This window comes from Oceanisphaera submarina, from assembly GCF_046521305.1.
In the GTDB taxonomy this organism is placed as follows: domain Bacteria; phylum Pseudomonadota; class Gammaproteobacteria; order Enterobacterales; family Aeromonadaceae; genus Oceanimonas; species Oceanimonas submarina.
The window spans coordinates 54,070-169,412 of record NZ_JBKGFN010000002.1; the positions used below are offsets into that span (position 1 = coordinate 54,070).

The 115,343-nt window shown below is 58.4% G+C and carries 106 protein-coding genes and 1 pseudogene (1 of these 107 running past the window's edge); 46 read left to right on the top strand and 61 right to left on the bottom strand.

The annotated features are described in order from the left end of the window. Nucleotides 1-2: 2 nt before the first annotated feature. The 12 genes from ACLEIV_RS02880 (at nt 3) to ACLEIV_RS02935 (ending at nt 5,580) form a co-directional block, all read left to right on the top strand. Nucleotides 3-302: a hypothetical protein gene (locus ACLEIV_RS02880; protein WP_410455156.1), complete on the top strand. Its 300-nt coding sequence runs from the start codon at nt 3-5 to the stop codon at nt 300-302. Continuing rightward, nucleotides 299-559, top strand: coding sequence for an ogr/Delta-like zinc finger family protein (locus ACLEIV_RS02885; protein WP_410455157.1), 261 nt, complete (start codon nt 299-301; stop codon nt 557-559). The genes ACLEIV_RS02880 and ACLEIV_RS02885 overlap by 4 nt, the downstream gene beginning before the upstream one ends. Then, complete coding sequence (locus ACLEIV_RS02890; RefSeq protein ID WP_410455158.1) at nt 556-807, top strand: hypothetical protein; 252 nt, start codon at nt 556-558, stop codon at nt 805-807. Before ACLEIV_RS02885 ends, ACLEIV_RS02890 begins: the two co-directional genes overlap by 4 nt. Further along, nucleotides 804-1,268: a hypothetical protein gene (locus tag ACLEIV_RS02895; protein WP_410455159.1), complete on the top strand. Its 465-nt coding sequence runs from the start codon at nt 804-806 to the stop codon at nt 1,266-1,268. Before ACLEIV_RS02890 ends, ACLEIV_RS02895 begins: the two co-directional genes overlap by 4 nt. 47 nt (nt 1,269-1,315) lie before the next feature. Continuing rightward, nucleotides 1,316-1,558, top strand: coding sequence for a hypothetical protein (locus ACLEIV_RS02900; protein ID WP_410455160.1), 243 nt, complete (start codon nt 1,316-1,318; stop codon nt 1,556-1,558). Next, nucleotides 1,555-1,806 carry a hypothetical protein gene (locus ACLEIV_RS02905; RefSeq protein ID WP_410455161.1) on the top strand — a complete coding sequence of 84 codons (252 nt, stop codon included), beginning with the start codon at nt 1,555-1,557 and terminating at the stop codon, nt 1,804-1,806. Before ACLEIV_RS02900 ends, ACLEIV_RS02905 begins: the two co-directional genes overlap by 4 nt. Next, nucleotides 1,806-4,073, top strand: a complete 2,268-nt coding sequence (locus ACLEIV_RS02910; RefSeq protein ID WP_410455162.1) for a replication endonuclease — start codon at nt 1,806-1,808, stop codon at nt 4,071-4,073. The genes ACLEIV_RS02905 and ACLEIV_RS02910 overlap by 1 nt, the downstream gene beginning before the upstream one ends. Beyond that, nucleotides 4,066-4,236: a hypothetical protein gene (locus ACLEIV_RS02915; protein WP_410455163.1), complete on the top strand. Its 171-nt coding sequence runs from the start codon at nt 4,066-4,068 to the stop codon at nt 4,234-4,236. Before ACLEIV_RS02910 ends, ACLEIV_RS02915 begins: the two co-directional genes overlap by 8 nt. 73 nt (nt 4,237-4,309) lie before the next feature. Then, nucleotides 4,310-4,504, top strand: coding sequence for a hypothetical protein (locus ACLEIV_RS02920; RefSeq protein WP_410455164.1), 195 nt, complete (start codon nt 4,310-4,312; stop codon nt 4,502-4,504). Continuing rightward, a complete protein-coding gene (locus tag ACLEIV_RS02925) occupies nt 4,504-5,019 on the top strand; it encodes a hypothetical protein (RefSeq protein ID WP_410455165.1) in 516 nt (171 codons plus the stop codon). Before ACLEIV_RS02920 ends, ACLEIV_RS02925 begins: the two co-directional genes overlap by 1 nt. Next, a complete protein-coding gene (locus ACLEIV_RS02930) occupies nt 5,016-5,339 on the top strand; it encodes a hypothetical protein (protein WP_410455166.1) in 324 nt (107 codons plus the stop codon). Before ACLEIV_RS02925 ends, ACLEIV_RS02930 begins: the two co-directional genes overlap by 4 nt. Before the next feature lie 25 nt (nt 5,340-5,364). After that, nucleotides 5,365-5,580 (top strand): hypothetical protein, encoded by a 216-nt coding sequence (locus ACLEIV_RS02935; protein ID WP_410455167.1) that lies wholly within the window; start codon nt 5,365-5,367, stop codon nt 5,578-5,580. Here ACLEIV_RS02935 and ACLEIV_RS02940 read toward each other — a convergent pair whose 3' ends face one another. Then, nucleotides 5,581-6,876, bottom strand: a complete 1,296-nt coding sequence (locus tag ACLEIV_RS02940; RefSeq protein ID WP_410455168.1) for a hypothetical protein — start codon at nt 6,874-6,876, stop codon at nt 5,581-5,583. Nucleotides 6,877-7,196: 320 nt separating this feature from the next. On the opposite strand from ACLEIV_RS02940, the gene ACLEIV_RS02945 reads away from it, so the two are divergent. Next, the gene (locus ACLEIV_RS02945) at nt 7,197-7,448 is read left to right on the top strand and encodes a YfhL family 4Fe-4S dicluster ferredoxin (protein ID WP_410455169.1); all 252 of its coding nucleotides are present in this window, start codon (nt 7,197-7,199) and stop codon (nt 7,446-7,448) included. 5 nt (nt 7,449-7,453) lie between these two features. Here the strand turns inward: ACLEIV_RS02945 and ACLEIV_RS02950 are convergent, their stop codons facing one another. Both ACLEIV_RS02950 and ACLEIV_RS02955 read right to left on the bottom strand, forming a co-directional pair. Next, the gene (locus ACLEIV_RS02950) at nt 7,454-8,632 is read right to left on the bottom strand and encodes an MFS transporter (RefSeq protein ID WP_410455170.1); all 1,179 of its coding nucleotides are present in this window, start codon (nt 8,630-8,632) and stop codon (nt 7,454-7,456) included. A gap of 127 nt (nt 8,633-8,759) precedes the next feature. After that, nucleotides 8,760-9,254, bottom strand: a complete 495-nt coding sequence (locus ACLEIV_RS02955; RefSeq protein ID WP_410455171.1) for an acyloxyacyl hydrolase — start codon at nt 9,252-9,254, stop codon at nt 8,760-8,762. A gap of 206 nt (nt 9,255-9,460) precedes the next feature. Here ACLEIV_RS02955 and suhB point away from each other — a divergent pair, with 206 nt between their 5' ends. Further along, the gene (suhB, locus tag ACLEIV_RS02960; RefSeq protein WP_410455172.1) at nt 9,461-10,264 is read left to right on the top strand and encodes an inositol-1-monophosphatase; all 804 of its coding nucleotides are present in this window, start codon (nt 9,461-9,463) and stop codon (nt 10,262-10,264) included. Between the two features lie 521 nt (nt 10,265-10,785). Here the strand turns inward: suhB and ACLEIV_RS02965 are convergent. The 4 genes from ACLEIV_RS02965 to ACLEIV_RS02980 all read right to left on the bottom strand — a co-directional run bounded on the left by ACLEIV_RS02965 (nt 10,786) and on the right by ACLEIV_RS02980 (nt 17,534). Next, nucleotides 10,786-12,555 (bottom strand): DEAD/DEAH box helicase, encoded by a 1,770-nt coding sequence (locus ACLEIV_RS02965; protein WP_410455173.1) that lies wholly within the window; start codon nt 12,553-12,555, stop codon nt 10,786-10,788. 620 nt (nt 12,556-13,175) lie between these two features. Then, complete coding sequence (locus tag ACLEIV_RS02970) at nt 13,176-13,424, bottom strand: GlsB/YeaQ/YmgE family stress response membrane protein (protein WP_410455174.1); 249 nt, start codon at nt 13,422-13,424, stop codon at nt 13,176-13,178. A gap of 123 nt (nt 13,425-13,547) precedes the next feature. Then, on the bottom strand, nt 13,548-16,604 hold the full coding sequence (gene ydiJ / locus ACLEIV_RS02975; protein ID WP_410455175.1) for a D-2-hydroxyglutarate dehydrogenase YdiJ: 3,057 nt from the start codon (nt 16,602-16,604) through the stop codon (nt 13,548-13,550). Nucleotides 16,605-16,736: 132 nt separating this feature from the next. Beyond that, on the bottom strand, nt 16,737-17,534 hold the full coding sequence (locus ACLEIV_RS02980) for a helix-turn-helix transcriptional regulator (RefSeq protein ID WP_410455176.1): 798 nt from the start codon (nt 17,532-17,534) through the stop codon (nt 16,737-16,739). A gap of 130 nt (nt 17,535-17,664) precedes the next feature. Here ACLEIV_RS02980 and tyrS point away from each other — a divergent pair, with 130 nt between their 5' ends. Continuing rightward, the gene (tyrS, locus tag ACLEIV_RS02985) at nt 17,665-18,993 is read left to right on the top strand and encodes a tyrosine--tRNA ligase (RefSeq protein ID WP_410455177.1); all 1,329 of its coding nucleotides are present in this window, start codon (nt 17,665-17,667) and stop codon (nt 18,991-18,993) included. Between the two features lie 71 nt (nt 18,994-19,064). On the opposite strand, the gene rluF is transcribed toward tyrS, so the two are convergent. From rluF to ACLEIV_RS03000, 3 genes and pseudogenes are all read right to left on the bottom strand, one after another. Beyond that, complete coding sequence (gene rluF, locus ACLEIV_RS02990) at nt 19,065-19,967, bottom strand: 23S rRNA pseudouridine(2604) synthase RluF (protein ID WP_410455178.1); 903 nt, start codon at nt 19,965-19,967, stop codon at nt 19,065-19,067. Between the two features lie 123 nt (nt 19,968-20,090). After that, nucleotides 20,091-20,561 (bottom strand): methyltransferase family protein, encoded by a 471-nt coding sequence (locus ACLEIV_RS02995; protein WP_410455179.1) that lies wholly within the window; start codon nt 20,559-20,561, stop codon nt 20,091-20,093. Nucleotides 20,562-20,794: 233 nt separating this feature from the next. Further along, a pseudogene (locus ACLEIV_RS03000) lies at nt 20,795-22,468 on the bottom strand (SulP family inorganic anion transporter); the annotation flags it as partial. Between the two features lie 284 nt (nt 22,469-22,752). Here ACLEIV_RS03000 and ACLEIV_RS03005 point away from each other — a divergent pair. Further along, nucleotides 22,753-23,757 carry a response regulator gene (locus ACLEIV_RS03005; protein WP_410455180.1) on the top strand — a complete coding sequence of 335 codons (1,005 nt, stop codon included), beginning with the start codon at nt 22,753-22,755 and terminating at the stop codon, nt 23,755-23,757. A 3-nt stretch (nt 23,758-23,760) separates the two neighbouring features. Further along, nucleotides 23,761-24,714, top strand: coding sequence for a GGDEF domain-containing protein (locus ACLEIV_RS03010; protein WP_410455181.1), 954 nt, complete (start codon nt 23,761-23,763; stop codon nt 24,712-24,714). A 24-nt stretch (nt 24,715-24,738) separates the two neighbouring features. Here ACLEIV_RS03010 and ACLEIV_RS03015 read toward each other — a convergent pair whose 3' ends face one another. Further along, nucleotides 24,739-25,236, bottom strand: a complete 498-nt coding sequence (locus ACLEIV_RS03015) for an anti-virulence regulator CigR family protein (RefSeq protein ID WP_410455182.1) — start codon at nt 25,234-25,236, stop codon at nt 24,739-24,741. A 129-nt stretch (nt 25,237-25,365) separates the two neighbouring features. Next, nucleotides 25,366-26,565, bottom strand: coding sequence for an enoyl-ACP reductase FabV (fabV, locus tag ACLEIV_RS03020; RefSeq protein ID WP_410455183.1), 1,200 nt, complete (start codon nt 26,563-26,565; stop codon nt 25,366-25,368). 236 nt (nt 26,566-26,801) lie between these two features. Between fabV and radD the strand changes: the two genes are divergently transcribed. The 4 genes from radD to ACLEIV_RS03040 all read left to right on the top strand — a co-directional run bounded on the left by radD (nt 26,802) and on the right by ACLEIV_RS03040 (nt 32,073). Next, on the top strand, nt 26,802-28,547 hold the full coding sequence (gene radD, locus ACLEIV_RS03025; RefSeq protein WP_410455184.1) for a DNA repair helicase RadD: 1,746 nt from the start codon (nt 26,802-26,804) through the stop codon (nt 28,545-28,547). Between the two features lie 29 nt (nt 28,548-28,576). Further along, complete coding sequence (dacB, locus tag ACLEIV_RS03030) at nt 28,577-30,010, top strand: D-alanyl-D-alanine carboxypeptidase/D-alanyl-D-alanine endopeptidase (protein WP_410455185.1); 1,434 nt, start codon at nt 28,577-28,579, stop codon at nt 30,008-30,010. A 99-nt stretch (nt 30,011-30,109) separates the two neighbouring features. Next, nucleotides 30,110-30,373 (top strand): GrxA family glutaredoxin, encoded by a 264-nt coding sequence (locus ACLEIV_RS03035; protein WP_410455186.1) that lies wholly within the window; start codon nt 30,110-30,112, stop codon nt 30,371-30,373. Nucleotides 30,374-30,858: 485 nt separating this feature from the next. Beyond that, the gene (locus ACLEIV_RS03040) at nt 30,859-32,073 is read left to right on the top strand and encodes a pyridoxal phosphate-dependent aminotransferase (RefSeq protein WP_410455187.1); all 1,215 of its coding nucleotides are present in this window, start codon (nt 30,859-30,861) and stop codon (nt 32,071-32,073) included. Between the two features lie 93 nt (nt 32,074-32,166). Here the strand turns inward: ACLEIV_RS03040 and cls are convergent, their stop codons facing one another. Next, on the bottom strand, nt 32,167-33,624 hold the full coding sequence (cls, locus tag ACLEIV_RS03045) for a cardiolipin synthase (protein WP_410455188.1): 1,458 nt from the start codon (nt 33,622-33,624) through the stop codon (nt 32,167-32,169). A gap of 104 nt (nt 33,625-33,728) precedes the next feature. Here cls and ACLEIV_RS03050 point away from each other — a divergent pair, with 104 nt between their 5' ends. Then, the gene (locus tag ACLEIV_RS03050) at nt 33,729-34,274 is read left to right on the top strand and encodes a YceB family lipoprotein (protein ID WP_410455189.1); all 546 of its coding nucleotides are present in this window, start codon (nt 33,729-33,731) and stop codon (nt 34,272-34,274) included. An 18-nt stretch (nt 34,275-34,292) separates the two neighbouring features. Here the strand turns inward: ACLEIV_RS03050 and ACLEIV_RS03055 are convergent, their stop codons facing one another. Beyond that, nucleotides 34,293-36,035 carry a putative bifunctional diguanylate cyclase/phosphodiesterase gene (locus tag ACLEIV_RS03055; RefSeq protein ID WP_410455190.1) on the bottom strand — a complete coding sequence of 581 codons (1,743 nt, stop codon included), beginning with the start codon at nt 36,033-36,035 and terminating at the stop codon, nt 34,293-34,295. A 175-nt stretch (nt 36,036-36,210) separates the two neighbouring features. Further along, entirely contained in the window at nt 36,211-40,101 is a 3,891-nt protein-coding gene (gene purL / locus ACLEIV_RS03060) for a phosphoribosylformylglycinamidine synthase (protein WP_410455191.1), read from the bottom strand. Nucleotides 40,102-40,263: 162 nt separating this feature from the next. Between purL and mltF the strand changes: the two genes are divergently transcribed. Both mltF and ACLEIV_RS03070 read left to right on the top strand, forming a co-directional pair. Continuing rightward, nucleotides 40,264-41,706: a membrane-bound lytic murein transglycosylase MltF gene (gene mltF, locus ACLEIV_RS03065; RefSeq protein WP_410455385.1), complete on the top strand. Its 1,443-nt coding sequence runs from the start codon at nt 40,264-40,266 to the stop codon at nt 41,704-41,706. 390 nt (nt 41,707-42,096) lie between these two features. Further along, nucleotides 42,097-42,249 carry a hypothetical protein gene (locus ACLEIV_RS03070; protein ID WP_410455192.1) on the top strand — a complete coding sequence of 51 codons (153 nt, stop codon included), beginning with the start codon at nt 42,097-42,099 and terminating at the stop codon, nt 42,247-42,249. Between the two features lie 65 nt (nt 42,250-42,314). On the opposite strand, the gene ACLEIV_RS03075 is transcribed toward ACLEIV_RS03070, so the two are convergent. The 27 genes from ACLEIV_RS03075 to queA all read right to left on the bottom strand — a co-directional run bounded on the left by ACLEIV_RS03075 (nt 42,315) and on the right by queA (nt 69,873). Further along, nucleotides 42,315-42,755 carry a universal stress protein gene (locus tag ACLEIV_RS03075; protein WP_410455193.1) on the bottom strand — a complete coding sequence of 147 codons (441 nt, stop codon included), beginning with the start codon at nt 42,753-42,755 and terminating at the stop codon, nt 42,315-42,317. A 168-nt stretch (nt 42,756-42,923) separates the two neighbouring features. Then, nucleotides 42,924-44,447 carry a ribosome biogenesis GTPase Der gene (der, locus tag ACLEIV_RS03080; protein WP_410455194.1) on the bottom strand — a complete coding sequence of 508 codons (1,524 nt, stop codon included), beginning with the start codon at nt 44,445-44,447 and terminating at the stop codon, nt 42,924-42,926. 72 nt (nt 44,448-44,519) lie between these two features. After that, nucleotides 44,520-45,692 carry an outer membrane protein assembly factor BamB gene (gene bamB / locus ACLEIV_RS03085; RefSeq protein WP_410455195.1) on the bottom strand — a complete coding sequence of 391 codons (1,173 nt, stop codon included), beginning with the start codon at nt 45,690-45,692 and terminating at the stop codon, nt 44,520-44,522. Between the two features lie 2 nt (nt 45,693-45,694). Further along, entirely contained in the window at nt 45,695-46,339 is a 645-nt protein-coding gene (locus ACLEIV_RS03090; protein WP_410455196.1) for a YfgM family protein, read from the bottom strand. Then, nucleotides 46,340-47,614 carry a histidine--tRNA ligase gene (gene hisS / locus ACLEIV_RS03095; RefSeq protein WP_410455197.1) on the bottom strand — a complete coding sequence of 425 codons (1,275 nt, stop codon included), beginning with the start codon at nt 47,612-47,614 and terminating at the stop codon, nt 46,340-46,342. A 188-nt stretch (nt 47,615-47,802) separates the two neighbouring features. Continuing rightward, the gene (gene ispG, locus ACLEIV_RS03100; protein ID WP_410455386.1) at nt 47,803-48,921 is read right to left on the bottom strand and encodes a flavodoxin-dependent (E)-4-hydroxy-3-methylbut-2-enyl-diphosphate synthase; all 1,119 of its coding nucleotides are present in this window, start codon (nt 48,919-48,921) and stop codon (nt 47,803-47,805) included. 18 nt (nt 48,922-48,939) lie between these two features. Next, nucleotides 48,940-49,833, bottom strand: coding sequence for a RodZ domain-containing protein (locus ACLEIV_RS03105; protein ID WP_410455198.1), 894 nt, complete (start codon nt 49,831-49,833; stop codon nt 48,940-48,942). 31 nt (nt 49,834-49,864) lie between these two features. Then, the gene (gene pilW / locus ACLEIV_RS03110; protein ID WP_410455199.1) at nt 49,865-50,644 is read right to left on the bottom strand and encodes a type IV pilus biogenesis/stability protein PilW; all 780 of its coding nucleotides are present in this window, start codon (nt 50,642-50,644) and stop codon (nt 49,865-49,867) included. 26 nt (nt 50,645-50,670) lie between these two features. Beyond that, the gene (rlmN, locus tag ACLEIV_RS03115; RefSeq protein ID WP_410455200.1) at nt 50,671-51,789 is read right to left on the bottom strand and encodes a dual-specificity RNA methyltransferase RlmN; all 1,119 of its coding nucleotides are present in this window, start codon (nt 51,787-51,789) and stop codon (nt 50,671-50,673) included. Between the two features lie 222 nt (nt 51,790-52,011). Beyond that, nucleotides 52,012-53,532 carry a nucleobase:cation symporter-2 family protein gene (locus ACLEIV_RS03120; RefSeq protein WP_410455201.1) on the bottom strand — a complete coding sequence of 507 codons (1,521 nt, stop codon included), beginning with the start codon at nt 53,530-53,532 and terminating at the stop codon, nt 52,012-52,014. Between the two features lie 187 nt (nt 53,533-53,719). Next, a complete protein-coding gene (gene ndk / locus ACLEIV_RS03125; protein WP_298715563.1) occupies nt 53,720-54,151 on the bottom strand; it encodes a nucleoside-diphosphate kinase in 432 nt (143 codons plus the stop codon). A 437-nt stretch (nt 54,152-54,588) separates the two neighbouring features. After that, a complete protein-coding gene (gene pepB / locus ACLEIV_RS03130; protein WP_410455202.1) occupies nt 54,589-55,893 on the bottom strand; it encodes an aminopeptidase PepB in 1,305 nt (434 codons plus the stop codon). 222 nt (nt 55,894-56,115) lie between these two features. Further along, a complete protein-coding gene (iscX, locus tag ACLEIV_RS03135; RefSeq protein ID WP_104485299.1) occupies nt 56,116-56,316 on the bottom strand; it encodes a Fe-S cluster assembly protein IscX in 201 nt (66 codons plus the stop codon). A 12-nt stretch (nt 56,317-56,328) separates the two neighbouring features. Beyond that, nucleotides 56,329-56,667 (bottom strand): ISC system 2Fe-2S type ferredoxin, encoded by a 339-nt coding sequence (gene fdx, locus ACLEIV_RS03140; protein WP_071471225.1) that lies wholly within the window; start codon nt 56,665-56,667, stop codon nt 56,329-56,331. Between the two features lie 2 nt (nt 56,668-56,669). Continuing rightward, nucleotides 56,670-58,514, bottom strand: a complete 1,845-nt coding sequence (gene hscA / locus ACLEIV_RS03145; RefSeq protein ID WP_410455203.1) for a Fe-S protein assembly chaperone HscA — start codon at nt 58,512-58,514, stop codon at nt 56,670-56,672. Nucleotides 58,515-58,519: 5 nt separating this feature from the next. Next, on the bottom strand, nt 58,520-59,038 hold the full coding sequence (gene hscB / locus ACLEIV_RS03150; protein WP_410455204.1) for a co-chaperone HscB: 519 nt from the start codon (nt 59,036-59,038) through the stop codon (nt 58,520-58,522). A 10-nt stretch (nt 59,039-59,048) separates the two neighbouring features. Continuing rightward, nucleotides 59,049-59,372: an iron-sulfur cluster assembly protein IscA gene (iscA, locus tag ACLEIV_RS03155; RefSeq protein ID WP_104485303.1), complete on the bottom strand. Its 324-nt coding sequence runs from the start codon at nt 59,370-59,372 to the stop codon at nt 59,049-59,051. Between the two features lie 12 nt (nt 59,373-59,384). Continuing rightward, nucleotides 59,385-59,771 carry a Fe-S cluster assembly scaffold IscU gene (iscU, locus tag ACLEIV_RS03160; RefSeq protein WP_410455205.1) on the bottom strand — a complete coding sequence of 129 codons (387 nt, stop codon included), beginning with the start codon at nt 59,769-59,771 and terminating at the stop codon, nt 59,385-59,387. Between the two features lie 39 nt (nt 59,772-59,810). Next, complete coding sequence (locus tag ACLEIV_RS03165; RefSeq protein WP_410455206.1) at nt 59,811-61,025, bottom strand: IscS subfamily cysteine desulfurase; 1,215 nt, start codon at nt 61,023-61,025, stop codon at nt 59,811-59,813. A 90-nt stretch (nt 61,026-61,115) separates the two neighbouring features. Continuing rightward, on the bottom strand, nt 61,116-61,574 hold the full coding sequence (iscR, locus tag ACLEIV_RS03170; RefSeq protein WP_410455207.1) for a Fe-S cluster assembly transcriptional regulator IscR: 459 nt from the start codon (nt 61,572-61,574) through the stop codon (nt 61,116-61,118). A 97-nt stretch (nt 61,575-61,671) separates the two neighbouring features. After that, nucleotides 61,672-62,397, bottom strand: a complete 726-nt coding sequence (gene trmJ, locus ACLEIV_RS03175; RefSeq protein ID WP_410455208.1) for a tRNA (cytosine(32)/uridine(32)-2'-O)-methyltransferase TrmJ — start codon at nt 62,395-62,397, stop codon at nt 61,672-61,674. 580 nt (nt 62,398-62,977) lie between these two features. Continuing rightward, nucleotides 62,978-63,853, bottom strand: coding sequence for a lipoprotein NlpI (gene nlpI, locus ACLEIV_RS03180; protein ID WP_410455209.1), 876 nt, complete (start codon nt 63,851-63,853; stop codon nt 62,978-62,980). A gap of 118 nt (nt 63,854-63,971) precedes the next feature. Further along, complete coding sequence (gene secF, locus ACLEIV_RS03185) at nt 63,972-64,916, bottom strand: protein translocase subunit SecF (RefSeq protein ID WP_410455210.1); 945 nt, start codon at nt 64,914-64,916, stop codon at nt 63,972-63,974. 11 nt (nt 64,917-64,927) lie between these two features. After that, a complete protein-coding gene (gene secD, locus ACLEIV_RS03190; protein WP_410455211.1) occupies nt 64,928-66,781 on the bottom strand; it encodes a protein translocase subunit SecD in 1,854 nt (617 codons plus the stop codon). Between the two features lie 21 nt (nt 66,782-66,802). Beyond that, on the bottom strand, nt 66,803-67,129 hold the full coding sequence (yajC, locus tag ACLEIV_RS03195) for a preprotein translocase subunit YajC (protein ID WP_410455212.1): 327 nt from the start codon (nt 67,127-67,129) through the stop codon (nt 66,803-66,805). Nucleotides 67,130-67,400: 271 nt separating this feature from the next. After that, nucleotides 67,401-68,540, bottom strand: a complete 1,140-nt coding sequence (tgt, locus tag ACLEIV_RS03200) for a tRNA guanosine(34) transglycosylase Tgt (RefSeq protein ID WP_410455213.1) — start codon at nt 68,538-68,540, stop codon at nt 67,401-67,403. 283 nt (nt 68,541-68,823) lie between these two features. Next, nucleotides 68,824-69,873 (bottom strand): tRNA preQ1(34) S-adenosylmethionine ribosyltransferase-isomerase QueA, encoded by a 1,050-nt coding sequence (gene queA / locus ACLEIV_RS03205; protein ID WP_410455214.1) that lies wholly within the window; start codon nt 69,871-69,873, stop codon nt 68,824-68,826. Between the two features lie 188 nt (nt 69,874-70,061). Here queA and ACLEIV_RS03210 point away from each other — a divergent pair, with 188 nt between their 5' ends. Continuing rightward, nucleotides 70,062-70,571, top strand: a complete 510-nt coding sequence (locus tag ACLEIV_RS03210) for a CBS domain-containing protein (protein ID WP_410455215.1) — start codon at nt 70,062-70,064, stop codon at nt 70,569-70,571. Continuing rightward, nucleotides 70,568-71,170 carry an acyl carrier protein phosphodiesterase gene (locus ACLEIV_RS03215; RefSeq protein ID WP_410455216.1) on the top strand — a complete coding sequence of 201 codons (603 nt, stop codon included), beginning with the start codon at nt 70,568-70,570 and terminating at the stop codon, nt 71,168-71,170. Before ACLEIV_RS03210 ends, ACLEIV_RS03215 begins: the two co-directional genes overlap by 4 nt. Here ACLEIV_RS03215 and ACLEIV_RS03220 read toward each other — a convergent pair. The 6 genes from ACLEIV_RS03220 to ACLEIV_RS03245 all read right to left on the bottom strand — a co-directional run bounded on the left by ACLEIV_RS03220 (nt 71,131) and on the right by ACLEIV_RS03245 (nt 80,538). Continuing rightward, nucleotides 71,131-72,963 carry a protein kinase domain-containing protein gene (locus ACLEIV_RS03220; RefSeq protein WP_410455217.1) on the bottom strand — a complete coding sequence of 611 codons (1,833 nt, stop codon included), beginning with the start codon at nt 72,961-72,963 and terminating at the stop codon, nt 71,131-71,133. The two genes, ACLEIV_RS03215 and ACLEIV_RS03220, sit on opposite strands and share 40 nt — an antisense overlap. Nucleotides 72,964-72,977: 14 nt before the next feature. After that, nucleotides 72,978-74,270, bottom strand: coding sequence for a 2-oxo acid dehydrogenase subunit E2 (locus ACLEIV_RS03225; RefSeq protein ID WP_410455218.1), 1,293 nt, complete (start codon nt 74,268-74,270; stop codon nt 72,978-72,980). 8 nt (nt 74,271-74,278) lie between these two features. Then, nucleotides 74,279-75,256, bottom strand: coding sequence for an alpha-ketoacid dehydrogenase subunit beta (locus tag ACLEIV_RS03230; RefSeq protein ID WP_410455219.1), 978 nt, complete (start codon nt 75,254-75,256; stop codon nt 74,279-74,281). Beyond that, on the bottom strand, nt 75,256-76,521 hold the full coding sequence (locus tag ACLEIV_RS03235) for a thiamine pyrophosphate-dependent dehydrogenase E1 component subunit alpha (protein ID WP_410455220.1): 1,266 nt from the start codon (nt 76,519-76,521) through the stop codon (nt 75,256-75,258). The genes ACLEIV_RS03230 and ACLEIV_RS03235 overlap by 1 nt, the downstream gene beginning before the upstream one ends. 34 nt (nt 76,522-76,555) lie before the next feature. Further along, on the bottom strand, nt 76,556-78,694 hold the full coding sequence (locus tag ACLEIV_RS03240) for a methyl-accepting chemotaxis protein (RefSeq protein WP_410455221.1): 2,139 nt from the start codon (nt 78,692-78,694) through the stop codon (nt 76,556-76,558). A 245-nt stretch (nt 78,695-78,939) separates the two neighbouring features. After that, on the bottom strand, nt 78,940-80,538 hold the full coding sequence (locus ACLEIV_RS03245) for an isocitrate lyase (protein ID WP_410455222.1): 1,599 nt from the start codon (nt 80,536-80,538) through the stop codon (nt 78,940-78,942). A 419-nt stretch (nt 80,539-80,957) separates the two neighbouring features. Here ACLEIV_RS03245 and ACLEIV_RS03250 point away from each other — a divergent pair, with 419 nt between their 5' ends. The 3 genes from ACLEIV_RS03250 (at nt 80,958) to ahpF (ending at nt 83,567) form a co-directional block, all read left to right on the top strand. Continuing rightward, nucleotides 80,958-81,254 (top strand): hypothetical protein, encoded by a 297-nt coding sequence (locus ACLEIV_RS03250; RefSeq protein WP_410455223.1) that lies wholly within the window; start codon nt 80,958-80,960, stop codon nt 81,252-81,254. A gap of 110 nt (nt 81,255-81,364) precedes the next feature. After that, nucleotides 81,365-81,931, top strand: coding sequence for an alkyl hydroperoxide reductase subunit C (gene ahpC, locus ACLEIV_RS03255; RefSeq protein WP_410455224.1), 567 nt, complete (start codon nt 81,365-81,367; stop codon nt 81,929-81,931). A gap of 94 nt (nt 81,932-82,025) precedes the next feature. Further along, nucleotides 82,026-83,567, top strand: a complete 1,542-nt coding sequence (gene ahpF, locus ACLEIV_RS03260; RefSeq protein WP_410455225.1) for an alkyl hydroperoxide reductase subunit F — start codon at nt 82,026-82,028, stop codon at nt 83,565-83,567. 129 nt (nt 83,568-83,696) lie between these two features. Here the strand turns inward: ahpF and yejK are convergent, their stop codons facing one another. Next, complete coding sequence (gene yejK, locus ACLEIV_RS03265; protein WP_410455226.1) at nt 83,697-84,689, bottom strand: nucleoid-associated protein YejK; 993 nt, start codon at nt 84,687-84,689, stop codon at nt 83,697-83,699. A 77-nt stretch (nt 84,690-84,766) separates the two neighbouring features. Here yejK and ACLEIV_RS03270 point away from each other — a divergent pair, with 77 nt between their 5' ends. Both ACLEIV_RS03270 and ACLEIV_RS03275 read left to right on the top strand, forming a co-directional pair. Next, nucleotides 84,767-84,994, top strand: a complete 228-nt coding sequence (locus ACLEIV_RS03270) for a YejL family protein (protein WP_104485321.1) — start codon at nt 84,767-84,769, stop codon at nt 84,992-84,994. A gap of 31 nt (nt 84,995-85,025) precedes the next feature. Continuing rightward, on the top strand, nt 85,026-86,882 hold the full coding sequence (locus tag ACLEIV_RS03275; RefSeq protein ID WP_410455227.1) for a DUF3413 domain-containing protein: 1,857 nt from the start codon (nt 85,026-85,028) through the stop codon (nt 86,880-86,882). A 401-nt stretch (nt 86,883-87,283) separates the two neighbouring features. On the opposite strand, the gene ACLEIV_RS03280 is transcribed toward ACLEIV_RS03275, so the two are convergent. Then, nucleotides 87,284-87,811 carry an NlpC/P60 family protein gene (locus tag ACLEIV_RS03280; protein ID WP_410455228.1) on the bottom strand — a complete coding sequence of 176 codons (528 nt, stop codon included), beginning with the start codon at nt 87,809-87,811 and terminating at the stop codon, nt 87,284-87,286. A gap of 69 nt (nt 87,812-87,880) precedes the next feature. Between ACLEIV_RS03280 and ACLEIV_RS03285 the strand changes: the two genes are divergently transcribed. Continuing rightward, nucleotides 87,881-88,636: a 4'-phosphopantetheinyl transferase family protein gene (locus tag ACLEIV_RS03285; protein ID WP_410455229.1), complete on the top strand. Its 756-nt coding sequence runs from the start codon at nt 87,881-87,883 to the stop codon at nt 88,634-88,636. A gap of 209 nt (nt 88,637-88,845) precedes the next feature. Next, nucleotides 88,846-89,682: a tetratricopeptide repeat protein gene (locus ACLEIV_RS03290; protein WP_410455230.1), complete on the top strand. Its 837-nt coding sequence runs from the start codon at nt 88,846-88,848 to the stop codon at nt 89,680-89,682. 257 nt (nt 89,683-89,939) lie between these two features. Here ACLEIV_RS03290 and ACLEIV_RS03295 read toward each other — a convergent pair whose 3' ends face one another. The 3 genes from ACLEIV_RS03295 to ACLEIV_RS03305 are packed head-to-tail and all read right to left on the bottom strand — an operon-like array spanning nt 89,940 to nt 92,626. Beyond that, nucleotides 89,940-91,277 (bottom strand): sodium-dependent transporter, encoded by a 1,338-nt coding sequence (locus tag ACLEIV_RS03295; protein ID WP_410455231.1) that lies wholly within the window; start codon nt 91,275-91,277, stop codon nt 89,940-89,942. Between the two features lie 38 nt (nt 91,278-91,315). Beyond that, nucleotides 91,316-92,392: an AI-2E family transporter gene (locus ACLEIV_RS03300; protein WP_410455232.1), complete on the bottom strand. Its 1,077-nt coding sequence runs from the start codon at nt 92,390-92,392 to the stop codon at nt 91,316-91,318. A gap of 12 nt (nt 92,393-92,404) precedes the next feature. Further along, the gene (locus ACLEIV_RS03305) at nt 92,405-92,626 is read right to left on the bottom strand and encodes a sulfurtransferase TusA family protein (protein WP_410455233.1); all 222 of its coding nucleotides are present in this window, start codon (nt 92,624-92,626) and stop codon (nt 92,405-92,407) included. Between the two features lie 119 nt (nt 92,627-92,745). Between ACLEIV_RS03305 and bepA the strand changes: the two genes are divergently transcribed. Then, nucleotides 92,746-94,188 carry a beta-barrel assembly-enhancing protease gene (gene bepA / locus ACLEIV_RS03310; RefSeq protein ID WP_410455234.1) on the top strand — a complete coding sequence of 481 codons (1,443 nt, stop codon included), beginning with the start codon at nt 92,746-92,748 and terminating at the stop codon, nt 94,186-94,188. A gap of 130 nt (nt 94,189-94,318) precedes the next feature. On the opposite strand, the gene ACLEIV_RS03315 is transcribed toward bepA, so the two are convergent. After that, nucleotides 94,319-94,777 (bottom strand): TlpA family protein disulfide reductase, encoded by a 459-nt coding sequence (locus ACLEIV_RS03315; RefSeq protein ID WP_410455235.1) that lies wholly within the window; start codon nt 94,775-94,777, stop codon nt 94,319-94,321. An 85-nt stretch (nt 94,778-94,862) separates the two neighbouring features. Between ACLEIV_RS03315 and arsC the strand changes: the two genes are divergently transcribed. Then, complete coding sequence (arsC, locus tag ACLEIV_RS03320) at nt 94,863-95,210, top strand: arsenate reductase (glutaredoxin) (RefSeq protein WP_410455236.1); 348 nt, start codon at nt 94,863-94,865, stop codon at nt 95,208-95,210. Further along, nucleotides 95,210-95,584 carry a DUF2069 domain-containing protein gene (locus tag ACLEIV_RS03325; protein WP_410455237.1) on the top strand — a complete coding sequence of 125 codons (375 nt, stop codon included), beginning with the start codon at nt 95,210-95,212 and terminating at the stop codon, nt 95,582-95,584. The genes arsC and ACLEIV_RS03325 overlap by 1 nt, the downstream gene beginning before the upstream one ends. 401 nt (nt 95,585-95,985) lie before the next feature. Here the strand turns inward: ACLEIV_RS03325 and ACLEIV_RS03330 are convergent, their stop codons facing one another. From ACLEIV_RS03330 to ACLEIV_RS03345, 4 genes are read right to left on the bottom strand one after another with little or no spacing between them, the layout of a single operon-like run. Beyond that, nucleotides 95,986-96,678 (bottom strand): ABC transporter permease, encoded by a 693-nt coding sequence (locus tag ACLEIV_RS03330; protein ID WP_410455238.1) that lies wholly within the window; start codon nt 96,676-96,678, stop codon nt 95,986-95,988. A 3-nt stretch (nt 96,679-96,681) separates the two neighbouring features. Then, a complete protein-coding gene (locus ACLEIV_RS03335; protein ID WP_410455239.1) occupies nt 96,682-97,422 on the bottom strand; it encodes an ABC transporter permease in 741 nt (246 codons plus the stop codon). Between the two features lie 48 nt (nt 97,423-97,470). Continuing rightward, nucleotides 97,471-98,247, bottom strand: coding sequence for an ABC transporter substrate-binding protein (locus ACLEIV_RS03340; RefSeq protein ID WP_410455240.1), 777 nt, complete (start codon nt 98,245-98,247; stop codon nt 97,471-97,473). 55 nt (nt 98,248-98,302) lie between these two features. Next, nucleotides 98,303-99,070, bottom strand: coding sequence for an ABC transporter ATP-binding protein (locus ACLEIV_RS03345; protein ID WP_410455241.1), 768 nt, complete (start codon nt 99,068-99,070; stop codon nt 98,303-98,305). A gap of 396 nt (nt 99,071-99,466) precedes the next feature. On the opposite strand from ACLEIV_RS03345, the gene ACLEIV_RS03350 reads away from it, so the two are divergent. The 3 genes from ACLEIV_RS03350 (at nt 99,467) to ycaO (ending at nt 103,968) form a co-directional block, all read left to right on the top strand. Beyond that, complete coding sequence (locus tag ACLEIV_RS03350) at nt 99,467-100,375, top strand: LysO family transporter (protein ID WP_410455242.1); 909 nt, start codon at nt 99,467-99,469, stop codon at nt 100,373-100,375. A 103-nt stretch (nt 100,376-100,478) separates the two neighbouring features. Beyond that, entirely contained in the window at nt 100,479-101,582 is a 1,104-nt protein-coding gene (asd, locus tag ACLEIV_RS03355; protein ID WP_410455387.1) for an aspartate-semialdehyde dehydrogenase, read from the top strand. A gap of 628 nt (nt 101,583-102,210) precedes the next feature. Next, nucleotides 102,211-103,968, top strand: a complete 1,758-nt coding sequence (gene ycaO, locus ACLEIV_RS03360) for a 30S ribosomal protein S12 methylthiotransferase accessory factor YcaO (RefSeq protein WP_410455243.1) — start codon at nt 102,211-102,213, stop codon at nt 103,966-103,968. Nucleotides 103,969-104,088: 120 nt separating this feature from the next. On the opposite strand, the gene ACLEIV_RS03365 is transcribed toward ycaO, so the two are convergent. Next, nucleotides 104,089-104,823, bottom strand: a complete 735-nt coding sequence (locus ACLEIV_RS03365) for a DsbA family protein (RefSeq protein ID WP_410455244.1) — start codon at nt 104,821-104,823, stop codon at nt 104,089-104,091. A 67-nt stretch (nt 104,824-104,890) separates the two neighbouring features. Continuing rightward, nucleotides 104,891-105,514, bottom strand: coding sequence for an energy-coupling factor ABC transporter permease (locus tag ACLEIV_RS03370; protein ID WP_410455245.1), 624 nt, complete (start codon nt 105,512-105,514; stop codon nt 104,891-104,893). Nucleotides 105,515-105,812: 298 nt separating this feature from the next. Between ACLEIV_RS03370 and ACLEIV_RS03375 the strand changes: the two genes are divergently transcribed. The 6 genes from ACLEIV_RS03375 (at nt 105,813) to ACLEIV_RS03400 (ending at nt 114,009) form a co-directional block, all read left to right on the top strand. Beyond that, complete coding sequence (locus ACLEIV_RS03375) at nt 105,813-106,760, top strand: TAXI family TRAP transporter solute-binding subunit (protein ID WP_410455246.1); 948 nt, start codon at nt 105,813-105,815, stop codon at nt 106,758-106,760. Between the two features lie 141 nt (nt 106,761-106,901). Then, entirely contained in the window at nt 106,902-108,914 is a 2,013-nt protein-coding gene (locus ACLEIV_RS03380) for a TRAP transporter permease (RefSeq protein WP_410455247.1), read from the top strand. Nucleotide 108,915: 1 nt separating this feature from the next. Then, nucleotides 108,916-109,290, top strand: a complete 375-nt coding sequence (locus tag ACLEIV_RS03385; protein ID WP_410455248.1) for a DUF1850 domain-containing protein — start codon at nt 108,916-108,918, stop codon at nt 109,288-109,290. A gap of 59 nt (nt 109,291-109,349) precedes the next feature. Next, nucleotides 109,350-111,047: an ATP-binding protein gene (locus ACLEIV_RS03390; protein ID WP_410455249.1), complete on the top strand. Its 1,698-nt coding sequence runs from the start codon at nt 109,350-109,352 to the stop codon at nt 111,045-111,047. Continuing rightward, on the top strand, nt 111,040-112,359 hold the full coding sequence (locus ACLEIV_RS03395) for a sigma-54-dependent transcriptional regulator (protein WP_410455250.1): 1,320 nt from the start codon (nt 111,040-111,042) through the stop codon (nt 112,357-112,359). Before ACLEIV_RS03390 ends, ACLEIV_RS03395 begins: the two co-directional genes overlap by 8 nt. A 132-nt stretch (nt 112,360-112,491) precedes the next feature. Then, a complete protein-coding gene (locus ACLEIV_RS03400; protein WP_410455251.1) occupies nt 112,492-114,009 on the top strand; it encodes a GGDEF domain-containing protein in 1,518 nt (505 codons plus the stop codon). Here the strand turns inward: ACLEIV_RS03400 and ACLEIV_RS03405 are convergent. Next, nucleotides 113,988-114,731, bottom strand: a complete 744-nt coding sequence (locus ACLEIV_RS03405; protein WP_410455252.1) for a DUF3108 domain-containing protein — start codon at nt 114,729-114,731, stop codon at nt 113,988-113,990. The two genes, ACLEIV_RS03400 and ACLEIV_RS03405, sit on opposite strands and share 22 nt — an antisense overlap. A 367-nt stretch (nt 114,732-115,098) precedes the next feature. Between ACLEIV_RS03405 and ACLEIV_RS03410 the strand changes: the two genes are divergently transcribed. Next, on the top strand, nt 115,099-115,343 hold the 5' portion of the coding sequence (locus ACLEIV_RS03410) for a response regulator (RefSeq protein ID WP_410455253.1). Its footprint extends 382 nt past the window's final position; 245 of the gene's 627 nt are visible here — the first part of the coding sequence; the start codon lies at nt 115,099-115,101; its stop codon lies off the right edge, out of view.

Here is a 115,343-nt window from a genome sequence, read left to right on the forward strand (position 1 = left end):
ACATGAAAGCCACAACGATAAAAAAGCCCGCCGGGCGCATAGAACAGTTGCTTCGCACCGAGCTGAGCGGTGCCCAGCGTCACGACGTCAAAGCCGCCATCGGCTGGGACGACTCCAACATCAGCCGCTTTCTCAGTGGCCAGCAGGGCGTCACCATCGAGCGCATAGACGAGCTGTTTAACAGCGTCGGCATTGCACTGGTTACCCGCAAGTATCTGGATGCCATGGCCACCATGTGCCAGGTGGGTGCCAACTGCGAATGCGCCCGTAACGGCCAGGGCGAATGCGGGAGGCGCGCATGACCGCAACGGCCAATCGCTACACCGAGCCCAAACGCTCCGGCACCCGCCGCACGTGCCCGCATTGCGAAAAGTACGCCCGCATAGCCACCAGCCAGGCCCAGTCACCGCTTAGCCGCATGACCTGGTACCAGTGCACCAACATCAACTGCGGCCACACCTGGGTGGAGGGCTCCATGGTGATGCACTCCATATGCCCGTCAGCCTGCCCCAATCCGAATATTTATATCCCCGTTCGTAACAAGGAAAGCGCCGAATGATTGAACTGACCCACCTGCTGCGCAACCCGGCGGTTGTGCGGCACAGCCCGCTACGCCCCGAGGTTGTCGTTCACCGTCACCGCCCCGGCTTTATCGAGCGGCAAGACGGCAGCTGGATATGCCTGCCTGTTCACAACAGCAAGCAGGCTCGCAAGCAGAACAAGCCCAAAGCCCGCCGCCGCTTGTGGCACTGGCTGGCCGGCCAGCTCAGCGCCGCCGCGACCGCCAAGCAAGGAGACGTCGCATGACCGCACACCACAACCTGGCACAAGTGGTGCCATTCAATGCAAGCCAACAGTCGGTGACGGCCGGTGAGCAGGCATTGGCAGAAATGCGCGCCCGCCTGCGCCGTAGCCGGGTAGCGGCAGAGTGGTCACGGTTAACCATGCAGCAGCGCGCCATGCTGTGCTACGGCGCCAAACTGCGCCCCAGCACCTATGCCGAACTGGCACTGGAAGAGATGACCGACAACGAGCGGGAAGCCATTCGCCTCGCCCTGGTAGAGATGAAGCGCGGCATGCACAACATGACCACCACCGACCGCACCGAGTGGCGTCAGGTGGCCGGCAACTGCCAGCACCACCATCAAACCAAACAAGAGCAAGCGCGCACCGAGCAACAAGGCCGCACCCAGCTGGATCGGCAGATACGCCAGCTGAACCAAAAACTGAACGCCATAAACGCAAAAAGCCCCGTCAGCGGCAACTGACAGGGCTTTTCAAATCGCTACTTATGCAACAAAGGAGCAAACACATTATGCAACAGATCACTCTTATTCGCCAGATGGCCAATGAGCATCTGGCCGAGTTTAACCGGCTGGCCTGCAAAGGCCTGGCTGCCGGCACCGAGCTGCAAACCGAATGCGCACTCGAAACCCTGGCCGAACTGGCCCACCGCAGCGGCTTTGACGAGCTTTACCAGCAAATCACCAATCGCCAGCACAAGCTGGAGCTGCACACCGTGCTGGCCCCCATTACTACCCGTGGGGGTGAGGCATGAGCGATATTCTCCACCCGCGTGCTCACCTGCGCCTGCACTGGCGTCAGGCCAAGGCCGACTTTTGGCGGCAGTGGCAGCCCTGCTTTGAGCAAGGCGAAGACCACACCCGCCTGATGATCACCTTGGGCACCATTCGCAGCCTCTACTGGCAGTCACTCGGTCAGGGCGTGCTGGCCATCGCTCGCACCATTGGCAACTGGTGGCGCAAGGTCGCCCCGCTGCACCAACTGGGCGAGGTGGTACTGTGATGAGCGCTATGAACTATCCGGAACTGCAGCAAGATGCGGCGGCATTCTTCGCCCCGCCAGAAAAAGAAGCCGGTAAAAAAGTCGCCGGCACCCGGGTTAAAGAGCAGCTGTTTACTGAGCATTACCAGCGCGAAAGCCTGCGCTGGGCCGCCGAGTTGCTTAGCCAAATTGAAGATCATGCCGCCAGCGCCCTGTTCTATCAGTACCAGCGCCGCCTCAGCAAAGGCGGCAAGCATCGCAGTGCCAACATTTGGTTGCGCAAATCGGTAGAACAAATTCAGTTGCACGCCGCCCGCTTTCCGCTGCCGTTGCGCCAGGTGGCCAACGAGCTGGGCCGCGCCAATATCGCCCGCGAGTGGGCCGATCACGTGATGGCCATCGTCAACGAGCTGACCAATGGGTTGACCGCGCCCGCCCCGGCGTCGCTGATCCTCGAGCGTGCCATGGAACCCGCCAACAGGTGGGGCTTTTCGCCGTTATTGCCCGACCTGACCAAAGAGATCACCGACCAGCACATCGACATGGCGGTGGCCGCCGTGGCACGCCTGCAGGATGCCGAATGGTGGCTGCGCCAAATCACCAAGGCATGGCGCCGTTATGCCGAGCATGTGGCCATTCTGGTGGGCCGGGTACGCAAGGGCGTTAGCGCTTATGTGTCTCACTCTGCCCTGCAGGACTATCGCGCCCGCAAAGACGCCGCCGCCCAGTGGCTGCAAACCATGTATGCCATTAACCCCGAGTTGGAGCTGGAAATTCCGCTGGCCGAGGCGGTGGCGTCCAGCATCTCTAACCCCGATATCCGCCGGCACGAGCTTATGGCACGTTCAAGCGGCTTTGAAGACCTGGCCGAAGAACAGGGCTTTGTAGGCGAATTCTACACCTGGACCGCCCCCAGCAAGTACCACGCCTGGACCATAGGCCGCAACAAAAAGGCGGTGGCCAACCCCCGCTATCAGGGCTGTACCCCACGCGACACCCAGCAGTACCTGTGTGGCCAGTGGGCCAAAGCCCGCGCCAAGCTGGCCCGCCTGGGCGTGCGGGTGTTCGGTTTCAGGGTGGTAGAGCCGCATCACGACGCCACCCCGCACTGGCACCTGTTGCTGTTTGTTCACCCCAGCCAGCTGCGCCTGCTGCGCTCCACCCTGCGCAAGTACGCCATCGAACATCATCGGGAAGAGCTGGGCCGCAAGGGTTACCGCGCCCGGTTCGACTGGAAGACTATGGATCCTGCCCTTGGTAGCGCCACCGGCTACATCGCCAAGTACATTGCCAAAAATATCGACGGCCACAAGGTAGGCATAGACGAAGAGTCAGGAGAAAGCGCCACAAGCTCGGTATCCGCCGTAGTCGCTTGGGCAAGCCTGTGGGGCATCCGTCAGTTTCAACAGGTGGGCGGCCCGTCTGTCAGCGTGTGGCGCGAGCTGCGCCGACTGCGCGAAGCCACCCAAAACCCAATCCTCGAAGCCGCCCGCCGCGCCGCCGACCTGGGTAAGTGGGCCGACTTCGCCAACGCCATGGGCGGCATTCACCTGCAGCGCAAAGACCACTGCATCAAGCTGCAGCACCTGGTCAACGAAGCCGCCAGCAAGTACGGCGAAGACGTCAAAAAACTCACCGGCCTGCGCACCATCAACATTACCACCAGCGTGAACGGTGTGGTCTCCGGCGTCATGTTTGGCATCACCGAAGCCACCACCCGCCACCAGGGTTGGGAGTTGTCTCGGGTTGGTCTGGGCGAGCGTAGCGAGTTGCCTTTAAGCGGCGGCAGCCAGCGCCCTTGGAGTTCTGACAATAACTGTACGGAACGATCAGTTTTGGCAGAAAAGGATCCCTTGAGTCACGAAATGGCAATGCTCGGGCTCAGCGACTTCGACCGTGGCCGGTTGGAAGCCGGGGCCACTGTGGTGATAGACGGCCTGTATGTGCGCTTGCGCAATGGCCAGCTGATCACCAGCACCGAACGCCCGGGCCTGCATAAAGAAAAGGCCTCTGATATGGCCTTTGAACCCGGCGAGTCAGTCGCCAGCCAGTGGCGCCGCCGCATAGTGGGCGAACTGCTCGGCGGCCAGACGCCGGTGGATGAGTTTTTTGATGCGGTACCGGATGACCAGATGGGCCTGGTGATACGCCAAACCGACACCGCACTGCAGAAAGAGCGCCGCGAGCGCCCCGAGTCCTTCAAGTCAGAGCCGCTGCTGGTGATGCTGCAGCAAATGATTGATGACCTTATCGACGATCACGAGTTCAGGGAGACATACCTTGGCTAAATCAAATCAGTATCGAATAACCCAGCATGCGGTGCAGCGCTATCAGCAACGCCGTTGCCGGCACCCGTTTCACATGACCGCTGATATTGGCCGCGCCCGGCCCGCCACCAAAGGCCGCCTGCGCAAAGTAGGCCGCTGGCCCCGCAGTGGTCAGCGCCTCTGATAACGCCGGACAACTTCGCCTTTGTGACCGCCGGCGCCGTGATCATCACCTGCTTTTCACTGGGGAGCTGAACATGGGACAGACCACCCCCGAGTGGGAAGCGGCCGAGGCACAGAAGCGAGCCGAGTGCCTGGAACGACACCACGAATGCAAACGCTGGCTCGCTACCCGTGACCGGTCACGAATTACCGCATGGCTGAACAGCCTGGATGTCGACTATCGCGAGCAGTGCCGGGCCACCCTGAACAGAATGATGGAGAAAGACTGATGAGCATCAACATAAAAATAAACGACAAGTACACCGTCACCAGTGACAGCCGCCAGTTCATCCTGAACCAGGTGGCAATCCGGGGCGGAAAATCAAAAGAAGCTGGCGAGACCTACTTAAAGCCGGTGGGTTACTTTCACTGCATTGACGGCCTGACCCGAGGTCTGATGCGGCGGTCGCTGAAAGAATCGGACGCCGAAACGCTGGAACAGTGCAAGCAAATTCTGGTCGACACCGGAGCCGCCTGCCTGCGGGCATTCAAAGACGGCATGAAGCCGATGGCCTTTGTCGGCTTCGACCCCGGCGAAGGCATGAGCGAAGAAGAAAGGCACCGCATCGAGAAGGCGCTGGAAGAATCAAGGCGGCATTTATTTGTTGCTGAAAGAGCAATAGAAAAACAAGAAATGTGCATGACTGCCGAAGGGCATCCTTGCCGTGGTTGCCCGGACTGCGGAGCTGTTATGGGTGATGCCACCTATCAAGAAATGGAGCAGGCACTCAAGGGGGAAATGTGACCCCCACCCAACGCAAACAAAAGAGCCGCGCCGCCGCCAAGGCGGCCGGTATTGTCCGGGTCGAAGTGGGCCTGGGCATTAACGAGTCCAACCGGTTAGACGAGTTATGCAACATTCGGGGCGGCGTGCGCGGCCCCTACTCTGCCGATGAATACCTGACGCTGCTCATTCATCGCGACTGGCAGCGACTGCAGGGCCAACTGGCAGAACTAGGAAGCTGCGCCCACTGTGGCGACTCGCTGCCCGAGGGCTGCAAGGGATTGTTTAAAGGGGCCAGCAGCTGCTGGCATACGACCGAAGCCAAAGCATTAGAGCTGTGACCGGTCACAAAGATAAGGAGCCGACATGCAACAACAAGAACAGATGAACATCGATACTCTGTTAACTCCGGATCAGGTCTGCGCGCTGCTGGGTGGCGTTACCACCAAGACGCTGCGCGAATGGAACAACACCCATCGGCACCGAGAGGTACTGGCCCCGATCCGGTTTACTCAAAAGCTGGTGCGCTACGAGCGCCGCAACGTACTGGCATTTATTGAGCGGTGCCGCAGCACCTATTAATTAACCCAACCGTTTACGCTGAAGCGCCACCTGAGCCAGAATGCTGATTTCATGAGCTTCAAAGGCCTGGCGCTTCAGTGCCATTTCTTCCTGCAAAATCTCATCAGAAAAGTCGTAGTGCTCGGCCATGGGGTCGGCACTCTTGTCGGAATGGTGCAGACACAGCTGACTGATCTCCCGCGTATCAGAACGGGAGTATCCCCGGGCTCGCATCTGGGCAATGATGTTGCTCTTGAGAAACTTCCGGCACATGGTGTTGAACGCTCCGGCCCGCCCTTTAATGGTGCCGTCGTGACGAATACCTTTTACCGCATCTTCCGGACTGTGGGTTTTTACAAGCTTATCGAGTGAGCGTTTGGCGAACGGCTCCGATGGCTTGCGCGGCTGCAGAAACACATAGTCCTGGTTGCAGGTTACGGCCGCATCACGCCATGCCGCCTGCTCTTGCAGTATGGTCTTCATTGCAGCGGTAACCGGCAGCCGAAATTCCTTCTGAGTCTTCATTGCCCCCCGCATCCCTATCACCCCGGCCGGATAGACAATTTCGTCCAGGTTAGCGCTGACATATTCCCACCTGAGATTGCACACGTTAACCGGGCGTACCCCACTCAGGATCATGAAGCGAACGGCATTCTTCTGATGCACCGACGTGCAAGCTGCCACATTCATCCATAGCCTGGCGATTGACTCGATATCGGTAAACAGACGGGTCGGCGTGGGCCGCTGCACTCGGGAGGATACATAATCATCCGGCACACTGGCCGCCACGTTTCTGCCATTGCAGAACTGTGGCGCGGCAAACTTCCATATACGGCGTAACTCCGCGAACAGCTCCAGGGCATGGTTGTTGGATTTGGTGGCTATCCAGTTATCCAGCACGGCAATGATCTGCTGATAACCAACCTCGCCAAATACATCCCGGTCACCAAACGCCTGCCGTACCTGGGCGGTGCGGCAAAGGTAAGTCTTGTAACTGCCTTCGCTCAGCTTCTGCCGGCTGACCTTGGCTGAAAGATCCTGCTCATACAGCTCCACCACAGCACGTACCGACTCGGCCCGAAGGCCACCAGACGCCATGGCGTGGGCATTTTCACGGGCTATGGGTAAAGACAGCTCCGGCCACTCGCCCAGTTTTCTGCCTTTTAATTCCATACTTTTGGGGAATTCAGCGTAAAATGTCACCTTTCCGGCTTTGCTGAAATCAAGGCGTAAAAAGTTGGCCCGCTCGTACTTCGAGCGCCGAGCCTTGCCCGAGTGGGCGAGAATGGTTTTGGCGGCGGTAACACAGATTCGCATGTGTGTGCCTGAGTAAGGTGGCTTGCAAGACTCCCACCGTTCCAGGGCGGTGATAAACTCAGCATCATCGGGTGTTTCTGGCTGATGTGTTGCGGTGCTTTTCATTGGGGATCCTTATCCGGTGCCTGATTGCGCACAAAGCTCACACATCGGATTTTTTACAGCGGCAAAAAAGACCGTGTGTTGCTGTTTTGTGTTGCTAACATCAGTTTATCACTGTTTCTTTAACTGTATAAAGATACAGTAAGTGCGGAATGGTGCGGCAAGAGAAAGCCAGATAAGACAATGAATTTTAAAGAGAATGAGGTTAAACCACTGATATGGCGCTACTAATCAAAGACACCTGCATTAATTGCGACATGTGTGAACCGGAATGTCCGAACGGCGCCATTACCTTTGGTGCGGAAATTTACGAGATAGAACCGGATCTGTGCACAGAATGTGTGGGCCATTACGACAAGCCCACCTGCATCAGCGTCTGCCCCATCGACTGCATTATCGATCACCCCGAACACAGGGAAACCGAAGAGCAGCTGTGGGACAAATATGTGTTGCTGCATCATCAGGGCTGAATGACTTAAACCCCGGGCTCCGGCAAGGCATCCGAGCTGGGGAGCAACAGCCAGACCACCAGTCCGGCAAAGGCCAGCAGCAGGCCGCCCAGCACCGACTGGTTCATTTGCGGCAGGGCCCCCTGCACCAGCAGAAAGACACCGCCGCCCAGGTTGGAGCTGCCGCCAAGCAAGGCGCCTGCGGTTCCGCTGTGCTGCGGGAACGGCGCCACCGCCTTGGAGGTAGCCACCGGAAACAGAATACCGGCACCGGCAAAATAAAAGCTGCCCCCCAGCACCAGCCCCGCCACGCTCAGATCGGGTTTGAAGGCGGACGCCAGCACTAGGCTCGCGCCCAGCAGCAACGCCACCGTGGATATCCACTGCAAGCGCAGAATCGACCAGCTTGTCGCCTTGACAGACGCCAGCATGGCGCCGGCAAAATACAGCGGCAGTGGCAGAATGAACAACAGGCTGATTTCGGTGCTGGTAAGCCCGCTCTGTTGACTGACCAGCACACCGAATACCGCCTCATAGAGAATCACGCCGGCGAAGGCGGCCATCAGCATGCCGAGCTGGCGGCAAAAGGCGTTGTTGTGCAACACGTGCTGATAGGCCGGCAGCATCGGCTGGGCATGACGACGAGCCTCCGGCAGGGTTTCCCGAAACCAGAACACCATGACCAGGGTGACCAAGAGGCCCACCGCCAGCAGAAACTGATACATGGACTGCCAGCCGAAGTGCAGGTTGAGATAGCCACCGATCAGCGGGGCCAGCAGGGGGGCCAGCATGATGCCCATGGACACATAACCGTTGTAGCGTACCAGATCCGAGCCTTCGAACTTGTCCCGCATCAGGCTGCGGCACAGGCTGCCCGCCGCCGCCGTGCCGGCGCCCTGAATAAAGCTGCCGAGCAGCAACATCGGAAACACCGGCCAGGCCAGAATAAGCGCCGAGCCCAGCACATAGACGGAGAGCCCGATCAGCAGCACGGGGCGACGGCCAAAACGGTCCGAGAGGGGGCCATAGATAAACTGAAATAACCCATAGGGGATCAGGTAAAAAGCCATCACCAGCGGCAGGCTGTCGCCGGATACCTGCAATGCCGCCGCCATATCGCCCATGGCGGGCACATAAAGGGTTTGGGTCATCTGACCCGAGGCCACCATTAACACCGTGAGTAATACCAGGGACAGGCCTGACATGGCCGCGCGCTCCAAAAAATGCCCGAAGGGCTGGCTGTGATTTGGATCGCATCATAATCAACAGATAGATGAACTGGCAATAGCGATCAGGGCGACCTTTTGTAATAGCCAGACCCAGATTTTCTAATCAGAAATCATAACGATAAACAAGATTCCAGGTGCTTATTCCATCGTTGGGCTCCTTGATGCCACCATTGGACAGATGCCAGCCTTCAAACGCCAGACTATGGTGCGCTACCGCCACGCCAATACCGGCCCGACTGCTGAACTGAAACTGGCTCGAGAGATCGTTCGGCCCGAGTCGGGTGTCGCTTATCCAGGCCGGCCCCACACCGGCAAGCAGGAAGGGAGCCCAGCCGCCATTGTGCCCGAAACGATAATGCAGCATCGGTACCAGGCTGAATTGCAGCAGATCATCGTCACCGGACTCCCAGTGACTGCCATTGACACCGATACCGTACCACAAGTACCCGGGTCCCAGTTCCCGCCAGGTTTGCCTCCAATCAAGGCCCAGATGGTAAGAACGGGCACCATATCCGCCACCACCGCCCAGCATCAGGTTGCTTTCGGCGCAAACCGGCACCGATAACATCAACAAGGCCAACAGACTCTGTTTGTTCATGAGCTTTCTCCCGGTGACAACCTGATTTAACAGTAGCTGTTTTATGTCCTGAACCGGGATAAACGAATCGGAGGCAATGGTTCTGATTGCGTCGAAATTATCGATGTCCGCTCGACGGATGGGCATTTAGTCCTTGCCTGGTTCCGGTTCACGGGTATAATACGCCGCTCAAATTTCGTTCTTTAACATCAAGTGGGTTCACTCATATGCATCCGATGCTGAATATTGCGGTGCGCGCTGCGCGCAACGCCGGTCAAGTTATCGTCAAGGGTTTTGCCAACCCGGATAACACAGAAGCACGCCAAAAGGGCCAGAACGATTTTGTTACCAATGTCGATCTGGACGCGGAAAACGCCATCGTCAATACCATCCGCAAGTCTTACCCGGAGCATACGATTATCGGCGAAGAGTGCGGTGAGCTGACCGGCAGCAATCCGGATTACCAATGGATTGTCGACCCGCTTGATGGCACTGCCAATTTTGTAAAAGGCATTCCCCACTTCGCGGTATCTATCGCGCTGCGCGTCAAGGGCCGCACCGAGCAGGCCGTGGTGTACGATCCCATTCGTGACGAACTGTTCACCGCCAGCCGCGGTGCCGGTGCTCAGCTGAACGGTTACCGTATCCGTACCGGCAAGGCCAAGGATCTGAACAACACCGTACTGGCCACCGGCTTCCCGTTTAAGCAGAAGCACCAGGCCGATGCCTATCTGGCCATGTTCAAGGACATGTTCGTTCAGTGCTCCGATATCCGTCGTGCCGGTGCCGCCAGCCTGGATCTGGTCTATGTGGCCGCCGGTCGCGTTGATGGTTACTGGGAACTGGGCCTCAAGCCCTGGGATTTTGCCGCCGGCAGCCTGATCGCCCGCGAAGCCGGTGCCATTGTGACCGATTTCGTCGGTGGCCATAACTATGAGCGTAACGGCAACATCGTTTGTGCCAACCCCAAGGTGTTGAAAACCATGCTCTCCACCATTCGCGAGCATCTGCCGGAATCCCTGGCCCACTGATGTAAAAACGCGATATAAAGCCCCGCCCCAGCGGGGCTTTTTTGTGTCTGACGTTTATAGGGGGTCGCTTCGACAAGCTCTGCCAGACGCCGCCTCGCCCCCTGCTCCCCCGACGCTATTGCCGGTACATAGGGGGTTCAGGGGCAGCTCGTATGATCTGCAGGATCGCCGTCGTGGGTATTGCTGCTGCGCGACGCCAGCCAACTGAAGTGACAACGACAACAACTGTAATACCTGCCAGTCTCGCAGGAGCGATTTCAATCGACCGATGCACTTTCAACCAACGCCTTAAACCGGTGCTTGTAGACGCCCATTTATGCGGCGCTACCCTGACGGTACATGAGGCTGCAGCAACAAAATCACAAGCCTGGCCATCTCACAGAGTCACCCGGGTGCGACGCTACTGGTCGAATAAATTCGCCCCTACGAGACCCAGCATCCGTTGACGCCGCTTTTTCCCGGACAACAAAAAGGCCTGCCGGTTACCCGGCAGGCCTTTTAATCGCGGTATGAAGCGGTGATTAACCGTTCAGACGCTTGTCGTTACGACGCGGTGAACGTGGCTTGCGATCGTCGTTGGGACGGAAGCTGCGACGGGGCACAGGGCCGCCTTCGTACTTGGCCAGGTTCAGCGGACGCTGACAAACGCGTACGTTCTGCAGTACTTTCTGCACATCGGCGGTCATGCCTTCCGGCAGATCAACGGTCGAGAAATCGTCGTGAATCTGGATCTGACCGATGAAACGGGATTCCAGATCCGCCTCGTTGGCGATGGCACCAACCAGGTGACCCGGCTTGACGCCATGGACCCGGCCCACGTCTACGCGGAAGGTTTCCATCACCACGCCGGACACATCGTCACGGCCGCCGCGGGGAGTACGCGGACGTTCGGTACGCTCGCCACGCTCACGGTTTTCACGCACATCGGGACGACGAGCGGCCTGAGGACGGTCTTCCATGAACAAGGGACGGTCGCCTTGCAGCAGACGGGCCAGACCGGCGGCCAGCTGGCTGCTGTCCATACCTTCGGCCTGCAGCGACTCAACCATTTCGACGAAAGGTGCCAGTGACTTTTCATCGGCTTCCACGCTGACACGCAGACGAGTCTTGAAGCGCTCGGCACGGATCTTGTTGATTTCATCGGCAGACGGCATCTGCATTTCTTCGATCGGCTGACGGGTATGACGTTCCAGGTTGTACAGACCGCGCTTTTCACGACCGGTTACAAACAGGATGGCATCACCTTCACGACCGGCACGACCGGTACGACCAATACGGTGTACGTAAGACTCGTTGTCGTGCGGCATGTCGAAGTTGACCACATGGCTGATGCGCTCAACATCCAGACCACGGGCAACTACGTCGGTAGCCACCAGGATGTTCAAACGACCGTTCTTCAGACGCTCAATCACCTTTTCACGCAGTTTCTGCGGAATATCGCCGTGCAGCGCTTCACAGGCGTGACCTTCGCGACTCATCATGTCCGCCAGATCTTCGGCATCTTTACGAGTACGCACGAATACCAGCATGGCATCCATGTCTTCGGTCTCAACCAGACGGCACAGGCCTTCGTGCTTGTTCATGCCACGCACGAACCAGTAACGCTGACGAATGCTGGAGTTGGTACGGGTCTTGTTTTCGATCCGCACTTCTTTCGGATTTTTCAGGTATTTTTGCGCAACACGCTGAATGGCCGGCGGCATGGTAGCCGAGAACAGGGCAATCTGACGGGTGGCCGGAGTTTGCTCCAGGATCCACTCAACGTCGTCGATAAAGCCCATGCGCAGCATTTCATCTGCCTCGTCCAGTACCAGTGCTTTCAGGTTGTCCAGCTTCAGGGTGCCACGACGCATGTGGTCCATTACCCGGCCCGGGGTACCGACCACGATGTCGACGCCACGCTTCAGGGCGCGAATTTGCGAGTCATATGCCTGGCCACCATAGATGGAGAGGATACGGATGTCTTTGCGGTACTTGGCGTAGCCTTCGAAAGACTCGGCAACCTGGATGGCCAGCTCGCGGGTCGGCGCCAGTACCAGTACCTGCGGGGTAGCATTGCCACCGGTGATGGTGCTCAGCAGCGGCAAGGCGAATGCCGCTGTTTTACCGGTACCGGTTTGTGCCAGACCCAGTACGTCCTGACCACTTAACAGAGTAGGAATCGCGGCAGCCTGAATTGCAGAAGGCGTCACATAACCGGCATCGGTCAGTGCTTTTAAGACTTCAGGAGCCAGACCCAGTTCGGTGAAAGCAGGTGCATTAGCGGCAGGTACAATAGAAGTATTTGTCATTTAACAGTTCCGAATTAATAGAATGTCGGCGGACTGATACAGTAAAAGGCCAGGGACAACCCATGCTCACCAAAGGTGAGGGCTTCCCTTTACAGAGTGTGTTTAACACTAAGATTCACAAGGCTAATCTGGCCATTTTTGTCTCAACACCGCCATGGTTAACTGCCTGATAAAAACCAGTCAGTCTTTCTCATCATGGATGTCGATCTGCCAGACTTGTGTCGTCGCGCCCAAATGAAGGGGACGTGCGGATCCTCGAGGGATTCGCGTCGTGTGGCGCGGACGTGATTTGCGTTAACCTCCAGACCAACGCAATATAACCCGCTTCAACGCACATATTTTGGCAGCTACTAAAACCCAGGGTTCTGGTAAATGCATCTGATGCATCACCACGTAGCATGCCGAATAGGCGGGTTATTACGATGCTCAAGCAACACATTACAGCTTAAATATCGTGACCCACATCACAAAAGGTCATGCCCAACTGGGCTGAGGGCGCATTCTCTGCTAATTGAGGTAGATTGTCCAGCACTAATTAAAGCCGAACGACGGCTTGAAGCCGTAAGCCGGAGCAACGGGCATCGTCTGGAGTCTGCGCCCTGAATGGCGTTACTGGCGGCTTATAGCTTTGTTCGTCTGATTTTTCCCACGATGAAAATCAGCAGGACGGCGCCGATGACCGACATGATCAGGGAGCCGATGACGCCGGTGGCCGCCAGCCCCAGCAGACGGAACAGAACGCCACCGAGAAAGCCGCCCACCAGGCCGACCAGAATGTTGCCCAGCAGGCCGAAGCCCCGCCCCTTCATCAGATTGCCGGCGATCCAGCCCGCCAGACCACCGATAATCAAACCCAGTATCAGACCCATTATTTCTCCTTTATTCTGTATTTTATGATCGCAGGGTCGATTTCAATCGACCAATGGCATGGCACCTCTGTTAGGCGGCCGAATACTCTTACCTAAAATAAGTCGACCCTACGAGTTCCTGATTCAAGCCAGCAAGCTTAGCAGCGCCTGCACCGGATGCTTGATGCCTTGTCCTTCGATGCGCTTGACCTGGCTGCGGCAGGAAAAACCGGTGGCCATGCAGCGATCGCGCGGCAGCTTGTTCATCGGCCCGGCCCAGCTCATGCCATACAGCTGTCTGGAGCCTTCTGCATGCTCCCGCTCATGGCCATAGGTGCCGGCCATACCGCAGCAACCCACGGATACCGGCTCCAGCCTGGCGCCAAGGTGGGCAAAGATCCGGCTCCAGTCCTGATGGGTGGCCGGCAAGGCGGTCTTCTCGGTGCAATGGGCAAACAGATACCAGGGCTCGCCATCCGGCGTTCTGACCGGCAGCCGCTCCAGCTGTTGCAGCAGCCATTCCTGCGGCAGCAGCACCTCGAAGTTGCCCCGGGCCGTCCCCAGAACCTTGGTGTATTCGTCCCGGTAACACAGCACCAGCGATGGGTCGACCCCCACCAGCGGAATGCCGAGCCGGGCCAGATGGTTGAGGAACTGGGCGCTGTCGGCAGCCATGGCGGCGAAGCGACGCAGGAAGCCCTTGACGTGGGCCGGCTTGCCATTGGGTTTGAACGGCAGCACCACAGGATTGAAGCCGAGTGCGGTAGCCAGTTGCACCAGATCGTACACCACCCTGGCGTCGTAGAAGGAAGTGAACGGGTCCTGCACTATCAGCAGGGTTTTCGCCTTCTGCTCGTCGCCGAGTGCCTGCAGCTCGGCCATGTCGAAACGCGCCGCCGGCCCGGTTGCCAGCAAGTTCTGCAGGCTGGGATCACTCACCTTGGGCATATCCACCATACCCAGCAGCGAGCTGGCGCCACGCTGCACCCATTTGTTGCCCATCAGCGGGTTGACCAGCTTGGGTGCCTTCGCCATCCATGGGGTGTAGCTTTCGACCCAGGACACCATGTAATCCTTGGGCGGACGCTGGTAGCGCTGGTGATACAGCTGCAAGAAACGGGCACGGAAGGTAGGTACATCCACCTTGATCGGGCACTGGCTGGAGCAGGCCTTGCAAGCCAGACAACCGTCCATTGCCTCTTTGACCTCGTGGGAGAAGTCGTATTCGCCACGGCTTTTCTGCCAGGTAAATTTCACCCGCTCTACCAGCCCCTTGACGCTGGCGCCGCGGCTCATTACCGCCGCTTCTTCGGCCATGGGATCGAAGCCCTGGGCCGACAACTGGCGCAGCCATTCGCGTACCAGACCGGCCCGGCCCTTGGGCGAATGGCGACGGTCTGCGGTCAGCTTCATCGAGGGGCACATGGGCGAGCGCACATCGAAGTCGAAACACAGGCCATTGCCGTTGCAGTCCATCGGCTGGGTAAAGCCCTCACGCACATTGACCGGAATCTGCCGGTCATAGAAGCCGCGCTTGGTGGCGTCGACCGACACCAATTGATCCAGGCTGTCGAGCGGGGTGCAAATCTTGCCGGGATTGAGCCGGTTGAAGGGATCAAAGGCCGATTTGATGCGGCGCAACTCGGTAAACAGCATTTCGCCAAAGAAGGTCGGGCTGTACTCCGAACGATAACCCTTGCCGTGCTCGCCCCACATGAGGCCGCCGTATTTGGCGGTGAGCGCGTTCACCTGATCGGAGATTTTGCGCAGCATCACTTCCTGCTCGGGATCCGTCATGTCGAGTGCCGGGCGTACATGCAGCACCCCCGCGTCCACATGACCGAACATGCCGTATTGCAGGCCGTGTTCATCCAGCAGGGTACGGAATTCGACAATATAGTCGGCCAAATTTTCGGGCGGCACCGCGGTATCTTCCACGAAGGCGATCGGCTTCTTGCGTCCCTTGGTGTTGCCGAGCAGCCCCACCGCCTTCTTGCGCATGGCATAGATGCGGTTGAGCGAGGCCAGATCATCACATACCTGATAGCCGATGATGCCCGCCTCTCCTCGCTCGATCAGGCCATCGAGCCGGGCACAGAGTGCCTCGACCTTCTCGCGCTGGGCGTCCCCGTCCTGATCCGCGTATTCCACCATGTTGAGGCCGTCCATCACCTTGCCCGGCACGTCCTGAATGAGATCGCTCACCGAATGCCAGATGATGTCTTCCCGCGCCAGCCCCAATACCCTTGAGTCCACGGTTTCCACCGACAGCGCCCTGGCCTCCACCATCAAGGGTGCATTGCGCAGCGCCGACTGAAAGCTGTCGTACTTGACGTTGACCAGGGTGCGATAGGTCGGGATCGGAGTCAGATCGAGCCAGGCTTCGGCAATAAAGGCCAGCGAGCCTTCTGAGCCGCACAGGATGCGGGTCAGATCCAGGGTATGACTGGCCTTGTCGTAGACATGTTTGAGATCATAACCGGTGAGAAAGCGATTCAGCTTGGGGAAGCGCCGCTCTATTTCACCGGCGTTGTCGGTAACGCTGTGATAGACGCAGCGATAGAGCTCCGCTTCCCGGCTGTCTTCTTCCAGCTTCCTGTCCAGCGCCTCGCCGGAGACGGGGCCGGTTTCTATGATGGTGCCGTCCACCAGTACGGCGGTGACGCCCAACACATGATCCGAGGTTTTGCCGTAGACCAGCGAGCCCTGACCGGAGGCATCGGTGTTGATCATGCCACCCAGGGTCGCCCGGTTGCTGGTCGACAGGTCCGGGGAAAAGAAGAGGTCGTGCGGCGCCACCAGCTGATTGAGCCGATCCTTGACCATGCCGGTCTGTACCCGCACCCGGCGACCATCCACATCAATCTTGAGCAACTGATGCATGTGCCGTGACAAGTCCACAACGATGTTGTCGTTCAGCGATTGGCCGTTGGTGCCGGTGCCCCCGCCTCGGGGCGCAAACCTGATGTCCTGATAGGCGGTTTTGGCCGCCAGGCCCAGCATGACCACCAGATCCTGCGTAGAACGGGGAAACACCACCGCCTGGGGAAGACTCTGATAGACGCTGTTGTCGGTGGCCACCGACAGCCGACTGGCATAACTGCGTTCAATATCGCCACGAAAGCCGCTCTCGGCCAGTGCATCGAGAAAAGCAAAATAGGTAGGGGTTATCTGCTGCTGCAGATCTATCCTTGGGATCATAACGGCCTGTTCCCTGTTATTCGTTAAATACGCCCGGAGTGGCGGCCAGTATACACTCCGCAACAAGGGGCCACTAGTACGGGGACCCACCACAACCCCGAGATGTGAACTCATCCCCCTCGAATTTCACTCCTAACCGTCGGTGATCAAGTGATTAATAAAAAAGGCAAACAGCGCCGCCCGGGAGTCCAGTCCCAGCTTGGCATATAGATGTTTACGGTGGTTCTTGACCGTGCCCGCTCCTATGCCCAGCTCGCCGGCGATGGCGTCATTATCCAGACCTTGCACCAACAATACCGCCACCTGCCGCTCGCGCCGGGTCAGCCGGCTCTGGCCCAGGCTGGCCAGCGCCAGCTCGACCCTGGCCCGCATATCGGTCTGCTCCGGCGGGGCCTGTGCCATGGCGCCGCATCCTTTGGGCCAGTGCTGACGACAAAGAGCACCGAGCACCGGTAGCAGCCGACGCAGCCGGGCCTGCTCTTCCCGGTCGAAAGGACGCGGGGCCAGTCGGCCGAGAAACAGCGTCAGCCACTGTCCTGCTCTCAGCGCCACCACCAGCCCCAGCTCTTCCTGCCAGCCGGTGGCATCATAAAAACCGGCCATATAATGTGGGCCCATGCCCTGCTCCGCCACCAGGGAGCGTAGCGAATAGACACCTTCATCCAGGCCACTACTCAGCGCCCGGTAGAAGGGATCGTCGGCGTAGACGCCGCTCAAATACTGCTGAAACAGCAACTCGCGCCGATGGCGCAGGTTGTCGTACAGGTAAATGGCCGGCCCTCCGGAACGATAGCCCAGCATCAGGGTGCAGTCGGCGACTACCCTGGTGGCGACCAGTGCCGCCAGCCGGCGCGGAAAGGCAACCGTGCCCAGGGCGGAAATCACCTGCGCCAGTGCCTGTTCGTACTCTTGCTGATCCGATTCGGACATAAGTTCCGGCCTTTGCTCGAGCTGATGGTTGCATGAAAGGGTTATTATCCCGAACTATCCTAAAAAGGACATAGAAAAGGAGCCTTCGCCTGGGTCAGGATGAGACTTTGTTTGATAGCAAGAGTCCATTATGGCTGATTTACAAGACCCCCGGTTACACGCATCCCATACTCACAACCCGTTACTGCAGGAGCTGGAGCAGCGGGGCCTGATCGCCCAGCAATCGGACGCCGGCATCCTCGCCGCTCACCTCAACGAGCAACACCGGGTGATTTATTGCGGCTTCGATCCCACCGCCGGCAGCCTGCATATTGGTCATCTGGTGCCGCTGCTGATGCTGCGCCGGTTCCGAGACGCCGGTCACAAGGTGGTGGCACTGATTGGCGGTGCCACCGGCATGATTGGCGACCCCAGTTTCAAGGCCAGCGAACGCAGCCTCAACGACGCCACCACCGTCACCGCCTGGGTAAACGAGCTGAAACTGCAGATAGGCCAATTGCTCGATGCCGAAAATGACCATGAGCGGGTACTATTACTCGACAACGCCGACTGGATGAGCCAGCTGGATCTGTTCGGTTTCTTGCGGGACATAGGTAAACACTTTTCCGTGAACGCCATGATCGCCAGGGAGTCGGTCAAACAACGGCTGGCCCGCCCCGATCAGGGGTTGTCGTTCACCGAATTTGCCTATTCCCTGCTGCAGTCCTACGACTTTGCGGTGCTGAACCGGGAACAGGGCTGCACCCTGCAGATTGGCGGCAACGATCAGTGGGGCAACATCACCAGTGGCATCGATCTCGCCCGTCGGCTCAATCAACAACAGGTATTCGGGCTGACCTTGCCGCTGATCACCAAGGCCGATGGCACCAAGTTCGGCAAGACCGAAACCGGCACCGTCTGGCTGGATCCGACCAGAACCTCACCCTATGCCTTTTACCAATTCTGGCTTAATACCAGCGATGCGGATGTGTACCGCTTCTTACGTTACTACAGCCTGCGGTCGGTGGAGGACATCGACGCCATAGAGCATATCGACCGGGCCACAGGTGGCCGTCCCGAGGCCCAGCGCCTGTTGGCTCGCGAGCTGACGATGCTGGTACATGGCGAACAGGCGCTGGCCGGTGCCGAGCGCATCAGTCAGGCGTTGTTCTCTGGTGATTTCAGCCGCTTGAGTCTGGACGAGTTTGAGCAGCTGGAGCTGGATGGCATACCCCTGACCCGGATTGAAGCCGCCGGACAGCCGGCCTCGGACGTCTTGCCCGCCCTGAGCCAATTGCTGGTCAGTTGCGGTCTGGCTGGCTCGCTGCGCCAGGCCCGGGAGCTGATAGCCAACGGCGCCATCGCGGTCAACGGCGATGCGGCCACCGCCGACACGACCGAATTGTCGCTGCTGCAGCAGCGCTACCTGGTATTACGCAGGGGCAAGAAGCACTTCCACCTGATCCGGTTTGGCGATTAACAGGCGGCGAACACGGCACCGCTTGAATGGACTCTCCCCTACAAAAGCGCCGGTGCCGTACCTTTCAGATGTTAACGCCCGGTCTTTTTACCGCCGGTGCGGGTTCCGGGCCGGGAGCCCGATCGCGAGTCAGGCCGGGTAGCGCCGGTCGAACCTGACCGTCGATTGCGTCCGCGACTGGCCGCCGGCTTGTCCTTGATGCGGGGCCCCTGACGGGCGGCTTTGGGCTGCTCGAGCCTGGATGCTTCTTCGGTTTTGCTGGAATCGCCGATCATGCTGTTGATCAGCGCCAACTCCTGGGAGCTGACTTCTCGCCACTGGCCGGACTTCAGCCCCCCCAGCTCGATATTCATGATCCGCACCCGTCTGAGACTGGTGACGCTGAAGCCCAGATATTCGGCCATGCGGCGGATCTGCCGGTTCAGACCCTGGGTCAGGATGATGTTGATGGTCTTGGGGCCGACTTTTCTGACCTTGCAGGGCCTGGTCACGGTATCGAGAATCGGCACCCCGGCGCTCATGCGGGCGACAAAGTCGTCGGTGATCGGCTTGTCCATCGAGACGATATATTCTTTCTCGTGGGCGTTGCCGGCCCGCAGTATCTTGTTGACGATATCACCGTCGTTGGTCAGCAGGATCAGGCCGCAAGAGGGCTTGTCGAGCCGACCGATGGGAAAGATCCGCGCCTTGTAGTTGACCGCATCGACGATGTTTTCCGGAATGGCCCTGTCGGTGGTGCAGGTAATGCCAATCGGCTTGTTGTAGACCAGATACACCGCCTTCGGCTTGGCCCGCAGCGGTTTGCCGTTGACGGTTATCCTGTCGGCGTCGCTGACCTTGACACCCATGCCGGCCACGTCTCCGTTGACGGTGACCCGTCCCTGCTCGATCAGCCGGTCGGCTTCACGCCGGGAGCAGATGCCGGTTTCGCTGATGAATTTATTGAGGCGGGTAGCGCCGTTGTCTTCGCTCATGGGGCCGATACTCTCTCCCTATGGCCTGCAGCAACCGGCATGAATAAACCGGTTCGGGCAGGTTGGATGATGAAAAGCGGCCAGTGTAGAGTTGCCTGCAGAGGCTCGCAAGCCTTAATCGGCCTAAAGCCAGCGCCGGACCCGGCTACAGTAGTCGAGATAATCGGCACCAAACTTTGCCGCCAGCGCCCGTTCTTCCGCTCCTATCTGCACCCGGTTCATGTAACCGACAAACAGCGGCAGCCACAACAGGCTGAGACCATTACCCAGCCAGACAGCCCAGGCCAGCAACAGCAAGAGATCACCCAGATAAACGGGATTGCGCGAATAACGAAAAATACCGCCGGTCACCAGACGGCGGGTCCTGCCGGGATTGAACGGCAGCACGGTAGTCCGGGCCCGGTGCAACTGCCCTACCGCCAGCAGCATCAACGCCAGCCCGGTCAGTGTGACCAGAATGGCGATCCCCTGCTGCCCGAAGAAAGAGATGCTCCATTGCGTCGCCTGCTGCTCGGTCAACCACATCATTATTGCCGCCAGCGTCACCACTCCGGGTGGCGGCAACCACAAGAGTCGATTCTGCCCTGAGGTCATCGGGGAAAATCCCGCGGATTGAAGGCCGCCGTCGGCAGTTCCACCGGCTCATCGACCTGCGCTTCCAGTATGGTCATGACGGGATCCGGCGCTGTCATCTGCATCTTCAAGTCGGAATCCGTAGACTCCGGCTGCATCTTCAATATGGTACTGGTGGCGGCCTTATTTTCCTCAGACTCGTCAGCTGCCTCTGTCTCTGCGTTGGTGCCGGCGGACTGCGAAGCCCAATGATGACGGGTAATGCGCAGGGCCTGATAGAGATCGGGATACACCAGAATGCCTTCCTCCCCCACCCGGATACCCGCCTGTTTCAACCAGTGCGTCATTTGCCCCCGGCGTCCGGCCATCACCATATGCACACCCCGTCGTTTCAGTTCCTTATAGAGCTCGCCCACCATGCTCATCACACTGATGTCCTGATGGGTAAAGCAGGAAACCGCATCGATGATCAGACACTTGGGAGGATGGGCTTCGCCACCCAGCAACAACAAGACGCGTCGTTTGAAATAGGCGGCGTTGAAATAGGTCAGCGGTGAGTTGAAGCGGTAAATCAGCACCCCGGTAATGGCCTTGACCTCTTCGTTATGGCCCAGAGTATGCACCACCCCTTCATCGTTCATGCCCATCAGTTGATCGGTCGGGCGCATGACATTACGCAAGAACTGGAACAGGCCCAGCAGCACCGCCAGGGTAATACCGGGGATCACCCCCATAAACAGCACGCTGGCAAAGGTAATCCAGGCCAGCCAGAAGGCCGAGCTGTCCGAATGGCGCAACGCCCACAGCCCTTTGAAGTCGGTCAGCGACAACGACGCCATGATCAGAACCACACCCAGGGCGGCGGTGGGAATGTACTGCAGCGGCGCGGTCAGAAAAAAGGTCACTACCGCAATCACCAGCGCCGCCACAACAGAAACCAGCTGACTCTTGCCGCCGTTGGCGTCATTCACCGCCGTGCGCGAGTCGGCGCCGCTGATGGCAAACCCCTGGGACACCGCCGACGCCAGGTTGGCAAAACCCAGCGCCCGGAATTCCTTGTCGGCATCGATATCATAGCCGTTCTTGGTGGCGAAGCTGCGGGCGGTCAGCATCATGGATACGAAGCTCACCATGGCGAGGTTAAGCGCCGGCAGCACCAGCTCCCGTATCAGGCCGGGGGGGAATTCGGGGATCTGCAGTTGGGGGACTCCACCGCTCAGGGTGCCGACCACCGCCACCCCGAATCGTGATGGTTCCAGTCCCCACAACAGGGTGGCGGCGACAGCCAGGCCCAGCAGGGAGCTGGGCCACTGGGGCCGAAAGCGCCGACTCAGCAACATCACCACCAGTGTCAGCACGCTGATGCTCAGGGTCGCGGTATGGATGTGAGACACATAATCGGGTGCCGCCAATAATCGCTCGATCAGGCCGGTCTCGGCGAAGCTGAAGCCGAATACACTGGACAGCTGGCCGACGATAATGGTGATGGCCACCCCGTTCAATAACCCCATCAGAATGGGCCGGGATAAAAAGTCGGCTAACACCCCCAGCTTTAACCGGCTGGCAATCAGACACCAGAAGCCGGTCATGGCGGTCATGGTCATCACCAGTTGCCAATGGCGGATAGGATCTCCCGCCGCCAGCGGCGTCACCACGGCGGCAATCACAGCACAGGTAGCGGCATCGGGGCCGATGATCAGCTGGCGGGATGAACCGAACAGGGCATAGGAAATCATCGGCAGAATACAGGAGTAGAGCCCCACCACGGCACCGACGCCTGTCAGCTCCGCATAGGCAATCGCCACCGGCAGTGCCACCGCCGCCACCGAGACACCGGCTCGAACATCCGGCAATAACCAGGCCCGCTGGTAGCCCAGCAGGGTAGCCAGACCCGGCATCCATCGTCCCAGAGAGAAAAATTCGCTCATTTATCAACCAATTGTAATTATCTGTCTATTGTCCATTATAGGGTGAGACGCCTCTAGAATGCCTGAATACCCACCAAAATGAGGTTTCGCTCACCCACCATCAAACCATTGCGTATCGAGGAAGGCACCCTGTTGATTCTGGAGCCAGAGTTCTAAATATAAGCAGATACTTAATGTAATTGGCTATGTATGAGTTAACTGTTAACCAGCCTTAAAGTGTGGTTGAATAAACTTTTTTCGGCTCCCCTCGTCGACATTCTATCTATCGGTACAGGCTCTACGGCATGACAATCCGCATTCTGATTTGTGACGATTCCGCTCTGGCACGCAAACAAATCGCAAACACTCTGCCACAGGGCTGGACCAATCAAATCCAGTTTGCCAATAATGGCACAGAGGCCCTTGACCTGCTGCGTGTTCAGGGCGCCGATGTGCTGTTTCTCGATCTCAACATGCCGGTACTGGATGGTTATGGCGTACTGGAAGCGATCAAATTGCAGGATCTGCCCGTCATAACGGTGGTGGTCTCGGGCGACATCCAGCCCCTGGCTCGTCAGCGGGTCAAGACCCTGGGCGCCATCGGTTTCATCAAAAAGCCCATCAACTCCGATGAGCTGATGCAGCTGTTATCTCAATATGGCCTCAATCCGCTACATACAGGCGCCCAGCCAATTCGGCGCGAGGCCTTGCCCACGCTGACATTGTCACTGCAGGATTATCTGCAGGAGATGGCCAACATCGCCATGGGGCAAGCCTCGAACCTGCTGGCCCGATTGCTGAATGTGTTTATTCAACAGCCCATCCCGAAAGTGGCCATGATCGCCCGCAGCGAGCTCAGCATGGCTATCTCGGCGGTGGAAGGCAACAGCCATTATTCCGCCGTTTGTCAGGGTTTTGTCGGTGCCGGTGTCTCTGGCGAAGCGCTACTGCTGTTTTCCGACTCCAGCATAGAGGCAATGGCTCGTCTGCTGCACTATGATGAACCCGGCACCACGGCACCGGATATGGAAATTCTGATGGACATGTCGAGCATACTGTTTGGCGCCTTTCTCCAGGGATTGGGTGATCAGCTCGATATCCACTTTGGGCTGGATCAGCCGTCCATACTCGGGCAGCACCAGCAGCTTGAGGCTTTGCTCGAGCATCACCGCCAACAGCCCGAACAACTATTGTGCATCGAGATACCTTACGAACTGGAACAGCAACATATTTCCTGCAATCTTCTGGTGCTGCTGACAGAAGACTCGGTTACCCGACTGGAACAACGGTTGTCTTATCTGACGGAGTAAAGGATGAATCTCGATAAACTGGATACACACGCCTTTCACTTTCTGGTGGATATGCTGGAGTCGGTCGAAATCGGCCTGGTGGTACTGGATTTGGACTTCCAGGTACAGCTGTGGAACGGCTTCATGGAGAACCACAGCGGCCTGACTTCCACTGCGGTACGGGATCAAAACCTGTTCAGCCTGTTTCCCGAGCTGCCCCAGACCTGGCTCCGTCGTAAAGTGGATACCGTGGTTACCCTGAAAACCCGGGCCTTCACTTCCTGGGAGCTACGGCCCTACCTGTTTCGCTTCGGTACTAGCCGTCCGGTGACCGGTACCGAACCTGTCATGTATCAAAACCTGACCATCAGCCCGCTGGCAGAGCCGGATGGCAGCATAAAACGCGTTTGCCTGATGATCTACGATGTCACCGATGTGGCCAGCAGCCGACTGGCACTGGAGCAAGCCAACAAGCAGCTGTCCCGGCTGAGCATCACCGACAACATGACCGGTCTGCTGAACCGGGCCGCCTGGGAAAACCTGCTCGATAGCGAATTTGCCCGCTACCAGCGCTATTGTCATCCCTGCAGCCTGGTGATGATAGACGTCGATAACTTCAAATCCATCAACGATCAATATGGTCACCCGGCCGGTGATGAAGTGATTCGCCATCTTGCCGCCACCATTCGCGCCGCCCAGCGCCGCACCGATCACTCCGGTCGCTACGGCGGCGAGGAGTTCGGTATCATATTGCCGGAAACCGATGGCGAAGGTGCCATGGTCATCGTTGAACGTCTGCGACAGGCCATCGAAGCCGCCGTGGTGAAAACCCAGCACATAGAAATCCGCTACACCATCAGTGCAGGGATTGCCACTCTGGATAAAACAATCCCCCATGCAACCACATGGTTGCTCCAGGCCGACAATGCCCTGTATGCCGCCAAGCGTGCCGGAAAAAACCGGACCGAGGTCGCCTGACTACAGCCGCAACCGGCACCGTACTCAGTCTAAGATGCTTTCCAGAATGAAACGGACATTGTCGGTCGCCAAATCCACCAGCACCGCTTTATCCCCGATCCGCAGCCATTCGTAGCCTTCATAGTAGGGCAGCCGTTCCCGCAGGCGAGGATCGAAGCGTTTGGCAATTCCCGGTGGCAGTGGCTTGCCCCGTTGCAGATTTTTTCTGATACCCGGCGGCAGCGCATCCCGATGCTGACCGTCATTCAGCCAGTCCCGGTGTTCACGAAAGACGAGTCGCAGCGCGGCCTCATCGACATTCGGATAGCGTCGGTCTTCTTTTCGCTCCCGATCACGCCGATACTCCCCAGCACGGTCACTGTCCCGGCGGTGTTCCCGTTTTTGCTCCCGAAGCTCGCCGTCACGGTATTTATGCTCTTTCTGCTGCCCCTGATCTGCCGGTGGCTGCGCCTGAGCCGACAGAGGCGCAGTAACCAGCACGCCGGTAAACAGCAAGGCACCCAGTGTCATATTGGCCTTCATAGAAGCTCCCGATACGGTTGACGTTACCATCACTGTACGCTCGAACATCATAAGCAACAAACGAACCCAATAAAAAGCCCCTGCCGGAAACATCCGGCAGGGGCTTTTTTCGAATAAAGAGTCTCAGACTCAGGCCAGTTCAATCACCTCGAAGCTGACTTCCGGATTGACGTCGGCATCATAATCCACGCCGGTCAGACCGAAACCGAACAGACGCAAAAACTCGTCCTTGTAGCCCTGATAGTCGGTCAACTGGTAGATGTTGTCATCTTGCACCTGAGCCCAGATTTCACGGCAGGCGTTCTGCACTTCGTCACGCAGTTCCCAGTCGTCCAGACGCAGACGGTTCTGTTCGTCGACCGGCGCTTGCTCACCGCTGTAAAGGCGGGTTTCAAACAGACGCTGGATCTGCTCGATACAGCCTTCGTGAATTCCCTGCTCTTTCATTATCTTGAAGGCCATGGAAATATACAGCGGCATCACCGGAATGGCGGCAGAGGCCTGGGTGACCACCGACTTCAACACCGCCACATGGGCGTTGCCGCCCTTGGCCTTGAGTTGGGTATCGATGGCGTGCGCGGCGCGATCCAGATCTTCCTTGGCCTTGCCCAGGGTGCCGTGCCAGTAGATAGGCCAGGTCAAATCGGTACCGATATAGGAATAAGCCACGGACTTGGCACCGTCGGCCAGCACACCGGCTTGGCCTAAGGCGTTCATCCACAGCTCCCAGTCCTGACCGCCCATCACCTTGATGGTATCGGCAATTTCCTGCTCGTTGGCCGGCTCGACCACGGCTTCTATCAGCACATCCTTGTTGGTGTCCAGGGCGGTGGACTTGTAGGGTTCGCCGATGGGCTTGAGCGCGGAACGGACCAGTTCACCGGAGTCCGGCATTTTACGTACCGGAGACGCCAGGGAGTAGACCACCAGATCAATCTGGCCCAGATCCTGTTTGATCAGATCAATCACCTGGTCACGGCATTCGTTGGAGAAAGCGTCGCCGTTGATGCTCTTGGCGTACAGACCTTCTTCCTTGGCGACCTTGTCGAAGGCGGCGGCGTTGTACCAGCCGGCGGAGCCGGTCTTTTTCTCGGTGGCCGGCTTTTCAAAGAAAACGCCGATGGTAGCGGCACCGCTGCCGAAGGCGGCATTGATGCGGGAAGCCAGGCCGTAACCGGTGGACGCGCCGATCACCAGTACCTTTTTGGGACCCTGCTCAAGCTGGCCCTTGGCTTTGACGTAGGCGATCTGCTCGCGTACATTCGCCTCACAACCGACCGGATGGGTGGTGGTACAGATAAAGCCACGGACCTTGGGTTTGATGATCATAAAGATGTTTGCCTCGGTTATTCTCGGATAGACGCTAAAGATACCTTATTCCGGGACAAATGTGAGGCCTGACGTGTGCAAGATGCTGCAGGTGCACGATGCTGACAGGCACAATACGCCGGCACGCAGCAAGTACATCCATGTATGCTCAACGGCGGCATCCCTGCCGCCGATGGTCGGCTTTATTGTGTCCTGCCAGCATCTGCCCAGCATCTGCCCAGCATTGGAGAAAGTAGGTGTTTACCCTTCGCCCCTATCAGCAGGATGCGGTGAATCGCACCCTTGAGTATTTTCGCCGCCATGACGAGCCGGCGGTACTGGTGCTGCCCACCGGTGCCGGCAAGAGTCTGGTGATCGCCGAGCTGGCGCGCATTGCCCGCGGCCGGGTGCTGGTGCTGGCGCACGTCAAGGAGCTGGTCGAGCAGAATCATGCCAAATACCAGAGTTATGGCCAGCAGGCGGCGGTTTTCTCCGCCGGTCTCGGACAGAAACAGGCCCACACCCAGGTGGTGTTTGGCTCTGTACAGTCGGTGGCGCGCAACCTGGAGCATTTCTCCGATTTCAGCCTGGTGGTGATCGACGAATGTCATCGGGTGTCGGATGACGACGACAGCCAGTATCTGCGGGTGATCAAGCACCTGCGTCAGTCCAATGCCCGGCTCAAGGTGCTGGGGCTGACCGCCACCCCCTACCGGCTGGGACTGGGCTGGATTTACCAGACCCATTATCACGGCATGGTACGCAGCCGCTCGAAACGCTTCTTCAGGCACTGTATCTTCGAGCTGCCGTTGAGACTGATGATCAAGCAGGGCTATCTGTGTCGGCCCGAGCTGATTGACGCCCCCGTGGTGCACTACGACTTTTCCCGTCTGTATGAGCAGGGGCTTTTTACCGAAGCACAGCTGGAGAAGGAACTGGCCCGCCAGCCCAGGGTAACGCCGCACATAGTGCAGCAAATTCAGGACTACGCCGTCGACCGGCTCGGGGTCATGGTGTTTGCCAGCACGGTGCGCCATGCCGCCGAGGTCGCCGGCCTGCTACCGGACGAGCAGACGGCGCTGATCACCGGCGACACCCCGGGCCCGGAACGGGATGCCATTATTCGCCGCTTCAAGGCGCGGGAGCTGAAATACCTGGTCAACGTGTCGGTGCTGACCACCGGCTTCGATGCGCCCCATGTGGATGTCATTGCCCTGCTACGCCCCACCCAGTCGGTGGCACTCTATCAGCAGATAATAGGCCGGGGTCTGCGCCTGAGTCCGGACAAGACCGACTGCCTGGTGCTGGATTACGCGGGCAACAACATGGACATCTTCGCTCCCGATGTGGGAGAGCCCCGCCCCCATCCGGATACTACCCAGGTACAGGTGTTGTGCCCCGCCTGCGGTTTCGCCAATATTTTCTGGGGCAAGACCGACAACGACGGTCTGGTGCTGGAGCACTACGGACGTCGCTGTCAGGGGTTGTTCGAAGATGACGAGGGCGGGCTTGGCGAGCCCTGCGGTTACCGCTTTCGCTTCAAGTCCTGCCCCCAGTGTCTGGCAGAAAACGATATTGCCTCCCGTGAATGCAACGACTGCGGTCATTTGCTGGTGGACCCGGACAAGAAGCTGAAGGAGGCGCTGGCACTCAAGGATGCGCTGGTGCTGCGCTGCGCGGGCCTGAGTCTGGCACAAGCCAGCGGCAAGTTCGGCCCGGCACTGAAGGCCACCTATCACGACGAGGATGGCACCGAGCTGCAGCAATGGTATGCTTTCGACAACAAGGGCAGAGGCGGTCGCTTTTTTCTGGAGTTTGTGCGGCCACACTGGCCGGCCCCCGGGCTTGAGCCGGAGTTTACCTCACTGGCCGAAGTGGTGGCCTCGGCCTCGCGCTTTCGCCACCCGGACTTCGTGATTGCCAGAAGCCACAAGCGCGGCTGGCGGATAAAGGAAACCCTGTTCGATTACCAGGGCCGGTTCAGAACCGCCCATTCACTTTAAAAGCCCATGACCTTAAAGAAAAGAGAAGTATGCATCGTTATTTAACCGGCTTAGCCGCCATCATGTTCAGCCTCTCGGTTCAGGCGGTTGCGCCACAGGAAACAAACAAGGCGGCTATTCCGCCGGAACACGGCCAGGCGGCCTGGATCCTCGCCGACGCCACCACAGGCCAGATAGAATCGGCGCACAATGCACAGCTGCTGCTGAAACCGGCCTCGACCCAGAAGCTGGTCACCACCCTGGCCGGCGCTCTGGCGCTGGGTCCGGACTGGCGCTACAAGACCCGGGTTCGATATCGAGGCAAGCTGCACGACGGCAAGCTGGTCGGCGACCTCTTGATCGACTTCGTCGGTGATCCTTCGTTAACCAGAGAGCAACTGCAGGCTCTGCTGAAACGCACCGGGGTACGTCAGGTAAGCGGTAACGTACTGCTGAACCGGCAACGCTTCGCCGGCTACGACCGCGGCAATGGCTGGTCGTGGAACGACCTGAGTGTCTGCTATACCTCGCCGGTGTCGGCACTGATCCTGGATCGCAATTGCGTGCAGGGCGCCCTTTACGCCCATCCGGATCAGCCGGCCCGCGCGACGGTACCGGCACATCAGCCGGTCGAGATCAGTGCCGATGTAACGGTGCTGAGTCGTGCCGAGCAGAAGCTGCACTTCTGTGAGCTGGAAGTAGAGATGAGCCCACCCAACCAATATCGTCTCACCGGCTGTATCGGCCCTCGCAAGGATCCCTGGCCTCTACGCTTTGCCATTCAGGATGTAGACGTCTGGGGTGAGCAGCTGACGCGCTGGGCCCTGGGTCAGGCCGGCATCCGGGTATCCGGCAGCATCAAGACCAACCGTGTCGACGCCAACGACTGGCCCGTACTGGCCCATCATAACTCCCCCCCGCTGCGGGAGCTGAGCCGACAGATACTGGAGCATTCCGATAACCTTTATGCGGACAGTCTGCTGAGAACGCTCGGCGCCGAGCACTTTGATCAGCCCGGCAGCTTCCGTAACGGCACTCAGGCGGTCAGAGACATCCTGAAGACACAGGCAGATATCGATCTGGGCCCGTCCTGGTTGGCGGACGGCTCCGGACTGTCTTCCCACAACCTGCTGCGCGCCGAAGATCTGCTGGCGGTACTGCTGGTGATGGTACAGGATCCTCGTGCCAACTGGCTGATGGGCGTCTTGCCGGTCAGTGGTGAAAGCGGCACCCTGCGCTATCGTCGCAGCGTGCTCGGCTCCGCCCTCAAGGGCAGGATCATGGCCAAAACCGGCACCATAGCCCATGTGCAGAACCTGGTCGGTTTTATCGATACCGATGGCGGCCAACGCAAGGCCTTCGTGCTGCTGCAGAACGGTCTGTCCATCAGCCCGCAGCATGAAAAGAACATTGCCGCCGGGCAGGGTGAATGGCCCGCCCGGCGATTTGAACGCCGCTGGTTGGAGTCGGTGGCCTCACAATAATCCATTGCTTAAACCAATCAATCAGTAACAAATTAACGATTTATATAATAAGAGCACCGTCTTTATACTGTGCTCAACCAATCAGTCAGGAGAGAGCCCATGTTTGCAGTGATTTTTGGTCGTCCCGGTTGCCCCTTTTGTGTTCGCGCCAAAGAGCTGGCAGAAAAGCTGACCGAGGAGCGGGATGACTTCAACTTCCGTTACGTCGACATTCATGCCGAAGGCATTTCCAGGGAAGATCTGGAAAAGACCGTCGGCAAACCGGTAGAAACCGTGCCGCAGATTTTTCTGGATCAGCAACATATCGGTGGTTACACCGAATTTGAAGCTCATGCCAAGGCCCACCTGGGACTGTTTCAGTAAGCGTCAGGCAGGCCGCGAGCAGCTCGTTTATCGTGAGGCAACAGGGTTGCCTCATACTGCTAAAGGTATGTGTCGTCATTCCCGCGAAAACGGGAATCCAGTGCGATACGCCGTCGCGGAGATGACCGATAGGGAAAGCAGCCTCTTGTTGGTCTCTGAGCCGGCTGTTCGCCCTGCTATAAACAATTCAAATAACCGTCTGTCTATTCCGGCTGAAGACGGCCTGCAAGAGATGCGGTTTTACCCATCGCTTAAGGCAGACGGCTTACAGCTGTCTTTATTGCCTTTTTTCGTCACAAGCCGCTGATTACCCCTTTTCATCCTGGCGACAAAGTCTCATCATGGGCCCCATCACTAGTCTTTACCGGCCTGTGGCTCCCGGATAGCTTTTTTGCCCGCGGCGCATGAACTCCATGCCGACAGGGTGGCGCTTTGCTTGCCGGTCGCAGCCCAGGCTGGTGTGCAATCCGAGGCCGTCAGTACTCATGTATTCCGTAGAAAAATCGCACAAGCTGGACAACGTCTGTTACGACATACGCGGACCAGTCCACAAAGAAGCCCGCCGCCTGGAAGACGAAGGCCATCGGATCCTCAAGCTCAATATCGGCAATCCGGCGCCCTTCGGCTTCGATGCGCCGGAAGAGCTGCTGAAAGACATCATAGTCAACCTGCCGACCAGCCAGGGCTATTGCGATTCCAAGGGACTGTTTTCGGCGCGCAAGGCGGTGATGCAGTATTACCAGCAGAAGGGATTACGCACCACGGATCTGGACGATATCTATATCGGCAACGGGGTGTCGGAGCTGATCGTGATGGCGATGCAGGCGCTGCTGAACAACGGCGACGAAATTCTGGTACCCTCACCCGACTATCCGCTATGGACCGCCGCCGTGACTCTTTCCGGCGGCAAGGCGGTGCATTATCTCTGTGACGAGCAGGCCGACTGGTACCCGGATCTGGACGACATCAAGTCCAAAATCACCCCGCGTACCCGGGGCATAGTGCTGATAAACCCCAACAACCCCACCGGCGCCGTCTACGGCAGCGAGTTCCTGCTGGAAGTGATAGAGATCGCCCGCCAGAACAAGCTCATCATCTTCGCCGACGAAATCTACGACAAGATCCTCTATGACGATGTGGCCCACCATTCGGTATGCACCCTGTGTGACGACGTGCTGGTCGCCACCTTCAACGGCTTGTCGAAGAGTTATCGTGCCGCCGGGTTCCGTCAGGGCTGGATGATGCTGAGCGGTCCCAAGCATCAGGCCAAGGGCTATATCGAAGGGCTGGAGATGCTGTCGTCCATGCGGCTGTGCGCCAACGTACCCATGCAGCATTCCATTCAGGCGGCGCTGGGTGGCTATCAGAGCATCAACGAGCTGGTGTTGCCCGGCGGCCGGCTGCGTCGGCAGCGAGACCGAGCCTGGGAACTGCTCAACGATATTCCGGGCGTGAGTTGTGTCAAGCCCAAGGGTGCCATCTACATGTTTCCCCGGCTGGATCCCAAGATATACAACATCAAGGACGATCAGAAGATGGTATATGATCTGCTGCTGCAGGAAAAAATGCTGCTGGTACAGGGCACCGGTTTCAACTGGCCGACACCGGACCATTTCCGCCTCGTTACCCTGCCGCGAGTAGAAGAGCTGGAAGATGCCATCGGCCGTCTCGCCCGCTTCCTCAAGCATTACAGGCAGTAAAAGCGGTAAGCTAAAAAGCGCAAAGCCGGAAAAAAACCCCGAGTCTGCAGACCCGAGGGTTATTTTCCGGCTTACGGCTTGAACTTGAAGCAGCTACAAAAGCGGGCTCAACAGGTAGAACAGGTTTTCTGCTACCCTACGGCGCAGCGGCCGCTTGCGCCATTCCAGCCAGGACACCGGCTTGGCGTCGCTCAGATAATTGTCGGCCAGCTGTAGCAATTCACCCATGGCCTGACCGTCATCCACCAGTAATGTCATTTCAAAATTCAGCCACAGGCTGCGCTTGTCCAGGTTAACCGTACCCACCAAGGCAAACTGATGATCCACCAGCACACACTTGCTGTGCAGCAGTCCGGCGCCGTACAGGTGAATTTCTACTCCCGCATGCAGCAGCTCGTCGAAGAAGGCATTGCAGGCATAATTGACCATGCGCGAGTCGTTTCTGGCCGGCAGCACCAATTGCACTTCCACGCCTCGATCTGCCGCCGAGCACAGGGCCGCCACCAGGGGATCGTCGGGCACGAAGTAAGGGGTGATCAGCACCAGCCGCCGCCGGGCCTGGTAGATGGCGGTCAGCAGACTCTGCTGAATAGCGTCGCCGCCCATGAAGGGGCCCGAGGGCAGCAATTGCAGCCTGAGCTGGTTATCCAGACAGCTGATGGGATGATATTCCAGCTGCTCCAGCAGCCGCTCGCCGGTTTCCATTTCCCAATCCCACACGAACAGCGACCAGAAGATAGGCACTATGGGCCCCCGAATGCGCAGCATGATGTCGACCCACTGACCCACACCCGCATTTTGTTTAAAGCAGGCCGGATCCACCAGATTCATTGAGCCGGTATAGGCCACGTCGTCGTCGATCACCACCAACTTGCGGTGCATGCGCAGATCCTGACGCTCAAACAACAGCCGGAAAGCCCCCACCGGCAGCACTTCCACTACCTTGACACCCGCCTCCCGCAGCCGACGCGGCCAGTAGCTGCGAAAGAAGTCGGCGCTGCCAACCGAGTCCAGCAACAACCGGCAGTCGACGCCCCGGCGGGCCGCATTCATCAACTCGAAGGCAATAGCATCGGCCCGCCCACCGGGATACCAGATATAGTATTCCAGATAACAGGAGCTGCGCGCCGCCCGGATATCGGCCTGCAACGCCGCCAGGATCTCGCCCGGTTGTTGCAACAGCGTCATGCCGTTACCGCTCAGCATCGGCATATTGAGCCGGGCCTTGACCAGCTCATAGATAGGCCGGGCCGGATCGCTGACCTCGAACTGTTGACCGGGAAAGCGCGCCACCAGTACGTTGATCCAGTCAGCATAGGGACGGTACATGGCCTTGGCCCGCTCCGCCCGCTTGCGCCCGAGACGCACCTCGCCAAACAGGATATAGGTTGCTACCCCCAGAATGGGTATGGCATAAATCAGTGCCAGCCAGGCCAGAGATACCCCCACAGGGCGGCGTTTCATGATGACCCTGAGCGTGACACCGACCACCAGGCTGGTATGGGCTGCAAACAGCAACCAACCGAGCAGCGTATAGATATAATCACTCAAAAATGCCTTGCTCCTCTAAAGCGGGGCGGTGCAGACTGATTAGGATTTGTTGACCTGGTCAACAGGCCCTAAGGTACAGAAAACCGAGACAGGGATACAGACTGATGAAAATTATAGTTTTTTTAATCGCCTTCGGGATAAGCACTCTGGCTTCGGCCCAGAGCCTGACCCTGACCGAACAACAACTCAACCAGGAGCTGAACCATCAGCTTGGCAAAGAGTTCCCCTTTTCTCTCGGGTCCTGGCTGTCGGCGGGAATAGAGCTGAAAAAACTCAGTGTCGAGCTGGGCCGCCAGGAAGCAGACAAGGCCCGGGTACAGGGACAGGGAATTCTGTCGATGCAGCAGGGAGCGCAACGCAGTCACTGGGACATAGAAGGTGATTTCAGCGCCCGCCCCCGCTATGACAGCGAGCAGGGCGCCTTGTTTCTGGACGAGTTCAAACTACTGAGCTATCGGCTGAATCAGCAGACCAGCTCGTCTCAGGCCAGCATTATGTTGCCACTGCTGCTGCAGGGCCTCGCGGGTTATCTGTCCCAGTATCCGGTCTACACCCTGGATGAAACCGATCCCCTCCAGCGCCGGCTGAAAGACAAGGTACTGAGCCTGGAGATAGCCCCGGGGCAGCTGCTGCTGCGCGGTGTCGACTAATTGGCCGGCTGAAATGCGCTAATTCTTTCGCGGCGAATAGATGGCATTCACTTCGTTCGGGCTCATGGGGAAGGCCAGCAATCGGCCCTGGGCCGCACCACAGTCATGTTGGTGCAAGAAGCACATCTGCTCATCGGTCTCTACACCGCAGGCTACCACCGCTATGCCCAGCGACTTGCCCAGCAGCAGCAAGGAGCGGATCACCGACTGATCCAGCGCATCGAAATGTTCGGACATCAGGCTGCGGTCCAGCTTGATGCCGTCTATCGGCAGCTGCCTGAGCTTGCCGAAGTTGAATCGCCCCTCGCCGACATTATCCAGGTACACCCCCATACCGGCGGCTCTGAAACGGTTCAGTACACCCAGCAGAGATTCGCTGCGGCGCATTATGAAGTCACTGCGAATTTCCAGAATAACACGCTTGGGGCTGACCCCTTGTCGCGAAAGCAGCGCCAGCCAGTGTTCGGCCCGCTGCTGCTCCAGCTCCAGGCCGCTCAGGTTGATGCTGACCTTCCCTTGCCAGTCATGAGCCTGCTGCCAGCAGCGGATCTGTCGTACCACCTCACCAAACACCCAGTCGGCCAGTCGGCTCCACAGGCCTGCCGCCCCGACCGCCGGTAAAAACTGCGCCGGGTAGAGTACACCCAACTCCGGGTGTCGCCAGCGCAGCAAGGCCTCCAGGCTATTCCATCGAGCGGTATCCAGTACCAGAGAGGGCTGGAATTCCAGATACAGGTGCCCACTCTTTATAGCCTGAGGCAAGTCTCCGGCCAGCCATTGCTGCAGCTCCAAATGGGCAAAACGAGTCCGGTCGAACAGACAGACTCGGGTCTTTTTATAGGTCTTGGCCTCATACATGGCGGTGTCGGCATAACGCAGAAGGGTCTCGAGCTCGACCCCGTGCTCGGGATAGAGACTGACGCCTATGCTGGCCCCCACGCTCAGCTCGTGACCGACAACCTGCATCGGCGCCTCGATCCGTTCCAGCAGCTTCCCGGCCTTGTACATCAGTGCCGATTCCGTCATGGCACCACGCCATATCATCACGAATTCGTCACCACCGATACGCGCCACCAGTTCGTTGGGACCAACCTGCTCCTGCAGACGGGCCGCCAGCGCCTTGAGCAACTGATCGCCTACCCCGTGGCCGAAGCTGTCGTTGATCGGCTTGAAACGGTCAAGATCGATAAACAGCAGGGACAGCTGCTCTCTCTGCTGCAAGGCCGGTTTGATCTTGTCGAACCAACTCAGCAGAAAGGTACGGTTGGCGGTACCGGTCAGAATATCGTGATGCGCCAGATAGCTGAGCTTATCTTCCGAACGCCGGAGCCGGCTGATGTCATCCAGAATACCGATAATATGATTGACTCGTCCGTCCCTGCCCCGGACCAGGTGCAACATCAGCTGGTGGGTCACCAGTTGCCCTTCACGATTGTGATGCTGTACCTCACCCTGCCAGCTCCCCTGCTGCTGCAGTCGCAGCCAGATGTCCCGATAGTAGCGGCGCCCGTGCAGCGCCTCGTTGATCTGGGTGAGGTGACGACCTTCAATATCGGCCGCATCCAGCTCGCTGAGCCGAGAGAAGGCCGGGTTTACCTCCAGTACCCGACCGCGGGCATCCATCAGTACTATGCCCTCGCGGGTGTGATGCATGATTTGCCGGGCCAGGATCAGTGAACGCTCGGCCAGTTCCCCTAACCGCTCGGGGCCGCCCAAGTGACAGTCAGCCGGCGTTGTCCATAACACATTGCTGTTATCCATGTCTGCGTTCTACTGGTTGAATGAATGACATCGGCAGGTATCGCTGTCTGCCTCGCAAGGCCGATTCCGGGGTGATTGTTTTTAAGACTGTTACATCATATAGACTCAAACGAAAAATAAAAAGCCCGCATTGCTGCGGGCTTTTTATTATTCAAGGCAAATTGCAACTTGCACCTTAGCCGAGATTCTTGCGTGCATTGCGGAAGATGCGCATCCAGCCGCCGTCTTCACCCCAGCCATCCGGATGCCAGGAATTGGCCACGGTGCGGAACACCCGCTCCGGATGCGGCATCATGATGGTAACCCGGCCGTCCTGGTTGCTGAGACCGGTAATGCCGTTGGCGGAGCCATTGGGGTTGAAGGGATAGCGCTCGGTGGCCTGGCCATGGTTGTCCACGAAACGCAGGGCCACGGTACCGCTGGCCTCGATGGCGTTAATGTCGGCATTGAGAGTCTGTACTCGACCTTCACCGTGAGACACGGCGATGGGCAGACGAGAGCCGGCCATGCCGGACAGGAACAGGCTGGGTGACTCCTGTACTTCCACCAGGCTGAAGCGGGCCTCGAACCGCTCCGAGGTGTTGCGCACGAAGTCCGGCCAGTGGGCGGCACCGGGGATCAGATCCCGCAGGCGGGACAGCATCTGACAACCGTTACAGACCCCCAGGGCGAAGCTGTCTTCACGGGCGAAGAAGGCTTCAAACTGCGCCCTCAGCGCCTCGTTGAACAACACCGACTTGGCCCAGCCGCCACCGGCACCCAGTACGTCACCATAAGAGAAGCCACCACAGGCGACCATGCCGGCAAACTCGTCCAGCCGGTAGCGACCGCTTTGCAGGTCGCTCATGTGCACGTCGACGGCGGCAAAGCCGGCGCGATCGAAGGCGGCGGCCATCTCCACATGGGAGTTAACACCCTGCTCGCGCAGTATGGCCATGCGCGGATGCACGCCTTTGGCGATAAAGGGCGCGGCTATGTCTTCTTTGGGATCGAAGCTGAGCGACACCGACAGGCCGGGATTGCTCGCTTCCAGCTTGGCATCGAACTCGCTCTGCGCACAATCCGGGTTGTCGCGCAGGGCCTGCATCCGGTAGCTGGTCTCGGACCAGAGCCGACGCAGTTCGGTACGGGACTCGGAATAGACTTCTTCACCGGCGAAGAAGAAGCGCAGTTGATCGTCCTGATTCGGCTGACCGATGACGTGGCTGCAGGCAGCCAGGCCATGGCCGGCCAGGCTGGTCAGCACCGCTTCCTTGTCTTCGCGGCGAACCTGCACGACAGCGCCCAGCTCTTCGTTGAACAGCGCCGCCAGTTGATCGGCACCCAGCAGGTCCAGCTCGATGTCCAGCCCCGTGTTACCGGCGAAGGCCATTTCCGCCAGGGTGGCAAACAGGCCGCCATCGCCCTTGTCGTGGTAGGCCAGCAACTTGTTGTCGGCAATCAGGGCCTGAATGGCGTAGAAAAAGCCTTTCAGCGTTTCGGGGCTGTCCAGATCGGCGGGCTTGTCACCCAGCTGACGGTACACCTGGGCCAGCGCCGAGGCGCCCAGACGGTTCTTGCCGTTACCCAGGTCGATCAGGATAAGGTCTGTATCGCCCAGATCGCTGCGCAACCAGGGGGTGACGGTGGCACGCACATCGTTGACCTTGGCGAAGGCGGTGATCACCAGCGACATCGGGGAGGTAACCGATTTATCTTCACCGTTCTCCTGCCAGCGGGTCTTCATCGACATCGAGTCCTTGCCCACCGGTATGGTCAGCTCCAGCTCGGGACACAGCTCTTCGCCCACGGCCTTGACCGCTTCGTACAAGCCGGCGTCTTCACCGGGATGACCGGCGGCAGACATCCAGTTGGCAGACAGTTTGATATGCTTGAGCTCGCCGATGTCGGTAGCGGCGATGTTGGTGATGGCTTCCGCCACCGCCAGTCGGGCCGAGGCCGCATAGTCGAGCAGGGCCACCGGGGCCCGCTCACCCATCGACATGGCTTCACCGGCATAGGTGTCGAAGGCGGCAGCGGTGACGGCACAATCGGCCACCGGCACCTGCCAGGGACCGACCATCTGATCCCTAGCCACCAGACCGGTGACGGTACGATCGCCTATGGTGATCAAAAAGCCCTTGTCGGCCACGGTCGGCAGTGTCATGACCCGCTCGGCCGCGTCCTTGAGATCGATACCAGCCAACTCCAGCGCCGGACTCCGGTGCCGGGCCGTGATGACGTCACGCTGCATCTTGGGCGCCTTGCCCAACAGCACTTCCAGCGGCATGTCGATGGGCTGATTGTCGAAATGCTCGTCGTGCAGGCTCAGGTGCGGCTCGGCGGTGGCCTCGCCAACCACGGCGAAGGGGGCCCGTTCGCGGCGACAGATGGCTTCGAATTCGGCCATGCGATCATTCGCCACCGACATCACATAACGTTCCTGGGACTCGTTACACCAGATTTGCAGCGGGCTCATGCCCGGCTCGTCGTTGGGAATATTGCGCAGCTCGAAGCGACCGCCACGGCCGCCGTCGTTGACCAGCTCGGGCATGGCGTTGGACAGGCCGCCCGCGCCCACATCGTGGATAAACTGGATGGGGTTCTGCTCACCCATGGCCCAGCAGCGGTCAATGACTTCCTGACAGCGGCGTTCCATTTCCGGGTTGTCCCGCTGTACCGAGGCAAAATCCAGATCTTCGCACGACTGGCCGGACGCCATGGAGGAGGCGGCGCCTCCTCCCAGACCGATGTTCATCGCCGGGCCACCCAGCACCACCAACTTGGCGCCGACGGTGATCTCGCCCTTCTGCACGTGCTCACCGCGAATGTTGCCCAGGCCACCTGCCAGCATGATCGGCTTGTGATAACCACGCACTTCCTCGCCGTTGAAGCTGGATACTTTCTCTTCGAAGGTACGGAAGTAACCGAGCAGGGCCGGACGGCCAAACTCGTTGTTGAAGGCGGCGCCGCCCAGCGGGCCGTCGATCATGATGTCGAGGGGGCTGACGATGCGCTCGGGCTTGCCGAAGTCCTGCTCCCAGGGACGGGCATAGCCCGGTATTTTCAGGTTGGACACGCTGAAACCGACCAGGCCGGCCTTGGGCTTGGAGCCCCGCCCGGTGGCGCCTTCGTCACGGATTTCGCCGCCGGAGCCGGTGGCCGCGCCCGCATAGGGCGAAATAGCGGTGGGATGGTTGTGGGTTTCCACCTTCATCAGAATGTGGATATCTTCCTGATGGTAGCGATATTCACCGGACTCGGCACTGGCGAAGAAGCGCCCGGCGGTAGAGCCGGTCATCACGGCCGCGTTGTCTTTGTAGGCCGACAGCACATGTTCGGGCGTCTGCTCGAAAGTATTTTTGATCATCTTGAACAGCGACTTGGGCTGTTCGACGCCATCTATGGTCCAGTCGGCGTTGAAAATCTTGTGACGACAATGCTCGGAGTTGGCCTGGGCGAACATATAGAGTTCGATGTCGTTGGGATTACGGCCCAGGCTGGTAAAACCGTCATACAGATAATCGATTTCGTCATCGGCCAGCGCCAGGCCCAGACGCTGATTGGCTTCGGCCAGGGCTTCACGGCCACCAGTCAGTATGTCCACTGCGGTCACCGGTGCCGGCTCGGCTTCGGCAAACAGGCAACTGGCATCTTCCAGCGCATCAAGGGTCACTTCGGTCATGCGGTCGTGCAGCATGGCAATGACCGCTTCCAGTTCGGCGGCACTCGGGCTGCGCTCGAAACTCAGATAATAGGAGATGCCACGCTCGATACGCTTGACCTGGGTCAGACCGCAGTTACGGGCAATATCGGTCGCTTTACTGGACCAGGGCGAAAGAGTGCCGGGGCGGGGGGTAACCACCACCAGCAGACTACCGGCGGCGGGGGTAATACCCTGGGCCGGGCTGTCGATCAGCTGGCTCAGGGTTTGTCTGCTGTCGGCCTCGAGGTTGGCGTTCAGCGCAACAAAGTGCACATACTCGGTTTCAATGGCAGCCAACGGCAGGTTCTGCTGCTGGGCGCGGCGAACCAGGGCCCGGGTTCTGAAACCGGATAAGGCCGGTGAGCCTCTCAGTATTTCCATAGTGGCAGTTCTCAAAGCGTGAGTGAATGGGGGGTTGAGAAATTGGCGGTATTATAGGTTTACACCCCTGCCCTGTCGACGCTCATTTCCGGAACCTTATCCCGCTGAACACCCCGAAAAGAACAGGCATTGCCTGACGAAGTGGTCAACTTCTGCTATAAAATGCCGATTGTATTGACTGAGGACTCGCTTTTGCGCCTGTTACTGATGCTTTTCAGAGCCCCCCTGTTGCTGAGTTTGCTGGCTCTGGCGGGCTGTGATTTTCACGATAAACGCCAGACCCAGCAGGAGCAAATCCAGTCTCGAGGAGCCTTGCGGGTCGGCACTCTCTATCATCCGCTCTATTACTTTTTGCGCGACGGTCAGGAAGAAGGCCTGGATTACGAGCTGACGCGGCTCTTTGCCGACTCGCTGGACGTGGAGCTGACCATGATCCCCGCCTATAGCCTGGACGAGCTCTTTACCCTGCTCGACACGGGCCAGGTAGACATGCTGGCCGCCGGCCTGACCATCACCCCACAGCGGCGTCAACAATATCGCTTTGGTCCCAGTTATTACGACATCGCCCAGACCCTGGTGTATCGCAAGGGCAACTCCCGGCCCCGGGGGCCAGAACAGATCGAAGGCGAAATCCGGGTACTCGCAGGCTCTAGCCAAGCCGAATCGCTACACCTGCTGCAACAGGAGTTACCCACCCTGCACTGGGAAACCCGCCGGGACACGGACGCAGAAGATCTGCTGCGCCAGGTGGCCGAAGGCCGGACCGACCATACTCTGGTGGCCGATATTCTGCTGGCCCGCACCCAACGCTATTATCCCAATATAGAGGCCGCCTTTACTCTGGGAGAGCCGCAGCCGGTGGCCTGGGTGCTGGACCAGGGGGACGACGACAGCCTGCTCGGCCGGATGCTGACCTTTTTCGACCATCAACAGGAGACCGGCACTCTGGCACGACTGAATGAAAAATACTTCGGTCATGTGCAAAGCTTCGACTACGTCGATACCCGCACCTTTTTGCGCCGAACGGAAACCATACTGCCCGACTACCAGCCGTTGTTTGAACGTTATGCGGGGGAGCTGGACTGGCGTCTGCTCGCGGCCATCAGCTATCAGGAGTCGCATTGGGATCCGCAGGCCCGCTCCTATACCGGCGTGCGTGGCATGATGATGCTGACCGAAGACACCGCCAGGCAAGTGGGTGTTTCCGACCGGCTGGACCCGGAACAAAGCATTAGTGGCGGCGCCCGGTATCTTTCTTCGCTAATGGAACGATTGCCGGACGCCATTCCCGAAGATGAACGAGTCTGGTTTGCGCTGGCCGCCTACAATATCGGTCTGGGACACCTGCTGGATGCCCGCCGACTGACCAGACTCCGCGAGCAGGATCCCGACTCCTGGGCCGCGGTAAAAGAAAATCTGCCGCTGCTGCATCAGCCCAGATGGTACAGCAAAACCCGCTACGGTTATGCCCGGGGCCGGGAGACACAGCAGTTTGTTAACAATATCCGCCAGTATTATCAGAGCCTGCTGTGGAAAGACAACCCAGGTACAGACCTGGGACTGACCGCCCAGCATGAGAGTTTATCTGCAGAACCGGAAAGTTAACAATAATGTCACTTTACCCGGACAGCTCAACCTGATATTAAGGGTCTGTTGGCCTTTCGAGATGATTTTTGCAACAGTTGGTGGGGCTTGATACAAGGCAACGCTTATGTCATCTAGTCATTCTGCATAAGTGAGCGATAACGCAGCGACAAGGCCCTACAAGCGCTGCCCTGCGGGTTCGGCTAAACGCGTTTTTTTCTTTGTTGAGAGGGCTTTGCTTAGCATGGCTAGGCTCCCCCCATACGCTCGATAACAACGCGTTTAACGCGAACAAGATGTCACCACGAAAGGTCAACAGGCCCTAGTGCCGTAACACCGCAATATATTGCCGACTGCATATCATGTATGTCGCCGATAGTGCGGTATCGATTTAAAGAGGAATTCACAATAATGTTGAAACGAAGACGCACCCTGTTGAAACAGCGCAAGCCGGCGAGCTGGTCGCCCCGCCGCAAGATACTGCTGCAGGATGTTCGCCGCAAGATACTGCGCCGTAACAATGCCTATTTTCTGATCCCAACCGACATAGAACCGGCGGCCTGACGCCGCCGTCAACCCGCACCTGTACTCCATGCCCTGCCTGGCCATGAACTATCAGATCTTGACCATTACCGTACCGTAATAACCCCACATTTGGCACCATGACTCACCTTGTGTGACACGCTGCCCATCATCAAGCCAGCCAGATCCCCCAGTCCACGACAGCCCATCACTATCACATCGACACCGAGTATCTTCGCCCGCTGCATAATGGCCCGCGCCGGCTCACCCCCCGCTATATGAGTCTGGACATGGATCGCACCGAGTTTTCGAGCCTCGGCTTCGGCACCGGCGATCACTTTCTTGCCAGCCGCATCCATTTCCTTGAGTTCATCTCCGATGGCTACGGCACCTATGCCCCAGATCAGGGTCGCTTCATGGGGCAGGACCTCGGGCACATGCAGAATATGCAGCGTGGCATCGTCCAGCCTCGCCAGATGGCAGGCCAGTGTCAACGCCTTTCTGCCGTGTTCAGAGCCGTCCACGGCCACCAACAGTGAACTGTACATAAAACCTCCTGTTATCCATACAGGGCCCCATGACCCCTGCTATCCATACTAGACCAAGAATTTTACGTGAGGAGTCAATCCGAAATCGGCTGGCAGTGCTTATTTGACGCTTCTCGCCTCTCTCAGGCTTTTCGATAAAAAACGCCGGCTAAGCCGGCGTTTGAGTGATTATTTTTTCTTGTTGAAGCGCATCATGCGTTTACGTTTACGTATCTGGGTTTCGGTCAGCTTGTTCTTGATGCCCTCAAAGGGATTGGCACCTTCGTTGAACTCGACCCGGATCGGGGTACCCATCACCTGCAGGGAGCGACGGAAATAGTTGATCAGATAACGCTTATAGGACTCCGGCAGATCCTTGACCTGGTTGCCGTGCACTATGATGCGCGGCGGGTTGTACCCCCCCGCATGGGCGTACTTGAGCTTGACCCGGCGGCCACGTACCAGCGGCGGCTGGTGATCTTCCTGCGCCATCATCATGATGCGGGTCAGCATGGAGGTATTGACCCGCTTGGTGGCCGATTGGTAGGCCTCCACCACTGAGCCGTACAGGTTGCCCACACCGCTGCCGTGCAGCGCCGAGATAAAGTGCAGGCGGGCAAAGTCGATGAAACCGAGGCGACGGTCCAGCTCGCGTTTGATGTCTTCCTTCACGTCCTGATTCAGGCCATCCCACTTGTTGACCGCCAGCACTATGCTGCGGCCGGCGTTGAGCACGAAACCCAGCAGGCTGAGATCCTGATCGGAAATCCCCTCGTGGGCATCCAGCACCAGCAGCACCACGTTGGCGTCTTCTATCGCCTGCAGGGTCTTGATCACCGAAAACTTTTCGACGGTCTCATGTACCTTGCCGCGGCGGCGTACCCCGGCGGTATCGATCAGGATATAGTCCTGCTCGTCCCGCTTCATCGGAATATAAACGGAGTCGCGCGTGGTACCCGGCATGTCGTACACCACGACCCGGTCTTCACCGAGAATACGGTTAGTCAGGGTGGACTTGCCCACGTTGGGGCGACCGACGATGGCCAGCTTGATCGGCAAGTCTTCAAACGGCACCGCCTCTGCGGCATCAATCTTGTCCATCGCCTCGATGACGCTATCGATGTCGTCGCTATCGAAGTCCACCTGCTCGAAATCGAATTCATCGGCTTCGGCATCGTCCGCTTCGGCAGTGGCTTGAGCCTCAGCCTCGGCGGCCAGCTCTTCGAGCTGGGGAGCCAACGCCGTTTCCAGCAGGCTCAACACGCCTCGACCGTGGGAGGCGGCGATGGGATAGAGCTCACCAAGTCCCAGCTGATAAAATTCGCTGACGGCTGAATCGGCGTCGATACCATCTGTTTTATTCACCACCAGCAGGGTGTCTTTCTGACAGCGACGCAGGTGGGCGGCGATGGCTTCATCGGCCGTGGTCAGGCCGGCGCGGGCATCGACCATGAACAACACCACATCCGCTTCGTCGATGGCCGCCAGAGACTGCTCGGCCATTTTCAGCTCTATGCCTTCTTCGGTGCCGTCGATACCACCGGTGTCGACCACGATGAATTCCAGCTCGCCAATCTTGGCCTGGCCATATTTACGATCCCGGGTCAGGCCGGGAAAGTTCGCCACCAGCGCATCACGGGTGCGGGTCAGGCGGTTAAACAGGGTGGATTTGCCCACATTGGGGCGGCCCACCAGAGCCACTACTGGCATCATAAAATCAGTCTCCAAAAAACAATAACGGCTCCTGATCCGAGATCAGGAGCCGGTGTGTCACTTCCGCCGGGATCAAGGCTGGCCTATGGCCACCAGATCTCCGCCGCGGCTTTGCACATAAAGGGTATCGCCGGCCACGACAGGAGCCACATACAGCCCCTCGCTGTCGATACGCTGCAACGATTTGAGCACGCCGCTTTGACGATCAAACCAGTACAGATAACCCTCACCGTCGCCTGCCACCAGATAATCACCGAACACGGTCGAGGCCGTCAGCTGGCGATTTTCCAGCTCGGTATTCGACCATAGTTCCATGCCACTGCGCGCATCCACCGCAAACAGATGACTGCGGCTGTCACTGATATAGAGCTGGCGACCATCGGTACTCAGATCCTGAGAGCCCTGATACTGACGCTTCCACAATTCCTGCCCCGAAATCAGCTGATGGGCGGTCAATTGGCCATTATAAGCGATAGTGAACAGGATATCGCCCAGAATCACCGGTTTCGCGGCCACATCGACCATGCGCTCCAGCTCGGTGGCACCGCGAGGGCTGGCAATACGGGTATCTCGCACCGGCTGACCATTGGCCAGCAGCGCTACGCCCAGACGACCATCGGCCCGGCCGTAGAGCACGGCGCCACCTACCGTGACCGGCGTGGCCATGCTGCGCAGGGTCAGGCTGGGCTGCTCGTTACGCAATTGCCACTGCTGTTCACCGCTGGCCGCATCCAGCGCCACCAGATTACCGGCGCTGGTATGCACTACCACCTTGCCTTCGTCTACCGCCGGGGCGGCCAGCACCTCACCGGGCACTTCTCGGGTCCAGAGCAGCTTGCCTTCAGACTGTGATACCGCATAGACGATACCGTTCTCGGAACCAAAATAGAGGTTGCCGTAGGCCGCAGTCAGACCACCGGAGATACGCGGGCTACGCTGATTGTCGTTGATATCCAGTTTGTCCAGCCGCAACTGCCACTGTCGATCACCGCTCTCGCTCTCATAGGAGGCCAGTACCCCGTCCCGGGAGGCGGCGAACACCCGTTCGCCATCGACTACAGGGCTCAGTTGGGAATAGAAGTCACCGACGCCATTGCCGACCGAGGTCGTCCAGCGAGGCTTGGTATCCAGGATATTCTTGACGTCCGGCAGGGGGTTTGCCGGCGCGACCTCTGGCTGGCTGGAACAGGCGCTCAGGCCCAGCCCCAACATCAGGGGTAACATCAGGGTCAATGGTTTACGCATGCTCATTCCTCATCACTCAGCTCGGCAGACACCGCCAGATTGTCGAGTTTCAGCTGCAGCCCCGGATTATTGGTCAGCCCGCCCGCATCCAGCGCCGCACGATAGGCATCACGGGCATCATCGGCGTTGCCTTCGGCCATAAAGAGGTCGCCCTGAATTTCGCTGCGCTGGGCGCCGAAGGCATCGGCCTCGATGGCATCAATATAGGACTGGGCCCCGGCCAGCTCGTTCTGCGCCAGTAACACCCGGGCCAGGCGTAGACGAATGGTATCGCTCAGTGCCGCATCCTGGGTGCCGGCCAGAGCCAGCTCCAGCTGTTGTTGAGCCAGTTCAAGATCATTGACCTTCACCGCCTCGGCCGCCAGCAGCAGCGCCGCCAGTTCGCCGTAATTGTTACCCTGATTCTGTTCGACGAAGGCGGCGGTCTCGTCAAAGGCCGCAGGGCCTTTCGTCGCCAGCTGCTCGCTTACCAGAGCGAAGGCATCGGCACCGGCGGCACGCGTCTCAATCTGATGATTCTGGTAGTAACGCCAGCCAAACAAACCACCCAGGCCAATCACGGCGCCCAGGATGATGGACTTGCCATACTCCATCCACCAGCGCTTGAGAGTTTCCAGCTGCTGCTCTTCCGTACTGTTGATATCCACTTAGATCCCCTTCTTGAGCTGTTCAATCATGTCGTTAACCGCCAGCGTCTGTTGCTCGCCCTGGCCACGCAGATACTTGACGGTCACTTCGCCCCGGGCTATTTCATCTTCACCCAAGATCAGGGCGATGCCCGCCCCGCTCTTGTCCGCCCGCTTCAGCTGTTTCTTGAAATTGCCGCCGCCACAGTGGCTCATCACCCGCAGACCCGGCAGTTGATCACGCAACTGCTCGGCCAGGGCAAAACCCGCTACCTGACTGTTGTCGCCCATCATCGCCAGATACACATCGGCCAGCGCCGGCTGTGCTTCAACCTGGTTGAGGGTTTCCAGCAGCAGCACCAGTCGTTCCATCCCCATGGCAAAACCGACGCCAGGCGTGGCCTGGCCACCCAGCTGTTCGACCAGACCATCGTAACGGCCACCGCCACAGACGGTACCTTGGGCACCCAGACTCTCGGTGACCCATTCGAATACGGTCAGGTTGTAATAGTCCAGACCACGCACCAGACGGGGGTTGATTTCGAAGCCGATGCCGGCTGATGTCAGCAACGCCTTCAATCCCTCGAAGTGGGCCCGGGTCTGCTCACCGAAGTAGTCGCCGAGTACCGGTGCTTCCTGCAGCAGCGCCTGAACTTCCGGGTTCTTGCTGTCCAGCACCCGCAGAGGGTTGGTATACAGTCGACGCTGGCAGTCTTCGTCCAGCTGGTCTTTATGCTGTTCCAGATAAGCCACCAGCGCCTGGCGGTATTCGGCCCGTTCTTCGGGCTGACCCAGGCTGTTCAGTTGCAGCACCAGGTGTTCGCTGACGCCAAGCGTCTTCCACAATCGGGCGGTAAGCATGATCAGTTCGGCGTCGATGTCCGGCCCCTGCAGGCCGAACACCTCTACCCCAAACTGATGGAACTGACGATAACGGCCCTTCTGGGGACGTTCGTAGCGGAACATGGGGCCCATGTACCACATGCGGCGTTCCTGGTTGTAGAGCAGGCCGTGTTCGATACCGGCACGCACACAGCCGGCGGTGCCTTCGGGTCTCAGGGTCATGCTGTCGCCGTTGCGGTCGTCGAAGGTATACATTTCCTTTTCGACCACGTCGGTGACTTCGCCGATGGCCCGCTTGAACAGGCCGGTGACTTCCATGACGGGCATGCGCACTTCGGCGTAACCATAGGCACGCATGAGGTCACGCAGTACCGCTTCTGCCTGTTGCCAGGCCGGGGTTTGTTCCGGCAGGCAGTCGTTCATTCCACGAATTGCTTGAATCTGTTTGGCCACGAAAATATCTCTATGGTTGACGGCTTAAAGAAAATTGAATGCTACAGGCAATGCCGCAAAGCTTGTAAAGCGGATTCTGCTGCTCTCTAAGCCGACCGTAACATGCCAGGGATGGCATGTCCGAGCCCCAAGGATGGGTTTATGGCGTGTCGGTGTGAGAGCAGTAGTGTCCGCTTGTGCACGAAGCCTCAGTTTTTGTCCTGCACCGGAATACGAGCGGCCGGGTCCATCATGGCGACCTTGGCCCTGATACGGCTTTCCAGCTCGTCCACCAGGTTGGTGTTATCGAGCCGCCCCACGCGCTCGCCGCCGTCGTACAAGGCGCTCTTGCGCTGGGCGCCAGCCAGACCGAGATCGGAGATCAGGGCCTCACCGGGGCCGTTGACCACACAGCCGATAATGGACACGTCCATCGGCACCACTATGTCCTCGAGCCGGCTTTCCAGCTCGTTGACGGTGCTGATCACATCAAACTCCTGACGAGAGCAGGACGGACAGGCGATAAAGTTGATGCCCCGGGAACGAATGCGCAGGGACTTGAGAATATCGAAGCCGACCTTGATTTCTTCCACCGGATCGGCGGCCAGCGAGATACGCAGGGTGTCGCCGATGCCCTCGGCCAGCAACATGCCCAGACCGATGGCGGACTTGACCGCACCGCTGCGAAAACCACCGGCTTCGGTGATACCCAGGTGCAACGGCTGCTCTATCTGGCGGGCCAGTTCCCGGTAGGCGCCGACGGCCAGAAACACATCCGACGCCTTGACGCTGACCTTGAACTGATCGAAGTTGAGGCGGTCCAGGATCTCCACATGACGCAGCGCCGACTCCACTAGCGCCGCCGGGGTTGGCTCGCCGTATTTTTCCTGCAGATCCTTTTCCAACGAACCGCCGTTGACCCCGATACGAATGGGAATACCCTTGTCCCGGGCACAGTCCACCACGGCACGAACTCTGTCTTCACGGCCTATGTTACCCGGATTGATGCGCAGACAATCGGCGCCATATTCGGCCACCTGCAGGGCGATGCGATAATCGAAGTGAATATCGGCCACCAACGGCATTGTGGTACCGGCACGAATAAGCTTGAAGGCCTCTGCCGCCTCCATGGTCGGCACCGATATCCGCACTATGTCTGCGCCAGCCTTTTCCACCGCCCGGATCTGGGCCAGGGTCGCCGCCACGTCCGTGGTCAGGGTGTTGGTCATGGTCTGTACGCTGATGGGGGCATCACCCCCCACCAGCACGGAGCCAACTCGAATTTGTTTGGATAGGCGACGAACTATGGGGGTTTCATGTAGGGACATCATTTACTCTTGCGTTAATCAGGATTTCGGTACGGTCAGGCGGGCTACCCGGCCGGCGCTAAAGGAGGACAGATCCACCGCCTTGTTCAGATACTCGACGCTGGCGGCATGGGGGGCGCCCAGGATCAGACGAAAGGGTGGCTCCCCCTTCAGGCTAAGGGCCTGACTGGCCTTTTGCATCCCTTCGGCCAGTACCCGGCCACGGCTGTCGGTCACCTTGATCCAGCAGTCATCGGTAAAGTTCATGGCCAGCAGCCGGGGATCGGCCACCGGCGTGGCAGACTCGGCAATGGCAACCGTAGCCGGTTCTGCCGCCGGCCCGGTAGCCTCTGCTACCGTGTTGTCGCCTGTTGTGGCATCGGGTGCCGGGGCGTCGGGGGTTGCCTCCGCCGTGGCATCGACATCATCCGCTGCCGGGGCTGCCGGCAGCGTCAATTGGGGCGTAACCAGCGGAATATCCGCTTCTGCTACCGGCTCTTCCTGTTGCCGGGCATTGGAGTCCAGGCCAGACTCCATGTAGTTGACACCGCTGTCCTGCCACCACCAGTAAACCAGTGATCCCAGCAGGCCAAACAGCACCAGCCAGCTGATCCGCTTGAGCCAGTTGTCGCTGGCCTGCTGCCGGGTCTTTCTGGAAAAGCTCTGCATAGGAGCGGCGGTCTTGATCTGCTCGATGCCACTCATGCTGTCGAAAGCGGCCAGTGCCTCCTGCTCCTTGACGCCCACTACCTTGGCATAGGCTTTTACATAGCCGCGCAGAAAGGTGAGGGCAACACCGGCCTTGTATTGATCACCGTCGATAGACTCAATCACCGCCAGCCTTAGATTAAGACGACGAGCCACTTCGGCCTGGGTCCAGCCTTTGGCCTCTCTGGCCTCTCGCAACAGGGCCCCGGGACCGGGAGTTGCCACTGTTTCAGCCTGAGGCTGAGGGTCTGCTTCGTTAATAGTCATTTGATAGGAATCGCCTGGCCTGTTCTGAATCCGGAAATAACCGTATCAGCTCGGCACCGGCCAGCTGGGCTTGCGCCACACTGCCTTGTGCTTCTGCCGTACGCACTGTTAACCATAAACTCTGTGCACTGGGCTGATGCTCGTCCCGGTAGCGGGCAAGATACTCGAGTGCATCACCGTCATCACCCTGCTCTGCCAGCAGCTCTGCCGCCCCCAGCAGGGCTTTCGATCTGCCCGGACTGTATTCCAGTGCTCGCCTGAAATAGTCTAGTGCGACCTCTGATTTGCCAGCTCGTATGGCGCACATGGCCGCATTTTCGTAGCTGTCGGCCACCTGCACATAGCCAGATGACACTATCGCTCCCCTGAACATGACATCAGCTTCGTCGAAACGTTCCCGGCCACACAGAAAAACACCGTAATTATTCAGCCCATCGCCATGATGGGGATCCAGCTTCAGCACCCGACGGTAACTGTTCTCTGCCTGCTCATAATCGGATACAGACTGATAAAACCAGGCGCGAGCGAGATGAACATCGGCATTGCGAGGATCCAGGGCCAGGGCCCGGTCAAGATTGAACTTGGCCTGCTCCGTATCCCCCCGTCGTAAATATGCCAAACCAAGATTCATTCGAGTTAAAGCCGCTTCCGACGGCTTGAACATCACTTCCCGAGACTGACGTCCATCAGACAAATAGGTGGTTTCATGAACACAACCACTCAGGATGGCTCCCATCAGTAACGCCGGCAACAGAGTAAGCGTTCGCATTCCCTTTACACCAATGGTTTTTATTCTTAAACCATTGTGACGGATATACTTTGTTCCTGCATCCGTTTTTTCATGGTGCGCTTGGTCCGGTCAATCACATCCCCTACCAGCTGACCGCAGGCGGCATCAATATCATCGCCGCGGGTCTTGCGAATGGTGACGGTGTTGCCATATTGCATCAACACCTTGTTGAAGCGATCGATACGGCTGTTGCTTGGTTTCTCGTAATCATTACCCGGGAAGGGGTTGAACGGAATCAGGTTGATCTTGCAGGGCAAGTCTTTCAACAGCTCGGCCAGCTCATGGGCATGCTGCATGTCGTCGTTGACATGATCGAGCAGCACATACTCTATGGTGACCTTGCCGTGGTTGGCGTTAGACTTGGATATGTAGTTGCGCACGCTGTCGAGCAGGGTGGCAATATTGTACTTGTCGTTAATCGGCATGATCTCGGAGCGAAGCTTGTCGTTCGGCGCATGCAGCGAGACCGCCAGGGCCACGTCAATCATGTCACCCATCTTGTCCAGCGCAGGTACCACACCGGAGGTAGACAGGGTCACCCGACGCTTGGACAGGCCGAAGCCATAGTCTTCCAGCATCAGGCGCATCGCCGGTACCACATTGTTCAGGTTGAGCAACGGCTCGCCCATGCCCATCATCACCACATTGGTGATCGGCTTGCGGCCCGAGTCACGCACAAAGCCTACCCGGCTGGCGGCACGCCACACCTGGCCGATGATCTCGGACACCTTGAGGTTGCGGTTGAAGCCCTGCTGGGCAGTAGAACAGAATTTACAGTCCAGGGCACAGCCGACCTGGGAAGACACGCACAGGGTGGCTCTGTCACCATCGGGAATATAGACGGTTTCCACTTCCTGACCGCCGACCTGCATGGCCCACTTGATGGTGCCGTCGGCGGATTTTTTCTCGACGCTGATTTCCGGCGCACGGATCTCGGCCTGCTGCTGCAGCTTGCCGCGCAGCACCTTGTTGATGTTGGTCATCTGCTCGAAGTCGTCACAACCGAAGTGATAGATCCATTTCATCACTTGATCGGCCCGGAACGGTTTCTCGCCCAGTTCATTAAAGAACGCACGCATGCCGTCACGATCCAGATCCAGCAGGTTTACTTTTGTTTCACTCATCGGTTGCCTCTCGCTTTCTGACCAGAGCCCACAGGGCGCGAAATTGTACAGAATTTAGCATGCGGTTGCCAGTGGCGCCGCCCTTAGCGCGGGTGAAACCACACCGAAAATAAAAAGCCGCCTGATGATAGGCGGCTTGGTTGGCAATATTGGTCGACGGCATGATCCGCCGTCATATTCCTTTCATCGACTCCCCCTCAACACCGGCAAGGAGGTTCAGGCTCAGTGACCCGTAATCGGTTTATTCCCCACCGCCCTGGCTGCAGGGCGGGCCTTCTTGCAGTTTTCGATGGTGACTTCATTACCTTCCGCATCGAACAGCTTGCCATCGGTGAAGTAATCCCCTTCGCTCAGGCAGGCGATGTCTTCCTGACGGATGGTGCGCTCGGTACCGGCAGAGAAGACCGACTGTTTATCCGAGTTGCCCGCTTTCACATGGTTGAACAACAGGTTCAGCAGTATGGCCATGATGGCGGTGGAGCTGATGCCGGAATGGAAGATGGTGGCAAACCAGTCCGGGAAGTCATGGTAGAAAGAAGGTGCCGCTATCGGCAGCATGCCGAAACCGATAGAGGTGGCCACGATAATCAGGTTCATGTTGTTGTGATAGCTCACCTTGGCCAGGGTACGGATACCACTGGCGGCCACGGTGCCGAACAGCACGATGCCGGCCCCCCCCAATACGGCGGTAGGTACGGTGGCAATCACGCGCCCCATGATGGGCATCAGGCCCAGCGTCATCAGGATCAGACCGGCAAAGGCCACCACATAACGGCTCTTGACGCCGGTTACCGCCACCAGGCCCACGTTCTGGGCGAAGGCGCTCTGGGTGAAGGAACCAAACAAGGGCGCCACGGCACTGGAGATCATGTCGGCACGCAGGCCATCCCCCAGACGACGAGAGTCGACCTTGGTATCGATGATGTCACCCACAGCCAGGATGTCGGCAGAAGTTTCTACCAGAATCACCAGCACCACGATCAGCATCGAGATAATGGCCGCGACTTCAAACACCGGTGCGCCGAAGTGAAAAGGCGTAGGAAAGGCAAAGACAGGACCTTCCAGCACGCGGGAGAAATCGACCAGCCCCATGGCCCAGGCACCCAGGGTACCGAACACCATGGCCAGCAGAATGGACAGGCGGCTGATGGCCGCATTACCCAGCTTGCTCAACACCAGCACCATGGCCAGCGTCAAAGCGGCCAGGCCTATGTTGGTCATGCTGCCGAAATCTTCGGCTCTGCTGTTGCCCCCCATGGCCCAGCGCGCCGCGACTGGCATCAGGGTCAGACCTATGGTGGTGATCACGGCCCCGGTTACCAGGGGCGGAAAGAATTTGATGATCTTGGAAAAGATGGGCGTGATCAGGAAACCAATCACAGACGCGGCAATCACGGCGCCAAACACCGACGGCAAGCCCCCGCCCGAGGTGACGATGGCCACTATGGTCGCCACACTGGCGAAAGACACACCCTGCACCAGCGGCAGCTGACAGCCGAAGAAGGGCAGCCCCATGGTCTGCAGCAAGGTGGCAATACCGCCAATAAACAAGGAGGCGGCGATCAGCATGCCGATTTCTGCCGAGCCCAGGCCGGCGGCCTGACCCACGATAAGCGGTACGGCGATAATGCCGCCATACATGGTCAGTACGTGCTGAAAGCCGTAAGCGACGTTGGCGCCAACGCCGAGGTTTTCATCTTCTGGACGGGCCTGTGAAGGGCGGGCCGATGATTCTGTAGTCATTAGTTGCTCCCTGCATGTTTATATTATGTACACGATAACCACGACTAATATAATGATTTATGTAAAAATTAATGTAAACAATTTTTACACTAAGCGCATACAAAATTAACAAAAGGTTCATCACCGCCGAATGCCAGACACAAAAAAAGGAGCCGAAGCTCCTTTTTTATTCACCTGACGCTATCCCTTAACGGGTGCGCGGGCACAGTTCTTCATCGCTGAAGAAATAAGCGATTTCGCGCGCGGCAGAAGCGGCGGCATCGGAACCGTGTACGGCGTTTTCGTCGATGCTGTCGGCGTAGTCGGCACGCAGGGTACCGGCCAGGGCGTCGGCCGGGTTGGTGGCGCCCATGATTTCACGGTGACGCAGTACGGCGTTTTCGCCTTCCAGAACCTGAACCATTACCGGGCCGGAAGTCATGAAGCTAACCAGCGCCTTGAAGAAAGGACGCTCGCTGTGCTCGGCGTAGAAACCTTCAGCCTGTTCCTGGCTCAGGTGTACCATTTTGGCGGCAACGATTTTCAGGCCGGCAGTTTCAAAACGGTGATAGATGGCACCGATCAGGTTCTTTGCTACGGCATCAGGCTTGATGATGGAAAAAGTACGTTCGATAGCCATGTGTGTTCCTTAAATAATCAATAGGACGGAATAATCGCGCGGAATTATACGTAAAGCCGGCCCAAGTTAACACCATTGCCGAGTAATTTAATTGCACCCTAAGTTAGCCAAAGGCCGGTGCATCGACTATCGGACAGAGGGCCCGCTCCGCCAACTCGCTCAAGCACTTCCATGTGACACTCAGCACATGACATCCCTGTCATGTGATGGTCGGCGGAGCAGATCCCTTTGTCCTCCCTTGAAGCTTCGGCGTTGCCAACGATCAGCTCCGGTGCCGAAGAGAGGCAACAGAGAAGGTCTCTCACGACCGTGAAATACCATGGACGGTATTTCCGAGCCCCCACGGATGGGTTCATGGCGTGTCGTGAGAGGCGGCTGTGTTGCCTCTGTTGCCGCCATATTACAGACTCTTAGTCTCATGCCGGAGCTGTTAACGCTTAGTATTTCCCTTCACACACCTGGGCCAACATGGCGGCGATGGTGCGCACGCCGTGGCCCTTGCCACCGGCCGCCCACAGATCATTGGCCGACCTCTGGTAAGAACCGGCCAGATCCATGTGCACCCACTGGCAATCGCTTTCCGGGACGAAACGCGACAGAAAGGCCGCCGCAGTAGACGCTCCGGCCATACCTTCACCGCCGTGAATATTGGCCATGTCGGCAAAGGACGAGGTCAGCTGGCCTACATGGAAGGGTTCCAGCGGCAGGTGCCAGGCCTTCTCGTATTCGGCCCGTGCCGCCTGTACCGTGCTCTGGGCCAGCGCTTCGTCCATGCTGAACACGGCATTGTAATCCCGGCCCAGTGCCATCTTGGCGGCACCGGTGAGGGTAGCCGCATCGAGAATAAAGGGTGCACCAGTGGCGCCCGCCGCCAGCAGGCCATCGGCCAGCACCAGCCGGCCTTCCGCATCGGTATTGAGGATCTCGACGGTAATGCCGTTCTTGTAGGTGAGAATGTCGCCCAGCTTGAAAGCATGGCCCGAGACCAGGTTTTCGGCACAACACAGGAACAGCTTGACCCGCTGCTGCAGGCCACGCTGAATGGCCAGCGCCAGGGCCCCGGTCACGGTGGCGGCACCACCCATGTCGGACTTCATCACCGCCATGCCGTCGGACGACTTGATGCTGTAACCGCCGGAATCGAAGGTAATCCCCTTGCCCACCAGTGCGGCGGCAACCGGCGCATCGGCCTTGCCGGTCGGATTAAAGTCCAGCTCCAGCAGGGTCGGAGGACGTTCGCTGCCCCGGCCGACTTCATAGATACCTACATAACCCAGATCCTTGAGCTGCTCGCCGCTGTAGGTACGATAAGTGACTGCATTGGGGGCCAGTGACTGGATGAACTTGCCTGCCTCGGCGGCCAGGAAGGCAGGATACACCTCTTCCGGGGTACCGTTTATCATCTTCCGTACCCAACGTGAAGACCGGTTACGCGCCTCGAGCTCGGCCAGCTCATCCGCCGCCGTCTCGCCCCACTCCAGCCGCTGACCGCCACGGGCATTGTAGAAGCCCTGGGCGAAGGCCCAGCGACTTTCCAGCTGCCAGCCATCGCCGCTCAGCCGTACCGCCTTGATGCCCATGGCATCGAGTTTGCGCCCGGCCTGTTGCGCCTTGCGTTCCCGTTCGGCGGCGTCGGGCACATGCACCCATGCTTCATCATCCTTAAAACTCAACAGCGCCTTGTCGCCCCACAGGGTTGGGGCGTTTTCGGCACAGAGTACGACATTCATCATTGCAGACATGAGCATTCCTTATTCTGTCGACTGAAAAACGGCAAAAGCCACAGCAGAACTGTGGCTCAAAAACAACGGTAAGCTGTAAATAACGCAATCGCGGTGCGGGCTCTGCGCTGTGCTTATAGATTCCGCGACGTTTACCGGTTTGTGCCGGACAAACCGGCGTCTGCAAAACCAGAAACCATAAACACACCCGTCAACCACTCGGGTAACTGACAACTCACGGCTTTATTCATATTCATCCATCCAGACCATGATGATGGCCTCGAGGATGCGTTCGCTGGAATGGGCTGGATCGTCGTCAAAGTCTTCCAGTTCGCAGATCCACTGATGCAGATCGGTAAAACGCACCGTTTTCGGATCCGTCTCCGGATAAGCCTCCATCAACTCCAGTGCTATATCACGACTGTCGGTCCATTTAAGACTCATACACCCTCCTGATCAATGACCTTCGGATACCATGTTCACGGTATATTTGGGGATCTCGACCACCAGATCCTCATCGCTTACCCGGGCCTGGCACCCCAGGCGCGACTCGGGCTCGAGTCCCCAGGCCTTGTCCAGCATATCGTCTTCCAGCTCGCAGCTTTCTTCCAGCGAGTCGAAGCCTTCCCGCACTATGACATGACAGGTAGTACAAGCGCAGGACTTTTCGCAGGCGTGCTCAATGTCGATACCATTGCGCAGGGCCACATCCAGCACGGTTTCACCCAGTTTGGCCTCAAGAGCCGCCCCTTCGGGGCACAGCTCTGCATGGGGCAGAAAAACAATCTTCGGCATCGTTACACCTTATCCACACGTTGACCGGCCAGCGCCCGGCGAATGGAAGCATCCATACGACGGGCGGCAAAATCGGCCGTTTGCTTATCGGTTTCTTCTATCGCCACCTTGATGGCTGCCAGATCCTGCCCTTCGACGCTGCGCTGCAGCGACTCGACAGAGGCCAGGATGTCGGCGCGTTCCTGCTCGCTGAGCAGTTCGTCACCGTCAGTGGCCAGGGCGCTGACGATATTTTCAATCACCCGCGCCGCCTCCACTTTCTGTTCGGCCAGCATACGAGCGTCGATGTCTTCTTTGGCATGTTCAAAAGACGCGGTCAGCATGGTGGCTATATCTTCTTCGTTCAGGCCGTAAGAGGGTTTCACCTCGATGGCGGCCTGCACCCCGGAGGATTTTTCCATGGCGCTGACCGACAAGAGACCGTCCGCATCCACCTGAAAGGTAACGCGAATATGGGCGGCACCGGCAGCCATGGGCGGTATGTCGGTCAGGTTGAAGCGAGCCAGGGAACGGCAATCGGCTACCAGCTCGCGTTCACCCTGCACCACATGAATGGCCATGGCAGTCTGACCGTCCTTGAAGGTGGTGAACTCCTGGGCCCGGGCCACCGGTATCGTGGTGTTACGGGGAATGATCTTCTCCACCAGGCCCCCCATGGTTTCCAGCCCCAGCGACAGCGGTATCACGTCCAGCAGCAGCATGTCGCTGTCCGGCTTGTTGCCGATCAGCACATCGGCCTGAATGGCCGCGCCGATGGCGACCACCTTGTCGGGATCCAGGCTGGTCAGGGGCTCGCGGTCGAAAAATTCGCCGACTCGCTCACGTACCAGCGGTACCCGGGTCGAGCCGCCGACCATCACCACTTCCCGCACTTCGTCGGCGGTGACACCGGCATCTTTCAGCGCCCGGCGACAGGCCATCAGCGTCTTGTTGACCCAGGGCAGGATAAGCGCATCGAAGTCGGCGCGACTCAGGACACCCTGCCAGCCTGCCCAGCTGACCGACACGGTATCGCTGTCGGTCAGTGCCTGCTTGGCGGCGCAGGCCGCGTCCAGCAGGTTACGTTGCTGGGTCGGGCTCAGCTCGGTGATGTTGGCCTGTTGCTGGATCCAGTCGGCCAGCGCATGGTCGAAATCATCGCCGCCCAGGGCGGAATCACCGCCGGTGGCCAGCACCTCGAACACGCCCTTGTGCAGACGAAGCACGGAGATATCGAAGGTACCGCCGCCGAGGTCATAGACCGCAATCACCCCTTCCTGACCGGAGTCCAGGCCATAGGCAATGGCGGCGGCGGTAGGCTCGTTGAGCAGCCGCAGCACCTCGAGCCCGGCCAGCCGGGCCGCGTCCTTGGTGCCTTGTCGCTGGGCATCGTCGAAATAGGCCGGCACTGTGATCACGGCGCCCTGTATCGGGTTGCCCAGGCTGTGCTCGGCTCTTTGTGCCAATGTTTTCAGGATCTCGGCCGACACCTGTACCGGATTGACCGACCCCTGAGGCGTGTCCAGCTCGATAACACCATTGCCGGTTTCCTTGAAGGCATAGGGCAGCCGATGGCGGGGAATATCCGCCAGGGCCTTGCCCATCAGCCGTTTCACCGAGGCTATGGTGTGCTGCGGATCAAACTCGGCCTCGCGTTTGGCGTCATGGCCAACCCGCAGATCCTCCTGGGTGTAATGCACCACAGAGGGCAGCAAATCGCGCCCCTGCTCATCGGACAGGGTTTCGGGCAGGCCGCTGCGTACCACGGCTACCAGCGAGTTGGTGGTACCGAGATCGATACCGACTGCCCACTTGTGTTCATGAGGAGCCGCGCTCTGGCCCGGCTCGGAAATTTGTAGTAATGCCATGAGGTTCAGAATTCCTGCTGCGCATCTTCCAAACGTTCGAGTTCGGCATGCAGCTTGGTCATGAATTTAAGTTTACGCACCGTATCGGCAGCATCCGGCCACAGGGACGAGCCGAGCTGTTGCTCGAGCTCGGCATAGTATTCGGCAGACGCCTGTTGCAGTTCCCGATCAAACGCCATGATGGCGCCAAACACATCCTGAGCACCGTCAATCTCTTCCATCTGCTCACGCCATTCCATCTGTTGCATCAGAAACAGCGGATCCTTCAGGGTCTGTTGCTCGGCACGGATGTCGATCCCCTGCAAGGACAGCAGATATTCGGCACGGTTCAGGGGGTGCTTGAGGGTGGTGAACGCATCATTGATATGGGCGGCACGCTGTACCGCCTGAAGGCGCTCCCGCTCGGGGCGGGAGGCAAACTTGTCGGGATGGAACTGCATCTGCAGCTGGCGATAGGTGTCGGCCAGTGTCTGGCTGTCGAGGGCAAACTCTGCCGGTAAGCCAAACAGCTCGAAGTAGTTCATGCCGGGGTCCTTAAACGTTAAAGCTTTCGCCGCAACCACATTCCCCGTCGATATTGGGGTTGTTGAATTTAAAGCCCTCGTTCAGGCCTTCCTTCGCGAAGTCGAGTTCGGTACCGTCCAGATACACCAGACTCTTGCTGTCGACGATCACCTTGACCTCGCCATGCTCGAACACCTGGTCGCCTTCGGACAGTTCGTCGACGAATTCCAGCACATAGGCCAGGCCGGAGCAACCGGAGGTCTTGACCCCCAGCCGCAGTCCCAGGCCCTTGCCTCTGTTGTTCAGAAAAGTCTGCACCCGCTGTGCAGCCGCATCGGTAATGGTGATCGCCATGGTGTCTCCGTCTTACGCCAGGTTTTTCTTCTTCTTGTAATCGTCGATTGCTGCCTTGATGGCATCCTCTGCCAGAATGGAGCAGTGGATTTTCACCGGCGGCAGGGCCAACTCTTCCGCAATCTGGGTATTCTTGATGCTGGCTGCTTCGTCCAGGTTCTTGCCCTTTACCCACTCGGTGATGAGCGAGCTGGAGGCGATGGCAGAGCCACAGCCGTAGGTCTTGAACTTGGCGTCTTCGATGATGCCATCGTCGCTGATCTTCAGCTGCAGCTTCATCACGTCGCCACAGGCCGGCGCACCGACCATACCGGTCGCTACGTTGGGATCATTCTTGTCGAAACCACCGACGTTACGGGGGTTTTCATAGTGATCTATTACTTTTTCGCTGTAAGCCATGATTTAGTTCCTCACCCATGCTTCAATGATTTAGACACCTTAATGGTGTGCCCATTCAACCTGATCCAGATCTATTCCGTCCTTGAACATTTCCCACAGCGGAGACATGTCGCGCAGACGACCGATGGCCTCGTTGACCAGGCCCACGGCGTAGTCAATCTGTTCTTCTGTGGTGAAACGGCCGATGCTGAAGCGGATGGAGCTGTGTGCCAGCTCGTCGTTCAGTCCCAGGGCACGCAATACATAGGAAGGCTCCAGGCTGGCCGAGGTACAGGCCGAACCGGAAGAAACCGCCAGATCCTTCAGTGCCATGATCAGCGACTCACCTTCTACATAGGCGAAACTGATGTTGAAAATACCCGGTACCCGCTGTTCCAGATCGCCGTTGACATAGACTTCTTCGATGCCCTTTACACCGTCATACAGACGGTTGCGCAGCGCCAGAATACGCTCGCCTTCGGCGTGCATTTCTTCTTTGGCGATGCGGAAGGCTTCACCCATGCCGACGATCTGGTGGGTGGCCAGGGTGCCGGAGCGCATGCCGCGCTCGTGACCGCCACCGTGCATCTGGGCTTCCAGACGAACGCGCGGCTTGCGGCAAACGTAAAGCGCACCGATGCCCTTGGGACCGTAAACCTTGTGGGCAGACAAAGACAGCAGATCGATGTTCATGTCCTGCACGTCAATGTCGGTCTTGCCGGCGCTCTGGGCGGCGTCCACATGGAACATGATTTTGCGGCTGCGGCACAGTTCGCCGATGGCCTTGACGTCCTGAATTACGCCGGTTTCGTTGTTCACATGCATGATGCTCACCAAGATGGTGTCATCACGCATGGCATTTTCGATTTGTGCCAGGGTGAAGAGGCCGTTGGGCTGGGGCTCGAGATAGGTGACTTCGAAACCTTCACGCTCCAGCTGACGGCAGGGATCCAATACTGCCTTGTGCTCGGTCTTGGAGGTAATGATATGCTTACCTTTTTTACCGTAAAAATTGGCAATACCCTTGATGGCCAGGTTATCGGATTCGGTTGCACCGGAGGTGAACACGATTTCGCGAGGATCGGCGTTAATAAGGTCTGCAATCTGATTGCGGGCAATATCGACCAGTTCTTCCGCCTGCCAGCCGAAGCGGTGCGAGCGGGAAGCAGGGTTACCGAAAATACCGTCTTGAGTCAGGCATTGCATCATTTTTTCGGCGACGCGAGGGTCTACCGGGCAGGTAGCCGCATAGTCGAGATAAATGGGCAGTTTCATCATATTCTCCGTTCCAACGCTGCCCTGTTCGGCAGTCTTGTCATCGACATTTAAAATTGAATGTTTCAGGCTCACTTGCTGCTACTCGGGCTAGTCCAGAGTCAACAGGCTCAGATTACTGTCTTGCTGCTCGGAAATCTGCCGAACCTCTTGCTGGTCAACCAGCTCGGCCAGGCTGATCCCGTCGAGAAAATTGCTGATCCGATCACTGAGCGCACACCAGAGCGAATGGGTCAGGCACTGGTTACCACTCTGGCAGTCCCCTTTGCCCTGACACTTGGTGGCATCCACCGACTCGTCGACGGCAGCGATGACCGCCCCCACCGAAATGGCGGCAGGCTTCATCCCCAGTAGGTAACCGCCACCGGGACCACGTACACTGCTGACCAGCCCCTGCTTGCGCAAACGGGCGAACAACTGCTCGAGGTAAGACAGGGAAATACCCTGACGCTCGGATATATGGGCCAAGGACACGGGGCCGGCTTCGCCGTGCAATGCCACATCCAGCATGGCAGTTACCGCATAACGTCCTTTTGATGTCAGTCTCATGTGATTAAACCGTTTCCAGACATGGGCTCAGGGTGTCATACCCGAGTGTTTCAGTCAAGTATAAGACCGACCGGAAAACTCGGCTATTCGGCGCCCGCTAGCGACCCTTTTTCTGCACCGATGTCAGGATACCGCGTAGTATGTTCAGCTCGTAACCTTCCGGTCGCGCCCGGTTAAACAGACGTCGCAATTTGGTCATAACCTGTCCCGGATGGGGCTTGATGATAAAACCGGTTTCCAGCAGGGTTTGCTCCAGATGCTGATAGAAGCGTTCCAGATCTTCGGACAAGGGATAGTCCTGTTCCATCTCGGTTAAGGCACCCTCTCCCTGCGCGCGCGCCAGCCAGGCCATGCGCACTTCGTAACTCAGGGTCTGTACTGCCATCGCCAGGTTGAGTGAGCTGTATTCCGGGTTGGCAGGAATGGCCACATGAAAATGGCACTGCTGCAACTCGTCGTTACTCAACCCGGTACGTTCCCGGCCGAACACCAGCGCTACCTTGTGACGAGGGGCTTCGGCCATGGCTTTTTCACCCGCTTCCCGGGCATCCAGCATGGGCCAGGACCAGGTACGCGAACGGGCACTGGTACCGATGACCAGGCCACAATCGGCCACGGCCTCGGCCAGGGTAGGCACTATGCGGGCGCTACCCAGTATGTCGTTGGCGCCGGCGGCCAGGGCAACGGCCTGGCTGTCTGGCGTGCTGACCGGATCGACCAGCCACAGCTCGCCCAGGCCCATGGTTTTCATGGCGCGGGCGGCAGAGCCGATATTGCCGGTATGTGAGGTATTGACCAACACGATGCGAATTTGCTCAAGCATATTCATGAGATCCAAGGGTGCTTAAGGCGCAGGATTCTAGCACAGTCGAAGACAGCTGTAAGCCTTAGGCCATCAGCGTTCAGCTGCCCGGACCACTTGCGGCTCGGGTTTGTGATGGTGGTGGTTACGGATCGATTTCAGTGGGGAAACCAGCCAGTGGGATAAAGAGGCAACACAGCCGCCTCCCACGACACGCCATAAACTCATCCCTGAGGGCTCGGAAATGCCATCCCTGCATTTCACGCTCGTGGGAGGTCGTCTCTGTTGCCTCTTCCTGAGCTTCGAGTTGCCTGTAGACAGTGCCAACAGATGACTCTGCGGCATCAGGGAGGACAAAGGGATCTGCTCAGCCGCACCATCCGCACCACGGATGGTGCGGCTGAGCCTACATGGAGGTATTCTCGGCGTGTCGGCGGAGCTGGCCCTTTGTCCGACCTTTACAGAGCAACCAAATAGATCAGTTATTTAATCAGTTTGGTATGAGTCAATCCCTGCTGCCTCTTCTGACGCCCGAGTTAGCTGTTGGCATCACAAACAGACGATGCCGGAGCTTCGAAGAGGCCAAGGGGATCTGCTGCTTTTAACGCTTGAGCCGAGCCTGCTCGCCGATGAGATCAAGCTCCAACAGTGCATAGCGATGCTCGACAAAGTCGTAGATATTGGTTGCCAGCGCCAGCTTGAAATAGACCAGCGCCTGCTCCGGTTGCTCATTGCGTTGGGCCTGCTTCGCCAGGTAAAAATAAGCTTCGCACAGGCGTTCGGCCAGCTCCTGATTATCCTCGCTTTCTTCCGCGATCCGGTTGAGCAACTCTTCATCGCTCATCGACCCCAGATAGACATTGACGATATCCCAGGCCCACTCGTCGGCACCGTGGATCTGCCGATGGCTGCGCAAGGCATCAAGCGCCGCTTCGTGATCCGACTGCTCCAGCGCCAGATACCACCATAGTAACCGATAAGGATCGGCGGGATCTTCATCCAGGAAGGTTTTCAGATCCCGCGCCGCCAGAGTGGGACGACCGCCGTAATAAAGGGCGATGCCCCGGTTCAGGTTGGCGTAGGCATAATCCGGCGCCAGCTCCAGGGCCGAGTCGAAGGCCTCATAGGCTTCGTCGAACTCCTGATTCTGAGTCAGGTAGACACCGTTGAGGTTATAGGCATCGGCAAAATCGGGCCTCTCCCGCAAGGCCCGGTTAAAGTCCAGCCGGGCCATGGCCCTCAGGCCCACCCTGTCGAATACCACGCCGCGCTGAAAAAACAACTCGGCACGTTGCTCCGGCGTCAACCCCGGTGAATTCAGCATTTGCCCCAGGCGGGCAATCCCCAGCTCACTTTCATAGGAAACCTGCATGGGTACCGGCAACACCAGAGTGGGAGTGACTACTCGAGGTGCGCTGCAGCCGACCAGCATGAAACCAAGAAGGGCTAAAGGAGCGAACAATAATCTGTCGTTCAAGACGGCTCCGAACTTGTCTTATTATGACCACATGTTATGCAGCTCCACGACATTTGTCATGTTGCAAATGCATTTCACAACAAAAAGGGGCCCGCCGGGCCCCTTTGGTATCATGCTGTCAGGGTAACGACTCTTGATCCGCCCCTTCCTTCTCTATCTGCGGTGGCAGCATATGCTCCCGTTGTACCCCGAGCAGCATGGCCCAGGCACTGGCAATATAGATGGAAGAATAGGTACCGAAGCCGATGCCCAGCAGCAAGGCGGTGGCAAAACCGTGGATCAGCGCCCCCCCCTTGAGGAACAGGGCTATCACCACGACCAGGGTAGTGGCCGAGGTGATCAGGGTTCGGCTCAGAGTTTCGGTAATCGCCTCGTTAAACACCTCGGCGGTACTGGTATTGCGCACCCGCCGAAAGTTTTCACGCACCCGGTCGAACACCACTATGGTATCGTTGAGCGAATAGCCCACCACCGTCAGCAAGGCCGCCACTATGGTCAGATCCACCTCGATTTGCATCCAGGAGAAGACACCAAGGGTAATGATCACATCGTGGGCCAGTGACAACACGGCACCGGAAGCCAGACGCCATTCGAAGCGCATACCGACATACAGCAGGATACAGAGCAAGGCCACCAGAATGGCCAGACCGCCCTGCTCCGCCAGCTCGGCACCGATGGCGGGGCCGACAAACTCCAGCCGCTTCATCTCGACCGCAGCCGAAGTCTGCTGCATGGCTGCCATCACCGACTCGCCCTGCTGCTGCACATCTACGCCTTCCTGAGGAGCCAGGCGGATCAGCACATCCCGGCTGGTACCGAAGTTCTGTACCGTTGCACCGGACAGACCAACCTGTTCGAGGTTATTACGTACCACGTCCAGCTCGACCGCCTGCTCGAAGGCGACTTCGACCACGGTACCGCCGGTGAAGTCCAGGCCCCAGTTCAGCCCTCTGGTAAAGAGGCTGAAAAAGCACAGTGTTATCAAGGCCAGCGACACAACCGTCGCCGCCTTCGAGTAATGCATGAAGCGAATGGGCGCCCGGGTTTTGAGGATCTCAAACATCGGTTATTTCCTCATATCGACAGTTTGCTGAGACGCTTGCCGCCCCAGAGCAGGTTGACCAATGCCCGGGTACCGACGATGGCGGTAAACATGGAGGCGAGAATACCTATCATCAGGGTCACGGCGAAGCCCTTGATGGGGCCCGTGCCGACCGCAAACAGTATGATGGCGGTGATCAGCGTGGTGATGTTGGCATCGGCAATGGTACCGAGCGCCTTGTCGTAGCCGATATGAATCGCCTGCTGCACCCCGCGCCCGTCCCGCAGTTCCTCACGGATACGCTCGAAGATCAGCACGTTGGCATCCACCGACATGCCGATGGTCAGCACTATGCCGGCAATACCCGGCAACGTCATGGTCGCCCCCGGCACCATCGACATCACCCCTATGATGATCACCAGGTTGGCCAACAGCGCCGCATTGGCCACCAGACCGAACTTGCGGTAATAGATGATCATGAACAACACCACCGCCAACAGGCCGTAGACCATGGCCATCAGACCATTTTCTACGTTCTGCTGACCCAGACTCGGGCCTATGGTGCGCTCTTCCACTATCTGGATGGGCGCAATCAGAGCACCGGCCCGCAACAACAGCGCCAGATTCTGGGCTTCCGCCATGGAATCGATGCCGGTTATACGGAAACTGCGTCCCAGTCGCGACTGTATGGTGGCGACGTTGATCACTTCCTGCTGTTTACGGAACTGGCGAGTGCCATCTTCGTTCAACTCGTCACCGGTTTTATACTCGGTAAACACCGTTGCCATGGGGCGGCCGACGTTATCCTTGGTAAAATCGGCCATGCGGCTGCCGCCGGGGGCATCCAGGCTGATATTCACCTGCGGACGGCTGAACTCGTCCATGCCGGAGCTGGCGTCGACGATATGCTCACCGGTCAGGATGATGCGTTTCTGCAACACGACCGGGCGACCGTCTCTGTCCCTCAGCAACTCGCTGTTGGGCGGAACCCGACCCGCACCGGCGGCGGCCACATCGGCATTTTCATCCACCAGGCGGAATTCCAGGGTCGCGGTGGCGCCGAGGATTTCCTTGGCCCGGGCGGTGTCCTGAATACCCGGTAGTTGTACCACGATACGCTCGGCACCCTGGCGCTGCACCAGCGGCTCGGCTACGCCCAGCTCGTTGACCCGGTTGCGGATGATGGTGATGTTCTGCTGCAGGGCGTATTCCTTCACCTCTTTCAGTCGCTGCTCGCTCATCTCCGCGAACAGCCCGAAGCTCTCGCCGTTGTCACGTTCGGAGAACATCAGGCCCGGATAACGACCGCGCAGATGGCTGAGCGCCTTGTCGCGGGTAGCCGCATCGCGGAATACCACCAGGGTGCCACCGTCTTTGGCCAGGACACCGGAATAACGCAGGCGCTGTTCACGCAGGTCGGTACGGAAGTCCTGCACCGTCTGCTCCTGCACCCGGCTCAGGGCTTCGTCCATGTCCACCTCCATCAGGAAGTGCACGCCACCACGCAGATCCAGGCCCAGTTTGAGTGGGCCGGCACCGATGGCTTCGAGCCAGGAAGGCGTCGACGGGGCCAGATTGAGGGCGGTGATATAACCATCATCCAGAGTGTCCGCCACCAGATCCTTGCCCTTGAGCTGATCATCGGTATTGCGGAAACGAATAAGTAATTGATCATCAATCAGGGCGGCGCTTTTCACTGCAATGCCGGCCTTGCTTAGGGTCTGCTGAGTCTGGCTCAGAACGGCAGGGGTAACCTGAGTACCACGGGAGCCCGACACCTGCAACGCAGGGTCTTCACCAAAAAGATTGGGTGCTGCATACAGAAAACTGATGGTGATCACGGCGATCACCATCAAGTATTTCCACAGCGGATATCGATTTAACACGCTGTGCTCCTCGATAGGAAATTAAAGGGACTGGATAGAACCCTTGGGCAGGACGGCGGTGATGAAGTCCTTTTTGATGGTGACCTGGCTCTGCTCGCTCAGGCTCAACAATACATAGTCATTTTCTGCGGAGATTTTGGCAATCTTGCCTACCAGGCCGCCGTTGGTCAGCACTTCGTCACCCTTGCTCAGGGAAGACATCAGACTCTTGTGCTCTTTGACCCGCTTGGACTGGGGACGGAAAATCATGAAATAGAAGATCAGGCCGAATACCACCAGCATGATGATCATTTCCATACCGCCACCGGCGGCTCCGTCCTGGGCGTAAGCGTTGGAGATAATATCCATTCTTTTCAGTTCCTCGTTGATGGTTAAAACAATAAGTACCGAGTTACAACCTTCGTGGCGACGGAAGGATACAGCTTGGCCGACCGGAACATGCCATGGATGGCATGTCCGAGCGCACATGGGGCGAGGTATTCGCCGCAACGAGCCGCTTTGGCTCGACCGAACATCCAGTGGATGTTCGTAGCGGATCAAAACGCGAGTATCTCTTCCCACAGCGTGTCGGTGTGCTGTACCTTCCGTCGCCAGGCTGCGGACTCAATGGTCAATCCGGTTATTCCACTTGCTCGCTCTGACCCAGTGGCGGCACGGGTTTACCCTGGCGCGCATAGAACTCAGCTACAAAGTCGTCTAATTTACCCTGCTCTATGGCCCCGCGTAAACCTTCCATAACCCTTTGATAGAATCTGAGATTGTGAATGGTGTTTAAACGCGCACCCAGTATCTCGTTGCACTTGTCCAGGTGATGCAGATAAGAGCGTGAATAGTTCTTACAGGTGTAGCAATCGCAGTCCGAATCCAGAGGGCCGGTATCTGTCTTGTGCTTGGCGTTACGGATCTTCACCACCCCTTCGGTGGTGAACAGGTGGCCGTTGCGGGCGTTGCGGGTCGGCATCACGCAGTCGAACATATCGATGCCGCGGCGTACCCCTTCCACCAGATCTTCCGGCTTGCCCACCCCCATCAGGTAACGGGGCTTGTCGGCCGGGATCTTGGGACAGGTATGCTCCAGTACCTTGTGCATTTCGTGCTTGGGCTCACCTACCGCCAGGCCGCCGACCGCATAGCCGTCGAAGCCGATGTCGAGCAGGCCGGCCAGCGATTCATCACGCAGATCTTCGTAGACGCCGCCCTGGATGATACCGAACAGGGCATTCTTGTTCCCTTGCTTGTCGAAATGATCCCGCGAGCGCTTGGCCCAGCGCAGGGACATCTCCATCGACTTCTTGGCTTCCTCCCAGGTCGCCGGATAGGGAGTACATTCGTCCATGATCATCACGATGTCGGACCCCAGACCGTACTGGATTTCCATCGACACTTCGGGAGACAGAAAAATCTTGTCGCCGTTGACCGGGTTGCGGAAATGAACGCCTTCTTCGGTGATCTTGCGGATATCGCCGAGGCTGAATACCTGGAAACCGCCGGAGTCGGTAAGGATGGGTCCCTGCCAGTTCATGAAGTCGTGCAAATCGCCATGCAGCTTCATGACTTCCTGACCCGGGCGCACCCACAGGTGGAAGGTGTTGCCGAGCAAAATCTGGGCGCCGGTATCGGCGACTTCTTCCGGGGTCATGCCCTTGACGGTGCCGTAGGTCCCCACAGGCATGAAGGCCGGGGTTTCCACCACGCCACGGTCGAAGATCAGGCGGCCACGGCGAGCGCGGCCATCGGTGGTTTGCAGTTCAAACTTCATCAGTTACCTCACTGGCCGGAGAAACAGTCCGACCTTATAGAAAACAACAGCGTTTTTGCCAATGTAGAAAGAGGCAACAGGGTTGCCTCCTCCGACACGCTTCAAGTACATCCATGCCACGCTCGTCACATGCCATCCCTGCAGCCTCTTCCGCAACCCAAAGCTGCTTGTTGGAAGAGCTATCAGGCGAGTCGGCGAAGCGAGCCCTTTGTCCGACTGTCTCACCCAAGCCTAAAGTCACACATTCTATTTTGACACCTGTGACTAAAAACAGGCTTATGGTTTAAAGATTGCTCTGCCGAGTTATAAACATGGCGTCACCGTAGCTGAAGAAACGATAACGCTCGGCCACCGCCTGCCGGTAGGCTTCCATGATGTGGTCGTAGCCGGCAAAGGCGCTGACCAGCATGATCAGGGTCGACTCGGGCAGGTGGAAATTGGTGACCATGGCGTCCACCAGCTGGAAGCGGTAGCCGGGGTAGATAAAGATATCGGTGTCGCCGTAAAAGGGCGCCAGCGGCTCGCCCTTGGCCATGGAGACCCGGGCGGCGCTTTCCAGTGAACGCACCGAGGTCGTGCCCACGGCAATCACCCGTCCGCCCCGGGCTCGGGCCGCTTCTATCTGCGCCACCACCTCGGGCGACACTTCGATGTATTCGGCGTGCATCTTGTGCTCGAGCACCTGCTCGACCCGTACCGGCTGAAAAGTCCCGGCCCCCACGTGCAGGGTAACAAACGCCTGCTCCACTCCCTTGGCTGTCAGGGCGTCCAGCAGCGGCTGATCGAAGTGCAGACCCGCGGTGGGGGCGGCGACGGCGCCGGGCTTTTCGTTGTAAACAGTCTGGTAACGTTCTTTGTCGGCGTCGGTGTCGGGTCGGTCGATATAGGGCGGCAGGGGCATATGGCCCACCGCTTCGAGGACTTCGAGCACGGTTCTGTCGTCGTGGAATTCGATTTCAAACAGGGCCTCGTGGCGGGCCAGCATGGTGGCCTGCACGTCCGGCTCCAGGATCAGGGCGGCGCCCGGCTTGGGTGCCTTGGAGGCGCGTACGTGAGCCAGCACCCGCTTGTCGTCCAGCACCCGCTCGACCAGTACTTCCAGCTTGCCACCGCTGGCCTTGCGACCAAAGAGGCGAGCCGGGATCACGCGGGTATTGTTGAATACCAGCAAATCGCCGGAGTTGACCAGGTCCAGGATCTGACCGAATTGACCATGGGTAATACCACCGCTGTTACCGTTCAGCTGCAACAGCCGACTGGCGGTGCGTTCCGGCATCGGATGACGGGCTATCAGTTCGTCGGGAAGCTCAAAGGAAAAATCTCGGACCAGCATACACAACCTCTTGTCATAACGGGCGCTAGTCTAGTGAGGCCGACCCACGGGATCAAGGCAATTCGGCCGGGGTTAGCGCATAATGGGGTTTCCTGACCGGCCATAACGGTGCCGTACGAGCTTACTCTTACCCGACCGCCCGGTTAGGCTATCTTGATATATATCTTGATATAAAAAAGAGGAGAAAGATGATGCCCGCGATCGTCTCTGAAATTATGTCACGCAACGTCATCAGCCTGCCGCCGTCGGCCAGCCTGACCGAAGCCCGCACCCTGATGCAGCGCCATCACATCCGTCACCTGACGGTCCAGGTGAACGATCGTCTGGTAGGGCTGGTCAGCCAGCGGGATATTCTGGCGGCGCAGGAGTCGAGCCTGGAGCAGGGCACCAATGGCCACTTTCTGCAACAGCATCAGATTGCCGAGGTAATGGTGCACGATGTCACCACCGTCAGCCCCAGAGCCGGCATCCGCGAAGCCGCACTCTATCTGCAAAAACACAAGTACGGCTGCCTGCCGGTGGTGGACAAGGGCAAGTTGGTGGGTATTGTCACCGACAGTGACTTTGTCACCGTCGCCATTCATCTGCTGGAGGTGCTGGACGCCCAGCTGGCCGAACAGCCGCTCGACGACTTCGACAAAGACGATCTGGACCTGTCGATGACACGGGAAGACGCAGACGAGCAGGAAGCCCGGTGAATTATCTGGCCCACCTGCACCTGGCTCACTACAGCAACACCAGCCTGCCCGGCGCCCTGCTCGGTGAATATGCCCGGGGCACTATAGACTCCCAGTTGCCCCCGTCCCTGCAGCTGGGCATTCGGCTGCACAGACACATCGACAGCTTTACCGATTCCCACCCGCTGCACGCCGGGGCCGTGCGCGCGCTGCCCAGCCCCTTTCGCCGCTATGGCGGTATCATCATCGACATGATGTTCGACCACTTTCTCGCCCGGTACTGGTCTCGCTATCACCCCTGGCGGCTTGATGATTTTATCGGCTACAGCCATCGCCAGTTGCAGCCGGATGAACATTGGCCGGAGGCCATGGTCACCCTGGTGGCACGCCTCAAGCACTATCGATTGCTGGCCGGCTACCGGAGCCTGGAGGGCGTCACCCTCGCCATCGCTCGCATCGATGGTCGCTTTCGCCGCCCTACCCCCCTGCCGTTGTGCGCACCACTCTTGCTGCAACATTACTCCGCCATCGAGCAGGCCTTTCTCGACTTTTATCCCGAACTGCAGTCTTTTGTACTGGATCAGTCCCGGCAACCCTGGGCCCTGGGGTTGGCCGGGTAAAAGCATTCCGGCTGTACCGGCTGATGGCTGAACAAGCGGGTGTTCTTGTGCGGCAGCTTCATGAAGCCCCCCACCCCCTGATCGTCGATCTGCGGTATCAGCGCCACTATCTGCCGCAACAGGCCGGCAAACTCCGCCTCGGCGGCGGCATCCAGCAGCCGGTAGTAGCTGTGCAGCTTCATATACAGCGGCGTCACCTCGAAGATGATGCAGCCGGTGTGGTGAATCTCGTTCAACCGGCTGAGCACCGCCATGATGGCGGCGGGCAGCACCAGCTGTTCGTCCGGATCCCGACCATCTTCGAAGTAGGAATGCTGGCGGCTGGCATCAAGGGTGCTGGGGATAACCGCCAGCCGATAGGGAATACGGGTGTCCGTCGTCGGCACAAAGGGCTGATCCGGCGCCTTGCGGCTCAAGTGGATGGTATTGCGGGCGTTGAACAGGCAGGCCTTGAACAAACCGACTTTATCGATGGCACGGGCCAGCCTCACCACGTTGTTGACCGCCAACACAAAGGCGGGCTGCATCTCCTCGTCATAGAGGTTGAGGCTGGAGTCGATATAGAGGCCATCCACCTGCCAGTGCACCGCCAGCCCGCCCACCACCGGATAACGGCCCAGCCGGCTGACCGCCGCCACAAAGGCCTTTTCGGTATCGCCCATGCCCGCCAGATAGTTTTTGTAATAACGCTCCAGTTGGGCATCGTCCACATAGTGAATGGCCGCCTCTTTGCTGTGCTCTCGCAGAAAAGACTTGCGGGAGGAATAGACCACCGTATCCATGTCGTGGCGCTCTGAGCTGGTCCATACCGGCAGCATGGGGCTGTCATCAAACAGTTGTCGTTCGGGCAGCACCAGCCGTTTCATTCGCGGCATGGCGGCAATGAAATGATCCCCGGCCCGCCGCCGAAGTGCGGCATCCTCTCCCAGCAAGCCATCCAGCATCAGCGCAAATTCTTTCGGTAGCCCCAGGCTGGTCGCCGGTATGGCGTGGCAGCCAAAGCGACAGGACTGACCCGAGGCCAACGCATAAAGGGTGGCGGCGACTCCCTGCTCGTCGAAGCGCGGGCAGGACAGGGCCCCTTCCCGCTGCTCGGGCCCGATGAAATAGACATCCCCCAGCCGGGCATTGCTGTGCTGCAAATCCGCCGACATCAGCTGCATCACATTGGTAGAGACAAACTGCCCTTCTCTGTCGAGCTGGGCAAACACCGACGAGCCCCAGTCGACCAGGCTGAGGTGACCGCTGTCGGCATCAAACACTATGTTGGAGGGCTTGATATCGCCATGCACAATCGGAGCGGGTTGCCTCTCTTTACGGTGTCGGCGCAGGGCCTGCAGAATATCCGCCAGCTGGGCGGCGATATCGATCAGCTGACGGGGCGATAGTCGGCCCCGGCGCAGGCTGTAGTGCTCAAGATCCACGCCTCTGGCCCGGCTCATCATCAGGATGCCCTGCTTCTTGAGCCGCTGATAGGTGATATAGGCGGGCACCCGGGGATGCCGGACCCGGGACAACATATAGGCCTCGTCGGCCAGCCGTTCCCGGATATGTTCGGGAAGCGTGATACGGGAAAACTTGAAGGCGTACTCTTCCCCCGGCTCGGCGGTGCCGGCAAAGGTGAAGCCGTAGGCGCCGTGGCCCACCAGCTGAATATGCCGGTAGCCCAGCCTTTCCAGCTGGCTCACACACAAGGCGATCCAGTCTTTCAGTTTTCTGGCATCGTTGGCATTGAGCAAGTAGATGGACTGCTCTTCGGGAATATAGAAGTTGCCCAGTTGGTGCCGGCTCATAAGCAGCTCAAGGATTAACTTAACTGGATCAGCATGCGTTCCGGTTGCTCCAGGTAGCGATACCAGCACCGGTTGAAGCGCGCCAGGGTGGCGCCGTCGATCAGACGATGATCCGCCGACCAGCACACCATCATCAGTTCCCGGGCCACCACCTCACCGGCCTCGTTGAAACGCGGCAGCCGCTGCCCGCGTCCCAGCGCGGCGATGGCCACCTGGGGTGGACTGACGATGGGACTGGAAACCACACCGCCGAGGGCACCGATATTGGACAGGGTAATGGTGGCCCCCTGCAGCTCGGCAGGCGTCAGTCGACCGGCCCGCGCCGCCCCGGTGAGCCGTTCCAGTTCGGCGGCAATATCCAGCAGGGAGCGTCGCTGGCAGTGATGCAACACCGGCACCAGCAAACCGGCGTCGGTATCCACCGCCACCCCGACATGGTGATCCGGCAGACGGCTAACCTCGGTCGCCTCCGGGTTGAGGCGGCTGTTCAGCTGCGGAAAATCGTGCAACGCCAGTGACAGCGCCTTGATAAAAAACGGCAGCAGGGTGAGCTTGATGTTCTGTTCGGCAAATACCGGCGTCAGCCGGTGTTTCAGCCGCAGCAGCTCGTCCAGCTCCAGCTCGTCGCAGAGAGTAAATTGCGGAATGGTCAGCGAGGCCGTCATCTGCCGGGCCATGGCGGCGACAATACCACTGAGGGGGACACAATGCTGCCCGGCACTGTCGTCGCTATGCTCCCGCTCGACCGGCAGGGTGCTGGCGGCCTGCTCTTGTTTTTGCTCCGCCAGATAGGCTTCTATATCTTCCTTGTAGACCCGGCCCTTATCACCGGACCCCGGCACCTGAGTCAAATCCAGATCCTGCTCCCGCGCCAGTCGGCGCACCGCCGGGCTGGCCAGCGCCTTGCCTTCCACCTTACTTTCCACCGGCTCCGGAGCGGCCGGCGACTCCCGCGATGCTCTCTCGGGAGGGGGAGAAACCAGCTCGGGCCTCGATGCCGGTTCGGATCCGGATTCAGGCATCGAGACCGGCTCCGGTATCTCGGGCGCCGACTCGGCATCGGCGTCCCCCGCCACCTCCATTTCAAACAGCGGTGCATGCACCCGGGCCATCTTGCCCCTGGCCACATAAAGCCGGCTGATGATGCCGCTGTGCATCGCCGGTATCTGCACCAGCGCCTTGTCGGTCATCACATCGCAGATTGCCTGATCTTCGACGACCCTTTCTCCCTCCTCTACCAGCCACTCCACCAGCTCGCATTCCACTATGCCTTCCCCGATATCCGGCAGATAAAAATCCTGCTTCATGCGGCCCCCTAGAAGTTGAACGTACGCACTATGGCGGCATGGATCTTCAGATGATCCGCCATGTATTCCTTTTCCAGCGCCAGCGGATAAGGGGTATCCAGGCCGCATACCCGGGCGATGGGGCTTTCCAGGTACAGAAAACAGCGCTCCTGAATGGTGGCGGCGATTTCGCCGGCAAAGCCGCCGGTGAGCGGTGCCTCGTGACTGATCACCAGGCGACCGGTTTTGAGGACCGACGCCGCCACCCGGTCGGCATCCCAGGGCAATATGCTGCGCAGGTCGACAAGTTCGCAGGACATGCCGTCCTGCTCGGCCAGCGCCACCGCCCTGGCCGCCACCTCCATCTGGGCGCCCCAGGCCAGCACGGTGACATCCGACCCTTGCTGCACCACCTCGGCCTCGCCCAGAGGCACTTCATAGTAGCCTTCATCCACCTCGCCGACGGCGGCGCGGTACAGCCGCTTGGGCTCCATGAACAGCACAGGATCCGGGCTGGCAATGGCGGCCAGCAGCAGCCCCTTGGCCTGAGCCGGATCTCGCGGTATCACCACCCTCAGTCCCGCCGTGTGGGCGAAATAGGCTTCCGGTGACTGACTGTGATAGTGGCCCCCGTTGATGCCACCTCCGTAAGGGGTGCGGATCACCAGGCCGCCCACATCGAACTGGTTGCCGGAGCGATAGCGATACTTGGCGGTTTCGTTGATGATTTGATCGAAGGCCGGATAGATATAGTCGGCAAACTGGATTTCGGCCACCGGCTTCAGCCCCCGGGCCGCCATGCCATTGGCAAAGCCGATGATGCCCTGTTCGGTCAGGGGGGTATTGAAGCAGCGTCGTTTGCCGTACTTGTCCTGCAGCTTGCTGGTGGCGCGGAAAACGCCGCCGAAGTGGCCGACATCCTCACCGAAACAGACCACGGCTTCGTCTCGAGCCATCGCCAGATCCAGGGCATGGTTGATGGCCTGTAACAGGTTCATTTCCGCCATTATTCAAGCCTCCCTGCCGTCAACGGATAGGCATCCGGATATTGCCGGACATGGGCCTTCAGTTGTTCGAGCTGCCCCCGCAGCGCCGACGTCGGCTCGGCATAGACGTCGCCAATCAGGGTATCAATATGGGGTTTGGGGAGCTGTTCGGCCTCTTTCAGAGCCTCCAGCACCTCCTGTCGCAGGGCGTCGCTGGCAATCTGATCGGCTGCCTCGTCCAGCCAGTCCCGGTGCTGCAGCCACAGGCGATAACGGGCGATGGGATCCTGCTTTCGCCAGCGCTCTTCTTCTTCCCGGGAACGATAACCGCTGGGGTCGTCGGAAGAGGAATGGGCGCCCAGCCGGTAGGCGATGGCTTCCACCAGCACCGGCTGCTGCTGTTCCAGCGCCAGCTTGCGTGCCAGCCGGGTCGCCTCGTACACCGCCAGCACATCGGCGCCGTCTACTCGAATCGCCTGCATACCGTAGCCCACCGCCCGACAGGCGATGCCATCGCCGATAAACTGTTCGTTGGCGGGGGTGGAGATGGCATAACCGTTGTTGCGGCAGAAAAAAACCACCGGTGCCTGCAGCACGGCCGCCATGTTCAGACCCGCATGAAAGTCCCCTTCCGACGCCGCCCCTTCTCCGAAGTAACAGAGGGTAACATTGTTTTCTCCCTTCAGCTTCTGGCCGTAGGCATAGCCGCTGGCCTGGGGGATTTGGGTACCGAGCGGAGAGGAAATGGTCATAAAATGAAAATCACGGCTGCCGTAGTGCACCGGCATCTGCCGCCCCTTGCCCAGATCCCGCTCGTTGGAGAGCAGCTGGTTCATGAACTGGGTCAGGCTGAAGCCCCGGTAACGCAGCGCGCCCTGCTCCCGGTACTGAGCCATGATCATGTCTTTCCGGTCCAGGGCGGCGGCACTGGCCACTGTGCAGGCTTCTTCTCCCAGACACTGCATATAGAAGCTGATCCTGCCCTGGCGCTGGGCCGCGAGCATGCGCTCGTCCAGAATACGGATAAACACCATACTCTCGTATATTTTCAGGGCCGTGTCCCTGTCCAGTACCGGCGACGAGGCGCCGGCAAAAAGGGTACCGTCTTCCTGCAAAATACAGAGGGTGGGAATACTGAGTGCCTGTGCTCCGGTAAACTGAGCCTGGTGCACCTTGAAGACGGCGGTATTGCTCGGGTTGGTCATGGCGTCACTCCCATCATAGGCCGGGCGATGCTGGAAACGAGGCCAGGCTGACACCGTCATGGCCGCTTGATATGACGCCAATTATAACACCTGGGTAACAGACTGTAGGACAGACTCAGGTCTTGAGTCTTCCCAGCTCTTCCGCCAATCCAAAAGACAGCCGATTCAGACGCCGACCGTGATCATCCACGTCCTGCGCCACGACCGTCAGCTCGCCGGCCGCTTCTCCCATATAGGCAAGGTTACGATTGATATCATCGGACACCGCTCTCTGTTCTTCGGCCGAGGTAGCCATCTGGGTAACATGATCGCTGATGGTTTCGATCAAACCGACCACCTGAGCCAACTCCTGATAAGCCTCTCGGGAATTTACCGATGTTTGCTCTGCCCTCATGGCGCCCTGCTCCATAATGTGCACGGTTGATCCCACCTGCTGATTAAGCCGGGCAATCAGGTCGGCAATATCGTCGGTCGACTGACGGGTCTTTGCTGCCAGCGCTCGCACTTCGTCCGCCACGACTGCAAAGCCCCGGCCCTGCTCACCGGCCCGGGCCGCTTCAATGGCCGCATTCAGTGCCAGCAGGTTGGTTTGTTCGGCAATGGCCCGGATCACGTCCAGAATCGTATTGATGGCCTCGCTTCTTTCGGCCACCTGATTAACCGCCTCGGCCGAGCCCTGTGCCTCGCTCGACAATACTCCGATATCATCGACCGTCGTAGACAGCCGTACCTGAGTCTGCTTCAGCGCTTGACTGGCCTGACTGGCCTCGGTAGCCGCCCGCCCGGAGAAGCGGGCCACTTCTTCGGCAGCCACGCTCATCTCGTTCATGGCGGTCACTACAGAGTCGATTTCGCTCTGCTGACGATTGATTTGTTCATGCATGCTGGCGGCCAGACCCGCGCCCAGCTCCGATTCCTTCTCGACCTGGAGTCCCGTTTGTTTGAGCCCACCGACCAGTTCCCTCAATTGCTCGATAAAGGTATTGAAACCACCGGCAAGCGTAATCAGTTCCTGGTGAGTATCGATATTAACCGAGTGAGTCAGATCGCCTTCTGCATTGCCAAGCCGACCGATACGCTCATTCATTATCTTCAGCGGCCGGGTGATGGTGCTGACCAGCAACACCGTCAGGCCGACCCCCACCAGAATGATCAGAGCGCCCGCCAGCCACTGCAGTCGGGTCAGCTCCCTGACACTGGTGACCAAATCCGCCTCCAGTCCGGCCACATCACGCAACGCGACCGCCCTGGGTACGCTAATCAGCAACGACCAGTGGGCTCCGGCAGCGGGTATCTCCAGCGGGTAGGCACCATAAAGCCTGTCGCTATCAGTCTGGCCTTCCTCGCCGCGAGCAAGGGCCTGCAACTGTTGTAGCTCGGCACCGGTCACCACCTCTCCAAGAGGACGTCCCAGCTGTTCGGGGTAACGGCTGGAGGCGGCAATAAAACCCTGAGAGCTGAGCAGCAGTACATCGGCCTGTCCACCATAAAGGGATTCCGCCAGCGCGACCAGTTGCCGCTGAAACGCCGGCAGGTTGATGTCGGCTCCGACCACTCCCCTGAAGCGACCGTCGGCGATCACCGGCACCGTCATGGTGGTCATCAGCTCACTGTAACCGGGCTTGACTTCATACAGATAAGGCTCCAGCAAACAGGGCGTGCCCGTTTCCATCGGGCACAAATACCATTCGGCATTACGTACTCCGAACTCGTTACGCTGCCGGTCGTATTTTTCGTCCGCCCCGGGGACAATCATCTGCTCGATCTTGCCATCCGGATGGCGTACCACATACACCTCCAGGCTGCCTGCACCAGCCACCGAGTGCGTGTAACCATCGGTAAAGCGCCCGTCTTCCCCATCATAGCCATTGGCTTCAAACTGGCTGTAAATAGCGCTCAGTGACGGATTGACCGACAGCGTCTGTTTATTCAGTGCCACTACCTGTGCCCGGCTCAGGCGCAAGGCAGGCGGTGTCTCTGTGTTGCCGGCGAGGGCCCCCGCGAGAGTCAGCGGGACTGCAAAGTTTTCATTGATAAAACCGGCCAACCGCGCACCCGCCTCACCGGCCTGACTGTGCAGGCGCGCCCTGATTTCCCCGCTCAGCACCCGGGAGGTTTCGGCAGCGACCTGCTGTGCCGTGCGCTGGAGGAACAAATTGACGATTCCGTTAAGAATAAAAATACAGAGCAACAACATCAATCCGGTTGCGACAAGCAACTTGGTCGACAGCTTCGTCTTCTTTAACTGCTTCATTTTTCCAACATCCATCTGCATAACAGGCCCTTTCAGCCTGATGTCCATCGAGTGAAGCCTATTCCGGCCCACCAGCATTGCCGTGATCGTTTGGCACCACCAGTGTTATCATTTATTCAACATCAATGCACTTTTATTAAATACCGAGGACATAAAAAATGGCAGCCCGGGGGCTGCCAAAAAACACGAGATGGATCTTGTTAGTATTTTTTATTTGTTAATTAATAGTTGGTGAATGCACATTCTCAGATATTTTCGAACTGACCCATGGTGTTGTCTTTACCGCCGGCCTTCAGCGCCGCTTCACCGGCGAAGAATTCCTTGTGGTCATCACCGATGTTGGAGCCGGCCATGTCTTGGTGCTTGACGGTGGCGATGCCCTGGCGGATTTCCTTGCGCTGAACCCCGGCCACATAGGCCAGCATGCCTTCGTCACCGAAGTAGCCCTTGGCCAGGTTGTCGGTAGACAGCGCCGCCGTGTGGTAGGTCGGCAGCGTGATCAGGTGATGGAAGATACCGGCTTCACGGGCGGCGTCGCGCTGGAAGTTGGCAGTCCATTCATCGGCCTGCTTGCCCAGTTCGGTGTTGTCGTAGTCTGCACTCATCAGCCTGGCACGGTCGTAACCGGACAGATCCTTGCCCTCTGCCTGCCACGCATCGAATACCTGCTGGCGGAAGTTCAGAGTCCAGTTGAACGACGGGCTGTTGTTGTACACCAGCTTGGCATTGGGCACCACTTCACGGATGCGGTTGACCATGCCGGCAATCTGGCCCACATGCGGTTTCTCGGTTTCAATCCACAGCATGTCGGCGCCATTCTGCAGGCTGGCGATGCAGTCCATCACCACCCGGTCTTCACCCGAGCCTTCCTTGAACTGGAACAGGCCCGAGGCCAGACGCTTGGGTTTGACCAGCTTGCCGTTCTGCTTGATCACCACGTCACCGTTGTTGATATCGTCGGCACTTTCAATCACGTCGCCGTCGATGAAGCTGTTGTACTGATCACCCAGATCGCCCGGTTCCTTGGTCACCGCTATCTGCTTGGTCAGACCGGCGCCGAGGGAGTCGGTGCGGGCCACTATGACACCGTCGTCCACGCCCAGTTCCAGAAACGCCAACCGTACCGCGTTGATCTTGGCAAGAAAGTCGGCATGCGGCACCGTGACCTTACCGTCCTGGTGGCCGCACTGCTTCTCGTCGGACACCTGGTTTTCGATCTGGATGCAGCAGGCACCAGCTTCAATCATCTGCTTGGCCAGCAGATAGGTTGCCTCGGCGTTACCGAAACCGGCATCGATATCGGCGATGATCGGCACTATATGGGTTTCGTGGTTGTCGATTTGGGCTTCGATGTCCTTGACCCTGGCACTGTCACCGGCGTTCTGGGCTTCTTCCAGGTCGCGGAACAGATGATTCAGCTCCCAGGAGTCGGCCTGCCGCAAAAAGGTGTACAGCTCTGCAATCAGTCCCGATACGGCCGTTTTCTCGTGCATGGACTGATCCGGCAACGGGCCGAACTCGGAGCGAAGGGCCGCCACCATCCAGCCGGACAGATACAGATAACGGCGCTTGGTACTGCCGAAATGCTTCTTGATGGAAATCAGCTTCTGTTGACCGATAAAACCGTGCCAGCAGCCCAGCGACTGGGTGTACTGTGAAGTATCCCTGTCGTAGTTGGCCATGTCTTCACGCATGATTTTTGCGGTGTATCTGGCAATATCGAGACCGGTCTTGAATTTGTTCTGAGCGCGCATACGGGCGGCATGTTCCGGCTTAATGGCGCTCCAGGTCGGGTTTTGCTTGATCAAAGAGGTGAGTGCATCAACTTCGCTTGCGTATGGCATAGTCTCGGTCCTGTTCTGTCAGATTGAGGTTCTCTTTTCAGAGCCTGTTCACTTCCCTGTCACACCTGCACATCAGACAACAAGAATGCAGATTGCCGGTGTTGAGCAGTGGTCTTTTCGTTTTGCTCCGCAACTAACGCTGGTTTCTTTGTCTGTTTCCTTGTCGATGCAGGTCTGTCTGTACTGCCTGCCCTGTTTTTGTTTCCGTTTGTTCTGCGCTGCGGTACGACTATTAAGTTGCGTAAAAAACCGGGAAAGATCAAGTTGTAATTTCACAAAAATACAACATAAATCACATAATCAATCTGACGTAAAACCAAAGCATTATTGTCACAAAGCCCGTATTTACTGGACTAAAGATACAACAGGATTGGACCAAGACACCTTAAGGGTAATTTAATTACAAAAATAAAATACATATGCAATATTTTTTCCCGATGCAACTCCAATGTTGTAAATACCGGTTTTTCTTTATTTCAACGGCAAGTAAAACACCAGATGACCAAGGTATCATGCAGGAGAGAGAAATCAGCGCCCTGAAATTTTGCGACCGCACAAAACAAATCATGACCATGCCTCGGACACAAGAAAGCATCTGCTTGTCGTTGTTTTATCATTTTCCTCAAGGAGGAGGTTCGCCAGGCAGCAGAACTGCGATTTCCTTCACCCGCAACCGATCAGAGGGTAAGGGCGAGGACGGCAAAATGAATCAATAGAAAACAACTATCAAAACAATAGAAAATAGTGAATTCACTTATTGAAAGCCACCTCCTACTATGGACATCGTTCGCAAGACACACCCAATCATGGAATTTAAGGAGCTAACATGTCCGTCGCTATCAACACCGAAATAAAACCCTTTACCGCCCAGGCTTACCATCAGGGTAAATTCGTCGAAGTGACCGATGCCGACCTGAAAGGAAAATGGTCTGTCGTGTTCTTCTACCCGGCCGACTTCACCTTCGTCTGCCCCACCGAGCTGGGCGACCTGGCCGACCACTATGCCGAACTGCAGAAAATGGACGTGGAGGTGTTCTCGGTCTCTACCGATACCCACTTCACCCACAAGGCCTGGCACGACAGCTCAGACACCATCGGCAAAATCCAGTACTACATGGTGGGCGACCAGACCGGCACCATCACCAACAACTTCGGCGTTATGCGTGAAGGTCAGGGTCTGGCCGACCGCGCCACCTTCATCATCGACCCGCAGGGCGTGATCCAGGCCATCGAAGTCACCGCCGAAGGTATCGGCCGTGACGCCTCCGATCTGCTGCGCAAGATTAAGGCGGCCCGATACGTCGCCGCTCACCCGGGCGAAGTTTGCCCTGCCAAATGGCAGGAAGGTGAAGCAACCCTGGCCCCGTCGCTGGATCTGGTCGGCAAAATCTAATACCCGGCCTACCCCCCCCGGCCCGCTGTAATGAGCCCTCATCCGGTCGGCGGGCCGGGGTTACCATCGCCAACATTCAGCACAGGACACGACCATGCTAGATCCGAATATCAAAAAACAACTGGACACCTATCTGCAGAGCATCGTCTCTCCTATCACAGTCAGCGTCTCCGCTGATAACAGCCCCAAATCCAGAGAATTGCTGGAACTGGCCACCGAAATCAGTGCGCTGTCCGGCAAGATCAACCTGGAGGAGGCCGCCGCAGAGCGCAGCCCCGGCATGAGCATCGCCCGCCGGGGAGAAGCCCCCAGGGTCAGCTTCGCCGGTATCCCTCTGGGCCACGAATTTACCTCGCTGGTACTGGCCCTGCTGCAGGCCGGTGATCACCCATCCAAGGCCGCCCCCGAGTTACAGGAACAAATCCGTAACCTCGAAGGCGACTACCATTTTGAAACCTATATTTCCCTGTCCTGCCAGAACTGTCCGGATCTGGTGCAGGCGCTGAATCTGATGGCGAATCTGAATCCCAACATCACCCATGTGATGATCGACGGCGCCCTGTTCCAGGACGAGGTCAATCAACGCCGGATCATGACGGTGCCGTCGGTGTATCTGAATGGCGAGCACTTCGGCCAGGGCCGCATGAGCCTGGAAGAAATCGTCGGCAAACTGGACACCGGTGCCGCCAGCCGCAAGGCCGCCGAGCTGAATGAACAGGCCCCCTTTGACGTACTGGTAGTAGGCGGTGGCCCCGCCGGTGCCGCGGCCGCCATTTATGCCGCTCGCAAGGGCATTCGTACCGGCCTGGTGGCCGAACGCTTCGGTGGCCAGGTGATGGATACCGTCGGAATCGAAAACTTTATCTCGGTCCCCTATACCGAAGGCCCCAAGCTGGCCGCCGGTCTGGAGCAGCACGTCAGGGAATACGGTGTGGACATCATCACCGATGAGCGCGCCGCCGGCATCACCCGGGGCGAGCTCATCGAAGTACCGCTGGCCAGTGGCGCCACCCTCAGGAGCCGTGCGGTGATCCTGGCCACCGGTGCCCGCTGGCGGGAACTGAATGTACCCGGGGAAGTGGAATACCGTAACAGGGGTGTGGCCTACTGCCCCCACTGTGACGGTCCCTTTTTCAAGGGCAAGCGCGTGGCCGTGGTCGGTGGCGGTAACTCCGGCATTGAAGCAGCCATCGATCTGGCCGGGCTGGTCGAGCATGTGACCGTACTGGAATTTGCCGATACCCTGCGCGCCGACGAGGTGCTGCAACGCAAGGTCCGCTCCATAGGCAATATCGACATCATCACCAGTGCCCAGACCACCGAGGTGGTCGGTGACGGCAGCAAGGTGACCGCGATGAATTATACCGACCGGATCGGTGGTGACAGCAAGCGACTCGAAGTAGCCGGCATCTTCGTACAAATAGGCCTGGTCCCCAACACCGAGTTCCTCAAGGGCTCGGAGGTGGAGCTGACCCGGTTCGGAGAGGTCATGATCGACGCCAAAGGTGCTACCTCCATGAGCGGTGTATTCGCCGCCGGCGATGCCACTACGGTACCCTATAAGCAGATAGTGATCTCTATGGGTGCCGGTGCCACCGCCGCCCTAGGTGCCTTCGATCATTTAATTAGAACTTAAAACAAAGCGTTACGCCGTCAGCTATAGGCGAATCAGGCAGAAACAACACCAAGGGCCTATAAAAAAAACACCGAACCTGAGAAGGGCTCGGTGTTTTTCTGACTGCTTGCAGCTTGAGACTGATAGCTGTTACTTAACCAGCTGGGACTTCAGGTTGGGTGGTACGCCCCGGATAACCAGAGTATCGGTCGCCGCATCGTACTGAATACGCTCGCCCAGCAGTTTCTGATCGAAACTGATGGTCAGACCGCCGCCGGAGCCGACGTATTTAGTCAGCCCCTTGAGCGCGGATCTGTCCACCGGAAACTTGTCTTCCAGCTGATACTCCTCGCTGACAAACTGATAGAAGTCCAGGTCGTCATCGGTGCCCAGTTCCGCCGACAGTTCGCGCAGCTCCAGCTCCTCGCCTTCCTTCAGTTGCTCGCGACAGTATTTGCTGACCAGCGCCTTGCTCTCCAGCTTTTCTTCCGTACTGAGCTGGCGAGACTCGCAGAACTCGTCCACCGCCTTCAGCAGGCCCTGACTCTGTGCCTTGGGATCCATGCCTTCGACACAGGAAAGAAAATTCAGGAAAAAATCCGATACCTTGCGTCCGGCCCGGCCCTTGATGAAGGAAAAATAGCGATGAGAGTCGGGGCGACTCTGCAGTTCGGTCAGATCCAGACGGGCAGCCAGCTGCATCTTGCCCAGATCCAGATAACTGGCCTGACTGACTTCCAGCTTTTCCGTGACCATGACGCTGTCCTTGTTGTCCAGCAAGGCGATTAACAGATAGTGGGCGCCCAGCCACTGATAACGCACAAACAACAAGACGCCCTGCTCGCTCATGTCCAGCCGGTTCAGCTCGGCCAGCAGCCGCTCGGCCGCCTGATGGGTAAAGGCGGCAAAGTTCAGGCTTTGATCTTCAACCCGGCGCACCAGGTCGCGAAAACCGCTGTCGTCTTCGTTGAAATAACCGAATACCTTGCCGGCCTTGGTGTTGTAGATATGGTGCAGCTCGCCCATCAATTGATTAACCGCCGGCCCCGTGGCCAGTTCCTGCTCTCTGGTGGCCAGCCGGGTCTGCCCCTGCTCATCCAGAAACAAGGAGTGTACTATGATGTGTTCGATGTCCAGGCTCATAACAGATTGCCGTAGAGTTGCCAGAATGGGTGGGGTATTATAGTCGCCCTGTTATCAAGTTACATGATTGAACGCCCATGCCTGTTATTTCCAAGTACGATAAACAATTTGATCAACTACTGAGCGAGCTGGAAGCCGTGATGGACAAACATCTGGCGCCGGCCGATCTGAGGTTGATGGTGCTGGGTAACCTGGCCACCCATATCATCAATCATCAAATCTCCCCGGGGCAGCGTAAAGCCATTGCCGACAAGTTCGCCAAGGTGCTGACGTCCTCGGTCGACACCCAGAAAGGGGCGCACTAAGAGCCCTTTTGCCAATAGAAAGCGCTGAATTATGCTCGAAACCGGTAATATCTATCGCGACAATGTCTCTCGCCTGATCGGCTGGGGCCACTGGCTGGTGTTTTTCAATATCCTGCTCGCGCTGCTGGTTTCGAGTCGTTATCTGCTGATCGCCGGCTGGCCCGACACCCCTCTCGGTGTCGGCTACATGCTGACAAGCTGGGTCGGGCATTTCGCCTTTCTGAGCTTCTTTACCTATCTGCTGACGCTGTTTCCGCTGACGTTCCTGTTCCCCAGGGTGCGGGCGGTGCAGTTGATGGGCGCCGCCATCGCCACCGGCGCCCTGACCCTGCTGCTGGTGGATACCCAGGTATTCAGCCTGTTCAGGTTTCACCTCAACCCGACCGTCTGGCGACTGCTGCTGGAACAGGCCCAGGCCGAAGAGGCCTCTGGCTGGGGCTGGCTGTTCGTGTGGGTACCGCTGCTGTTTCTGTTTGAACTCTGGCTGGCCGGCTGGCTCTGGCGCTGGAGCCAGCGTCGCCGGCGCTCACTGACCTTGCCGCTGGCACTGCCGTTGCTGGCCAGCTTTTTTCTGACTCACAGCGTCCATATCTGGGCCGATGCCCTGGTGTATACCCCCATCACCGATCAGAAAGCCAACTTTCCGCTGTCTTACCCGATGACCGCCAAAAGCTTTCTGATCAAACAGGGCTGGCTGGACGAGGATCGGTATCGTCAGCTGTCACGGCAGGTGGCAGAGCAGCCACAGCGTCGGCTGAATTACCCGCTGCGCCCACTGTCGGTACAGGCGCCCGACGCCTCGCCCAATATTCTTCTGGTGGTAGCCGACGGCCTGCGCGCCGATCAGCTTGATGCCATTACCATGCCCAACCTGAATCGTTTTGCCAGCCGCCACCTGCGCTTCGATAATCACCTGAGTGCCGGTAACCAGCCCAGATCAGCCCTGTTCAGCCTGTTTTACAGCCTGCCGTCCCATTACCAGCGCGATGCAGAGCAAGAAGGCATAGCCCCGGTATTCATCGACGAATTACAGCGCCAGGACTATCGATTTGGTCTCTTTGCCAGTGGCGGCCTGGATAAACCGCTGTACCGTAACGCCATTTTTTCGACCCTGCGCAATCAACCGTTCGACACGGCGGCCCGTGGTGCAGAAGGTGACCGGAAAGCGGTGGCCGACTTCAGCCTCTGGCTGGAACAAGAGGATAATCAGCGCCCCTGGTTTTCTTTCGTCTATCTGGACGCGCTCAATCAACTGGATCTTCCCGCCGATACAGAGGGGCCTTTCCAACCCTCGCTGCAGCAGTTGAATCCGGCCCAGGCCTATCAGAACGAGCAACGCGACGCCCTGTTCAACCGCTATCGCAATGCGGTCTTCTATACCGATCGCCTGCTGGGGCAGTTACTGTCTCGGGTCAGGCAAGTAGAAGGGCGCGATACCCTGATTATCGTCACCTCCGGTCACGGCGTGGAATTCAACGATAACGACAATAATACCTGGGGCTTCGGCAGCGCCTACTCGCCTTATCAGCTGCAGGTGCCACTGGTCATCGGCTGGCCCGGTCAGCATCAGCCAGCCCGCTTCAGCCACCCGACCAGTCAGCTGGATCTGGTGCCGACCCTGATGCGTCAGGCGCTGGGGGTCCAGAGCCCGACGCGTAGTTTCAGCACGGGGCAATCCCTGTTCAAGGTAGACGCCAATCGCTGGCGACTGGCGTCGGATGAAGAAGAGTATGTTATCTATCAACAGGATGACATCACCCTATTCAATCGTCGAGGCGATGTTCAGTTGTTGCGGGCAAAAGACTATAAAACCGAGCCGGACGCCAGCCCGGAGCTGTCGCTGCTGCTGCAGGTGATGAACGATCTGAATCGTTTTCAGGGTGAGTAGAACCCGGCGGCAGGCTATAAGCCAGTCTCTTGGTCACAAATCAGTCTGTCGCATAAAGAGGCAACAGGGTTGCCTCCTCCGACACGCTTCAAGTACATCCATGTAACGCTCAGCATATGACATCCCTGTCATATGACGGTCGAATGAGGCAATCCCCGCTGCCTCTTCTTAGCGCCCGAGTTCACTGTTGGCATCACAAGCAGGAGACGCCGGAGCTTCAAGGAGTCTGCTCAGCCGACCATCCGCGCCACGGATGGCTCGGTTGAGCCTACAAGGATGTGTTCACGGCGAGTCGGCGGAGCGGGCCCTTTGTCCGATGTGCAAACATTGAGCTACAAAACAAAGCTGTTCTCCTGCTCTGGATTTGTGACCAAGAGACAGGCTTACAGCTGTGTTTTAAGTTAGTCGTGATCCAGCAAACGCCGGGCCTGCCAGTAGCGACTACGCCAGTACACATTATCCAGCCGGGAAATGGTCACGCCCACGCTGGAAGAGGCATGGGCAAACTTGCCGTCGCCAACATAAACCCCGTTATGCCGAGTGCGACCGGTGCGGAAAAACACCAGATCGCCCGGTTGCAGCTCCTGTTTGCTGACCGGACGCCCCAGGGTCACCTGCTCGTAGGTACTTCTGGGCAACTCCATTCCGTATGCTTCCTGATACAGGGTACGGGTAAAGGCCGAGCAGTCGATACCCTCGCTATCGACGCCACCAAAACGATAAGGTACGCCCCGCCAGCGTTGATAAACCTGCTGAAGACTCCGGACGGATCCCTGTGTATGCCTGGGTTTCACCGGACCGGTACTGATGCTGTAAGTCAGGGAAGAAGACGGTTTTTTTCCAGCTGTCTTTTTTCCTGACTCAGATTTCGGGATACTGCTGCAACCGGCAAGCAGCAGCAAACTGCTAAGAAGAATTACCTTTTTCATATGAATATTGGCAACCAGCTATCGATTTCAAAGATACTAGTGCAGATCCCGGGGACTTGGCAAAAAAATATGAGTAAAAACAATAATATTTTTACCGAATTACTGATTTGTAACGGTACCGGCGTCAGCCTGCCCGATAACGCTCGAAAAACGCTCTCTCAAGCCGAACTCGTCCGCCTCGACAGCATCAGTCACCCGTGCCAGGCCCGGCTGTTTTTGCTGGGTCGCTATCTGCTGCGCCAACTGTTTGCCGACCGGCTGATGCTGGCTCCAAACCAGATTCCCATTCATATCGATGTCAAAGGAAAACCCCTGCTGGAACAAGCCGAGTGGCATTTCAATATCAGCCACAGTGGCGACATCCTGGCGCTGGCCATCGGCAATCAGGGCAGCCTGGGTATCGATATAGAAGGACGCCAGCTGTCGTCGGCGCAGATAACCCGCCTGGCCCGGCGCTACCTGAGCCAACAAGAACAGCAATGGCTGAAACTAAGCCAGACCTCATCGGCCGACTTTATCCGGTTGTGGACCGTCAAGGAGGCGGTGCTCAAGGCCCATGGTGGAGGTATCGCCAATAATCTTCAGCGGGTACACTGGCAACCGGGCCAGGCTGGCGCCACCCTGGACAGGCACCCCTACCGGCTTTATCAATATCCGCTGGCGCACAGCTGGCTGACGCTCGCCATCGACGACCAGCCCGGGGCCACCGACGCTCCGGCCCGGCCGGAGCCGGCACTGCTCAGCCTGGCCGATTTGCCCTTTGAGCTTGAAATAACCGGGCCGCAACCCAATTTATCCCTAGGGTCTGTTGACCTTTCGCGATGATTTTTGCAGCCGTTTGTGGGGTCTTGATACAAGGCAGCGCTTATGCCATGTAGTCACGCTGCATAGATAAGCGATAACGCAGTAGCAAGACCCCACAAACGCTGCCCTGCGGGTTCGGCTAAACGCGTTTAACTCGAACAGAATTTAACCGCGAAAGGTCAACAGACCCTAGCTCCCCCAATTCATAACTCCTGAGTGAGACCCTGTCTATGATCGTTGACATCAATGTGCAGAATTTTCAGCAAGCGCTAATCGAAGCATCCATGAACAAGACGGTAGTGATTTATTTTCACGCCCAGGCGGTGCCCGAATGCCAGCCCATGACGCCCTTGCTGGAACGACTCATCGGGGCCGATAACGGCCATATCGACCTGGCCAAGGTTGATGTGGAAGACCCGCAATTGCAGAGTCTGGCCTCACAGCTGGGTCTGCGGGGTCTGCCGGCCATGGTGGCCTTCAAGGACGGTCAGCCGGTCGACGTGCTGGAAGGCCCCCAGGATGAAAACGGTATCCGGCAGTTTTTACAGCCCTACCAGCCCAACGAGGCCGAACTATTGCTGGATCAGGCCAAGCAGATGCTGGGCATGGACCCACAAGCCGCCTATGGTCTGCTGCAACAGGCCCGGGCACTGGAGGACACGGCAAGCATCCGCCTTTATCTGGCAGAAGCCGCCCTGGCCCTCAACAAGCTGGAAGAAACCAAGCAGCTGCTGGCCAGCATCGGCATGGCCGATCAGGACAGCCAGTATCAGCACATTCTGGCCCGCCTGGAGCTGGCGGAAGAAGCCGCCGACAGCCCCGAGCTACGCGAGCTGGAACAGAAGCTCGCCGCCGAGCCGGATTCTCTGCAACTGAAAGAGGAACTGGCGGTACTGTATTTTCAGGCCGGTAGGCAGGAAGAAGCGCTGCAGTTGCTGACCGAGGTACTGCAGAAGGATCTGGCGTTTGGTGAAGCCAGAAAGCATTTCCTGGACATGCTCACCACCATGGGTGCCGACCCGGTCGCCTCCCGCTACCGTCGCAAGCTGTACAGCATGCTGTACTAATGACATTTGTCGGGTCGCGGCGCCAGAGACAATAGGACCACCACCTCCGAGGCACTACAAGCAGATTCTCGTAAGCTCGCCCATGCCATCCATGGCATGGGCCGGTCGGCGGCGGCAATCCCTATTGCCTCTTGTCAATGGCCGGAGCCACCTGTTGGCAATACAAACTGGCTACGCGATCTATTAAGAAGGCCTCAGCAAACAAAAAACGCCATGGCATGACCATGGCGTTTTTTGTTATGGCTCAAAGCCGAATATCACCAGCTGGAGCCGATCACCAGCAGCACCAACAGCGGGCACACTATGCGTACATACCAGGGCCAGATGCGCCAGAAAACACTGGAGGCGAGTTCGGGCGAGCCCTGCACCAGCTCTTCAAACAACTTGGCCCGGCCCCACATCCAGCCGCCCAGCACGCAGAAGCCCAGGCCGACCAGAGGTTGTATGTTCTGGGTCGACAACCGGATCACGAAACCGAACAGGGCACCGAAATTCAGACAGATGATGACGCTGAACAGCGCCAGCGCGCCGCCCAGCAGCCAGGTCATCAGTGGACGAGAGGCCTTGAAGCGCTCGATGCTGTAGGACACCGGCACTTCCAGCATGGAAATGGACGAGGTCAACGCCGCTATGCCCATCAACACGAAGAACACCAGCGCCATCACCAACCCTATCGGCCCCATGGTATCGAACAACGCCGGCAGCACCACAAACACCAGAGTATCGGAGCTGAGCAGGCTGCCGTCTTCCGCGAAGATAGTAACGCCGTTGTTCATGGCCACAAACATCGCCGGCAGTATCACCAGCCCCGCCAGAAAGGCCACACCGGTGTCGAGCAGCGTCACCTGAAAGGCGGTGCTCGGAATGTTCTCGTTCTTGTTCAGGTAAGAGCCGTACATCAACATGGAACAGCCACCTATGGTCAACGAGAAAAAGGCCTGGCCCATGGCGCTGATCAGCATATCCGGCTCCAGCACCTTGCTGAAGTCCGGCACCAGATAGTGCTTCAGGCCGGACATGGCACCGTCTTGCGTCAGTATGTAGAAGAACAACAGCAGGAACAGCACAAACAGCGCCGGCATCAACCGCGCCGACCAGCGCTCTATACCCCGGCGCACCCCGGCCTGCACCACCAGTATGGTGAGCAGGTAAAATACCAGGGTCCAGACGATGTTGCGTCCCAACCCGAAGGCCTGCAGCCATTCGGTGGCGGCATCCCAGCCCAGGATACGGGTCACTGCCGCCGCCAGAAAGGCCAGCAACCAACCGGCGACGATGGCATAGAACGACAGCACCAGGCTCGGCACCAGCATGCCCGCATACCCCACCAGTGAGGCCATGGCCTGTTGCAGCGGAGTACGCCCCAGCTTGCGCACCGAGTCTACCGGGTTGGCCTGACCATAACGGCCGATGGCCACTTCCATTACCAGCATCGGAAAGGCCAGCAGCATCACCAGCACCAGGTAGGCAATCAGAAAGGCGCCACCGCCGTTGCTCGCAGCCTGTGTCGGAAAGCCCCAGATATTACCCAGCCCGACCGCCGCCCCGGCGGCGGCCATGATAAAGCCGAAGCGCGAGCCAAAATGTTCTCTCACTGTACTGTCCTTATTTCTTGTGCACTAAATATGCTTTTTCATTGAATGTCGGTGCTTGCCGTCGGGTCATCCTGCCTGGGCCAGGCGTTGACCACCGCCTTGACCAAAGTGGCCAGGGGAATGGCAAAGAATACCCCCCAGAATCCCCAGAGACCGCCAAACACCAGCACCGCCACGATAATGGCGATGGGATGCAGGTTGACCGCCTCCGAAAACAGGATCGGCACCAGCACGTTGCCATCCAGCGCCTGGATGATGCCGTAGGCGACAATCAGGTAGAAGAAGGGCGGGGTAAAGCCCCACTGAAACAGCCCCACCATGGCCACAGGTACCGTGGCCGCCGCCGCTCCTATATAGGGGATCAACACCGAGAAGCCGACCAGTACCGCCAGTAACAGCGGGTAGCGCAGGTCCAGCAGGATGAAGGTCAGGTAGCTGACGCTACCCACGATCAGGATTTCGATCACCTTGCCGCGCACATAGTTTGCTATCTGCACGTTCATTTCATGCCACACCCGCGATACCAACTCCCGATTGCGCGGCAGAAAACGGCTGGCACTGTGCATCAAGACGAGCTTGTCTTTAAGCATGAAGAACACCAGCACCGACACCAGGATCAGGTACACCATCAGGACGGCGGCATTGGTCAGCGAACTCAGCGACACACTGAGAATGGCGTCTGCCGAACCCAGCAGGCGAGCGCGCAGATCGTCCAGCACACTTTGCACCAGGGTCACGTCCACCAGTTCGGGGTATTGCTCCGGAAGGGTCAACAGCAGTTCCTGAGAGCGACCGATCATGGTCGGTATTTCACGGGCCAGATTGGCGGTTTGCGACAAGAAGGTCGGTACTATGCTGATCAGCGACAGCACCACCAGGATGGCAAACAGCAGCTGCACCACGGAAGCGGCCAGCCATCGGCTCAGCCCCAGCCGTTCCATCCGGCTGACCGGCCAGTCCAGCAGATAGGCAATCACCACAGCGGCGAAAAAGGGCGCCAGTATATGGCCCAGAAAATATACCACCACAAAACCAAACAACAGGCTCAGGAACAACGCAACGGCACCGGGATCGGAAAACCGCTGCCGATACCAATGCTTGAGAACATCCAGCATGTAATAATTTCCTTATGATGCCTTGGTAATCATCAATATCAGCATTTCGTCATCGTCGGCCACCAGCTCAAGCGGATGACCCATGCGCGAAACATAGGCGGGAATATCCTGGCGAGAGCCCGAGTCTCTCAATAACAGTCGTAACTGCTGCCCGGCCTCGGCCGCTTTCAACCAGAGCTTGACCCGGATCAACGGCAGCGGACAGCGCCAAGCAGTCGCATCCAGTATCTCCACCGCACCTCCGACCAAAAAAGAAAGGCATTATCCCTTTGTTATGGCGACCAAACAATGCTTGTGACCCCTTATTGGGGCGAGTATTCTGCTGACAGTGCACCATCAACAAGGTAACAATAATGGGTTTTCATGCCACCAGGCTGGCGTTGGCTTTTTCTCTGCTGACACTGACGCCGCTACAGGCCGCCAACAGACTGCCCGATATCGGCACCGCCGGTGTCAGCGCCATGTCGGTGGAACGGGAAGCCCGATTTGGCCAGGCCTTTACCCGCTTTGCCCGAGCCAACCAGCCGGTGATCGACGACCCTGTGCTCAACGAATACATTACCGATCTGGGCCTCCAACTTTTGTCACAGGCCGACTCGGTCCGGTTTCCGTTCCAGTTTCTGCTGATCCGTGACGACAGCATCAACGCCAGCGCCTTTCTCGGTGGCGTGCTGCAACTGCATACCGGCTTGTTCCTGTACGCGGAAAACGAAAGCGAGCTGGCCTCGGTTATCGCCCACGAAATCACCCACGTCACCCAACGCCATATCGCCCGCTATCTGGAGTCCCAGTCACGCAGCACCCCGCTGACCATCGCCGGACTGGTGGGCTCGGTGGCGCTGGCGATGGTCAACCCGCAGGCGGGTATGGCGGCGCTGCAGACCACCCTGGGTCTGAAGATGCAGTCGGCCATCAACTATACCCGGGACAATGAATTCGAGGCGGATCGTATCGGCTTGCGCCTGCTCCATAACGCCGGCTTCGACCCCAATGCCATGGCCGGTTTTTTTCAGAAGCTGGCCGACAAGTATCAGTTTGCCAGCTCGCCGCCGCCCATGTTGCTGACCCACCCGTTGCCCAGCAGTCGTATCGCCGAAGCCCGCAGCCGGGCTCAGGATTACCCGGCCAAGATCTACCCGGCCAGCCTGGAGTTTCAACTGGCCAAGGCCAGGATCATGGTCCGTTTTCAGCAAGCCGGCTCCGGTGACCTGTACCGTTTCTTCGAGCAGGCCGCTCTTGAAGCCGGCGACTGGCAGGCCGATGCCGCCCGTTATGGTCAGGCCATGGCATTGCTGCAGATCAATGAATACGACAAGGCCCGTCCCCTGCTGGAAGCCCTGGCCAGTCGTCACGCCAACAACATCTTCATCCTCGATGCCCTGACCGATCTGGATAATGCACAAGACCGCTTTGATACCGCGATTACCCGCTTGCAAAGCGCCCGGAAACAACTGCCCGATAATCAGGTGGTGATGATCAACCTGGCCGACAGCCTGCTGCAGGCGGGTCGTCATCAGGACGCCGCCACCCTGCTCGACAGTCATCTGCGCCGTCATCCGGAAAACCTGCTGGCCTGGGAGCTTATCGCCCAGGCCTACCGGCCCCTGAATGACGAGTCCTCCTTCCGCCGGGCCCAGGCCGAAGTGGCGGCCCTCAAGGGCCGCTACGAGCTGGCGGTGGATCAGATGGAAATCGCCGCCAACCTGGCGAAGGATGCCATGCAGCGCGCCCGCCTAGGCGCCCGGCTGGAGCAACTTCGCCAGCAGCAGAAAGACTGGGATGCATTGAGAAACTGAGCCGGGAACGGGATTGGGGGCTGCACACTCCTTTGTAGCCGCCGCTTCAGCAGGCCTGCTCAACGCTTGAAAGGCCTGCGCAGCAGGCCCTGCCGACGAAAGTCGCAGCTACGAGTCGAATTCCCAGTCCCTAATCCCCCCAATATATATCCTGCCAGCGGGCCAGATCTTCCGCCTTCAGTTCTCCCTGATGGCTGTCGACCAGCTTGCCGCTCGGGTTGATCACCATGGTGGTCGGTAGTGCTCTTGGCGTTTCAAACGGCCAGGGTCCCTCCAGGCCGGCGGCCACCGGCATCGTCATCCGATAGTCCGTTTTCAGGCGCTTCAGCTCGGCGGGAGGCAGAGAATCAAAGCTCACCGCCAGCACCTCTGGCCCCTCGATGTCGTTCAGCTCGTTCAGCAGGGGCATTTCCCGCAGACAGGGGGCGCACCATTCGGCGAAGTAGTTCACCACCAGCCACTGGCCCCGATAATCACTTAATTCACGGCGCTCTCCATCCGATAACGTCAGGGTCGCCGCATCGCCACACCCCGCCAACGACGTCGCCAAAAACGACACGGCCAAAAACAAAGACTGCTGCTTGCCCATATGCTGTACCCTCCGCACTGGCTTTTATACAATTACCCACAACATCACTCGCACCATGCCGGCGGCATCGCCACAGGAGTTTAGAATGAGCCTACGTATCTATCATAATCCCCGCTGCTCCAAGAGCCGGGAAACCCTCACTCTGCTGGAGCAGCAAGGCCTGAAGCCCGAGATTATCAAATATCTCGACACACCACCCGACACAGAGCAACTCAAGACCCTGTTGACACAACTGGGCATGAGTTCGGCCCGGGAGCTGATGCGTACCAAGGAAGAAGAATACAAGCGTCTCGGTCTGGCCGATGTGCATGACGAAGACGCCCTTGTCGCCGCCATGGTGGCGCACCCCAGGCTGATCGAGCGTCCCATCGTGGTTAACAACAACCAAGCTGCCCTGGGTCGTCCGCCCGAGCAGGTGCTGGACATTCTGTAATGAGCATCAAACTGGCACGTCTGCTGGCCCTGACCGGCTACTTTGGCCTGATCATCTGGGTCGCTCTCTGGCACGGACTTATCTCTCCGCACCCCGATCTCAGCATCGGCTTCATGTTGGTGATGTGGCTGCCCTGGCTGCTTATTCCCATGAAGGGCATGCTCAAAGGCAATCCCTATACCCATGCCTGGGCGGTTTACCTGCTGATGCCGTATTTTCTGCACTCGGCCACCCTGCTGTGGGTCGATGAAGGCGAACGCTGGCTGGCGGCAGTCGAACTGGTACTGGCCAGCACCATGTTCATCGGCAATACCTACTACGCCAAGTTTCGCGGTCGCGAGCTGGGACTGAGTATTCGCAAGAAGAAAGCGTAAAACAAAGCCGTAAGCGATCAACCATAAGAAAAGACAAAAAAACCGAGTCTGCCGCAGACTCGGTTTTTTTTCTTTAGCTGATGCCGACGGTTTGTAGTGGAAAATCGGACAAAGGGCACTACTCCGCCGGTACGCCGTTAATCCATCCATGGCGCCAACGGCCGGCTGAGCAGACACCCTTTTCCCTCCTTCCGCAGCGGAGTGGTCTGTCTGTCGTGCTCACCGACGACTCGGAGCCTAAAAAGAGGCGGCTGGGATAGCCTCAGCCGACCAGCACATGACAGGACATCTGTACTGAGCGTCGCAGGGATGCGGTTTAGCGTGTCGGAAGAGGCTACCTAGTGGCTTCTGAGCATATTTTACGGACTGACAGACTTAAGGCTGACAGCTGCTTTTATGCGTTAGTTCGTTCTGGGCTGAAGGTGCCGGGACCAGCGGTTTTCCAGCCGTCTAAAGCCCCAGACCAGCAGGAAGGTCAGACACATATACACCAGGCCCGCCGCCAGAAATGCCTCGAAAGGCGAGTAGTAGCGCGAGTTGACGATCCGGGCCGCGCCGGTCAGATCCACTATGGTGATCACCCCGGCGACCGCCGAGCCGTGCAGCATGAAAATCACCTCGTTACTGTAGGCCGGCAAGGCCCGTCGAAACGAGTTGGGCAGTATGATGCGCCGCAGTGTCGTCATCCTGTTCATGCCATAGGCATAGGCCGCTTCAATCTGCCCCCTGGGCATGGCATTGATCGAGCCGCGAATAATCTCGGCGGTATAGGCGCTGGTATTGAGGGTAAAGGCCAGAATGGCGCAAAACCAGGCCTGACTGAACAGATCCCAGGCGGCGGACTCCCGCAACCAGACCCATTGCCCGGCCCCGTAATAGATCAGAAACAGCTGTACCAGCAATGGTGTGCCGCGAAAGAAGTAGATATAGGCCCAGGCCGGCCCCTTGAACAACCAGTTGGCACTGTTGCGCAATATGCCCAGTGGCACCGCAATCAGCAGACCCAGCAACAGCGAGATGGCTACCAGAAACAGGGTGGTATAAAGCCCCTGCCAGTAGACGGTCCATTCATTGATGATGATTGAAAAATCCATTTATTACCTCGTCTGAATGGCGTAGTGACGTTCTGCCCACTTGAGCATGGAGGTAGACAGGGTGGTAAACAGCAGGAATATCACCGCCACCGCCATGTAAAAGGTAAAGGGCAACTGGGTAGCACCCGCCGCCAGCGAGGCCTTGCGCACCATGTCGTCCAGACCGATGATGGATACCAACGCCGTGGTCTTGAGCAGTACCAGCCAGTTGTTGCCCAGGCCCGGCAGGGCGTGGCGCATCATCTGCGGAAACAAGATACGCCGAAACACCAGAGTCGAGCGCATGCCATAGGCGCGGGCGGCCTCGAGCTCGCCCTTGTCCACCGCCAGAATGGCGCCGCGAAAGGTTTCGGTCATGTAGGCACCGAAGATAAAGCCGATGGTGACAATGCCGGCCATGAAGGGGCTGATTTCCACATAGTCGGGTAAATAGCTGACCCATTCGTGGGCAGGATCGCCGCCGCCTAGCCAGTCGTTCAGCTTCTGGTTGAGCGAATAGAGTGAATTGTTGAGCAATACCTGGCCGCCGAAGAAGATCAGCATCATCAATACCAGATCGGGAATGCCCCGAATCACGGTGGTGTAGCCGGTTGCGAGCCAGCGGGCAGGTTTGAATGAGGAGAGTTTGGCCAGTGCCCCCAGTAATCCCAGGGTAACCGCCAGTAGTAACGATAACAGGGCCACCTGTATGGTGACTGCCGCCCCTTCCATCAGGGCGCCTTCGTATCCTTTCAGATCCAGCATAACGATGTCCTATCATACCGGCCCCGAAACGGGGCCGGTAAACGCTGATTAACTGCCGTAAACGTCGTATTCGAAGTACTTGTTGTTCACTTCTTCGTATTTTCCGTTTTCACGCAGATCCTGGATAGCCTGGTTCAGCATGTTTTTCAGCTTCTGATCCTGCTTGCGTACCGCAATACCGAAACCTTCGCCGAACCATTGCTCATCGGTGACCGAGGGGCCGACAAACTCGAACTGATCGCCGCCGTCCTTGTTCAGCAGCCCTTCCTCGATGGCGGTGGCATCCAGAAAGACATAATCGATGCGGCCGGACTTCAGATCCAGGTAGGCTTCATCGGCGTTACCGTAACGCACCAGCGCAACATCTCTGCCGAAGTTGTCGGTCAGGTACTTGTCGTGGGTGGTGGCGATCTGCACCCCAACCTTCTTGCCCTTGAGGCCTTCCTTGCTCAGATCGAGCTCGGTGCCCTTTTTGGTCACGAACTTGTTCGGTACCAACGCGTATTTGCCGGTAAAGTCCACGGTGCGCTTACGCTCTTCGGTGATCGACATGGCGGCGATAATGGCGTCATATTTACGTGCCAGCAACGCCGGAATGATGCCGTCCCAGTCCTGGGCCACCAGCTCGCACTTCACCTGCATCTGCTCGCACAGGGCATTGGCCATGTCCACGTCAAAACCCTGCAGCTCACCGTTTTCATCGGTCCAGGAAAACGGAGGATAAGCCCCTTCAATACCAAAACGTACGGTTTTCCAGTCCTGCGCCTGAACAGCGCCTGCCGCCAGGGTAGCCATGACGGCGCCCGCAACCAACAGTTTTTTCATAAGCATTACTCCTTGTATTACGCCTTGTGTATCAGTTAGTTATTACTCGCCGACCTCAATAGGACGACGATATAAACTGCTTGAATCGCTCCGAGCTCGGGTTGGCAAACACCTGTTTCGGATCGCCTTGCTCTTCCACCAGACCCTGATGCAAAAATATAAGCTTGTTGGAGACCTCACGAGCAAAACTCATTTCATGGGTCACCACCAGCATGGTCCGGCCTTCCTCCGCCAAGCCCCGCATCACGCCCAGTACCTCACCAACCAGCTCGGGATCCAGTGCCGAGGTGGGTTCATCGAACAACATCACCTCGGGGTCGACCGCCAGGGCCCGGGCTATCGCCGCCCGTTGCTGCTGACCACCGGACAAATGGCTGGGATAATATTCCCGCCGTTCGTAGAGCCCGACCTTGTGCAACAGCGCTTCGGCCTTTTCAATGGCCTCTTTCTTCGGCACCTTGAGCACATGCACCGGCACCTCGATGATGTTCTCCAATATAGTCATATGGGACCATAAGTTGAAACTCTGGAACACCATGGCCAGCCGGGAGCGGATGCGCTCGACCTGGCGCATGTTGACCGGCTCACGCTCTCCAGCCTTGTTGGTGCGCATCTCGATCAGCTCACCATGCAGCCGCACTTCACCGGCCGACGGAGTTTCCAGCAGATTGATACAGCGTAAAAAAGTGGACTTACCGGATCCGGAAGAACCGATAATGGAGATAACATCGCCATTATCGGCCTTTAAATCTATGCCTTTCAACACTTCCAGGGAGCCGTAGTGTTTGTGCAGTCCCGACACTTCCAGGGCAGCTTTACTCATCCGTTAGACCCTTGTTCCCGATGCCGACAAGACGGCATAGTTGCATTCATGGTTAACAGTTTGTTAACCGTCGTGAGGGAAACTACCATCTGTTTACGCTAATAACAACAGAATCCCCTTTCAACAACCGCACCAGTTGGTTTTTTATACATAATAACACCTGGTTGGCAGTATAATATTATGCAAAAATATCGAATAAATTATCAACCATGAATTTTTCCACTACTCCGGCCCTCCCCTTCCCGGCCGGATTTCCCATCCAGAAACTCGGCCCGCCCCGAAAGTCACACCGCACATATTTCGGCTTTTTTTTCCATTTAGGCTCACGTATCCTGTCGACAAAGGAATATGGCGGTTAAAAAACCAGCTCAATCAATCAATTGGAAGATAAACTATATGTACTCCGGCTTGCTTATCGTGTTGTTGCCCCTGGCGCTGGGCTATTGTATCCCCTGCCGTTCCCAGTCGATCCTGCATGTCATTAATGTGTCGGTGGCCCGCATGGTCTACCTGATCCTGTTTCTGATGGGGATAAGCCTGGCCTTCGTCGACAACCTGAGCGCTCACCTGGGTACCATTTTTACCGTCTGCCTGACCTTTCTCGCCTGCATCACCCTCGCCAACCTGGCCGGACTCTGGCTGCTGGATGTACGCCGGGGCCGGGTCAGCGGCGAGCGGGGCGCCCCCGTCATCAGCAAGTGGTCCCTGTTGCTGGATTCGATCAAGCTCTGTCTGGTGATACTGGCGGGGGTACTGCTGGGACAGTTTCTCGACCCCGAATGGTTTGCGGTCGACGCCCTGAGCGAATGGGCACTGATGCTGCTGTTGCTGCTGATAGGCATTCAACTGCGCAATTCCGGCATGAAACTGCGGCAGATATTGCTCAACCCCTGGGGCCTGGCCATAGCCCTGGTGGTCATGGTCAGCTCCTGGGGCGGCGGCCTCGCCGGGGCTTGGCTGCTGAATATGCCACTGAGCCACGGCCTGGCCTTTTCGTCCGGCTATGGCTGGTATTCACTGTCGGGCATTCTGATCAGCGACCAGTTGGGGCCGGTCATGGGCAGTGCCGCCTTCCTCAACGATCTGGCCCGGGAGCTGGTCGCCATCATGTTGATTCCGGCGCTGATGCGCCGCCATCCGTCCTGCGCCATCGGCTACGGCGGCGCCACCGCCATGGATTTTACTCTGCCGGTATTGCAGCGTTCCGGCGGAGTGGCCATAGTACCGCTCGCCATCGTCTCCGGCTTTATCCTGAGCCTGGCCGCACCGGTTTTCATTCTCGCCTTTCTGTCTCTCGGCGGCTAAATTTTGACCAGTTACTTTCCTTTATTTCTTGCACCTTTCGGCTCAATCAGTATGGTGAATAGGGTATTTTATTTATTCACTTCCAAGGGAAGGACATTTGATGATGAAAACGGTAGGTCTGGTCGGTTGGCGCGGTATGGTGGGCTCGGTATTGATGAGCCGCATGGTGGAAGAAGGTGACTTTTCCCGCATCAAACCGGTCTTTTTCACCACCTCCCAGGCGGGTCAGCCTGCTCCCGACTTCGGCACCGATGCCGGTACCCTGCAAAGCGCCTATGACATCGATGCCCTCAAGGCGCTGGATGTAGTACTGACCTGTCAGGGCGGCGACTACACCAAGGAAGTCTATCCCAAGCTGCGCGCTGCCGGCTGGAACGGCTACTGGATCGACGCCGCTTCCGCCCTGCGCATGGATGACGAAGCGCTGATCGTACTGGATCCGGTCAACGGCAAGCAGATCCAGCAGGCGCTGGACAATGGCGCAAAGACCTTCGTCGGCGGCAACTGTACCGTCAGCCTGATGCTGATGGCACTGGGCGGCCTGTTCGAAAAGGATCTGGTCGAGTGGGTGGCGGTGTCCACCTACCAGGCGGCCTCCGGCGGCGGTGCCCGTCACATGCGCGAACTGATCACCCAGATGGGCATGCTGCGTGACGAAGTGGCCGAAGAGCTGGCCGATCCGGCTTCCGCCATTCTCGAACTGGAGCGCAAAGTCACCGAGAAGACCCGCAGTGGCGACCTGCCGGTCGACAACTTCGGCGTGCCCCTGGCCGGCAGCCTGATCCCCTGGATCGACTCCCAACTGGAAAACGGCCAGAGCCGCGAAGAATGGAAGGGCCAGGCCGAGACCAACAAGATCCTCGGCATAGAGCAGACCATTCCGGTCGACGGCCTCTGCGTGCGTGTCGGCGCCCTGCGCTGCCACAGCCAGTCGTTCACCATCAAGCTGAAGCAGGACATTTCCATCCCCGAGGTAGAGAAGCTGCTGGCCAGCCATAACGACTGGGTCAAGGTGATCCCCAACGACCGTCAGCTGTCGATGGAAGAACTGACCCCGGCCGCGGTAACCGGCACCTTGAGTGTACCGGTCGGCCGCCTGCGCAAGCTGAACATGGGCCCGCAATACCTGTCTGCCTTCTCGGTCGGCGACCAGCTGTTGTGGGGTGCCGCCGAGCCCCTGCGCCGCATGCTGCACCTGCTGCCGTAAGCCTCATAGCCTGATGTCAAAAGCCCGCCACCCGGCGGGCTTTTTCATGCTGATAAGCTGACTTTGATGTATCAGAAATTCGGACAAAGGGCACTACTCCTCCGACACGTCGTAATACTAGTTCGCATAAAGGTCTAATCGTCTTTTGAATTCGAGCGCAGAGGCAACACAGCCACCTCCCGCGACACGCTACGGGATATGCCTGCTGCGAACATTCACTGGATGTTCGGTCAGGCTGAAACCTTTCGTCACGGCAAGACAAGCTTGCCCCATCTAAGCTCGGACATGCCATCTGACCGCCAGGGAAGGCGGGAATGGCAGGAGCATTTTCCGGCCATGGCATGTCACGGTCGTGGGAGCCATTCTCTGTTGCCTCTTCTCGAGCACCGAGTTGCCCGCAGACGACTCAGATGCATCAAGGAGGACAAAGGGATCTGCTCCGCCGACCTTCTGTTTCAGGGATGAAACAGAGAGCGTACAGGATGTCTTCATCGCGGGTCGGCGGAGCGGGCCCTTTGTCCGATACTTCCCGGCCTTGCCTTCATCTGCTCGTACATCCCGCTTGTTCAATTTCTGTGCTCGGGTTAGGATCTGCCCCCTTTTTGCCGATCACTCCCAAGGACTCCCCATGAAAACCTTTATCCCCAGCAAAGACGCCGCGCTAGAGGATTCAATCAGCTACTTTCAGCAGCAGTTGAGTACCCTGGGCTTTGATATCGAGGAAGCCTCCTGGCTCAACCCGGTACCCAATGTGTGGTCGGTACATATTCGCGACAAAGACTGCCCTCTGTGCTTCACCAACGGCAAGGGCGCCAGCAAAAAAGCCGCCCTGGCCTCGGCTCTGGGTGAATACTTCGAGCGTCTGGCCACCAACTATTTCTTCGCCGACTTTTACCTGGGCCAGGACATCGCCAACGGCGACTTCGTGCATTACCCCAACGAGAAGTGGTTTGCACTGCCCGCCGACAACGGCCTGCCCGCCGGTGTGCTCGACGACTATACCCGCGGCTTCTACGATCCGGACGGCGAGCTGACCGCCGACATGCTGATCGATCTGCAGTCCGGCAACGAAGAACGCGGCATCTGCGCCCTGCCCTTCGAGCGCCAGGGTGACCAGCAGACCGTATATATTCCGATGAACATCGTCGGCAACCTCTATGTGTCCAACGGTATGAGCGCCGGCAACACCCGCACCGAGGCGCGTACTCAGGGCCTGTCCGAGGTGTTCGAACGCCATATCAAGAACCGCATCATTGCCGAGCGCATCAGCCTGCCGACCATTCCCGCCGAGGTGATGGCCCGCTATCCGCATATCCAGGAGCCAATAGCCGCCCTGGAAGCGGAAGGCTTCCCCATTCACGCCTTCGACGCCTCTCTGGGCGGAGAATACCCGGTGATCTGCGTGGTGCTGTTCAACCCTGCCAACAGCACCTGTTTCGCCTCCTTCGGCGCTCACCCCCGCTTCGAAGTGGCGTTGGAGCGAACCGTTACCGAGCTGCTGCAGGGCCGTAGCCTGAAGGATTTAGACGTGTTCGTACCGCCTTCCTTCGAAGATGATGAAATAGCGGATCATCACAACCTGGAAACCCACTTCATCGACTCTTCCGGCCTGATCAGCTGGGACATGTTCAAGGACCAGGCCGACTATGAATTTGCCGACTGGGACTTCAGCGGCAGCTCGGAGCAGGAATTCAATCACCTGATGGCGATTTTCGATCAGTTGGAGCAGCCGGTGTACATCGCCGATTACGAGCACCTGGGCGTCTATGCCTGTCGTATTCTGGTACCCGGCATGTCAGATATCTACCCGGTCGAAGATCTGCTGCTGGCCAACAACAGCATGGGAGCCGGCCTGCGCGCCACCCTGCTCAGCCTGCCGGCCAGCGATGCGGACGCCGAACAGCTGATGGGTCTGTACGAACTGCTGGAAGAAGAAGGGCTGGATGACTTCACCCGGGTGCGCGAACTGATCGGCATAGCACCGAACAAGGGCACCGCCTGGCATACCCTGCGGGTGGGAGAGCTCAAGTGCATGCTGGCACTGGCCGCCGGTGAGCGGGAAACCGCGCTGGAGTACGCCGACTGGACCCTGAGCTTCAACGCCTCCGTGTTCAGCGACGAGCGCCATCGTTACTATCGCTGCCTGAAAGCCGCGCTGGAGCTGCACCTGTCGGACGAACGAGAGCCGGCCCAATACCGTTCGGCTTTCGAAAGCATGTTCGGTGCCGACACCGTTGAGCAGGTGTGGCAACAAATCGACGGTAGCGCCCGCTTCCACGGCCTGACGCTGGCCGACGAAAGCCTCAGGGACTTTGCCGCCCATCAGGCGCTGCTGGCCACCTACGAAAAACTGCAAACAGCCAAGCGCGCCGCCAGCTGGAAATAAGCACGGTGACCGGTGACCGGTCACCGGCATAAAATCTGTTGGTAAAACGACAAGACCCCGGCTCGTTGCCGGGGTCTTTGTTTATCCAGTTCCCACTCCCTGTTCACCGCTACCAGGGCATCAGGACTTTTTGTCTTTCAGTATGTCCTTCAGGGCGGCGGCGTCGATCGCTCCCGGGATCAGGGTACCGTCGGGAAACACCAGTGCCGGCGTGCCGTTCAGGCCCAGACTGCGGAACAAACTCAGGTTCTGGCTCAGCTTGTCGGCAATTTCCTTGCTGTCGGCTTTCTTCTGCAGAGCCTTGGCATCCAGCCCGGCCTTGTCGGCAATGGTGGCCAGGGCGGCGGTCTGCACCCGCTGCTGGCTCATCAGCGCCTGATGCAGCTCTTCATACTGACGGGGCGCCTCCTGGGCTGCGGCCAGCGCCAGACGCGCCGCCTGCACCGAATCGGGACCCAGAATGCCGATGTCCTTGACGATCACCTTCAGCTCGGACTCACTCTTGATCAGCTCTTTCAGGGTTTCGTTCATGCGACGGCAATATGGGCAGTTGTAATCGGTGAAATACACCATTTCCATTTTGCCCTTGGGGTTGCCCATGACACCGTCGGTGTGGTTGGCAAACAGCTGGCCCGATTGCTCCTGCAGTTGCTTGGCAAACTCCTGCTGCTGGGCCATCTTGTCTTTTTCTTCCAGCTTGATGATGGCTTCCCGCAGTATCTCCGGTTGTTCCAGCAGAGTTTCGCGCACCAGTTTCTGAAATTCATCCCGGCTCATGTCTGCCTGTGCCGGGGTGGCGGCAAACAGACCCAGCGCCAGTATGGGGGCCAGGGGGTTCAATACTCGAGGATTCATCAGCTTCTCACTTCAGGCTAGGTTATGGGAGCAGACTACCAGAGCCTCACGGCCATCAGAAGAGCCCTTACTTATTAATCAGATAGTCACGGTCGAAAAAGGTGCGCATCCACCGGGGTTTGAACACCACCAGCAGGGTGATGGCCATACCGTTGAGCAGGGCCTCGGGGAACAGCAGCAAGGGAAGTATGCCGACGTAGTTATCCTGCACCACTTGCCAGCTATACAGCTCGGACCACAACACATAACCGGCAAAAAGCAGGGTTTTGACGGCGATAGTCAGGGCCGCATTGAAGAAGCCGGCGACGAAGATATAGACGAACAGGTGCCGATACAGATAGCTGTAGGTCAGCAGAAAAACGAAATAGCTGAACGACAGCGGCACTATCACTCCCAGCAGCAGGTTGACGCCGAAATCTGACCAGGGCTCGAAGCCGAACAGGGTGATCAGCAGCAGGCTCAGGGTGCCCATCAGCACCCCCATCCGCCAGCCCAGCATCAGCGCCAATGTGGTCAGGCCGAGAAAATGCACCTCCAGCCCTTCCTTGACACCGGCCTGCAACATCCACAGGGGTACCAGGGCAATGGCTGCGCCAAAACACAGATGCTGGCGGTTCTTGTCCGCCAGCCAGGCTTGCCAGTCAAGTTTCCAGGCGGCAAGAAGCAGCACCAGTATGCTCGGTAAAATCAAGATTCACTCCTCACCTGTTTTGATGTGCGTATCGCAGCAGAGACCATGCCCGATGATACTACATGACTCCCTGCAACAGCACCGGTACACCCGATCCCCATGAACCGCCATTCGTGTTCGAGTCGCTCTCACATTCCGAAAAAACAGAACAAACACAACCTTGATTCTGAAAATCCAGAATTTCTATTTTCTCATCCCATAAAAATCAACAACTTAATAAATAAAACGACTTTTTAACTTTGGCATCGAAACTGCAACCTTATTGCTGCACCATCATAACCAACAAGGAAGCCAACCAATGAAGGTCATCAAACACTGCCTGCTCGGCGCCTCTCTGGCGTTGTCCGTGACCGCCACCCAGGCCACCGAATTCATCAACGTGCTCACCGGTGGCACCAGCGGGGTCTATTATCCGCTGGGTGTCGCCATTTCCCAGTTGTACGGCAAGCAGATCCCCGATGCCAAGGTACAGGTTCAGGCCACCCGTGCCTCGGTGGAAAACCTGACCCTGCTGCAACGTGGCCGCGGTGAGATCGGCTTTGCCCTGGCCGACAGCGTGGCCGATGCCTGGAATGGCGAGGAGGAAGCCGGCTTCAAGGCACCACTGAAAAAACTGCGTGCCGTGGGCGCCACCTATTCCAACTACATCCAGATCGTGGCCCGGGCCGACAGCGGTATTACCAGCCTGGAAGATCTGAAGGGCAAGCGCATTTCGGTCGGCGCGCCGCGTTCCGGCACCGAGCTGAATGCCCGCGCCATCTTCAAGGCCGCCGGCATGAACTACGACGACTTCTCCCGCACCGAATATCTGCCCTTCGGTGAGTCGGTCGAACTGATGAAAAACCGCCAGCTGGATGCCACCCTGCAATCTGCCGGTCTCGGCATGGCCGCCTTCCGCGATCTGGCTTCCCATGCTCCCGTGATATTCGTGCCCATCCCCACCGAACTGGTCGCCAACATCGGCAATGACGCCTATCGTCCCAGCATGATCCCCGCCGGCACCTATACCGGCCAAGACAGCGATGTGCCTACCGTGGCTATCAGCAACCTGTTGATCACTCATGAAAAGGTATCCGACGAAACCGCCTATCAGATGGCCAAACAGGTATATGAGAACCTGCCTGCCCTGCGCAATGCCCACAGCGCCGCCGAGGGCATCACCGCAGAAGACGCCGTTCAGGGCCTCCCTCTGCCGTTACATCCCGGTGCCGAACGCTATTACAAAGAAAAAGGCCTGTTGAACTGACGGGCCTGGGCCATCGGTGCTCTTCAGCCGGTGGCTCAATCGCCAGTAACCAGAATCAAAAACAATATCGAGTCCGTTACCGACGGCAATCGTATTAACTGCAGCCTGGCCGAATATCGGCGGACGGGCTGAGGAGTGATGATGAGCGAACCCCAAACCCGACCTCAGGCGCTTGTGTTTTATGGTGCCCTGGCCTTTTCAATCTTCCAGATTGTCACCGCCGCCTTCAGCCCCTTGTCCACCACAGTGGTAAGGGCCGTTCATGTCGGCTTTCTGCTGTTTCTGGTTTACCAGCTTTACGGTGCTCGCGGCCAGCGTCTGTCCCGCCCCTCGGTCTGGAGCCTGCTGCTGGGGGCTACCGCCCTGCTGTTCGCCTTCTACCACTGGTGGTTCGAAGCGGACCTGATTTATCGTGCCGGTGACATGAACCAGACCGACTGGATTATCGGCAGCATCACCCTCTTGATGGTATTCGACGCCGCCCGCCGACTGATGGGCTGGGCGTTGCCCATGATTTGCCTGAGCTTCGTCGCCTATGCACTGCTCGGCCAGCATCTGCCCGACGTGCTGATGCACAGAGGCTACGGTCTGGATCAGGTGGTGTCGCAACTGGCCTTCAGTACCGAAGGCATCTACGGCACCCCGACCTATGTCTCGTCCAGCTACATCTTCCTGTTTATCCTGTTCGGCGCCTTTCTCGAACAGGCCGGCATGCTCAAACTGTTCAACGACGTGGCCATCGGTTCTGTCGGTCACACCCGTGGTGGCCCGGCCAAGGTGTCGGTACTCTCTTCCGGCATGATGGGCACCATCAACGGCTCCGGCGTGGCCAACGTGGTCAGCACCGGCCAGTTCACCATACCGCTGATGAAGAAATTCGGCTACAGGTCCGATTTCGCCGGTGCGGTGGAAGCGACCAGCTCCATGGGAGGCCAGATCATGCCACCTGTGATGGGTGCCGTGGCCTTCATCATGGCCGAAACCATCAACGTACCCTATGTGGACATCACCAAGGCCGCCTTGATCCCCGCCGTCCTCTATTTCTTTACCGTGTTCCTGATGGTGCATCTGGAAGCGGGCCGTGCCGGCCTCAACGGCCTGCCCAAGGCCGAGTGCCCCAACCCGCTGACCGCCCTCAAACAACGCTGGTATCTGCTGCTGCCGCTGGTGGCACTGGTTGTCATGCTGTTCTCCGGTTTCACCCCTCTGTTCGCCGGCATGATGGGACTGGCCCTGACGGTGGTGTTGATCATGGGTAACGGCATCGCCAAACACCTTGGCGCCAAAGGCCTGCGCTACGCCTTCTGGGTCGCTCTGGGTCTGGCCTGTGCCAGCTTCAACCATTTCGGCATCACCGCCATTTTCGTGATCGTCGCCATCCTGACCGTGCTGCTGCTGGTCAAGCGTGAACAGAACATTCTCAATACCGTGGTCAATGCCCTCTATCAGGGGGCCCTGCATGCCCTGCCGGTCGGTGTGGCCTGTGCGCTGGTCGGGGTCATCATAGGGGTTATCTCGCTGACCGGAGCCGCCACCATAGTCGCCGGTTTCATTATTCAGCTGGGCGAGCACAGCCTGCTGCTGTCGCTGGTGCTGACCATGCTGACCTGTCTGGTACTGGGCATGGGCATCCCCACCATTCCCAACTACATCATCACCAGCTCCATCGCCGCCCCGGCGCTGCTGGAGCTTGGGGTGCCGCTGATCGTCTCGCACATGTTCGTGTTCTATTTCGGCATCATGGCCGATCTGACGCCACCGGTGGCACTGGCCGCCTTCGCTGCCTCGCCCATCGCCAAGGCCTCGGGCCTGCGGATCGGCATGCGCTCGCTGCAAATTGCCATTGCCGGCTTCGTGGTGCCCTACATGGCGGTCTATGCCCCCGAACTGATGCTGCAGGGAGATGCGGGCCTCGCAGCCACCATCTTCGTGGTGTTCAAGGCGCTGCTGGCGGTGTCGCTGTGGGGCATGGGCGTCATCGGCTACTGGCTGCGTCCCTTCGGCTGGGCAGAACGTCTGGTTGCCATCGTCGCCGCCGCCCTGCTGGTGTTCTCACTACCCTTCACCGATGAAGTCGGTCTGGTCCTCGCCGCCCTGCTGCTCGGCCGTCATTGGCTGCAGGTCCGGAGCCAGCGCCAGTTGGCACCATCCTGATATGCTGTGTCTGGCTTCCGCCGCCACCACTGTGATGCTGCTGACCGGCGGCATCACCCTGAGCTGGGATCATTCGGTGGAAAAAACGCGCTGGCAGGAACATTATCGAGTAACCAACAACCAGTTGCACCTGGTGGAAGCCGGCGTGCAAGGCGCGGGGGCCGGCATGGAGCCGCCCCCCGGCGCTCGACTGGAGCGGGGCGCCTGGCGCTGGCAACCGGATCTCTGGCTGGAACAGCTTACCCTTGCCAGCTCCGAGTTTACCGGGGATTATACCCTGTGCCTGGATTCGGGATTGTGCCGACCGCTCGGCCACTGGCTGCCGCCCGGGCACAGCGTTACCCTGACTCCCTGTGATACCCCGGAGGTCCACTGAAGTCCCCATCGCTCAAAAAACATCTGCTCTGGCTGTTCGGCCTCCTGCTGTTCAGCCTGTTGCTGATCTGGATCTGGCTTGGCAGTTGGCAGCGTCAGATAGCCGAACAGGAACTCCGGGCCCAGCAGCAACTGCAGGTGTACCGGGCCACTCTCGTGTCGGAAATAGCCCGCTTCGAAAACATACCCCGCGCCCTGCAGTCCCATCCGGTGCTGACCCGGGTTCTGTCCCGTCCCGACGATGCCGATGTCATCATCCGAGCCAATCGGTTGCTGGAACAACTTGCCGCCGATACCGGGGTAGAGACGCTTTATCTGATGAACGCTCGGGGCACGGTGCTGGCGGCCAGTAACTGGCGCCAGCCTCATTCCTTTATCGGCCAGAACTATGGCTTCCGGCCCTATTTTCACGATGCCCTGCGGGGGAGCTTCGGCGAATTTTACGGCGTCGGCGCCACCACCCGTATTCCCGGGTATTTCTTCGGCCTGCAACTGAACCATGAAGAAAGTGACAGAGGGGTACTGGCAGCCAAAATTACCCTGCTGGAACTGGAAAAAAGCTGGCAACCTACCAGAGACCTGGTAATGGTGGTGGATCCGGATCAGGTGGTCGCCCTCGCCTCCCGCACCGAACTCAAGTTCAAAACCCTGACGCCGCTCAGCCCGGAGGCCCGGCAACGCCTGGACCGCACCCGCCAATATGCGCCCATGCCGCTGGCAGCTCTGGCGGTCGACAACAGGAATGGTCATCCAACCTGGCAGGACAAGCGGTATCGGGTAAGCCAGCTTGACCTGCCCCGGCGGCAATGGCGACTGCAACTGTGGTGGCCAAGCCGGCCGCTGATGGTGAATGCCACCCTGGTGACGGCGGTGGCCGGGTTCAGCATTATCGCCATGACCCTGTTGCTGCTCTACTGGCGCCAGCGGCGGCGATACATACAGGTTCAGCTCAAGGCCAAAAACGAGCTGGAGTACAAGGTAATGGAACGCACCTCGGCCCTGGCCATCTCCAACCGGCAGCTGGAGCGGCAGGTGGAAGAACGCTTTCAGGCCGAAGCCCGGCTCAGATCCATGCAGCATGAACTGATCCACATCAACCGGCTGGCGGCGCTGGGGCAAATGGCCGCCAGCGTGGCCCACGAAGTAAATCAGCCACTCACAGCCCTGAAAAACCAGTCGGCCAATACCCTGATCCTGGCTCAAAGGAGCATGTATCCTCAGGTCGAAGAAAGCCTGAATACCATGGTCCGGCTGGTCGACCGTATCGCCCGCCTGACCTCACAGCTGAAGTTGTTTGCCGCTACCCGACGCAAGACCAGCGGCCTCTGCCGGCTCGACGAGGCGCTGGACAATGTACTGAGCTGGTTGGCGCCACGGCTGGACGAACAGCAGATCCGGCTGGTAAGAACGCCGGCTGCAGAGCTGATGCTACCCATGGAGCTGCACGCCCTGGAGCAGGTACTGGCCAACCTGATCGGCAACAGCCTGGATGCCCTGAACGGCCGGGAAGAGGCCAGCATCACCCTGGAAGCAGGCGATGACTTTCTTTGTTTGTGGGATAATGGTCCCGGTATTGCCCCGCCTCTGCTGGACAAGGTGACGGAACCGTTTTTTTCCACCAAGGAAGCGGGTCAGGGACTCGGATTGGGACTCGCCATCGTCCGGGATCTGGTGGAAGCCAGCGACGGACGGCTGGACATCGCCGACTCCCCGTCGGGCGGTGCCCGCTTTACCCTTAACTGGAGCCAAGATGAATAACACTGACATTGAAGTCTGGCTGGTAGAAGACGACGACGATGTTCGCCAAAGCCTGCTGCAAACCCTGCAACTCTCGGACCTGACGGCTCGCGGCTTTGCCCGGGCCGAACAGGCGTTGCAAGCCCTGCCGCCGGAAGCCCCCGTGGTGGTCCTGTCCGACGTTCGCATGCCGGGCATGGATGGCATTACGCTGCTGCAGCAACTTCAGCGCCGGGATGCCGAACTGCCGGTACTGCTGCTCACCGGTCATGGCGACATCCCCATGGCGGTGGCCGCCATACATCAGGGGGCCCAGGACTTTTTCGAAAAGCCCTTCGAGCCGGAGCAACTGTTGCACTGCCTGCGCCGGGCCATCGACAAACGCGCCCTGGTACTGGAAAATCGCCGGCTGCGCCGCCAGCTGGCAGAGGGCAGAGGCCAGTCCCTGCTGCTGGGGCAAGCCCCGCAGATAGAACTGCTTCGCCGCCAGATAGACAACATCGCCGATACCTCGGCCTCGGTGCTGATTTTGGGTGAAACCGGCACCGGCAAGGAAATGGTGGCCCGCAGCCTGCATCAGGGCAGCGGACGCAAGGGCAACCTGGTCGCGGTCAACTGTACCGCCCTGCCCGAGTCCATTTTTGAAAGCGAAATGTTCGGGGCCGAACCCGGTGCCTATACCGGTGTCACCAAGCGGCGCATCGGCAAGATAGAACACGCCGACGGCGGCACCCTGTTCCTCGACGAAATAGAAGGAATGCCCCTCAACCTGCAGGCCAAGATGCTGCGGGTCTTGCAGGAGTCGGTACTGGAGCGGTTGGGAGGCAACAAGTTGATCCCGGTGGATGCCCGGCTGGTGGCCGCCACCAAGGTAGACCTGAAAACCGCCAGCGATGCCGGACTGTTCAGGGCAGATCTCTATTTTCGCCTGAATGTGGTGACCCTGGCCCTGCCCCCCCTGCGAGAACGTCGCGAGGACATTTCACTGCTGTTCCTGCATTTTGTCGAACAGGCCAGACAACGATACAACCGAGACGTACCGCCACCCAGCTCCTCCCTGATGCAGGAGTTGCTCAACCGGGACTGGCCCGGCAATGTGCGTGAACTGCGCCACCACGCCGAACAATATGTACTGGGAGTACTGCCGACGGCCCCGACAATACCCGAGCTGACTCTGCCGCATCAGTTATCCCGGCTCGAGCAACAATTGATCGAGGCCGCCATGAAACAGGCAGAGGATAATGTCGCTCTGGCTGCCGAGCACCTGGGTATCCCCCGCAAAACCCTGTACGACAAGCTGGCCAGATACAAATACCCCAGGGGCGCAGACTAGCAGCTCCAACTCGCTCTCCTGCATCTGCTACTGACAACAATTCGGCGAAAACCGCCGTCAGCCGGTGTTTCTCGACTAGTATAAAATGCACTCATCAAAATAACCTGGCCCAGAGACCATGCAGGTACATGGATGAAACTGCCCAATATATCTCGCTGGCTACCACAGGATCATTACTCGTTTGTCGCCACCTCATTGCTGCTGGTGGCACTGGCGCTGTCGAGCTGGTTTATCAGCCGGCACTGGATAGATCTACATATTCAAAGCCAGTTACAGGTGCTGAAGCTGCAGAGCACTCAGGCCACCGCCGCCGCAATTGAACATTTGCAACTGGACAGCCAGCACGCCAGAGAAATTGCCCAGACCCTGTCATCCTTATCCAGCCTGCGGCTCTTCCTGAAAAATGCCCGTCACGGCCCCCCCCTGCAGGCGGATCTGGATCAGTTCGGCAAAGCCTTCAACCTCGGTGGTATCTGGCTGCTCGACCGGCAGGGAAAAATACTGGCCCAAAGTACCGACAGCCAGCCCCCACCGGCATTTGACCGCTATACCGACGGCAAGCGCCCCCTGTCTCGGCTGATCTTCGACCCCGAGCAACAGCAGGCCAGGATCTATCACGCCACCCCGGTCACGGAGAGTGGCTCCGTGACCCTGTTGCTCTGCGCCAACCTGCATCCCATCAACCTTAGATCATATCGCATCGAGCTGCTGGTGACCGATAGCAACGGCATCATTTCGCTGGCGGATAACCCCGACTGGCTGCGGCATTCGCTCGGCCAGCCGCCAGTTGTACCCTCGGCGTCAGCGCAGCCCGGCCCCTTGCCGACACGTATCAGCCCGTTGCAACCCGAAGTGTTGTTGCTCGGTCCACAACATCAACCGGTACTGCTTGTCAGCCACGCCAGCAATAGCGGAGACTATCAGGTCCATGCCCTCGCCGATGCCGAGCCCATTTATCGTCAGGCCCGGGAAAAAGACACTCTGGCGGCCGTCATTACCCTGGCAAGCACCGGCTCGCTGTGGGGCGGGGTTCTCACCATACTGACCCTGAAGCGCAGACGGCGACATCATCTGGCCATGGCTCGGGCCAATGATGAACTGCTGTGCCTGAACCGACAGCTAAAACAACTGGCCACCACCGATGCGCTGACCCAATGCCCGAACCGGCGCGCCGCCGAAACCCGGGTGAAGTATGAACAGGCCAAGCTGCAGCGTTACCACCATCCTTTCTGTATCGTGATGCTCGATATCGACTTCTTCAAGCGTATCAACGATCAGCATGGTCACGACATCGGCGATCAGGTGTTGCGCCACTTTGCCCTCATCGGCCGCCAGACGATAAGAGATACCGATGTGCTGGCGCGCATCGGCGGTGAGGAGTTTTTACTGATATTGCCGGAAACTGCGTTTGAGCAAGCCATACAATTGGCCCAGCGTCTGCTCGATACCCTGGCCGCCACACCACTGTACCTGACCGACAGAACCATCTGCTTTACCTTCAGTGGCGGCCTGGCCGAGGCCACCACTGAAGACAACATCAGCCAGTTACTCATCCGTGCCGACCAGGCCTTGTATCAGGCCAAAGAGCAGGGGCGCTGCCAGATCTGCAGCGCCTCCTTGCCACGGCCTCAGTCCGTGGCCGCGGGCTGAACCGAATGCACTGCCAGCCTGTCCGGCTTGTCCACCAGCGTATAGCTGAGCTTGTCCAGCGTGACAGTGACCGCCAGCTGGCGATTCTCTTCATGGCTGATCTGCACCAACTGGTAATCCAGCTCCGGCGCCACCCAGAAGCGGGTTTTGCGCTTGCTGTTGCCTCTGTCCCGCTCCACGATCAGGCTGTCGAAGGCACCGATACCGGTTGTAACCACTTCCCTGCCCACCACCTTGAAGGTAGTCAGCTTGATTTCGCCGTCCCGCACGACCGGATAGGTCAGGGTGGTCTTGCCGGCCATCAGATCACAACGCGCCTCGAAGAAGAAGCTGACCGAATCAAAGGCTCCGCCCTCGGTCGACAGCAGCTTGTCGCCATCCTTGCCCTGATAGAGCACCATGCTGGTCTGGGGATCGAACACCAAGCGCTCTTCCCGCCGGATCCCCAGCGCCTTGGCCTTGTAGCTGAAAGTTTCCGGCCGGGCGGTGCAGTCCTGCCAGTTGAAGCTGGCTTTCTGCTCAACATCCAGCAGCCAGTGAGCCAGAGAGAAATGCACATGGTAGCGGTCTTTATTTCTATCTATGGTCAGGGTATTCACCCCCCGGGTCGGATCGCCATTCAGCAATACGGAAAACTCGGCCTTAAGATGGTCAATATCCTTGGCCACAGCAGCCCCGGTAGCCATCAGGCCACAGAGGGTCAACAGGACTTTTTTAAACATTTGGCTTTCCTCATTCAGTGTTCTGCCTGAACATCCGGCAACGTCTGCGCCAACCATACACCAATCAATCCCGGTAAAGAAAACACCTGACTCACCGCCAGGTTGGATGACAGTGCCGGCAGCATGCTCTGGGCCCCGCCACCAGCAGCACCCACCCCATCAGGGTATTATTGCCCGACACACAATCGATGCGCCGGTTTCCGCCGGCCGGCTTCGGGGATGGGCTGACCGAGTGGCATAGCATCCCCTGTATCACGAAAATCACCACACGCAGTTCTCAGACCGAAGCCGAGGCCCTATCATAATAGGGCAAAACAATGGGCGTAGTTTCCATTGCCTCCCCACAGACACAGGATTCAGATACGACATGGAAACGGGCTACCGCATTATTATTGCCGATGACCACCCCTTGTTTCGCAACGCCCTGCATCAGGCGGTTGAACTGGCCATCACCGGAGCCCGCCTGCAGGAAGTCGACAGTATCGATAATCTGATGCGGCTGCTGGGTGAAGTCGACGAAGTCGATCTGCTGCTGCTGGATCTCAAGATGCCCGGCGCCAGCGGTTTTTCCGGCCTGGCACTGCTGCGCAACCAGTATCCGGAGCTGCCGGT

Excerpts from the sequence above, each read along its gene's own strand:
- ACLEIV_RS03335 (WP_410455239.1), bottom strand. The coding sequence starts at position 97,422 with ATGCTGGATCTGAAAGGATACGAAGGCGCCCTGATGGAAGGGGCGGCA.
- suhB (WP_410455172.1), top strand. The coding sequence starts at position 9,461 with ATGCATCCGATGCTGAATATTGCGGTGCGCGCTGCGCGCAACGCCGGT.
- ACLEIV_RS03245 (WP_410455222.1), bottom strand. The coding sequence starts at position 80,538 with ATGCCATACGCAAGCGAAGTTGATGCACTCACCTCTTTGATCAAGCAA.
- ACLEIV_RS03250 (WP_410455223.1), top strand. The coding sequence starts at position 80,958 with ATGCAATATTTTTTCCCGATGCAACTCCAATGTTGTAAATACCGGTTT.
- ACLEIV_RS03120 (WP_410455201.1), bottom strand. The coding sequence starts at position 53,532 with ATGACTACAGAATCATCGGCCCGCCCTTCACAGGCCCGTCCAGAAGAT.
- ACLEIV_RS02970 (WP_410455174.1), bottom strand. The coding sequence starts at position 13,424 with ATGGGTCTGATACTGGGTTTGATTATCGGTGGTCTGGCGGGCTGGATC.
- ACLEIV_RS02905 (WP_410455161.1), top strand. The coding sequence starts at position 1,555 with ATGAGCGATATTCTCCACCCGCGTGCTCACCTGCGCCTGCACTGGCGT.
- dacB (WP_410455185.1), top strand. The coding sequence starts at position 28,577 with ATGCATCGTTATTTAACCGGCTTAGCCGCCATCATGTTCAGCCTCTCG.
- ACLEIV_RS03330 (WP_410455238.1), bottom strand. The coding sequence starts at position 96,678 with ATGGATTTTTCAATCATCATCAATGAATGGACCGTCTACTGGCAGGGG.
- ACLEIV_RS02920 (WP_410455164.1), top strand. The coding sequence starts at position 4,310 with ATGGGACAGACCACCCCCGAGTGGGAAGCGGCCGAGGCACAGAAGCGA.
- ACLEIV_RS03400 (WP_410455251.1), top strand. The coding sequence starts at position 112,492 with ATGAAACTGCCCAATATATCTCGCTGGCTACCACAGGATCATTACTCG.
- ACLEIV_RS02910 (WP_410455162.1), top strand. The coding sequence starts at position 1,806 with ATGAGCGCTATGAACTATCCGGAACTGCAGCAAGATGCGGCGGCATTC.
- queA (WP_410455214.1), bottom strand. The coding sequence starts at position 69,873 with ATGCTGGTCCGAGATTTTTCCTTTGAGCTTCCCGACGAACTGATAGCC.
- ACLEIV_RS03070 (WP_410455192.1), top strand. The coding sequence starts at position 42,097 with ATGTTGAAACGAAGACGCACCCTGTTGAAACAGCGCAAGCCGGCGAGC.
- der (WP_410455194.1), bottom strand. The coding sequence starts at position 44,447 with ATGATGCCAGTAGTGGCTCTGGTGGGCCGCCCCAATGTGGGCAAATCC.
- ACLEIV_RS03015 (WP_410455182.1), bottom strand. The coding sequence starts at position 25,236 with ATGAAGGCCAATATGACACTGGGTGCCTTGCTGTTTACCGGCGTGCTG.
- ACLEIV_RS03405 (WP_410455252.1), bottom strand. The coding sequence starts at position 114,731 with ATGTTTAAAAAAGTCCTGTTGACCCTCTGTGGCCTGATGGCTACCGGG.
- trmJ (WP_410455208.1), bottom strand. The coding sequence starts at position 62,397 with ATGCTTGAGCAAATTCGCATCGTGTTGGTCAATACCTCACATACCGGC.
- ACLEIV_RS03225 (WP_410455218.1), bottom strand. The coding sequence starts at position 74,270 with ATGAAGCAGGATTTTTATCTGCCGGATATCGGGGAAGGCATAGTGGAA.
- ACLEIV_RS03040 (WP_410455187.1), top strand. The coding sequence starts at position 30,859 with ATGTATTCCGTAGAAAAATCGCACAAGCTGGACAACGTCTGTTACGAC.
- ACLEIV_RS03365 (WP_410455244.1), bottom strand. The coding sequence starts at position 104,823 with ATGAATCCTCGAGTATTGAACCCCCTGGCCCCCATACTGGCGCTGGGT.
- ACLEIV_RS03165 (WP_410455206.1), bottom strand. The coding sequence starts at position 61,025 with ATGAAACTGCCCATTTATCTCGACTATGCGGCTACCTGCCCGGTAGAC.
- ACLEIV_RS03210 (WP_410455215.1), top strand. The coding sequence starts at position 70,062 with ATGATGCCCGCGATCGTCTCTGAAATTATGTCACGCAACGTCATCAGC.
- iscX (WP_104485299.1), bottom strand. The coding sequence starts at position 56,316 with ATGAGTCTTAAATGGACCGACAGTCGTGATATAGCACTGGAGTTGATG.
- bepA (WP_410455234.1), top strand. The coding sequence starts at position 92,746 with ATGGGTTTTCATGCCACCAGGCTGGCGTTGGCTTTTTCTCTGCTGACA.
- iscA (WP_104485303.1), bottom strand. The coding sequence starts at position 59,372 with ATGGCGATCACCATTACCGATGCGGCTGCACAGCGGGTGCAGACTTTT.
- iscR (WP_410455207.1), bottom strand. The coding sequence starts at position 61,574 with ATGAGACTGACATCAAAAGGACGTTATGCGGTAACTGCCATGCTGGAT.
- ACLEIV_RS02895 (WP_410455159.1), top strand. The coding sequence starts at position 804 with ATGACCGCACACCACAACCTGGCACAAGTGGTGCCATTCAATGCAAGC.
- ACLEIV_RS03395 (WP_410455250.1), top strand. The coding sequence starts at position 111,040 with ATGAATAACACTGACATTGAAGTCTGGCTGGTAGAAGACGACGACGAT.
- ACLEIV_RS02980 (WP_410455176.1), bottom strand. The coding sequence starts at position 17,534 with ATGTCCGAATCGGATCAGCAAGAGTACGAACAGGCACTGGCGCAGGTG.
- ACLEIV_RS03380 (WP_410455247.1), top strand. The coding sequence starts at position 106,902 with ATGAGCGAACCCCAAACCCGACCTCAGGCGCTTGTGTTTTATGGTGCC.
- ACLEIV_RS02880 (WP_410455156.1), top strand. The coding sequence starts at position 3 with ATGAAAGCCACAACGATAAAAAAGCCCGCCGGGCGCATAGAACAGTTG.
- ACLEIV_RS02950 (WP_410455170.1), bottom strand. The coding sequence starts at position 8,632 with ATGTCAGGCCTGTCCCTGGTATTACTCACGGTGTTAATGGTGGCCTCG.
- ACLEIV_RS03285 (WP_410455229.1), top strand. The coding sequence starts at position 87,881 with ATGAGTAAAAACAATAATATTTTTACCGAATTACTGATTTGTAACGGT.
- ACLEIV_RS02925 (WP_410455165.1), top strand. The coding sequence starts at position 4,504 with ATGAGCATCAACATAAAAATAAACGACAAGTACACCGTCACCAGTGAC.
- ACLEIV_RS03240 (WP_410455221.1), bottom strand. The coding sequence starts at position 78,694 with ATGAAGCAGTTAAAGAAGACGAAGCTGTCGACCAAGTTGCTTGTCGCA.
- ACLEIV_RS02890 (WP_410455158.1), top strand. The coding sequence starts at position 556 with ATGATTGAACTGACCCACCTGCTGCGCAACCCGGCGGTTGTGCGGCAC.
- fabV (WP_410455183.1), bottom strand. The coding sequence starts at position 26,565 with ATGATCATCAAACCCAAGGTCCGTGGCTTTATCTGTACCACCACCCAT.
- ACLEIV_RS03230 (WP_410455219.1), bottom strand. The coding sequence starts at position 75,256 with ATGGCGGAAATGAACCTGTTACAGGCCATCAACCATGCCCTGGATCTG.
- ACLEIV_RS02995 (WP_410455179.1), bottom strand. The coding sequence starts at position 20,561 with ATGACCTCAGGGCAGAATCGACTCTTGTGGTTGCCGCCACCCGGAGTG.
- ACLEIV_RS02955 (WP_410455171.1), bottom strand. The coding sequence starts at position 9,254 with ATGAACAAACAGAGTCTGTTGGCCTTGTTGATGTTATCGGTGCCGGTT.
- mltF (WP_410455385.1), top strand. The coding sequence starts at position 40,264 with ATGCCGATTGTATTGACTGAGGACTCGCTTTTGCGCCTGTTACTGATG.
- purL (WP_410455191.1), bottom strand. The coding sequence starts at position 40,101 with ATGGAAATACTGAGAGGCTCACCGGCCTTATCCGGTTTCAGAACCCGG.
- ACLEIV_RS03050 (WP_410455189.1), top strand. The coding sequence starts at position 33,729 with ATGAAAATTATAGTTTTTTTAATCGCCTTCGGGATAAGCACTCTGGCT.
- ispG (WP_410455386.1), bottom strand. The coding sequence starts at position 48,921 with ATGTCCCTACATGAAACCCCCATAGTTCGTCGCCTATCCAAACAAATT.
- fdx (WP_071471225.1), bottom strand. The coding sequence starts at position 56,667 with ATGCCGAAGATTGTTTTTCTGCCCCATGCAGAGCTGTGCCCCGAAGGG.
- iscU (WP_410455205.1), bottom strand. The coding sequence starts at position 59,771 with ATGGCTTACAGCGAAAAAGTAATAGATCACTATGAAAACCCCCGTAAC.
- ACLEIV_RS03340 (WP_410455240.1), bottom strand. The coding sequence starts at position 98,247 with ATGAAAAAACTGTTGGTTGCGGGCGCCGTCATGGCTACCCTGGCGGCA.
- ACLEIV_RS03075 (WP_410455193.1), bottom strand. The coding sequence starts at position 42,755 with ATGTACAGTTCACTGTTGGTGGCCGTGGACGGCTCTGAACACGGCAGA.
- ahpF (WP_410455225.1), top strand. The coding sequence starts at position 82,026 with ATGCTAGATCCGAATATCAAAAAACAACTGGACACCTATCTGCAGAGC.
- rlmN (WP_410455200.1), bottom strand. The coding sequence starts at position 51,789 with ATGAGTGAAACAAAAGTAAACCTGCTGGATCTGGATCGTGACGGCATG.
- pilW (WP_410455199.1), bottom strand. The coding sequence starts at position 50,644 with ATGCGAACGCTTACTCTGTTGCCGGCGTTACTGATGGGAGCCATCCTG.
- bamB (WP_410455195.1), bottom strand. The coding sequence starts at position 45,692 with ATGCGTAAACCATTGACCCTGATGTTACCCCTGATGTTGGGGCTGGGC.
- hscB (WP_410455204.1), bottom strand. The coding sequence starts at position 59,038 with ATGAACTACTTCGAGCTGTTTGGCTTACCGGCAGAGTTTGCCCTCGAC.
- ACLEIV_RS03300 (WP_410455232.1), bottom strand. The coding sequence starts at position 92,392 with ATGCTGGATGTTCTCAAGCATTGGTATCGGCAGCGGTTTTCCGATCCC.
- ydiJ (WP_410455175.1), bottom strand. The coding sequence starts at position 16,604 with ATGATCCCAAGGATAGATCTGCAGCAGCAGATAACCCCTACCTATTTT.
- ACLEIV_RS03035 (WP_410455186.1), top strand. The coding sequence starts at position 30,110 with ATGTTTGCAGTGATTTTTGGTCGTCCCGGTTGCCCCTTTTGTGTTCGC.
- ACLEIV_RS03010 (WP_410455181.1), top strand. The coding sequence starts at position 23,761 with ATGAATCTCGATAAACTGGATACACACGCCTTTCACTTTCTGGTGGAT.
- ACLEIV_RS03375 (WP_410455246.1), top strand. The coding sequence starts at position 105,813 with ATGAAGGTCATCAAACACTGCCTGCTCGGCGCCTCTCTGGCGTTGTCC.
- ACLEIV_RS02945 (WP_410455169.1), top strand. The coding sequence starts at position 7,197 with ATGGCGCTACTAATCAAAGACACCTGCATTAATTGCGACATGTGTGAA.
- ACLEIV_RS03280 (WP_410455228.1), bottom strand. The coding sequence starts at position 87,811 with ATGAAAAAGGTAATTCTTCTTAGCAGTTTGCTGCTGCTTGCCGGTTGC.
- ACLEIV_RS02935 (WP_410455167.1), top strand. The coding sequence starts at position 5,365 with ATGCAACAACAAGAACAGATGAACATCGATACTCTGTTAACTCCGGAT.
- tgt (WP_410455213.1), bottom strand. The coding sequence starts at position 68,540 with ATGAAGTTTGAACTGCAAACCACCGATGGCCGCGCTCGCCGTGGCCGC.
- tyrS (WP_410455177.1), top strand. The coding sequence starts at position 17,665 with ATGGCTGATTTACAAGACCCCCGGTTACACGCATCCCATACTCACAAC.
- ACLEIV_RS03315 (WP_410455235.1), bottom strand. The coding sequence starts at position 94,777 with ATGGGCAAGCAGCAGTCTTTGTTTTTGGCCGTGTCGTTTTTGGCGACG.
- pepB (WP_410455202.1), bottom strand. The coding sequence starts at position 55,893 with ATGTCTGCAATGATGAATGTCGTACTCTGTGCCGAAAACGCCCCAACC.
- ACLEIV_RS02940 (WP_410455168.1), bottom strand. The coding sequence starts at position 6,876 with ATGCGAATCTGTGTTACCGCCGCCAAAACCATTCTCGCCCACTCGGGC.
- ycaO (WP_410455243.1), top strand. The coding sequence starts at position 102,211 with ATGAAAACCTTTATCCCCAGCAAAGACGCCGCGCTAGAGGATTCAATC.
- ACLEIV_RS03325 (WP_410455237.1), top strand. The coding sequence starts at position 95,210 with ATGAGCATCAAACTGGCACGTCTGCTGGCCCTGACCGGCTACTTTGGC.
- ACLEIV_RS03350 (WP_410455242.1), top strand. The coding sequence starts at position 99,467 with ATGTACTCCGGCTTGCTTATCGTGTTGTTGCCCCTGGCGCTGGGCTAT.
- ACLEIV_RS02885 (WP_410455157.1), top strand. The coding sequence starts at position 299 with ATGACCGCAACGGCCAATCGCTACACCGAGCCCAAACGCTCCGGCACC.
- ndk (WP_298715563.1), bottom strand. The coding sequence starts at position 54,151 with ATGGCTATCGAACGTACTTTTTCCATCATCAAGCCTGATGCCGTAGCA.
- rluF (WP_410455178.1), bottom strand. The coding sequence starts at position 19,967 with ATGAGCGAAGACAACGGCGCTACCCGCCTCAATAAATTCATCAGCGAA.
- ACLEIV_RS02900 (WP_410455160.1), top strand. The coding sequence starts at position 1,316 with ATGCAACAGATCACTCTTATTCGCCAGATGGCCAATGAGCATCTGGCC.
- ACLEIV_RS03275 (WP_410455227.1), top strand. The coding sequence starts at position 85,026 with ATGCTCGAAACCGGTAATATCTATCGCGACAATGTCTCTCGCCTGATC.
- ahpC (WP_410455224.1), top strand. The coding sequence starts at position 81,365 with ATGTCCGTCGCTATCAACACCGAAATAAAACCCTTTACCGCCCAGGCT.
- ACLEIV_RS03055 (WP_410455190.1), bottom strand. The coding sequence starts at position 36,035 with ATGGATAACAGCAATGTGTTATGGACAACGCCGGCTGACTGTCACTTG.
- yajC (WP_410455212.1), bottom strand. The coding sequence starts at position 67,129 with ATGGATATTATCTCCAACGCTTACGCCCAGGACGGAGCCGCCGGTGGC.
- ACLEIV_RS03270 (WP_104485321.1), top strand. The coding sequence starts at position 84,767 with ATGCCTGTTATTTCCAAGTACGATAAACAATTTGATCAACTACTGAGC.
- ACLEIV_RS03220 (WP_410455217.1), bottom strand. The coding sequence starts at position 72,963 with ATGAGCCGGCACCAACTGGGCAACTTCTATATTCCCGAAGAGCAGTCC.
- hscA (WP_410455203.1), bottom strand. The coding sequence starts at position 58,514 with ATGGCATTACTACAAATTTCCGAGCCGGGCCAGAGCGCGGCTCCTCAT.
- yejK (WP_410455226.1), bottom strand. The coding sequence starts at position 84,689 with ATGAGCCTGGACATCGAACACATCATAGTACACTCCTTGTTTCTGGAT.
- arsC (WP_410455236.1), top strand. The coding sequence starts at position 94,863 with ATGAGCCTACGTATCTATCATAATCCCCGCTGCTCCAAGAGCCGGGAA.
- ACLEIV_RS03385 (WP_410455248.1), top strand. The coding sequence starts at position 108,916 with ATGCTGTGTCTGGCTTCCGCCGCCACCACTGTGATGCTGCTGACCGGC.
- ACLEIV_RS03290 (WP_410455230.1), top strand. The coding sequence starts at position 88,846 with ATGATCGTTGACATCAATGTGCAGAATTTTCAGCAAGCGCTAATCGAA.
- ACLEIV_RS02965 (WP_410455173.1), bottom strand. The coding sequence starts at position 12,555 with ATGACAAATACTTCTATTGTACCTGCCGCTAATGCACCTGCTTTCACC.
- secF (WP_410455210.1), bottom strand. The coding sequence starts at position 64,916 with ATGTTTGAGATCCTCAAAACCCGGGCGCCCATTCGCTTCATGCATTAC.
- ACLEIV_RS03005 (WP_410455180.1), top strand. The coding sequence starts at position 22,753 with ATGACAATCCGCATTCTGATTTGTGACGATTCCGCTCTGGCACGCAAA.
- asd (WP_410455387.1), top strand. The coding sequence starts at position 100,479 with ATGAAAACGGTAGGTCTGGTCGGTTGGCGCGGTATGGTGGGCTCGGTA.
- ACLEIV_RS03345 (WP_410455241.1), bottom strand. The coding sequence starts at position 99,070 with ATGAGTAAAGCTGCCCTGGAAGTGTCGGGACTGCACAAACACTACGGC.